Below are 115,343 nucleotides of genomic sequence, written 5' to 3'. Positions count from 1 at the left end.
ATCTCTTGGATACAGAAGAGTAAAAAAATTGGTTGCGAAGGAACCAATTTTTTTATAGTTCAAGGATCGCCATGGCTTGAGAAAATTCATGAGCGAGCTTTTTTTTCTTGTATGCTTTAAATTCGGGGAGGTCTTTGATTCTGCGATAGCGTTTGTAGGGATCGTATCGTTTTGAAAAATCATATTCAGGAAAAGCTTCGAAAAATTGTTTGCAGAGCTCCCATTCTCGGACATAGCCTAAAGGTCTAGCATGATAGGTGATGTTGTCAATCGTTGTTGCTGGCATTCGGTGGTGGCTATGACCAAAAATCACTTCTCTGACAGGATATTGCCTAAACAGATCATGAAAGGCTTGGCTACCTAGAAAAGCATTAAAGCGTTCAAAATAAGGGTGGCGCAGGAGAAACTGACTATGAGGAACAAAGTGCATGGCGATAATCAAGGGTTGATCCACTTGCATGAGCTCTTGTTCCAGCTCTTGCAAAAGATTTTTGGTAATGGCTGGATCAGATCCCCTTCGTTGGAGGCGTCTGTCAAACCAAAACAGATTCTTGGTTTGAAGATGTTTTTGGGGAGAGACGGTAGGAACAAAGCTGTAGTCATACCAGCCCGAAAAAGCAAGAAGCGTATGATTGGAGAAGGGAATCTTTTGAAATTCAAAAGGTCTTATGGCTTCTTCTGATAGGCCCAGCATATCATGATTTCCCAAGCTAAAGGTCACAGGAAGGTGACATTGAAGTTGGTCTAAAAATTCCTGTGAGGTCTTTTCAAAGCCGTTGGCAATATCTCCTGCAATATGGAGATGTTGAATTTTTTTGTCCTTGAAAAGAGTGATCAGGGTCTCTAATTCTTCTTTGCCGAAGTTGTTCGAATCAATATGTAAATCGGACATAAAAGCTACTGTTGTCATGCTACCAGTCTAGCATAAGAGGATCTTTTTTTCTAACATTTAGGTTACAAATGAATAGAAAAAATGCTGAAAATCAGCTGGCTTGGCAGTGGTCAACTAGCAGATCCAATATTGGAAGGTGGGCAAATAGTGAAGGTTATGATATAATAGACTAGATACATAGAAAGAGGTACTTATGGACATTTCAGAAATTCGTCAAAAAATTGACGCAAATCGTGAAAAATTAGCTTCTTTCAGGGGGTCTCTTTGACTTAGAGGCATTGGAAGAAGAAATTGCCATTTTCGAAAATAAAATGACAGAACCTGATTTTTGGGATGATAATATTGCTGCGCAAAAGACATCTCAAGAATTAAATGAACTCAAGCAGACCTATGAAAATTTCCATCAAATGGTGGATCTCTTTGATGAGTCAGAAATCTTACTGGACTTTTTGGCAGAAGACGATTCGGTCAAGGAAGAATTGATCGAGAAGTTGGAGGAGCTGGATAAACGTATGACCAGCTATGAGATGACCTTACTATTGTCTGAACCTTATGACAATAATAATGCCATCTTAGAAATCCACCCAGGTTCAGGAGGAACAGAAGCTCAGGACTGGGGCGACATGCTTCTTCGGATGTATACTCGTTTTGGAAATGCTCACGGCTTTAAAGTTGAAGTCTTGGACTATCAGGCTGGAGATGAGGCTGGAATCAAGTCTGTGACCTTATCTTTTGAAGGGCCACATGCATACGGTCTTCTGAAATCTGAAATGGGGGTACACCGTTTGGTTCGAATCTCTCCATTTGACTCTGCTAAACGGCGTCATACGTCTTTTACATCTGTTGAGGTTATGCCCGAATTAGACGATACCATCGAGGTTGAAGTTCGTGATGATGATATCAAGATGGATACCTTCCGCTCTGGTGGAGCTGGTGGACAAAACGTCAACAAGGTCTCTACAGGGGTGCGCTTGACCCACATTCCGACAGGGATTGTAGTGGCATCCACCGTGGATCGAACCCAATACGGGAACCGTGATCGTGCGATGAAGATGTTGCAGGCTAAACTCTACCAATTAGAGCAAGAGAAAAAAGCAGCAGAAGTGGATTCTCTAAAAGGGGATAAAAAAGAAATCACCTGGGGAAGTCAAATCCGCTCCTATGTTTTTACCCCTTACACCATGGTTAAGGATCACCGGACCAACTACGAAGTAGCGCAGGTAGACAAGGTGATGGATGGAGATATCGATGGCTTTATCGATGCCTACCTTAAATGGCGTCTCCAATAACCTCGAGGGAATCAACCAGAAAAGAATGAAAGGAATTTCATTACATGTCAATGATTGAAATGAAAGATGTTGTCAAAAAGTATGACAACGGGACGACGGCCCTTCGCGGGGTCTCTGTCCAAATTGAACCAGGAGAATTTGCCTACATCGTAGGACCTTCTGGTGCAGGGAAGTCGACCTTTATTCGACTTTTATACCGTGAAGTCAAACACGATAAAGGAAGTTTGAAAGTAGCTGATTTTGATTTGGATAAAATCAAAAAACGCGATATTCCTATGTTGCGACGCAATGTGGGAGTGGTCTTCCAAGATTATAAATTGCTTCCAAAGAAAACCGTTTATGAAAATATTGCCTACGCTATGCAAGTTATCGGTGAGCGCCGTCGCAATATTAAAAAGCGTGTGATGGAAGTTTTGGATCTTGTCGGATTGAAACACAAGGTCCGCTCATTCCCGAATGAATTGTCCGGTGGGGAGCAACAACGGATTGCGATTGCTCGTGCGATCGTCAACAATCCGAAAGTCTTGATTGCGGATGAGCCAACGGGGAACTTGGACCCAGATAATTCATGGGAAATCATGAATCTTTTGGAGCGGATTAATCTGCAAGGGACCACAGTATTGATGGCGACCCACAATAGCCAGATTGTAAATACTTTACGTCACCGTGTCATCGCGATTGAAAATGGTCGTGTAGTGCGTGATGAAGCGGAAGGAGAGTACGGATACGATGATTAGAAGATTTTTCCGACACTTAATCGAATCGCTTAAAAGCTTGAAACGAAATGGTTGGATGACGATTGCAGCGGTCAGCTCGGTTATGATTACCCTTAGCTTGGTTGCTATTTTCGCCTCAGTTATTGCCAATACCATCAAGCTTTCAGATGATATTCAAAACAGTGTGCGGGTTGTAGTATACATGCGCAAGGATATTCAAGATCAGAGCGAGCAGATTGAAAAAGACGGTCAAACCGTGACCAATGAAAACTACCATAAGGTCTACGATGCTCTGACAGCCATGAAGCATGTTGACAAGGTTGATTTTTCTAGCAAGGAAGAGCAGTATGATAAACTGATCAAAACGGCTGGGAACAACTGGAAGATTTTTGATGGAGATGCCAATCCTCTCTATGATGCTTATTATGTAGAGACAACAGCTCCTAAATATGTAAAGCAAGTTTCGGCTGATGCCAAAAAAATTGAAGGGGTCTCTGAAGTTAAAGATGGTGGGGTCGATACCCAACGCTTGTTTGCTCTTGGAACCTTCATCCGAAACTGGGGCTTGATTGGTGTAGCTTTATTGATCTTCATCGCAGTCTTCTTGATTTCAAATACCATTCGGATTACCATCATTTCACGTAGTCGTGAGATTAAGATTATGCGACTGGTAGGAGCAAAAAATGGCTATATTCGTGCACCATTCCTTTTAGAAGGTGCTTGGATCGGTCTTTTGGGAGCCTTGGTTCCTTCAGCTTTAGTCTTCTACGTTTATAATGTTGTCTATACATCTATGAACAATAATTTGGCAGATCAAAACTTGTATCTCTATAGTCCTCATCTCTTGGTACCGATCATGGTCGGTGGCCTCTTTGGATTAGGAATTTTGATTGGAGCGATTGGTTCTTCAATCTCCATGAGACGTTTTCTTAAGATATAATAAAAAAGCAAGTTCGCACTTGCTTTTTTTGTCTACTTTTATGAGGACAGGAAGGATGATAAGGACTCTTTAGGATTGTCTAAAGAAGGGATTGAACATCTTCTCGTGACCAATAGAAGTTTCAGGGCCATGACCGGGATAGACAGTGTAGGAAGATGGAAGGGTAAAGAGCTCTTCTCTGATACTGCTAAGTAACTGTGTCGCGTTCCCTGTCGGAAGATCGGTCCGTCCGATAGTTTCGCGAAAAAGGGCATCACCGGATAGAACCAGGTGATCCTCAGGAAAGACGATAGAGACTCCTCCTGCAGAGTGGCCTGGTGTCTCCAGAACATAAAAGTGGAAATCAGCTATTTGGTAATCGGAGCGAATGTCATAAAGGAAGTCGGCCTCCTTGCATACCACATCTTCTAAATCCGCATGACGATCCAAACCAGATAAATTATCGACAGGAGAAGACAACCAACTGGCTTCTGCTGAATGGACATAAACAGGTGGGAAATGATAGGTCTGACGAACCTTTTCAAGACTCATAATGTGATCGTAATGCGTATGGGTTAAAAGAATCGCTACGATTGGTTTTCCGATGCGATCTATTTGTTTTTGAATAGTCGCCCAGTCGCTACCTGGATCGACAAGAATGAGGGAGTGTTCATTTTCAAGGTAGTAGGTGTTTTCATAAGCTACAGGATTAACAGTACGATAGATTTTCATAAGGACTCCTTTCTAGAATAGTGTATCAAATTGCAAGGAAAATAACAGGATTGAAGTCAACATGAAAGGAGAAAAAAATCTGCAGAGCTTGCTCAAACGTGATATAATTTTAAGTATTATGACAAGACAGAAACGGAAATATGCCATTGTGGATCTGGAAGCGACCAGTGCTGGAAGCAATGCTAAGATCATTCAGGTTGGGATTGTCATCATCGAAGATGGGAGGATTACGCAATCCTATGAGACGGATGTGAATCCCCATGAACGATTGGATGAGCATATCAAACAATTGACTGGCCTGACAGATGCTCGCTTGAAAAAAGCACCAGAGTTTGCACAAGTGGCAAAAGAAATTTTTGAATTAATAGAAGATGCCGTCTTTGTGGCCCATAATGTCAAATTTGATGCGAATTTATTAGCAGAAGCCCTCTTTTGGGAAGGATTTGAGCTAACGACTCCTCGGATTGATACGGTTGAATTGTCTCAAATTTTCTATCCGACTTTAGAACGCTACAATTTAGGAGCGCTTGCAGCTGAACTGGAAATTGAGTTGCACCATGCTCACTCCGCTTTAGCGGATGCTATGGCAACAGCCCAGCTACTGTTGAAATTGAGAGAGAAAATTGCGAGCTTACCGAGAGGATTGATCGAAAAACTTCTTTCGATGGCAGATTGTTTGATTTATGAATCACGACTCTTAATAGAAGATGCGCTTGAAGACAGTAGCCTTTTTTTACCAGCTCATTTAGTAGAAGTTCATGGTCTCTATCTGCGCAAGCCACAGCAGTTTTTAGAAAGTCGTCATTTGTCTGAACAGTTTGAACTCAATATGCAGCTGTTGGGAATGGAGGCTTATCCGGAGCAGAGAGAATTTGTTGCCTATATCGAGGATAGTTTGCAACAGCCACTTCCGAGTTTTATTGAAGCGCCAACGGGTATCGGGAAGACATACGCTTATCTATTAACGCTTTTGGCGAAAACCTCTAAGCGCATTCTTGTCAGTGTTCCCACTAAAATTCTTCAGGATCAAATTATGAAGAAGGAAGGAAAGACCATCCAAGATCTTTTCCAAATTCCCTTTCATAGCCTGAAAAGTCCCAAGGATTACATCCAACTCGATAAATTTTATGAGGCCTTACAGAGTGAGTCAGATAATGGGATGATCCGACGCTTTAAAATGCAACTGTTGGTTTGGCTGACGATGACAGAAACGGGAGAGCTCAGTGAAATTGGTCAACTCTATCGTCATCTTCATTTTGTAGCTGACATTTGCCACGATGGCCAATTGTCGAAACGTTCGCTTTTTTATCAGGAAGATTTTTGGCGTCTCGGCCAGGAAAAAGTGAAAACCAGCCGAGTAATTCTGACCAATCATGCCTATCTGTTAACCCGTCTAGAAGATGATAAGAGTCTACTTCAAGAATCTGTTCTGGTAGTGGATGAAGCGCAAAAACTCTTCTTTGCTTTGGAGCAGTTTTCACAGAGAGAAGAAACCTTGCAATCTCTTCTTCTAAGCTTGCAACACGCTATTGAAGAGGAAAAAGATCTGCTGCAACGGCGTTTGCTGGAAAGTATTCAATTTGAGTTAAATGCCTGCTCTAAGGAAGTTGTACAAGGAAAAACAGCGATCTTATCAGATCAAACAGTGGCAAAAATTCGACAGGATGTATCGGAATTAAAAAACGAATCTCTAGAGAATCTAAGAGAATTGTTTGATGAGCGCTACCAGATTTTTTGGATGGACAAGGAAGTGGTCGAAAGCCACCAGATTCTTCGTCTCCATGGAGGAGTGGAGGACTTGCTATCCTTTAAGGAGTTTGTGCCTGAAGAAGTTCCCGTGCTCTTTGTATCAGCGACGATCGCGATCAGTAAAAAGGTGCATTTACCTGCCCTTTTGGGATACCAAGAGCAGCAAATCTACCGGGTGCCAATAACAGTCAAACAACACCAGGAATTGTTGGTGCCGATAGATTTTCCAGATGTCGTTTCTTTATCTTCCGTGGAGTATGCAGGAGAGATTTGTCAGCTCATCGATGAACTCCTTCCTCTAAGAAAACCAATTTTTCTTTTGTTTACCTCAAAAGAATTGTTACTGGAGACGTCAAACGCATTGAAGTTTCCTCATTTGGCCCAGTATCGAAATGGCGATGCAGCTAATATTAAGCGACGATTTGACCGAGGAGAAAGCTCTATTTTATTGGGAACAGGAAGCTTCTGGGAGGGTGTCGATTTTTCCCAACAAAAAGAAGTGATTCAAATCATCACGCGCCTTCCTTTTGACAACCCCAAAGATTATATGGTTCAAAAGCTGAATACCCAACTCAGAGAACAGGGGAAAAATCCCTTTTATGACTATAGCCTTCCGGTCGCGATTTTAAGGCTCAAACAGGCTATTGGGAGAACCAGCCGTTTTCAAGACCAGGAATCGTTGGTCCTCTTATTGGATCAGCGAGTGGTGACCAAACGATATGGAAAACAAATTTTAGATGGTTTGCAGCAAGTGTTGCCCCTTCACACGACAGTGAGAGAGCGGCTTGTTGAGCAAGCAGCTGACTTTTTTGAAAGGAATTGAGAGAATGAAAAATAAAGGACTTGGACTTGCAATTGCATTTGTACTGGCTCTTTGCGCCATGTTTTTGGGAACTTTCTTTCCCATCATTGGCTCCAGTGTCTTTGCTTTGATTTTAGGAATTGTCCTCAATGAATTAGTAGATTTGCCAGAGAATTCACGACCAGGACTGAACTGGTCCGGTAAGAAATTATTGCAGTATTCGATTATCTTCATGGGATTTAGCTTGCCGATTGCGACGGTTGCCTCTACAGGCTTGTCTTCTTTGAAGATTAGTCTGCCAACGATAACAGTTGCCTTTCTTGCAGCGATGATCTTTGGGAAAGTCTTCCATCTGAAATCTCACCTACGGACCTTAATTGGGTTTGGTACAGCTATTTGTGGTGGATCTGCTATCGCAGCAGCTGCGCCGATCATTGAAGCAGACGAAGAGGAAATTGCCTTATCTATGTCAACCATCTTCTTCTTCAACATTTTGGCTGTCTTTATCTTTCCAGTATTAGGGCATGTATGGCATATGTCTAATTTTCAATTTGGCCTCTGGTCAGGAACAGCTATTAACGATACGTCATCAGTTGTAGCAGCAGCGTTTTCTTATAGTAAGGCGGCGGGTGAAATGGCGACCATTGTTAAGTTAACACGCGCCCTGATGATTGTACCAGTTTGTTTGGGCTTGATCGGTTTAAAATGGTATCGGAGCAAGCAACAAGGAAGAAACAAAGGAATGTTAAAGAAAATTATTCCTTGGTTCATCATTTGGTTTATTGTGGCTTCTATTCTTTCATCTATTGATTTGGTACCTAAAGTGGTTCTTCCTTACCTAAAGGACCTTTCTCACCTCTTTATGGCCATGGCCTTGGTCGGAATCGGAAGCAAGGTTTCTTGGAAACAGTTCCGTGCAGCAGGAGCAGCCCCTCTTTTAGTAGGGTTGATTGCTTGGTTTTGTGTAGCAGGATCTAGCTTGGTTCTACAAATGTTGTTCTATTAATTGATTTGATGATTCTCACAGAAAGGAACGTGAATGAAGAAACATCATTTTTGGACGATTCACCTGGATTATTCCATCATTGGGATTGTCTTCACCCTTCTTATGATTGGGATCTTATCTGTTTATGTAGCAGTTTCTCACGACTATCCCCAAATGGTGTGGCCTTTTTTAGGGCAGCAATTGGCCTGGATTGGTGTGGGATGCGTCATTTGCCTGATTGTGACGATTTTTAGCACGAAATTTCTTTGGAAAATCACTCCCTTTCTTTACCTGCTTGGCCTAGCCTTGATGGTTCTTCCTCTTGTGTTTTATAATCCCAACTTGGTAGCTTCAACAGGAGCTAAAAACTGGGTGGCTTATGGGAACATCACCTTATTTCAGCCCTCAGAATTTATGAAGATCCCCTTCATCCTGATGCTGTCACGCTCTATTGTCCGATTTTTGCAAAGAAATAAGGGGCGTGAGCGATTATTACGACAAGATTGGTTTTTGATTCTAGAGTTGACCATCTATACGATTCCGGTCTTTGCCTTATTGGCTCTCCAACAGGACTTGGGAACGGCCTTAGTATTCTTGGCCATTTTTGCGGGCTTAGTGCTCGTTTCAGGAGTTTCCTGGAAAATTATCTTGCCGGTCATCTTGCTTCTGGCAGGTGGATTAGCAGGCTTTCTCTTCCTCTTTCTTTCAGAAGGGGGGCGAGCTTTTCTGCACCAGCAAGTAGGGATGCCAACCTATCAGATGAACCGTATTTTAGCCTGGTTAAATCCTTTTGACTATGCACAAACCACCACCTACCAGCAGGCACAAGGACAGCTAGCTATTGCTAGTGGTGGTCTCTTTGGGCAAGGCTTTAATGTCTCCAATTTATTGGTTCCCGTACGGGAAAGCGATATGATTTTTACGGTCGTCGCAGAAGACTTTGGCTTTGTTGGAGCTCTGGTGCTGTTGATTTTATATGTGACCCTGATTTACCGCATTTTAAAAATTACCCTCCAGTCCAATAACCAATTTTATACCTATATTTCCATCGGATTTATCATGATGCTGGTCTTTCATATTTTTGAAAATGTCGGAGCAGTAACGGGTCTTCTCCCTTTGACGGGGATTCCCCTCCCCTTTATCTCACAAGGTGGATCGTCTATTATTAGTAATCTGATTGGTATTGGTCTGGTCCTCTCAATATATAATCATAGTAGCAAAAAGAAAGAGCCAGAAGAAGGGCCTCCAATCCGTAAAAAAGTAGTCCTTAAAAAGGCGCAATAGATAGAAAGAAGGAATGAAAATGAAAAAAGTAGCAACGATTTTAGCAAACGGTTTTGAAGAAATTGAAGCCTTGACCATTGTCGATGTTTTGAGACGGGCTGGGATCGACTGTGACCTTATTGGCATGGAAGAAACGGTCACAGGTTCTCACCAGATCACAGTGGAAGTCGATCGCCTCTGGAATGGGGACCTGTCAGATTATGATGGAATCTTCTTACCAGGTGGGATGCCGGGAGCTGCGAATTTGCGGGATAATTCGGAATTGATTGCAGCTCTTCAAGAAGAAAGTAGAAAAGGAAAAATCATTTCTGCGATTTGTGCAGCACCAATTGTCTTGGCGCGTGCCGGCCTCTTAAAAGATAAACACTATACGTGTTACGATGGTTTTGAAGAAGAGATTCAAGATGGACACTATCAGAAAGAAACAGTGGTGAAAGACGGTAATCTCTTGACCAGTCGTGGTCCTTCAACTGCGCTTGCCTTAGCCTATGCCTTGGTAGAACAGTTTGGAGGAGATGCCCAAAGCCTTCGTCAAGGAATGCTCTATCAAGATGTCTTTGGAGATGCTTAAAATTGCTCTTTTGGACACCATATTTTCTGGTGAAAGTTTACATTCTATGACGGAAAATGACTTCTCTATGATTTAAAATGAAATGACCGTAAAAAATGGCTAAAATCCCCCCTAAATGAGGGTTTTAGCTTATTTTTTTTGTCCATTTGTGGTATAATATTGACTATGAATTATCATGATTTTATATGGGATCTTGGTGGGACGCTATTGGATAATTACGAAACGTCCACAAATGCCTTTGTAGCGACATTGAAGGACTTTCACATCCAAGCCGATCATGATTCTGTTTATGCAGCGTTAAAAATCTCAACACAGGATGCTATCCATACCTTTGCGCCTCATATTCCTAATTTTCGTACGGAATACAAGAAAAAAGAAGCCTTAGGTTTGCAAGATCCGGTTTTATTTGATGGAGCAAAAGAGTTACTAGAAGAGATTCAAGCACATGGAGGACGTCATTTTTTGGTATCTCATCGAGATCGCCAAGTTTTGACCCTTATTGATCAGACGGGCATTGCTCCCTTCTTTACTGAGATTGTAACAGCAGACGAGGGCTTTCCTCGCAAGCCAGATCCAACCTCGATGCTCTATTTGAAAGAAAAATATGGCATTCAAGATGGTCTGGTCATTGGAGATCGTCCGATCGATATAGAAGCTGGGAAGGCGGCAGGGCTGACAACTTATTTATTTGATACCATGCCCCACTTACACCAGTTTATATTTGAATAGAAAAGGGAAATTATGACAGAGGATAAACAGCAAGAAATTCAAGCGCAAGAATATGATGCCAGTCAGATTCAGGTCTTGGAAGGACTAGAAGCCGTTCGCATGCGTCCGGGGATGTATATTGGATCTACCTCAAAAGAAGGTCTTCATCATCTGGTCTGGGAAATTGTAGATAACTCGATTGACGAAGCCTTAGCCGGTTTTGCTAGCCATATTGAAGTTTTCATTGAAAAAGACAATTCGATCACGGTTGTCGATGATGGTAGGGGAATTCCAGTGGATATCCAAGAAAAGACGGGTCGACCTGCCGTTGAAACTGTCTTTACCGTGCTCCACGCGGGAGGAAAATTCGGCGGAGGTGGCTACAAGGTTTCTGGTGGTCTTCACGGGGTAGGGTCATCTGTTGTCAATGCCCTTTCCACATCCCTCGATGTTCGCGTCTATAAAAACGGCAGTATCCATTACCAAGAGTATCGTCGTGGACAAGTTGTGGATGATTTGAAAGTCATCGGAGAGACAGACCGCACAGGAACAACCGTCCACTTTATTCCAGACCCAGAAATCTTCACGGAAACCACCGAGTATGATTTTGACAAATTAAATAAACGGATTCAAGAATTAGCTTTTTTGAATCGTGGCTTGCGTATTTCTTTGACGGATAAGCGAGAAGGCTTAGAGCAAGAAAAGCATTACCACTACGAAGGTGGGATCTCTAGTTACGTCGAATACATCAATGAAAACAAAGATGTCATCTTTGAAAAACCAATCTACACAGATGGTGAAATGGATGATATTACCGTTGAAGTAGCTATGCAATATACCACAGGCTACCATGAGACGGTCATGAGTTTTGCGAATAACATTCATACCCATGAAGGTGGGACGCATGAACAGGGCTTCCGTACAGCTCTCACTCGTGTGATCAATGATTACGCTAAGAAAAATAAACTCTTAAAAGAAAACGAAGACAATCTAACTGGGGAAGATGTTCGAGAAGGCTTAACAGCAGTGATCTCTGTTAAACATCCAAATCCACAGTTTGAAGGACAAACCAAGACAAAACTTGGAAATTCAGAAGTTGTTAAGATTACCAATCGACTCTTTAGTGATGCCTTTTCTGATTTCCTTTTGGAAAATCCACAAATCGCTAAGAAAATCGTTGAAAAAGGGATTTTAGCGGCGAAAGCTCGGGTAGCTGCTAAGCGGGCACGGGAAGTGACCCGTAAGAAATCGGGACTTGAGATTTCTAACCTGCCTGGTAAATTGGCAGACTGTTCTTCAAACAACCCACAAGAAACAGAACTCTTCATCGTCGAAGGGGATTCAGCCGGTGGATCTGCAAAATCTGGTCGAAATCGGGAATTCCAAGCGATTTTACCAATCCGTGGTAAGATCTTGAACGTTGAAAAAGCAAGTATGGATAAAATTCTAGCCAATGAAGAGATCCGTAGTTTATTTACTGCTATGGGAACTGGATTTGGTGCAGAATTTGATGTTACAAAAGCGCGTTATCAAAAATTAGTCATCATGACCGATGCCGATGTCGATGGCGCTCATATCCGAACCCTTCTATTGACCTTGATCTATCGCTATATGAAACCAGTCTTGGAAGCGGGATATGTTTATATTGCGCAACCACCAATCTATGGGGTCAAAGTCGGTAGTGAAATCAAAGAATATATCCAACCTGGTGCCAACCAAGAAGCCGAATTAGCTGCAGCTTTGGAACGCTATTCAGAAGGTCGCTCAAAACCAACCATCCAACGTTATAAAGGTCTTGGAGAAATGGATGATCACCAATTGTGGGAAACAACCATGAATCCAGAACACCGCTTGATGGCACGGGTATCAGTAGACGATGCTGCGGAAGCAGATAAGATATTTGATATGTTGATGGGGGATCGGGTGGAACCGCGTCGTGAATTCATCGAAGAAAATGCTGAATATAGTACACTCGATGTATAAAATTTACTGAACGCTTCCCATTAATGGATATTTTATGGTATAATGACAAGGATTACGTGCAAGTAATACGATGAAGGAGTTTTTATATGTCTAGTGGACTAATTGCTCTCATCTTTGTTGTAGCCCTTATCTTGATTGTCGGATATGTGGTTGCAGTAATTTTGAGAAAACGAAATGAAGCCTTACTGGCAGCACTGGAAGAACGAAAAGAAAGATTATACAACCTTCCAGTCAACGATGAAGTAGAGGCTGTAAAAAACATGCATTTGATTGGTCAAAGTCAAATTGCATTTCGTGAATGGAATCAAAAATGGGTAGATTTATCCTTGAATTCATTTGCTGATATCGAAAACAATCTCTTTGAAGCGGAAGGCTATAATAATTCTTTCCGTTTCATGAAGGCCAAACAAGCCATTGACAATATCGAAAGTCAGATCCAATTGATCGACGAAGATATCAAGGCGATTCGCAAAGCCCTTTCTGATCTTGAAGAGCAGGAACAAAAGAATAGCGGTCGTGTAGTTCATGCCTTAGATATGTTCGAGGAACTTCAAAAAGAAGTTACTTCGGACCCAGATCGTTATGGCAGTGCACTTCCTGAAATTGAAAAGCAAATTGGAAATATTCAATCTGAGTTTTCACAATTTGTCACCTTGAATTCTTCAGGTGACCCTGTTGAAGCAGCTGAAATCCTTGATACAGCTGAGAATCATATTGTGGCCTTAAAACAAATTGTTGAGCGAGTGCCAGAAATTGTCACCGCTCTTCAGTCAAAACTTCCAGACCAATTAGAGGATTTGGAAAGTGGCTACCGCAAGCTTTTGGAATCTGGCTACCACTTCACTGAAACAGATATTGAATCTCGTTTCCAACAGTTGCATGCTTCCTTGAAGAACAATATGGCAAATGTATCCGCGCTTGAATTGGACAATGCTATTTACGAAAATGAGCAAATTCAAGAGGAAATCGATGCATTGTATCACATCTTTACTCGTGAAATCGAATCACAAAAAGTCGTGAAGAAGTTAGTGAAACAACTGCCTGGCTATTTGAAACACGCAAAAGATAACAATAGCAACCTTGCAGCAGAAGTGGAACGCCTTGGTAAAACATTCGTCTTGAATGAAGCTTTCAGCCAACAGTTAAAAGAGTTGGAAGCTGAGCTATCTTCACAAGAAAATGTGGTAGAAGATGCCTTGAAAGATTCATCTGAAACACAAAAAGCTTATTCTATCGTAGAAGAAGAGTTAGAAGCTATTGAGGCTCGCTTGAAAGAAATCGAAGATGAGCAAATCAGCTTAAGCGATTCCCTTTCAAAAATTGAAAAAGACGATGCCAATGCTCGCCAAAAAGTCAACATCTATGCCAACCGTTTGCATGCCATTAAACGCTATATGGACAAGCGAAACTTGCCAGGAATCCCTCAAGAATTCTTGGAATTATTCTTCACAGCAAGCAACAATACAGAGGCTTTGATGGATGAGTTGGAAGGGGATAAAATCAACATCGAATCAACCAATCGTTTGTTAGATATTTTGACCAATGATATGAATGAATTGGAAGAAGCGACTTATCGAATTGTACAAAATGCTACTTTAACCGAGCAGTTGTTGCAATACTCAAACCGTTACCGTTCATTTGATGATCATGTGCAAGCAGCTTTTGATGAATCCCTTTATATTTTCGAAAGAGAATATGACTATGCAGCTTCCTTTAAGGTCATCTCAGATGCTTTGGAGATGGTAGAAGCTGGAGTGACAGATCGCTTTGTTACTTCGTATGAAAAAACTCGCGAGCAAATTCGCTTCTAATAACAAAAAAACGACTTTTTAGGAGGTCGTTTTTTTTATCTTCAAATGATCATTGAAACTTGAAATTTAAACCCTATTTTTGTATAGTAAGGGAGAAATAAGAAGGGAAAGCGATGAAAGAAGTAACAGGTCTCCTCGTTATGGATGTAGATGGAACCTTGATCCAACAAGAAGGAATTGATTTACTAGCTCAAGAAGCTGGCGTGGGACAAAAAGTAGCAGAGATCACGGCACAAGCAATGAATGGCGAGCTGGATTTTTCAGCATCTTTAGAGGCGCGTGTCGCTTTATTGAAGGGATTAGAGGCCTCTATTTTTCCGAAAATTATAGAGCAGATGGACGTCACACCGGGAGCTAAGATCTTAATCACGGAACTTCATCAAAGAGGTTACAAGGTTGGCCTTGTTTCAGGGGGATTTCATGAAGTCATCGATCCTATCGCGAGGTCTTTAGGAATTGATCTGGTTCGTGCTAATCGTTTGCAGACTTTTGATGGCCGTCTGACAGGGAAAGTGCTCGGAGAGATTGTGACCCCTGAAAGAAAAAAAGACTCTCTCCTGACATGGGCGAGAGAAAATCATATTCCACGAAGTCAGACGATTGCTATGGGAGATGGTGCCAATGATCTTCCCATGATTGAAACAGCCGGAATCGGGATTGCCTTTATGGCAAAGCCAATCGTAGCCGAACGAGCTCCATACCGTATTGAAACGAGCGATCTAAGCCTTGTTCTTGAAATTCTAGACCAGCATAGAAAGGAAACAGCATGCATATCCTACTAGCACCGGATTCTTTTAAAGAATCCTTATCCGCCAAACAAGTAGCAGAAGCCTTAAAAAAAGGATTTCAAGAGGCTCTACCAGATGCAACTTTTGACCTCCTTCCCATAGGGGATGGTGGCGAAGGAACCATGGAAACCCTAGCTAGTGTTCTAGATGTAACTGAGTACCAAACGCAAGTAACCGGACCATTTGGACAGCCTGTTTCAATGTCTTACTACCAAAAAGATGAGATGGCATTTTTTGAGATGGCCTCTCTTGTTGGCTTAGGCTCTATCCCAGCTGAAAAACGCAATCCACTAGAACTAGAGACACGAGGAATTGGTGAACTGATTTTGCAATTGGTTGACCAAGGGGTTAAAACGATCTGTGTGGGAATTGGTGGTTCAGCGACCAATGATGGTGGGATTGGGATGGCAGCCGGACTAGGGGTAGCCTTCTATGATGACCAAGGTCATCTGCTTCGTCCTGTAGGTGCTTCGATCGGTCGTGTGGATAGAATAGATACCAGTGCGGTTCCAAATGCTTTACAAGACATCGAGCTCCTGGTCTTAACGGATGTCACCAATCCTCTCTGTGGCAGTCAAGGAGCAACCTATATCTTTGGCGGGCAAAAGGGTTTGAATCCCCTTCTGTTTCCAGCTGTCGACCAGGCTATGCAGGATTTTTACCAGCTAGCAGATGCCCGAATTTTATCCATGGCTGGCGCCGGAGCTGGAGGTGGCATGGCAGCTGGCTTGGTCGCATTTGCGGGTGGTCAGGTTTCCTCAGGAATTGAGAAAAGTTTGGATCTAATCGACTTCGATCGTAAGGTTCAAAAAGCGGATCTGGTCGTCGTGGGAGAAGGTAGGATGGACCTCCAATCTCTGTCTGGAAAAGCTCCTGTCGGGGTAGCCAAACGAACACCAGATAAGATCCCAGTGCTTGCTATTTGTGGTAGCTTAGCGGACGATTTGCCAGCATTCCCAAGTCATCATATTGAGGCTGCCTTCTCTATTGTGCCAGGTCCTTGTAAGGTGGCAGATGCACTCACTCATGCTGAAAAAAATCTGATTTCCTGTGCCCGAAATATTGGGAACCTCTTAAAAATGAAAGCAAACAAAAGAACCAATTGAAAAGGAAATTCCTTTTCAATTGGTTCTTTCTTTAGTTAAAGAGGCGTTTCCAAAATGATTTTTTTTCAGGTGCTGTGCTCTCTTCTTTCTTTTCAAACAAATTTGGATACTGGAGGCTGATATCGGTTGGAGAAATTCCAGATGGATGATCAGTATGGATGATGAGACCAAAGGGAGAGTGGCGACAGTCATCTGAAACAATGCTTGCCACAAGACCAAGATCCTTTGTTTTTTTCAAATATTGAAGTTGGCTGCTTTCATCCAAGGCAGGCGAAATCTTGACCAATACAGGTTCAAAGCGTTCTGAAATGTTCGTAAGAATTGAAGAATAGTGCTCCAAATAGAGATTGTCCCTTGCCTCCTCCAAGGTACATGATGCAATCACACGCTCCTCATATGTCTCCAAAAATCGACGCTGTTCATCAGGATTGAACCGAGTAGGACCAGCAGCTTTTTCTAAAATCGTTTTATTAATATCTGTCATAAGTTTAGTATAGCATAAAGCGTAGCAGAAGAGTAGAAGAATGCTAAAAAATTAAATAAGAAGGGGAAATGGCAGAAAATAAGACAGTGGAACCGTTTTCTTGTTAAAAACTTCTCAATTTTCGTAGATTTCCTTGTTTTTTCTTGAAAAAATAGCCTAATTACGATATGATAGAGGAGTAAAAAATATAACTCAATAAGGAGAGTAAGAAATGTCAATTATTACTGATGTTTACGCTCGCGAAGTCCTAGACTCACGCGGTAACCCAACACTTGAAGTAGAAGTTTATACTGAATCAGGTGCTCATGGACGTGGTATGGTTCCATCAGGAGCTTCTACTGGTGAACACGAAGCAGTTGAACTTCGTGACGGTGACAAATCTCGTTACGGTGGTCTTGGTACTCAAAAAGCTGTTGACAACGTAAACAACATCATTGCTGAAGCTATCATCGGCTATGATGTACGTGATCAACAAGCTATCGACCGTGCTATGATCGCTCTTGACGGTACTCCTAACAAAGGTAAATTGGGAGCAAACGCAATCCTTGGTGTGTCTATCGCCGTTGCTCGTGCAGCTGCTGACTACCTTGAAATCCCACTTTACAGCTACCTTGGTGGATTCAACACTAAAGTTCTTCCAACTCCAATGATGAACATCATCAACGGTGGTTCTCACTCAGATGCTCCAATCGCTTTCCAAGAATTCATGATCGTACCTGCTGGTGCACCTACATTCAAAGAAGCTCTTCGTTGGGGTGCTGAAATCTTCCACGCTCTTAAGAAAATCCTTAAAGGTCGTGGTCTTGAAACAGCCGTTGGTGACGAAGGTGGATTCGCTCCTCGTTTCGACGGAACTGAAGATGGTGTAGAAACTATCATCGCTGCTATCGAAGCTGCTGGTTATGTTCCAGGTAAAGACGTATTTATCGGATTTGACTGTGCATCATCAGAATTCTACGATAAAGAACGCAAAGTTTACGATTACACTAAATTCGAAGGTGAAGGCGCTGCTGTCCGCACTGCTGCTGAACAAATCGACTACCTTGAAGAATTGGTAAACAAATACCCAATCATCACTATCGAAGATGGTATGGATGAAAACGACTGGGACGGTTGGAAAGCTCTTACTGAACGTCTTGGTGGTAAAGTTCAATTGGTTGGTGACGACTTCTTCGTAACAAACACTGACTACCTTTCACGTGGTATCGAAGAAAAATGTGCTAACTCTATCCTTATCAAAGTTAACCAAATCGGTACTCTTACTGAAACATTCGATGCTATCGAAATGGCTAAAGAAGCTGGTTACACTGCCGTTGTATCACACCGTTCAGGTGAAACTGAAGATTCAACAATCGCTGATATCGCAGTTGCAACAAACGCAGGACAAATCAAGACTGGTTCACTTTCACGTACAGACCGTATCGCTAAATACAACCAATTGCTTCGCATCGAAGATCAACTTGGTGAAGTAGCTGAATACCGTGGATTGAAATCATTCTACAACTTGAAAAAATAAGCTAGTTTACTAGACTAAAAAGATCCTTGAGTTTTCTCAAGGATCTTTTTTGCGATCAGCTCAAACAAAAACTCCTCAACTAAAGCGTTGAGGAGTCGTGTTATTAGAACAAGCCTTTGATTTTGTCCAAGGCACCGCTGACCATTTCATTTCCAGAAACAAGCCCTTTTGCTTGTTCAAGGTAGTCACCGAGGTTGTCTTTGTTGTCTTCAACAAATTTCTTTGCAGCGTCGAAATCTTTCTTTTCGATCATTTCTTTTACTTGATTAAATAAGTCCATTGGATTCATGCTTGGATCTCCTAAAATATAAGTTATGAAATCAGGCTTGCGCCTTTTTCTCATTTATTTAATCATTTTTTTAGAGCTTTGACAACTAAAACGACTTAATGAAAAACCGTACAAACTGCCTCTGGAACATAGAAGTCGTCGGATAGAAGGGTCAATTTTCCACTAGCTAGATCCCGCTTGAAGACGCTTGCGTTTGGTGAATCTTGATGGGCTGCGATCAAATAGTTTTGATCAGGACTAAGTGTGAAATCACGTGGATTGAGCCCTTGACTTGGAACAATTTCAATCAGTTCTATGCTGCCATCAGCCACAACTTTGAAGACAGCGATGGAATTGTGAGCACGGTTAGATGCATAAAGGAATTTTCCATCGGCTGAGAGCTTGATGGCTGATGCCCATTTTTGTCCCTCGTAGTCGGATGGAAGAGTAGAGACGGTTTGGAAGTGTTCGAATTCACCCATGCCGTCATAAAAGAGGACGTCGATTGTGGCATTTAATTCATTGATGAGATAAGCAGTCTTGTAGTGGGAATGAAAGACAAGGTGACGAGGTCCTGCACCTGGAGCTGTTTGGTACTGATTGATCAGGGTAAGTTTTCCTTCCTCACTGACATCATAGACATGCAAACTGTCTGTTCCTAGGTCACACGTGATCAGGTACTGATCTGGCGTAAGGTCTGCATAGTGAGCATGCGGACTTGCTTGATTGGCGTGGGGACCACTTCCTTGGTGAGTGTCCTGATCGACAAAGGACAAACGCCCATCTGCCTCTAGCTTATATACGAGAACTTGCCCTTTGTGATAGTTAGCTCCATAGACTAGTTGACGGTTTTCATCGACAGAGACATAGCAGAGTGGAGCCCCTTCTTCGACAACGTGATTGAGCGGCTGAAAATCGGCTGTAAAACTAGCGATTCCCCCTTTTCCATCTTCAGCTCCGACACTATAAAGATTGCCTTTTTTAGAAAAAGCGATATAGGTTGGATTGGGCTCAGCTACCACTAGTTCAAGATGGCTCAATGCCCCTGTTTCAGGGTCGAATTGTGCCTTGTAAATTCCTTTGGATTCTTTTTTGGTATAGGTACCGAAATAAATTGATTGAGACATAGATCACCTCGTAAGATTTGTTAGGTTTATTATATCAAAGGTCCTATTGGAAGGCAATTGCTAGTTGAAGAAGGGAGTAGTCTTTCTGATTTTACTAGTTTTTTCGTAACTTCACGCTCAAAAAATGCTAAAATAGATACATGTTGAAATGAAAAGGAGTTTTCCGTGGATAATAAAGAAAAACAGTTTAGTATGTCCTGGTTTTTTAGATGGTTTATAGACAACAAGGCTATTACCGTATTTTTAGTTACCTTGCTCTTGGGTCTGAATCTCTTGGTCTTGAGTAAGATCACCTTTATTTTTATTCCGATTTTTGAGTTTGCAGGAGCTGTCATGCTGCCAGTCATTATTTCTGGTTTGCTCTATTACTTGCTCAATCCTATTGTCGACTTTCTTGAAAGAAAAGGTCTTAAGCGGATTTATGCGATTTCCTTCGTCTTTTTCTTGATTGCAGTCCTCTTAATCTGGGGTCTGGCTGTCGTGATTCCAGCTGTCCAACGACAAGTGGTGAGTTTCTTTCATAACCTGCCAACTTATTTGGAGAAGGCCAATGCAACCATCGACGATTTTCTAGACAATCGCGTCTCTTCTGATATCAAACCCCAGTTGGATGAGATCACCAAAGAATTGTCTGCAAATATTACTACTTGGGCCAGTTCGATCTCTGGGCGGGCTGTCAATTGGGTCAGCAACTTGATCGGAGTTGCTTCGCAAGTCATCGTTGCCTTGATCATCATGCCTTTTATTGTTTTCTATCTTCTTCGGGATGGGAAAAATTTAAAAGGCCACATTGTTCGCTTCTTACCGACAAAGATTCGTAAATCGGCTGAACAAGTTCTCTCAGATGTCAATACCCAGCTCTCCAATTATGTTCGAGGGCAAATTACGGTAGCCATTGTCGTCGCCATTATGTTTATCCTCTTCTTTAAGATCATTGGCTTACGTTATGCGGTGACACTTGGGATCTCTGCAGGGATCTTGAATTTGATCCCTTACTTGGGTAGTTTCTTAGCCATGTTACCTGCTTTAGTCTTAGGCTTGGTAGCAGGACCAGAGATGTTTATCAAGGTCTTAATTGTATTTGCAGTGGAGCAAACCATTGAAGGACGTTTCGTATCTCCTTTGGTTTTGGGAAGCCAGTTAAATATCCATCCGATTACCATTTTATTTGTGCTCTTAACGTCAGGATCTATGTTTGGAATCTGGGGAGTTTTCCTTGGTATTCCGGTCTATGCATCTGCTAAGGTCGTTATTGGAGCTATCTTTGAATGGTATAAGGTCGTCAGTGGCTTGTATGAAGAACACAATGAAATAGAAGAGGAAACACAGAGTGAGTCATAGTCAACAAATGGTAGAGGCTCTTGATCAGCAAGAGCTAGAAGAAGCAGAAGTTCAATTTCAAAAGGCCTTGTTAGAAGATAGTGAAGCGCAACTATTGGATTTGGGTCAATATCTTGAAAGTATTGGTTTTTACCCTCAGGCAAAAGAGGTTTATGAACAGATTGCAGAAACCTATCCAGAAGTATATCTGAGTTTGGCAACCATCCTTGCAGAGGAAGGGCAAACGGAAGAGGCCTTTGCTTATTTAGAAGAAATTGGCCCTGAGTCTAACTGGTATGTAGCTAGTCTCTTGGTCAAGGCAGATCTCTATCAGCTGGAAGGTCTCGCAGATGTGGCGCGTGAAAAATTAGTTGAAGCAGCCAGTCTGTCTGATGATCCGATCATTCAATTAGGGCTTGCAGAAATTGATCTGGAATTGGAACGCTACCAAGAGGCTATCCAAGAGTATGCCCAGTTGGACAATCGGGAGATTTTGGAAGCGACAGGGATTTCTACCTATCAACGGATTGGTTTTGCCTATGCCAATCTTGGTAAGTTTGAAGCAGCTGTGCCCTTCTTAGAGAAAGCTCTGGAGATTGAGTTTGATGACCAGATTGCTTATGAATTGGCGACCTTATTGTCAGACCAAGAAGAATACCAAAAAGCCCTGATCTACTACAAACAAATTGACACTTTGTCGCCTGATTTTGAAGGGTATGAGTACGGGTATGCCTTGGCCTTACAGGCAGAAAATGACCGTGAAAAAGCGCTTGAAATCGCCAAACAAGGGATTGAGAAGAATCCATTTGACGCACAGTTGAAGCTTCTTGCTTCTCAGCTTTCTTATGAGCTCCACCAGCCTGAACAGGCAGAAACATATCTGTTGGAAGCTAAAGAAGTGGCAGATGATCTCGAAGAGATTGCTCTTCGCCTCACTACCCTTTATTTAGAACAGGAGCGTTTTGACGAAGTCTTAGATTGGCAAAATGAAGAAGTCGAAACGGTTGTCACACGTTGGAACATTGCCCGTACTTTGTCTGCCTTAGAGAAAACAGAAGAAGCCGTATCAGCCTACCAAGGGCTCTATGAGGACTTGAAGGACAATCCAGAATTCCTCGAAGCCTATGTGTATCTGTTGCGTGAAGCTGGCGATGTGACAAGGGCGCGTGAAGTGGCCAATCAGTATTTGGCGATCGTACCAGACGATGTGCAGATGCAAACTATCTATGATAGCCTCTAATAAAACCATATCGTGAAGTTTCGGAACAGTTTGTGGTATACTGGTAGAAGATAGAATGAGGAGAGAAAAACATGGAACCAGTGAAACTTTTTCAATACAATACCTTGGGTGCCCTAATGGCGGGTCTGTACGGGGGTTCATTTACGATTGGAGAACTCTTGGAACATGGGGATCTAGGAGTTGGAACGCTTGATTCAATTGATGGAGAGTTGATCGTATTAGATGGAAAGGCTTATCAGGCTAAGGGATCAGGCGACCATCCTGAAATTGTCGAAGTTTCTCCTGATGCCAAGGTTCCTTATGCAGCAGTTGTTCCTCACCAAGCAGAAGTGATTTTCCGTCAACGCTTTGAAATGACGGATGAGGAATTGGAAGCTCGTATTGAGTCTTATTACGATGGCGAAAATCTTTTTCGCTCCATTAAGATTCGTGGTGACTTTGTCAAGATGCATGTCCGTATGATTCCAAAATCAACACCAGAGATGAAGTTTGCAGAGGTTGCAACCCATCAGCCAGAGTATACACGGGAAAATGTCACAGGGACCATCGTCGGCTTTTGGACACCAGAAATTTTCCATGGCGTGAGTGTGGCAGGATACCATTTGCACTTTATTTCAGATGACCACACCTTTGGTGGCCATGTGATGGATTTTGTCATCTCAGAAGGGATTGTAGAGGTGGGGGCTATCGATCAGCTGGATCAACGTTTCCCAGTCCAAGACCGTCAGTACCTCTTTGCCAAATTCAATGTCGATGAGGTCAAAGAAGACATTAATAAAGCAGAATAAAAAGGTTGAGCGTCGCTCAACCTTTTAGAATGTAGACAAACTGTTCTAAGAATGCTGAAAAATAAAATGAGGTATACTTTTAGGCTCATTCAACATAGATTGAAACTTTCCGCCGTGAGAAAAGTGCTTGAAATATAATCATTTCAAGCACTCGGGAGTTTTGAGACTTTAGGCTCAAAACTAAGTCATGGAACTTCTTCGAAGTTCGCTGACGTCCGTTCTCACCTAAGGAAAGTTTCTTAAATAACATTATCTTCAACACGAAAGGTTGAGCGTTGCTCAACCTTTTATTTTTGAAATCAGTCTGTTAGTTTCATGGCTTTGATTTTTTCTTCTTCTGGGGTGACCCGCAGAGTCTTCTGGCCGGTGTAGGTGACAAAGCCGGGCTTTCCACCTGTTGGTTTATTGAGTTTCTTGGCTTCGATCATATCTACTTGGACCAAGTTTGAGAGACGGGCCTTGGAATAGTAGGCGGCCAACTCTGCGGCCTCGGTCTTCACTTCATCCGTTGGATCGAGATTTCCTGTAATGACGACATGGCTGCCTGGGATATCTTTGGCATGGAACCAGAGCTCGTCTTTTTTAGCGATCTTAAAGGTCAGTTCATCGTTTTGCAGATTATTGCGACCCACTAAAATGATGGTTTTGCCATCACTAGCCAAGTATTTTTCTGGTTTTTTCCGTTTATGGATTTTTTCTCGGTTGCGCCGTTTGATAAAGCCGGTCTGGATTAACTCTTCACGAATCTCTGCCACCTCAGCCAGGCTCGCTTGAGAAAGGGCCGTTTCAACCGTTTCAAGATAAGAAATGGTTTCCTTGGTTTCTTGAATGAGGATGGTCAAATGTTTGACGGCTTCTTTTAACTTCTGGTAGCGTTTAAAGTAGCGTTGGGCATTTTGATTGGGGGTCAGGGCCTTGTTGAGTTGGATGGTAATGGGCTCGTTGGTATAGTAATTGTCCAGGACAACCTGGTCTTGGTCGTTTGGTACCTGATGGAGGAAGGTTGTCAGTAATTCTCCTTTTTGGCGGAATTCTTCCGCATTGTCGGTCGCCGCTAACTCCGCCTCTTGCTTGGCTAATTTTTTTCGGTTCTTTTCAAGATCGTTTTCGACCTTGCGGATCAATTCACTGGCCTGTTGTTGCACCCGATCGCGCTCAGCCTTGTCTCGGTAATAGTCATCCAGTAGATCTGAAAGTGTCTCAAATGTTTGACTCGACGCATCCGCAAAGGGGATAGCCGAGAAGGATTTGGTCGTTAGGCGTGGCTCAGAAGGTGCCTCGAAAAAGGCACGGAAGGTTTTTAATTTTTCATCCGTCTCAAGTCGCTTGGCTAATTCTTGAGCCGTATCTCGCCCCAAACCTTGGAAACATTTTTGAAGGTTTTTTGGGCTTAACTCTTCCTTGTGAAGAAGGGCAAAAAGGGCTTCATCTCCAATTGTAAAAGGATTGACCGCGTCGGTTTTCGGAGGAGCTACATAGGTTGATCCAGGGAGAATGGTCCGGTAGCTATTTTGTGAGAAACCGACATGTTTAATGGCTTCGATGATTTTATTGCTGGTGCGGTCCAGGAGAATAATATTACTGTGCTTGCCCATGATTTCGATCATGAGGCTGACAGAAATGGCATCTCCAATTTCGTTTTTATTGGAGACACGGATTTCAAGAATCCGGTCGTTCTCCATTTGCTCAATCCCTTCAATGACAGCGCCTTGAAGATATTTGCGCATAACCATAATAAAGGTATTGGGAAAGGCAGGATTTTCAAAGTTGGTCTGGGTCCGTTGGATCCGTCCGAAGACAGAATGGGCAGAGAGCAAGAGTTTTTGGTTTTTTCGATTGCCTCGGATTTGGAGCACCAATTCTTGCTCGAAGGGTTGGTTAATTTTTTGAATGCGGCCACTCAAGAGTTCGGCCTTCAATTCTTGCACCATATGGTGTAAAAAAAATCCATCAAAAGACATGGGATTCCTCATCATTCTAGCGTTTATTCTAGTAAATTATATCAAAATTAGAGCGGAAATCCCAGAGAGAAGCTAGAAGCTGTTCAATAGAAAATGAAGAGAAAATGCGAACGTTTTCAAAAAAATGCAGAAAAAGTATTGACATTTTTGAAAGAAAATTTTAAAATGTAAGAAATTAGAAAAGTAGTAAATGAAAGTTTCAAGAGAGCCCACGGTTGCTGAGAGTGGGTAGCGGCAGTTTATGAAATTGGACTAATGATGAGATGAATTTGAAACAATAAAAATTCGGTTGGCACACCTTATCGTGCAACTTGTTGCTAGACAAGACAGAGATATGGGGGAGACTATCTTTTTCCCATAAGTGAGGTGGCACCGCGATGACACGTCCTCACATAGCTTTTGCTATGTGTGGGTGTGTTTTTTGTTTTAGATGAGAAGGGAGAAAAGATATGAAGAAACGATGGCGTCGCAGTCTTTAGATGATGGAAAAAAAGAAGAAAATGAAAAATAGAAGAGGTATTAAAAATGAAAAATAAACGTTTAATGGGAATTATTGGTTTGATTGCAGCTGCAGTCATTGGGACAGCGATCTATTCAGCTACAGCAGGTAAAGACAACAAGGCAGCAAGCAGCAATGAAAAGGCTAAAGTTGGGGTCTTGCAGTTGGTCAGCCACCCTTCGCTTGATTTGATCTACAAGGGGATTCAAGATGGTTTAGCTGAAGAAGGTTATGACAAGGACAAAGTGGACATTGATTTCCTTAATGCTGAAGGCGACCAAAACAAAGTTGCAACCATGAGTAAACAATTGGTAGACAAGGATAACCAAGTCTTGATTGGAATTGCAACTCCATCTGCTCAAGGTTTGGCTAGTGCAACCAAAGACAAACCAATCGTTATGGGAGCTGTCACTGATCCGGTCGGCGCAAACTTGGTCAAAGATTTGAAAAAACCAGGTGGCAATATCACTGGGGTATCTGACCATAATCCAACTGAGCAACAGTTGAAATTGATCAAAGAGTTGACTCCGAACGTGAAAACAATAGGGATCCTGTACTCAACCAGTGAGGATAATTCCAAATCTCAAGTAGAAGAATTTACAAAATTGGCTGAAAAAGCAGGTTACAAGGTGGTTCCTTATTCTGTACCTTCTACAAATGAAATTGCTTCTACCGTGTCTGTAATGTCAGGCAAAGTCGATGCTATCTGGGTTCCAATCGACAATACCATCGCTTCAGCCTTCTCAACAGTTGTCGAAGCCAACAAAACAGCTAAAAAACCAATCTTCCCAAGTGCGACAGCCATGGTCGAAGCTGGTGGTTTAGGTTCAGTCGTTGTCGACCAACACGATCTTGGAGTAGCAACTGGTAAAATGGCTGCGAAGATCTTGAAAGGTCAAAAACCTGCGGATACACCAGTTGAAATCTTTAGCCAAGGAAAATCTGTCATCAATAAAAAAGTCGCAGATGAATTAGGCATTACTATTCCAGAATCTGTCTTGAAAGATGCTGGACAAGTCATTAAATAAAAAGGAAACGAATCACAAGAATGGCAGGGGAAGTTGGCTTTGGCAGGTCTTTAAATCGTGACCTTTAAAAATGTCTACCAGTGCTCATGACCAACTATGTTACTCATGGTAGAGGAGAAAGATATGGAAGTCAAGATAACAGATCTTCATCCGACCCAACTATATTTATCAGAAAAGAAGTTACAAGCTATCCAGATGCTGGATCAGTCGGCAGACATCATCAATGTGGATCCAATTAGTGTACTTGCATTTGGAAATCGCTTCTTGATTACAGACGGGCATCACAGGGCTTATCAGGCTTTATTGGCAGGTCGGGATACGATTTCTGCTGAGTTTGATAGAGATGGTGGCGATGACTTGTATGCTCTCTATGCGCAAGCTTGCGAGGAAAGAAAGATAGACTCTGTCTTGGATTTAAAAAATCGTATCTTACCTCAAGATGAGTATGAAGCAAAATGGTATAACTGGTGTGATGGTTTTAACCAAGCAGCAACTCTTCTATTGAAAAGGAATGCAGATGAAACCGACCAGGCAAATAGATAATGCATTACGTCCTGTTCCTTCTTCTATTGAAATTAGTCTCATCTAACTTGTTTTTTAACTAAAAATCTGATAAACTAGATAGTAATTGAATAGAAATCTGCAAGACTAGTACCTCAAGGGAAGTGCGACAGGGAGAAGAGCCGTGACTGAAAGCTCTTTGCATGAAAGCTGGGTGAATTCACTTGCGCAAGGATTTAGAAATTAAGGTCTGGTTTACAGATAAAAAACGGATGGTACCGCGTGTCAACGCTCCGATTAGGAGAAGGCACGCGGTTTTTTTCTATGTCTGTAGGTGGACCATGATGGAGGAAATATGTCAACGATTGAAGAACAACTAAAAGCGCTTCGAGAAGAAACGCTGGCAGCCTTGAAGCAGATCTCTGCTGAAAATAAAAAAGAGATGCAAGAACTACGGGTCTCTGTTCTTGGGAAGAAAGGATCTCTGACGGAAATTCTTAAAGGGATGAAGGATGTCTCTGCTGAGATGCGTCCGGTTATTGGAAAACACGTCAATGAAGCCCGTGATGTCTTGACGGCTGCCTTTGAAGAATCAGCCAAACTCTTGGAAGAAAAGAAAGTCCAAGCTAAACTAGCTAGCGAAAGCATCGATGTGACCCTTCCAGGTCGTCCAGTTGCTAGTGGTTACCGTCATATTTTGACCCAAACCAGTGAAGAAATCGAAGATATCTTTATCGGGATGGGGTATCAAGTCGTTGACGGCTTTGAAGTGGAGCAAGACTATTATAACTTTGAACGGATGAATCTGCCTAAAGATCACCCAGCGCGGGATATGCAGGATACCTTCTATATCACAGAAGAAATCTTGCTTCGGACCCATACTTCACCTGTACAGGCGCGGGCTATGGATGCGCATGACTTTAGCAAGGGACCATTGAAGATGATCTCTCCAGGGCGGGTTTTCCGTCGGGATACGGATGATGCGACCCACAGCCACCAATTCCATCAAATCGAAGGCTTGGTTGTTGGGAAAAGCATTTCTATGGCCGACCTTCAAGGAACGCTTCAATTGATCGTGCAAAAGATGTTTGGTGCAGAACGTCAAATCCGTTTGCGTCCTTCTTACTTCCCATTCACTGAGCCATCTGTTGAGGTCGATGTCTCTTGCTTCAAATGTGGTGGAGCGGGATGTAACGTATGTAAGAAAACTGGTTGGATTGAAATCATGGGAGCCGGTATGGTTCACCCACGGGTCCTTGAGATGAGTGGGATTGATCCAACAATCTATTCAGGATTTGCCTTTGGACTTGGTCAAGAGCGTGTGGCCATGCTTCGTTACGGAATCAATGATATCCGTGGCTTCTATCAAGGAGATGTTCGCTTCTCAGAACAGTTTAAATAATCATGTTAGTTAGAGTAAAAATCGATCAATTAGAGACCTTACGTGACCTAGAAGTGGAAACCTATGGGGATACCTTTGGTCCCTATATTGTTGAGGAAGATTTGGAAGATTACTTCTCTACTGTGCTCTCTTTGGAGCAAATCGAGAAGGATCTGCTAGATCCAGAATCTGAAACCTATTTTGTCCTCAATGAAGATCAAGAAATCTGTGGTTTTCTCAAGATCAACTGGGGTCAGGCGCAGACCGAGCCAGTAGAGATGGATAAGTCCTTTGAGATCCAACGGATCTATGTCAAGAAGGAATGTCAAGGGGCTGGTTTCGGCAAGGAAATGTTTAGCTTTGCGCTGGATCAAGCCAAGAGTCGTGGCTTTGAGTGGGCTTGGCTAGGTGTATGGGAACGCAACTTTAAGGCGCAAGATTTTTACTACCGCTTTGGATTTGAACGATTTAGTGAACACCAGTATATCACCGGAGATACCGTGGATACAGACTGGTTGTTGCGCAAGCATTTGAAGGATAATCCGTAAGCTTAATTGTGGGTTCAAATTGAGAGAAAGGAATTGAGAAGATCTCACCTAGTGGGATCTTATGATCGGAATTATGTTAGTATCATATAAATGGTTAAAACAATTGGTGGACGTGGATGTGCCATCAGAAGAGTTGGCTGAAAAAATGTCAACCACAGGGATCGAGGTAGAAGGTGTGGAATCACCTGCTGCTGGTCTCTCAAAAATTGTCGTCGGTGAAGTCTTGTCTTGTGAAGATGTACCCGAAACACACTTGCATGTCTGCCAAGTTAATGTGGGTGAAGAAGAAGCGCGTCAAATCGTCTGTGGAGCACCAAATGTGCGAGCAGGCATCAAGGTGATGGTGGCTCTTCCAGGTGCTCGCATCGCAGATAATTACAAGATTAAAAAAGGGAAAATCCGTGGGTTGGAGTCGCTCGGAATGATCTGTTCACTTGGTGAATTAGGGATTTCTGACTCCGTTGTACCGAAAGAATTTGCAGATGGCATCCAAATCTTGCCTGAAACTGCTGTTCCAGGTGAGGAAGTCTTCTCCTATCTAGACTTGGATGATGAAATCATCGAGCTTTCTATCACTCCAAACCGTGCAGATGCTCTTTCGATGCGTGGGGTAGCACATGAAGTAGCAGCCATCTATGACAAGGCAGTCAACTTCAAAGAATTTACTTTAACAGAAACAGACCAAGTTGCAGCGGATGCTCTTTCTGTCAGCATCGACACAGATAAGGCTCCTTATTATGCAGCTCGTATCTTGGACAATGTAACTATCGCACCAAGTCCACAATGGTTGCAAAACCTCCTCATGAATGAAGGCATCCGTCCCATCAATAATGTGGTTGACGTGACCAACTATATCTTGCTTTACTTTGGTCAGCCTATGCATGCCTTTGACTTGGATACCTTTGAAGGAAATGACATCCGTGTACGTGAAGCGCGTGCAGGTGAGAAATTAGTGACCTTGGATGGGGAAGAGCGTGAGTTGGAAACAAGTGACCTCGTGATTACGGTTGCTGACAAACCTGTTGCCCTTGCAGGTGTCATGGGGGGAGAGGCTACAGAAATCTCTGAAAAGTCTACTCATGTAGTTCTTGAAGCTGCTGTCTTCAATGGCAAATCTATCCGTAAGACAAGTGGTCGTCTCAACCTACGCTCTGAATCATCTTCTCGCTTTGAAAAAGGGATCAACGTGGCAACCGTTAATGAAGCCCTTGATGCGGCAGCAACCATGATTGCAGAGCTTGCTGGTGCGACCGTGCGTAAGGGCATTGTTTCAGCAGGCCAGTTGGATACTTCAGATGTGGAAGTTTCTTCTACTCTTGCAGACGTGAACCGTGTCCTTGGAACAGAGCTTTCCTACGCGGATGTCGAAGATGTCTTCCGTCGTCTTGGTTTTGGCCTTTCTGGAAATGCAGAAAGCTTCACAGTCAGCGTTCCTCGTCGCCGTTGGGACATCACTATCGAAGCGGACCTCTTTGAAGAAATTGCTCGGATTTATGGTTATGACAAATTACCAGCAACCCTTCCAAAAGATGACGGGACAGCAGGTGAATTGACAGCGACTCAAAAATTGCGTCGCCAAGTTCGGACCATTGCTGAAGGTGCTGGTTTGACAGAAATCATCACCTATGCTCTGACAACTCCTGAAAAAGCAGTGGAGTTCACGACTGCGCCAAGTAACTTAACAGAGCTCATGTGGCCAATGACTGTGGATCGTTCAGTCCTCCGTCAAAATATGATCTCAGGGATCTTAGATACCGTAGCTTACAACGTCGCTCGCAAGAACAAAGATTTGGCCCTCTACGAGATCGGAAAAGTATTTGAACAGACAGGTAATCCAAAAGAAGAATTGCCAAACGAAATCAACAGCTTTGCCTTTGCTTTAACTGGCCTAGTCGCTGAAAAAGACTTCCAAACTGCAGCTGTTCCAGTTGACTTCTTCTATGCTAAGGGAATCTTGGAAGCCCTCTTTGCTCGCTTGGGTCTTGATGTGACTTATACAGCAACACAAGAAATCAAGAGTCTCCACCCAGGGCGGACAGCCTTGATCTCACTTGGTGATCAGGTGATTGGGGTCTTGGGACAAGTCCACCCTGTAACAGCTAAGGCTTATGATATCCCAGAAACCTATGTGGCAGAATTGAACTTATCTGCTATTGAAGCAGCTCTTCAACCAGCCGCAGCCTTTGTGGAAATCACTAAATTCCCAGCCGTGAGCCGTGATATCGCCCTTCTCCTCAAAGCAGAAGTGACCCACCAAGAAGTGGTTGATGCGATTCAAGCTGCTGGCGTGAAACGCTTGACAGACATCAAACTCTTTGACGTCTTCTCAGGTGAAAAACTAGGACTTGGCATGAAGTCTATGGCCTACAGTTTGACCTTCCAAAATCCAGAAGATAGCTTGACGGATGAAGAAGTCGCACGCTATATGGAAAAAATCCAAGCTTCACTTGAAGAAAAAGTCAATGCAGAAGTGCGTTAAGATATAGATCAAAACAGTTGAGACATGCTCTTAGCTGTTTTTGTTTTGTATTTAAAAAATTACAATCTTTTTACAAGCTTGTGAAAGGATTTACAAAGATCATAGAATCGTTTATAATAGAAGAATAAACATTAGTAGATTTACTGAAAAAAGGAAGGAAAATGGGGATGTTTAATATAAGAAAACCTATCTTGTCACTTGTTGGTTTATTGGCAGTAGTTAGTCTAGTTGGATGTCAACAGGCTGAGGGCAAGAAGGGAAATTCAAAGGAACTAAGCCAAGAACAAATCATCGAAAAGGGGTTAGAAGCCTTTGAACACTTGAAAAATGGCGAAATCAAACTGGAGAGTAAGATTGAGAGAAAGTTTAGTGAACCAACAAGTGATGGGAATACACACGCAGTATATACTCCGACTTTTGAAGGATCCTTTGAATTAAAACCAGTGAGGGTACGTGGACTATATACGAACAACGGTACGAGTCAAGAAGAGTATTACGATGCCTTTCATGAGTATTCTAGACCAAAAGACTCATCAGAGTGGGAAATGTTTTCTTATTCTCAAGAGAATAAACAACCTGTGGGGGTAAATCAAGAAGCCATACGCTTCTTTCAGACACAGAAAGACAAGTTTGAAGTGACCAAGAAAAAGGACCAGTATGTCTTAACCTATAAGAGTAAGGATGTAAATCATTTACTAGAACCAAATAACGCCGTGTTACAAGGCCCTGTTCCCATAGGAGTTAGTTATTTTGAAAATTCAGAAGGGAGCTACCAGATAGACCTCATCGTTTCTAAGGAGAACTTGACACCTTTAGGTGTTACTTATACTTGTACTTCTAATTCATCTTTTGCGAAAGAAAAATTAACGTGTAAAATTACCTATTCAAAACAAAATACTGGTGTCCAAGTAGAAGTACCAGAGGCTGTTGAAAAATTAGGTGGTATTTAGTTCAAAAGGAGTGAAGATATGAAACATAAAAGAAAATTATTAGTGTTTTTCTTATCTCTTCTTGCTTGTCTATTCCTTTCAGCTTGTAAATCGGCTAAAACCCCTTCAAAGGATACGACACAAGATAGTGGGAGTAAAGATGTGAAAACGTATATCCAAGCCATGAGAGATGCAAAAAACATGGAATATGTCAGTAAAATTTATCGAAAGAATCTACTTGAGGTAAAAGGTTCACAATCACTAATGTATGAAACAACCTTACGACATGGGAAAATTCAGTTTGACCCTCAAGTATATAATGAATTTTATACGAAAGATGGAGGAAATGGATCTACGACAGACAGTGATTCAGACCATTTTCGAAGTCTTGCCAATAAAATAGGTTCTACAGGATATGGGGATACCATTTTGAGACTATATTCTCCTGAAAAAGGGGTTCTGTATAAAAAAATAAAGAAGGGAGACGATAGTTGGACTTGGGATAGAGTGGAAGAAGTTACAGAACCAGCCCTGAAATATCAAAATATAAAAGATCCAGAAGTGGGACGTCATGAACTCATTTTGAAACTTTATGAAAAATATGCGGATCGATTTAAAAAAACTATCGATGGTCAGTATATCTATCTTGAATTTAAGGGAGATGTTAAGAAAGATATTGATCAAATTGGAGAATTTCAAAGTACTTTGTTAGATAGTGAGCTCTACACCAAAGCGAAAAATGAGATTCAGTCCGTCAAGTTGCACATTTATTTGTCTATGAAGAAAGACTCCTCAAATAAAGAAGAAAAATTAGTTCCTAGCGAGGCTAGGATTCAACTAGATACCAAATTGAAAAATGATAAAGGGCGAACGGTGAACAATGAAGACCATTTTGAATTTACTTATCGAGATATTAACCAGATAAAAGAAGTCAAAGCTCCCCAAGATTTTAATATCGTAGAGAATTAAATAGGAGGATAGAAAAACCATTGGTTCAATTGACCAATGGTTTTTTACGTTTCTGATTTCTGGTACACACCTATTCTTTGCTGATGGCGATGCGATTGGTGCATTTCGTCTTTGATAGGGCAGGAACACTCGCAGTCTCCGCAGGATCCTTTTCCCTTGAGGTAGGAGCGAAGACCTTGTCCAGCTAAAAAAATAAGGACGGTAATAAGAATAGTTGACATGGTAACCTCCTAGATATGAGTGGTAGATAAGTTTTTTAAGTTGATGAGTTGATCATTACTTTGCTGTGGCTTGTGGAAGATGCAGGGAACAAGGATGATGAAAATGATCAGAGCTAGCCTAGTCCTACTAGTTTAGACTTCATCGAGATTAAACACGTGTAAGATTATCTTGTAGCGACCAAAGTCATATTTCTTACTATGGAAGTCTTTTCAGATTCATAGCAGGGAGAAAAGAATCTTTAAAAGGTGCGCAAATGCGGGCCTTTTATTTCTTACCTCAAAATATCCATGTCAACCATCCTTCTATTTTTGACAAATATTTTTATTTTTTTGACAAGTATACTTGTCAAAAAGAAAAAGAAGTGTTACAATAATTTTAGTTGAAAGAAGGGGAGGTATTCTTATGGGAGCTATATGGATTCTATTTATCCCTTTTCTGGTTATCATTTATGCAAGCTCAGAAAAGAAGATAAAAAAGTTGAACAAACGTATTAAAAGATTAGAAAAACAAGTGAAAGGAAATCAAGAAATGTCTAGACTTTTAGAAGAATTAAAAGGCCAAACGGTCAAGGTGACAGTAAATGGATTTGGAACCGAATATGAGATTATAGATATCGATGAAGATTGGGTCAAATTGAGTCGTGAGACCAATAAACAACAAAGAGAAACCAAATTAGTCCGTATCGAAGATATTCAAGATATTCAACTATAAGGGGGCGAAAGCCATGATTTTAAAAAATCGACTGAAAGAGCTGAGGGCGCGCGATGGTCTCAACCAATCCGAGCTAGCCAAGCTAGCAGGTGTCTCGCGCCAGTCTATCAGTCTCTTGGAGCGGGGTGAATACACCCCTTCGGTTATCATTGCCATCACCATCGCCCAGATTTTCAGGGAACCGGTGGAAAATGTCTTTAGTCTAGTAGAGGAAGAGGAATGATTATGAAAAAGAAATATAAAGAAAGGTCAGCGCGTTACCGTTTTTGGAGAAATATAGCTATGATCCTATTAGGAGGAATCATTGGATTTTTGACAGGATTGGTTGGTTCAGATCATCCCATAGAATTTCAAAAACTTTTTGATCGAGAAATGCTCTATATAGGGTCTGCCATTTTATATCTAATCATCTTCGGAATTGCATCTACCTTCCTATTCTTGTCACGCCAGTCTCATCGGAAGATGGAGGAGACAGAGGATGATGAGGAGGCCTACCATTATGAAAGTCAAACGAGAAGAATCTATGACTTGGCTACGATTTTCAAAGGCGTTATGATTGTCCCATATCTATTAGTGATTTTCTTTTCTTGTCAAATACTAGTGTATGAAGAAAAACTATCAGGTGTTTTGGGAAAATACACCATCCCAATTGTTTTCCTTGGCTTGATCGTTCTCACTTTTGGACTGGAACATCAGTTTCGAAAAACGTTTAAACAGATTTATGGAAAGGCGATTCCACGTAATGCTAGTGGTGCAGAAGCCCGTGAATTAATGATGAGTATGATGGATGAGGAAGAAAAACAAATTTGCTATGAAGAGAACTTCGAGATTGTTTTTAAGTTAAGCAATTATGTCTTTCCAATATCCTTGATGGTGATATTCTTAGTTGGAATTATTTTCCAGACAGATATATTATTAGCCTTAGTTGTTGTATCACTGATTTATATCTATATCTTGGTCTCACAATACAAGATTACCAAACGTTATTATAAAGATTAGAGGAGTCATCCATGTTAGAAATTAGAAATTTAGAAAAAAGCTTCGGGAATAAGCAGGTTCTCTTCGGAGTAGATCTGACAGCACAACAAGGTCATATCCTTGGCTTAGTTGGGAAAAATGGTGCCGGGAAAACAACTATTTTCCACAGCATCTTGCACTTTTTGGACTACAGCGGTGAGATTCGTCTAGGTGGCAAAGCGATTACCCAAGAAACCTACAAGGAAATTGGCTATTTGCCAGAAGAACGTAGTCTCATGCCTAAACTCACGATTTTTGAGCAGGTCCGCTATTTGGCTGCATTAAAAGGAATGAGCACTGCTGAGGTCAAGGAAAAATTACCGACCTGGATGGAAAAACTCCAAGTAAAAGGGAAATTGACCGATAAAATCAAGAGTCTCTCAAAAGGGAACCAACAGAAGGTTCAACTGATCATCACCTTGATCCATGAGCCTAAATTGATCATTTTAGATGAACCCTTTAGCGGCTTGGATCCGGTCAATACAGAAGTGCTCAAGCAGGTCATCTTTGAAGAAAAAGAGCGTGGGGCAACCATTATCTTTTCTGACCACGTCATGACCAATGTCGAAGAGTTGTGTGATGATATCCTAATGATCCGTGATGGTTCGGTTGTCCTTTCAGGGCCTGTCCAAGAGGTCCGGAATAGCTATGGCAAGACTCGCCTCTTTGTCTCAAACGACTTTAGCAAAGAAGAGTTAGAAGCTCTGCCACACGTGACCAAGGTCAGCATGACCAAGCAAGGGACTTGGAAGCTGATCTTGGATGATGCATCAGCTGGTCCAGAATTATTTGACCGCTTGACCAAGGGCCACTACCTAGCAACCTTTGACCACCAAGCCCCAACTATTGATGAGATCTTTAAACTTGAATCAGGAGTAGAAGTATGAAACAGATGTTTGTCGTAATGAAAGAAACCTATATCAGACAAGTGAAATCATGGAGTTTCCTCTTCATGGTCTTCGGTCCCTTCCTCTTTTTAGGATTGAGCATTGGAATCGGTTATCTGACAGGTTCTTCTACAGATGCCAAAAACCAAGTGGCCTTGGTGACAGAAGTGCCAGCTGTCAAAGAAAGCCTCAAAGGAACCGATGGCTTGACCTTGGACTACAAAGATGAAGCAGCAGCTAAAAAAGCTATCAAGGATGAGAAAGCAGCAGCTTACCTAACGGTAGATGAAAAAGATGGGCAGCTAGAAGCCACTTATGTGGGCGACCAAGCCATGAAAACAGATTTGAAATCGCTTGTCGCTGCGAAATTAAGCCAAGTCCAACAAGGAATCAATCTAGCGCGTGCCAATCTAAGCAAAGAGCAACTGACAGCCTTGTCTCAACAGGTTTCTCTCAAAGAAAAAATTGATGAGAAAAAAGAAGGCTTGAAAATGGTGCAAACCATGGTTGCAGGTGGTTTGGGAATGTTGCTTTATATGATTTTGATCTTCTACTCTAGTATCACAGCCCAAGAAGTAGCCAGTGAAAAGGGAACTAAGATCATGGAAGTGGTCTTCTCTAGTATCAAAGCAACCGACTATTTCTTCGCACGCATGCTCGGACTCTTCGGAGTGATTTTTACCCATATTTTTGTCTATGTCGTTGGGCTAGTAGCTGTTTGGATCTTTAGAGCAGATATCCCAGTTGTCAAGGATATTCTTGCTCCAAACTCTCCAATTACCCAACACCTAGCAGAAGCGATCTCGCTTAATACCGTCTTCTTCATTATCCTTGGGATCTTTATGTATGTGGTGCTCTCTGCCTTCTTAGGCTCCACAGTTGCACGACCTGAAGATTCAGGAAAAGCGATTTCACCACTGATGATGTTAGTTATCTTTAGCTTCCTTGGGGTAACCACCTTGGGAAGTGCCGGTGACGTCTTCTTATTAAAGATTGGTTCCTACATTCCTTTCTTCTCAACCTTCTTCATGCCTTTCCGTACCATTAATGGCTATGCGACTGGTCTTGAATCTTGGGGTTCTTTAGGAATTGCGGTTCTCTTTACCATCGTGGGAACAGTGCTCATTGCCCGTATCTATGCGAGCCTGATCCTTCAGACCGATGACCTCGGACCATGGAAGACCATCAAACGTGCTCTTAGCTATCGCTAATCAAACAAGCCCTCAGATATCGCTGGGGGCTTTTTGATTGCAAATTGACTTTTGCAAGCCTTTTCACTACAATAGAACTACAGAAAAGGAGGCGGACATGAACTATATTGAGTTTGCTGAAAATGAGCGTCTGTCCACGATTGTCCTTGGGATGATGCGGATCAGCCAGATGAGTGAAGATGAGGTGGAGGCCTTAGTGGAAGCAGCCTTGTCGATTGGAATTAACACCTTTGACCTAGCGGATATCTATGGCGATGGCCAGTGTGAGGTCCTGCTGGGGAAGGTTCTCAAGCGTCGTCCGGATCTACGGAACCAGATGTGGATCCAGTCCAAGTGTGGGATTCGCAAAGATGGCTTTACCTATTTTGATTTTTCTAAGGACTATATTTTGGATTCCGTCGATGGCATCCTCGAGCGTCTGCAGATCGAGCGCTTGGATAGTCTCCTCCTTCACCGACCGGATGCCCTCATGGAACCTGAAGAGGTGGCGGAAGCTTTTGATCACTTGGAGCAAGCGGGCAAGGTTCGTCATTTTGGGGTGTCCAATCAAAATCCCATGATGATGGAATTGCTTAAGACGGCTGTCAAACAACCTCTCAAGGTCAACCAGTTGCAGTTGAGTGCCGCCTTTACACCGAGCTTTGAAGCTGGTTTTCATGTCAACATGGAAGGGCCAAAAGCAGCCGTGCGAGATGGCAGTGTCTTTGAGTATTGTCGCTTAACTGATACGGTGATTCAGGCCTGGTCTGTCCTCCAGCATGGTTATTTCAAGGGGAATTTTGTCGGCAAGGAAGAGTTTGCGGCCCTCAATCACGTCCTCAATGACTTGGCGAAAAAATACCAGGTCACTCCGACAGCTATCGCCCTTGCCTGGGTCCTCCGCTATCCTGGTAAGATGCAGGCCGTCATCGGAACGACCAAGCCCCAGCATGTCCTTGAAGCAGGAAAAGCAGCAACAGTTACTTTGACTCGCAAGGAATGGTACCAAATCTACTTGGCTGCAGGGAATGATTTGCCTTAGAATCTTGTTAGTAAACCAGATTCCACTCTTATCGGTGGTCTGGTTTTTTGTTTGGTAGTTTTCAGATTTTTCTTGACAAGTCTTTCTTTTTTATGATATTCTTTATGCAACAAGTGTTGCGCAACGGAAGTTGCGCGAAAGGAGTCTTATGCCACCCAAGGTTAAATTTAGTAAAGAGGCTATCATTGGGACCGCTTTACAATTGGTGAGAGAAGAGGGGATGGCTAGCTTGACAGCTCGAGCATTAGCGGAGAAGCTGGGAGCCACACCGAGAGTCATTTTTGGGCAATTTGCCAATATGGCTGAGTTGCAAGCAGAGGTTATTGCTGCGGCGGAGATGGTCGTGGTGGAGTATATTCGCAAGGCCTTAGAAGATGAAAAGCCTTTCCGATCTGTCGGGGTTGCTTATATCCTTTTCGCCTCAAAAGAGCCCCAACTCTTTCAATTGCTTTTCCAAAATCCTAGCAAAGATCCGATTCGTCGCTTTCAAGATTTTCTTCCCATGAAGGATCATAGTTACCAATTGGTTCTGGATTCGATCGTCGCAGACTATCCTTTGACTGTAGAGGAGGCTGGTCGCTTGTACCAGCATCTATTTATCTACTCACACGGGATGGCCTCTATGGTTGCTTCTGGTATTTATCAGTTCAGCATGGAAGAAGTGATTGGATTACTGACAGAGGTTTGTCAATCTCTCATCAAAGAAATGGTAGGAAAGAAATGATTCAACTAGAAAATGTACACAAAAGTTACGGCCAAACCAAGGTTTTAAAGGGGATTGGTTTGCAGATTCAGGACCAGGATGATGTGGTTATCCTCGGTCCTTCTGGATCGGGGAAATCAACTCTCTTAAATGTGTTATCAGGCTTAGAAAAGGTGGACGAGGGGCATATCCTCATTCAAGGACAAGATTTATCACAACTCACGGATGCTCAATTGACGGACTTTAGACGTGAGAAGATTGCTTTTATTTTCCAGCAGTATTATCTATTGCCGAATCTAACGGTTAGACAAAATGTAAAGATGGGAGCTGACCTGGCAAACAATCATGATTTTTTGCAGATCATAGAAGATTTGGGACTTGGCGATAAGCTAGACAAGTATCCAAGTGAATTGTCGGGTGGGGAACAGCAGAGAGTCTCTATTGCCCGGGCCTTGGCCAAAAAGCCCGAGATTCTTTTCTTAGATGAGCCGACGGGAGCTCTCGATGAAGAAACAGGGCGCAAGATTCTGGACTATATCTGGAAACTGAAGGAAAAGCTGGGCTTTACCCTCATCATGGTGACGCACAACCAAAATATTGCGGATATGGCCAGAACCATCATTCGCGTCAATAGTGGCAAGATTACCGAAGTTGTGACCAATGATCAGCCTCAGACTGCTTATGAGATTGGATGGTAAGCCATGTTTTCAGTAAAAGATATTCGAAAATTAGTTGTCGTCAGTATCATTGGGGCTTGTGCGGTCTTTGTGGCCAATCTCTTCTTAAATTTTTACTTGGACATCGAGCAGTTGGAGATTTCGAAAACCAATCCCATGATTCAGACCTACTATGATGCCCAGGTTTCGCTTTCTTGGATGGTGGCCATGGTCAGTGGGGTCGTCTTGTCCTTGACGTCGGTCCTTCTCATGTGTTTTTATATCAAACAATTTGTCGATGACCACAAGGAACAATTAGGGATTTTAAAGGCTTTGGGCTATAGCAATGGCCAATTGGCTAAACGATTTTGGGCCTTTGAACTTAGTTTTGGAGCTGGAGCGCTTCTTGGCTATTTTGCTTCTTTTCTTATGATGGGACATTTTTACGACTTTCGTAATGAGAAGGGGATCCTGCCAGAAATCACCATTCATTTTCATTGGCAGCTCCTGCTTGCCTTGGTGATCCTGCCAACGAGCTTCTTTATGCTTCTCGCGATTGGCTATGCTAGAAGACAATTACAAACGCCGGCACTTCGCTTATTGAAAAAGTCCCCAACCCCAATCAAGGTCCAAAGGAGAAAGCGGGCTCCTAAGAAAGAGAAAGACTTCTTAAAAGAGCTGTCCTCATCTCTGATTTGGGGGAGAAAATCGATCTTGTTTTTTGTTGTCTTTGGCTCTATGTGTTTTGCGGCCATGGTTCAATTGTCCTTTGGCTTAAGAGATTATACAGATGACATCATCCAAACCATGATGATTATGATTGGCTTGATCCTTTCTTTCTCGATTCTCTTTTTGTCATTGGGGATTGTGGTCTCAGAAAGCCGCGAAACCTTGGCTCTTATGAAGGCTTTTGGCTACACCAATCGTGAATGCCAAAGTCATATTCTCGCTCCCTATCGTTTTTGGGCTTATTTAGGATTTGTTCTTGGGACGGCTTATCAATATGGCATTATGGAAATCTTGATCGGTGTGATCAAAGATACGGTTCCTGAAAAGATTGAGCATTACTTTGATGGGAATGTGTGCTTCTGGACCTTGCTTGCTTTTGCTGTGGTTTACGAAAGCCTCTTTTATCTATCCAACAGAAAACTACAAAAACAAACCATCAAAGAAGTGCTCTTAGCTGAATAAATAAAAAAGAGAGTGGGACAGAAATTGGTAATTCGTTAGAATTCGATTTCGTCGTCCCACCTCCGCACAGTTGAGTAGGGCTGTAAAAGCTGATGAAATCAGCGTAGTAGGGCCCACTCAACCACTGCGTCTTGCTCGACAATCCAAAGACAATTGAGAGGCTAGGACTTTTGTCCCAGCCTCTTTTGCACTGAATAAACAGAAAAAATGACACTGTCTAAAAATCTTGCATTTTTTTGTAATTTAGGTTACAATGAAGACTATAAAAAATGCGTAATCCCTAGGGTCTTTCCCTCAGGGAATTTTGTGTGTTTTGACCTATTTTCGATGGAAAGAAGCTTTGCTTCTACCGCAGGAAAAAGTATGAATAACATTGGAGGTAATAATGATTCGATCCTTAATTTCCGAGATCAAAGAATTCAAGAAGCCCTCGATTTTGGCTTCCTTGTTCATGGTTTTTGAAGTCATGTTTGAGATTTCGATTCCCTTTGTCATGGCGAGTCTTTTGGACCAGGGTGTTCAACAAAGAAACATGAACAATATTTTGTTTTACGGTGGGCTCATGCTGGTCTGTGCCTTTCTCTCCCTCTTTTGTGGGATGCAGTCTGCCCGTTATGGCGCCTATGCATCGGCTGGTTTTGCCAAAAACCTTCGTCGGGCCATTTTCAAAAAGGTTCAAACCTTCTCATTTGAGAATATTGATCAGTTCTCATCAGGTGGGTTAGTCACTCGGATGATGACGGATGTGACCAATGTGCAAAATGCCTATCAAATGGTCATTCGGATCTGTGTTCGGGCACCGCTTAATTTGATCTTTGCCATTGTGGCTTGTTTCATGATCAATGCGGAAATGGCCATGATCTTTGTCTATGTGACCATCTTTTTAGCAGCTGTCTTAAGCATCATCATGAAGATTGTGTATCCGCTCTTCACAGAAGTATTTGAAGCTTATGACAATCTCAACAACAGCATTCAAGAAAACATCACCAATATGCGGGTGGTGAAGTCCTACGTTAAGGAAGCAGATGAAACGGTTAAATTCAAGAAGGCTTCGCGTTTGATTTATAACATGTTTATGAAGGCTATCCGTGTCGTTGTCTTGAGTAGCCCAGCTATGATGCTTTCCATGTATGCTTCTTTCCTTTTGATTTCTTGGATTGGAGCACATCTGATCGTTGGTGGTCAACTCTCTACTGGGAATTTGACCTCTATGTTTAGTTACACCATGACCATTCTCATGTCGCTCATGATGTTTATGATGATCTTTGTCATGTTGTCGATTTCCATGGCTTCTGTCGAGCGGATCAATGAAGTCTTAACGACCAAAACGACGATTGACTCTCCAGAAAATGGGATCAAAGAAGTCGCTGATGGATCCATCAACTTTGAGGATGTGACCTTTGCTTATACCGATGAAAATGGCGACAAGACCCATGTCTTACAAGGGATTAATCTTTCCATTCGTTCAGGGGAAGTTATTGGTATCTTGGGAGGAACAGGATCAGGGAAATCAAGCTTGGTTCAGTTGATTCCTCGTCTCTATGATGTTGAGTCTGGTCGGGTGACAGTAGCAGGCCACGATGTCAAAGAATACGATCTTGATTCCCTTCGTAAGCAAGTGGCCATGGTTCTTCAGACCAATGTCCTGTTCTCTGGTACGATTAAAGAAAATATGCGCTGGGGAAATAAGGATGCGACGGATGAAGAGATCATCGCAGCTTGTAAGATCGCCCAAGCAGATGAATTTATTCAAGATTTCAAAGAGGGTTATGACACCATGATTGAGCGTGGGGGATCCAATGTCTCAGGTGGTCAGCGCCAGCGTCTTTGTATCGCGCGTGCCCTTCTCATGAATCCCAAGATCTTGATCTTGGATGATTCGACTTCAGCGGTCGATACCAAGACGGATAGTTTGATCCGTCAAGGATTGGCAACCAGCTTGAAAGAGACCACCAAAATCATCATTGGTCAACGGATTTCCTCTATTCAAGATGCAGATCGTATTATCGTGATGAATGATGGTCAAATCGATGCGATCGGTCGTCACGAGGAATTGCTTGCGACCAATGCCATCTACCAAGAAGTATATGAAATGCAAACACAAGGGAAAGGAGAAGCAGATGAAAACTAAGAAAAAAGCAAATCTAGGCTCTATCCTTCGCCTGCTCGACTTCCTTTGGAAAAACCACAAGGTATCCTTGATTGTTTCCTTTATCTTAATCATTCTATCGTCTCTTGCGACGGTTAATGTGACAGCTTCGATTCAGTCCTTGGTCGATGTCTATGTGGAGCCCATGCTGACAAGTAATAGCCATGATTTTGGACCGCTCTTGTCCTTCTTAACACGAGTTGGTTTGATCTGTTTGATCGGGGTCCTTGCTAACTATGGCTTTACCTTGATCATGGCGACCGTTTCACAAGACTCACTTAGAAGTCTTCGAAATCAGTTGTTTGCTCGCATGCAAAAACTGCCAGTTCGTTACTTTGATACCCACCAACACGGGGACATCATGTCTATCTATACCAATGATATTGATGCTCTTCGCCAAGCGATTGAACAATCCATTCCTCAACTCTTATCCTCAGCGATTACCATCCTTGGGGTAACGATTACCATGCTGACGGTTAGTCCGCTCTTGTTCTTGATTGTTCTTGTCATGGTCATCGTCATGGTCTTTATCATCAAGGATGTCTCTGGCAAGTCAGGTCGTTACTTTGGCGCCCAACAAAAGAACTTGGGGATTGAGAACGGCTTTATTGAAGAAATGATGTCTGGTCAAAAAGTGGTCAAGGCCTTTGTGCATGAAAGCGAAAGCATTGAGGATTTTGACCGCATCAATGATCAACTCTTTGAATCCTCTTACCAAGCCAACCGCTATGCCAATGTCCTCATGCCAATTCTTGGGAACTTGGGAAATGTTTCCTTTGTTCTGACAGCCTTGATCGGGGGACTCTTTGCGCTAAACGGCGTCGGTGGTTTAACCATTGGTGGTCTTATGGCCTTTCTGCAATTGAACCGTTCCTTCACAGGTCCCATTGCCCAGGTCTCTCAACAATTGAACTTTGTCCTCATGGCCTTGGCTGGTGGAGATCGTGTCTTTGATCTCTTGGATGAAGAAGAAGAAGTCGACCAAGGAAAAGTGACGCTGGTCAATTATGAACTGGTCGATGGAGAAATGGTCGAAACTGATCAGAAAACCAACAAATGGGCTTGGAAACACCCACGTCCAAATGGAGATTACCAGCTTGTCAAGATGGTCGGAAATGTGGTCTTTGATGATGTTGATTTCTCTTATGATGGGAAGAAACAAATCCTTCATGGCATCAACTTGTACGCGGATAAGGGGCAAAAAGTGGCCTTTGTCGGAGCGACTGGTGCAGGAAAGACAACCATTACCAACTTGATCAACCGCTTCTATGACATCCAATCAGGAATGATTACTTATGATGGAATCGATATTAAATTGATTGAGAAAGATTCTCTGCGTCGTTCCCTCGGAATCGTTCTTCAAGATACCCACTTATTCACTGGTACGATTGCAGAAAACATCGCTTATGGCCGTGCTGATGCAACACGGGAAGAAATCCTTGAAGCAGCTCGGATTGCCAATGTGGATTCCTTTGTCAAGCACTTGGATCAGGGCTATGAGACAGTCTTGACAGATGATGGGGCTGGCCTATCAAATGGTCAACGACAATTGATCGCCATTGCCCGTGCAGCCCTTGCCAATGCGCCTGTCTTGATTTTGGATGAAGCGACGTCTTCGATTGACTCACGGACAGAGAAGATGGTGCAAGAAGGGATGGACCGCTTGATGGAAGGCCGGACTGTCTTCGTTATCGCCCACCGTCTATCGACGATTGTCAATTCCGATGTGATTATGGTAATGGACCACGGACGTATCATCGAGCGAGGCAACCATGCTTCCTTGATGGCAGAACGTGGCACCTATTACCGCCTCTACACCGGTGGACTTGAAATTGATTAATAATAAAAAAAGCTTGAGCGTTAGCTCAGGCTTTTTTGGCTTATTTCTCAAGTAATTCTTGGATCAAGTCTTCCATGGCAGCTGGCTCTGTTTTGGAGGAGAAGCGTTGGGCGACTTGGCCTTGTCGGTCGATGACAAATTTTGCAAAGTTCCATTCGATGCGTTTGCCCAGTGGCCCAGCTGCTTGACTTTTGAGCCAGTCATAGAGAGGAAGGGCTTCTTTACCATTGACCTTGGCTTTAGCGAATCGTGGGAAGGTGGTCTGGTAGTTGAGGCTGCAGAAACTATTGATTTCTTCTGCAGTTCCTGGTGCCTGCCCCATGAATTGGTTACAGGGAATGTCTAGGATTTCCAGCCCCTTTTCCTGGTAGCGCAGGTAGAGATCTTGCAGTCCTTGGTATTGCGGGGTCAAGCCACAGCCTGTTGCTGTATTGACCACAATGAGAACCTTACCTTGGTAGTGAGAAAGGGGAATCTCCTCCCCATTCTGGTTTTCTAAAGAAAAATCATAAATGCTGCTCATAGGTGGTATCCTTTCTGTCTCTTCAACTTTTATTGTAGCACAAATCTCCTAAAATTGGGCCAAGAGGAGCATGACTTCTTGCTTTAGTCCCTCCTGTGAAAATGATATAATAAGAAGATAACAAGCTCTCAAGAAAATGCCAAAAGGAGAACGGATCGGATGAAATTACTCTATACGGATGTTCGGACCCCCTTGACCCAGGTCCTGACACAAGAAGCCGTAGGGATAGTAGAACAGGGCAAGCGTGTGTTTTACATTGCGCCCAACTCTCTTTCCTTTGAAAAAGAAGCCAAGGTCTTGTCCTATTTAGAAGGTCAGGCTTCTTTTGCCATTACCGTCACGCGCTTTGCCCAAATGGCTCGTTATTTCATCCTGAATCAGGTTTTTGAGGAGCAACCCTTGGATGATATCGGTCTCGGCATGTTATTTTTTAAAGCTCTTTCCCACATGAAAGAGCAGGATCTCAAAGTTTACGGGGCCCTGCGTAAGGATCCTCAGTTTATCCAGCAACTGGTCCAGCTCTATCATGAATTGCAGACGGCCCAGATGGATTTTACAGATTTGGAATTGCTCGAGGAAGCTGAAAAAAGAGAGGACCTCTTGGCGATTTTTGAAGCGGTCTCTGAGATGCTGGTCAAGCACCAGTATGAATCCCAGTCCAAGATGGCCTTTTTCCTCAATCAGGTCGAAGAAGGGCAGCTGGAAGAGCAATTAAAGGATGTGGCGATCGTTGTCGATGGCTTCACGCGTTTTTCTGCGGAAGAAGAGGCCTTGATTAGTCTCCTTCATCGAAAAGGAGTGGAGATTGTCATCGGGGTCTATGCCAGTGAAAAAGCTTATCGAGCAAGCTTTAGAGAGGGAAATCTTTACCAGGCCAGTGTTGACTTTCTCCTTCAGTTGGCAAAGACATTTGAGGTACAGCCTCAGTATTGTGGGCAAGCGATCGAAGATTCCTTTAGTCGCATTAGCCGCATGCTAGAAGCGCGCTACGATTTTTCACAAGTGGAAAATGAGCTGGAGGACCAAGACCGAACAGCGGTTCAACTCTGGCAGACCAATACACAAAAAGAAGAGTTGGAATTTGTCGCCAAATCCATCCGTCAGCATCTTCACGATGGGGCTCGCTATCGGGATATTCGGGTCTTGTTAGGCGATGTGGAAGCTTATCAACTGCAACTCAAGACCATTTTTGACCAGTATCAAATTCCCTTTTACTTAGGACGAAGTGAAGCCATGGTCCACCATCCCTTGATTCAGGTCATTGAATCGCTAGGGCGGATCAAGCAGTTCAATTACCAGACGGAAGACGTCATCAACTTGTTAAAAACGGGTCTGTATAGTGATCTGACGCAAGAAGAAGTCGATGCTTTTGAGCAATACCTTCGCTTTGCGGAAGTAAAGGGTGCTACAAAATTTTACAAGCCTTTTACCAGCAATCGTCAGGGCAAGTTTAATTTGGAAGAGCTCAATACTCTCCGAGAACGCGTCGTAGAACCTCTAGCCCTCTTCTTTTCACAGCGCAAACAAAAGGTGACCCATCTCTTAACCGCCTTTACAGAGTTTCTGCAAGAGGCTCAACTTTCTCAGAATCTACAAGCTTTGATCAAGGATCTAGCCTTGGAGGAGCAGGAGCGCTATGACCAGGTCTGGAAGGCCTTTCTCCATGTCTTAGAGGAGTTGAACCTGGTCTTTGAGGACCAAGAGCTGACCGTGGATGACTTTTTGGCCCTCCTTTTATCGGGGATGCAATTGTCTCAATACCGGACAGTTCCTGCTACGGTCGATGTGGTGACGGTTCAGTCCTATGACTTGATTGAACCCTTGACAGCGCCTTATGTCTACGCGATCGGGCTGACCCAGGAGCGTTTTCCAAAGATTGCTCAGAACACCTCTCTACTCAGTGAAGAAGAGCGCCAGCAGCTCAATGAGGCCACCCAAGAAGGAGCAGAGCTCCAGGTGGTGACCAGCGAAAATCTTAAGAAAAATCGCTTTGTGGCAGTTTCACTCCTCAATGCGGCGACCAGCCAACTGGTCTTATCGGCTCCTAGCTTAGTCAATGAAATGGAAGATAGTGTCTCTCCTTACCTTGTAGAATTGGCCAAGGAACCTATTGCCATCGAGTGGACAACCAAACAAGCACAAGCTTCGAGTGATGACATTGGGACCTACCGATCCCTTTTAGCGCGCGTGATCGAACTCCATCAAGAGGAGATCACGAGTGAGTTGTCTCCTGAAGAAGCCAGCTTTTGGGGTGTGGCCGTACGGGTCTTGCGCAAGAAATTAGCCGCTGAAGGCATTCAGATTCCTCAGATTTCAACGGAATTAAAGAGCCGTCAGCTTCAGTCGGATACGCTTCAAGCGCTCTACCCTGAGGGCAAAGCCTTGACCTTATCTGCTTCTGCCTTGAATGAATACTACAAGCACCAGTATGCTTTTTATCTGCGCTATGTCTTGGGCTTACAAGAGGATGAGACCATCCGACCAGACGCTCGCAGTCATGGGAATTTCTTGCACCGAATCTTTGAAAAAGTCTTAAAAGATAGTTCCGATCAAGCTTTTGATCGGCGATTAAATGAGGCGATTCGAGAAACCAGCCAAGAAGCAGAGTTCCAGCAATTGTATGGAGAAAATGGAGAGACCGAGTTTATTCGCAACTTGCTTCTTGATACCGCGAAAACAACGGGGCGTGTCCTCGCCCAGCAAAATGGGATCGAGACCATCGGTGAGGAGACCCTCTTTGGTGGAAGTACCCACACCTCTTATCCATTGTCCGATGGCCGTCTCCTGCAGCTACGAGGCAAGGTGGACCGCATTGATCAATTGAGGGATCGGGGAGCCCTCGGAGTCGTGGACTACAAGTCCAGTCTGACGCAGTTCCACTATGACAAGTTCTTTAATGGACTAAATTCTCAATTGCCGACCTATCTTTCTGCGATTCAGGATTTGAAGGAATACCAAGAAGAACAAGGGATATTCGGAGCCATGTATTTGGAAATGGGAGATCCTGTAGTGGATCTGAAAAAGACCAAGACAATAGAGGATGCCATCAACCAAACCATGAAAAGTCAACAGTACAAGGGGCTCTTTATGGCAGATCAGGCGCCTTATCTGGGCGAGGCCTATGACAAAAACAAGGCCATGATGCTGAGTAAGGAAGAGCTGGACTTGCTCCTCTTGTACAACGCTTATCTCTATAAAACAGCAGCAGAAGGGATCCTCAAGGGGCAATTTGCCATCAATCCCTATAGTGAAAATGGGCGCAATATCGCACCATTCGTGGAGCAGTTTAAATCCATCACAGGATTTGAAGCGGATCGTCACCTAGGTCAGGCACGGTTCTTGACCAAACTAGACCAAAAAGGAATACGCGGTGAAAAGGTGAAAGCCGCTTGGATCGAGAAGATGAAGGAGGTCTTGAACAAATGATCAAACAAGCATTTTTGACAAGAGAAGAAATCAAGGCCCTCCAGGTCCAAGAGGCAGCTTCTACCAAAGAGCAAAAGCGGACGCCAGAACAGATCGATGCCATCTATAGTTCGGGGACCAATATCCTGGTGTCGGCCTCTGCTGGATCAGGAAAGACCTTTGTCATGGTGCAGCGGATACTGGATCAGATGCAGCGTGGCATTTCGATTAAGGAGCTCTTTATCTCAACCTTTACGGTCAAGGCAGCAGGGGAGCTTAAGGAGCGTTTGGAAAGTGAACTTGGAAAAGCCCTGCAAGCGAGCGATGACCCAGAGCTCAAGCAACACCTGGCCCGTCAAATCGCAGATGTCGCCACCAGCGATATCGGAACCATGGACTCTTTTACCCAAAAGGTCCTAACGCGCTATGGCTATTTGCTTGGGTTGGCACCCCAGTTTCGCATTTTACAAAACGCTAGTGAGCAACGCCTCTTACAAAATGAAGTCTTTCAGGCTGTTTTTGACCGCTATTACCAGGGGGAAAACCAAGAAGCCTTTGTGCAGATGGTCAAGAATTTCACGGGACAGCGCAAAAATTTAACCTTGTTTAAAGAACAGATCTACCAGATCTATGACTTTCTTCAGTCGACCAGTGATCCGGAGAAATGGCTGGAAGAGCATTTCCTAAAAGGTTATGAGGAGACTGATTTTGAACAGGTTGAAGGTGCTCTGATGGAGAGCATCCAGCAGGCCCTTTATGAGGCAGAAAGCTTTTTTGCCTTTCATTTGTCCAATGAGGGCCAAGCATTTGGCAAGGCCAAATATTTGGAAGCTGTCGAAGAGGTGCTCGATCAAATTGGAAGCCTGACAGGTCCCACCAATAAAGAGCAACTGACCTCTGTCCTAAAAGCAGTCGTGGCGATTAGTCGGGCTTCAAATGGGGGAGCCTTGACCAATAGAGCTCGTAAGGAAGAGTTGAAAGAGTTAGTCACGGCTTATAACCAGGATAAAACCATACATATCAACCGCCTCAGAGACTTGGAAAATCAGCTCTATCAGCTGGAATTTCAACAAACCTTCCACCAAGAAGAAGGCCCCATGCTCTCCTTGCTACGGGACTTTATCAGAGACTTTTCTCACGCTTATCTGGAACGAAAAATCCAAGAAAAGGCTTATGAATTTGGAGACATCAGTCATTTTGCGATTCAAATTTTAGAGCAATTCCCAGAGGTGAGACAAGCCTTTCAAGAGCGATACCATGAGGTCATGGTCGATGAGTACCAAGATACCAACCACACCCAAGAGCGGATGTTGGACTTGCTATCAAATGGTCACAATCGCTTCATGGTGGGGGATATCAAGCAATCCATTTACCGCTTCCGTCAGGCAGATCCACAGATTTTCAATGATAAATTTAAGGCCTACCAAGAAGAAGGGGCAAAAGGGCGGTTGATCCTCCTCAAGGAAAATTTCCGGAGTCATGTGGAAGTGTTGGATGCGACTAATGATGTCTTTCGCCATTTGATGGACGAAGAGGTAGGAGAGATTGACTACAATCAAACCCACTATCTAGTTGCAGGAAGTGACAAGCAGTTGATAGCCTTGCCACAACATCGGGCAGAATTTTTGCTCTATGATGGCAGCCAAGACCAGGAAGAAAAGGCCGAAGACGAGGAAGCTGCTTCTGGACTCGAGACGGTTTCCAAGGGAGAGATTCTCCTTGTCATCAAAGAAATTTTACGCCTCCATCGGGTGGAAAAAGTGCCTTTTAAAGACTTCACGCTCTTGACCGCGACTCGAACGCGAAATGACGCGATTCTGGAAGCCTTTGACCAGTATCGTATCCCGATTGTGGCAGATAGCGGCCAGGCGCATTATCTTGAGTCACTGGAAGTGATGGTCATGCTGGATACCTTGCGGACCATCAACAACCCTTTGCATGATTATGCCTTAGTAGCCCTCATGAAATCCCCCATGTTTGACTTTGATGAAGATGAATTGGCACGGATTTCCTTGCAGTCGCTTCCAGAGCAAAAGCAGGTGGCCTTCTACCACAAGGTCCAGTTAGCCCTTGAACAGACTGCAGAGCATGCAAATCTGATTGATACCAAGCTCCTCGCTAAAATCGAGAACTTCCTCCAGGTTTTATCTGATTGGCGGGCTGCTGCCAAGACCTCTTCGCTTTATGATTTGCTGTGGAAAATCTATGAGGATCGCTATTACTACGACTATGTTGGCGCCCTTCCAAATGGCGCCCAGCGCCAGGCCAACCTCTATGCCTTGACGCTTCGGGCCAATGATTACGAGAAAGCCAGCTTTAAGGGCTTGTCACGCTTCATTGCTATGATCGATAAGATCATTGAAAATGAACACGATTTGGCCAGCGTCCCTCTGGCGGCACCAAAAGATGCCGTCCAGCTCATGACCGTCCATAAGAGTAAAGGGCTGGAATTCAAGTATGTCTTTATTCTCAATATGGACAAGGCCTTTAACCGTAAGGATCAATCGGGGCCAATCATTCTCAGTCGTCAAAAAGGGATTGGATTTAAATATGTTGCGACCCTGCCGGTTGAGACAGAAAATCCAGCTGCTCCAGAATCCATTCGCCTGCAGATCGAAACGCCTTGCTACCAACGCAATGTGGAAGAAACAAAATTGGCCACGATTTCTGAGCAGATGCGTCTTCTTTATGTCGCCATGACACGGGCTGAGCTCAAGCTCTATCTGGTCGGAAAAGGTCGCGAGGACAAACTGCGCGATACCGATTGGGGGACTAGTCGCAATGGCAAATTGGATCCTGAAAAAAGAAAAGAATGGACCTCTTATCAGGACTGGCTCTTTGCTATTCAAGATGTGTTTACCAAGAATACTCTGGCCTATGACACGCGTTTTGTGACAGATGAAGACCTGACACCAGACCAGCTGGAACCACTAGAGAAGGAGAAGGATTCCCGCTTCGATCAGCTCAAGGATGTCCGCCAGTCAGAGGATATTCGTCGGGCCTTGGATATCTTGGAAAATGTTGATCGGCTCAATCAGCTCTATGCTCCGGCCATTCATTTACCAAGTGTCCGTACCCCTAGTCAGATCAAGAAATTCTACGAGCCGGTCATGGATGCCAATGGCGTCCAGATCATGGATGCAAAGAGTGTGACGCCTGACTTTGAGCTACCAACTTTTGGTCAAGAAAAATCCGTGACAGGAGCCCAAGTCGGTAGTGCCGTCCATGAACTCATGCAGCGCGTGCCTCTTGAAGAAGAAATCACGCTAGATACACTGCGTCAAGCCTTGGAGCAAGTCCAAGCAGAGCCAGCAGTCAAAGCCCGTATTAAGCTAGAGGCCATCCTTGCTTTCTATGAGACACCTTTGGGGACCTTGCTTCAAAAAGAAGCCTCTCGAGTCCGTCGCGAAGCTCCCTTTGCCATGCTGAAGAAAGACCCAGCCAGTGGTGAGGACTTTGTCGTGCGGGGGATCTTGGATGGTTATTTGGTGCTAGAAGACCGGATCCTACTTTTTGATTACAAGACGGATCACTACAAGGTCCCTAGTCAATTGGTCAAACGCTACCGGGATCAGCTCGATCTCTATGCAGAAGCTCTTCGTCGTTCTTATGGCAAAGAGCAAGTAGAAAAATACCTCGTGCTTCTAGGTGGCCCTCATCTAGAAGTGGTGAAAGTGGAGTAAACCATGGCAATTGCACAGGAAAATATCGAACGCATCCAAAGAATGGAAAGCTATTTGAATGACTATGCTAAGACTTTGGAAGATACAAAAAAAGCAGTGGATCGACTAAGAGAGCATCAAGAAAGCTATATCCAACTGCGCGATTATTATAGTAGTCAGACCTATTTTGATGATTTGGACTTGTCTAATCAAGCTGACTTTCCAGCAGATCTTCCTTGTGGTGTCTTATCCGAAGATGCTGTCTATGATTTGTTAGACGAGCATTTTCAGATGGGAGTGGAACTCTTGGAGATCGCAACGAAGATGATCAAAGAACGGTGAAATTTCAATCTAAAATCTCCGGTTTCCCGGGGCTTTTAGATTGAAGACAAACGTCATCATAGAAACTTTCCTTAGGTGAGTACGGACGTCAGCGAACTTCGAAGAAGTTCCATGACTTAGTTTTGAACCTAAAGTTTCAAAACTACCGAGTGCTAGAAACAATCGTGTTTCTAGCACTTTTCTCACGGCGGAAAGTTTCAGTATATGTTTGAATAAGCATAATATATATCATTCTAATTCTTTTAGCATTACTTGTGTTAGCATATCGTGACAAACCCTACCAGTAAAAGAAAATTTTCCAAAATGGACTTTTTCTTCAGCAAAAAAAGCTCCGGTTTCCCGGAGCTTTTTGAATGATTAGTGTGAGACACGGCGACGTGCTGCTTTTTTGCGGTTTTCTTCGATGAAAGCTGCTTTTTGTTCTTCTGGTTCGATTACTTTTTTCTTGAACGTGTAAACTGCACCTGCGACAGCAGCAACTGTACCAGCAACACCAGTAACAAAACCTTTACCAAATCCTTTAGCCATGAGAATTTCTCCTTTTCTGAACTTTAAATATTTATGTTATAATATATGGTAACGAAAAAACGTGAATTTTGCAAGGAAAAACGATGAAAACCAAGATAATTGTGATTGTGGGACCGACTGCTGTTGGGAAAACTTCTCTTGCGATCGATTTGGCGCAAGCCCTCAATGGTGAAATTATCAGTGGCGATAGTCAACAAGTCTATCGCAAGCTAGATATTGGAACAGCCAAGGCGACACCAGAAGAGCAAGCTGCAGCTCCCCATCATTTGATCGATGTACGGGAGGTGACCGAGTCTTACTCGGCTTTTGATTTTGTAAGAGAAGCTAAGGCTGCGATTGAGGATATCACAGCTCGAGGCAAGCTTCCTATCATTGCAGGTGGGACGGGTCTTTACATCCAAAGTCTGCTCGAAGGTTATCATCTAGGTGGTGAAGTTCCTCATGAAGAGATTCTGGCCTATCGCGCTCAATTGGACTTGCTGTCGGATGAAGACTTGTACCAAAGAGTGGCGGAGCAAGGACTTGTGATTCCTCAGCTCAATCGCCGTCGGGCCATGCGGGCTCTTGAAATTGCGCATTTTGGGAAAGACCTAGCAAACGAAGAGACGGACTATGAACCCTATCTGATCTGTCTAGATGATGAACGCTCCTTGATCTATGATCGCATCAATCGTCGAGTAGATCGCATGCTAGAGGAGGGCTTACTGGATGAAGCTCGCTGGCTCTATGACCATTACCCAGATGTGCAAGCCAGTAAAGGCATTGGCTACAAGGAACTCTTTCCCTACTTTAAGGGGGAGCAAAGCCTTGATGAAGCCAGTGAGACCCTCAAGCGCAACACCCGGCGTTTTGCCAAACGGCAGCTGACCTGGTTTCGAAATCGAATGGAAGTGACCTTTTACGCCATTTCTGCCCCCCACTTCAAGGAGCAGGTTCTTGCAGATGTAAAGGAGTTTTTACAATATGATTGAAACAGAAAAGAAACAAGAACGCATCCTATTGGTCGGTGTGGAACTTCAAGGCATGGACAATTTTGATATGTCGATGGAGGAGTTGGCCAGCCTAGCTAAAACAGCCGGTGGAGATGTCCGGGGCTCTTATACACAAAAACGGGAGAAATACGACACCAAGACCTTTGTCGGCTCAGGAAAACTAGAAGAAATTGCTCAGATGGTCGAAGCAGATGAGATTACGACAGTGGTGGTCAATAACTGCCTGACACCTCGTCAAAATGTCAACTTAGAAGAAATCCTTGGGGTTAAGGTCATTGACCGGATGCAGCTGATTCTAGATATCTTTGCCATGCGGGCTAGGAGTCATGAAGGGAAGTTGCAGGTGCACTTGGCCCAGCTCAAATACCTCTTGCCACGCCTTGTCGGTCAAGGGATCATGCTCAGCCGTCAGGCTGGGGGAATTGGTTCTCGTGGTCCAGGGGAAAGTCAGTTGGAGTTGAATCGCCGGAGCGTTCGCAATCAAATCACCGATATCGAACGCCAGCTCAAGGCTGTTGAAAAGAACCGGGAAACCCTTCGTGAAAAACGCATGGAATCACCAGTCTTTAAGATCGGTTTGATCGGCTATACCAATGCAGGGAAGTCGACCATTATGAATAAATTGACTAGTAAGAGCCAGTATGAAGCTGATGAACTCTTTGCAACCTTGGATGCCACAACCAAGAGCATCCACCTAACAGGCAATCTGCAAGTGACTCTGACCGATACGGTTGGCTTTATTCAGGACTTGCCGACAGAGTTGGTATCGAGCTTTAAGTCGACTTTGGAGGAAAGTAAGAATGTGGATCTTTTGGTCCATGTCATCGATGCTTCTGATCCTAATCATGAAGAGCATGAAAAGACCGTGCTCTCTATCATGAAAGATTTAGATATGCTGGAGATTCCTCGCTTGACCCTCTACAACAAAGCGGATAAAGTAGCGGACTTTACCCCAACCCAGACACCTTTTAGCCTGATTTCAGCTCGCTCTGAGACAGCTCGAGAGGATCTGCAGGCTTTGTTCCTAGAAAAACTGAGAGAACTCTTTGTTCCCTTTACTATTCGCGTTCCCTTTTCAAAATCCTATCGGACACATGACTTAGAGACGGTCGCGATCATTGACCAGCGCGAATTGGAAGAGGATGTCGAGGTCATTCAAGGCTATATCGCAGAGAAAAATAAGTGGAAGTTGGAAGAATTTTATGACGGATTACGTTGATTTAGCAATAAAATATGGGGGCTATACTAGCCTCGATCGAGTCTATCTGACCAATCTTTTAAGCACCATCCCTGAGGAATTGCGGCTCCGTGTGATTACACCTCCCCCAAGTGTGATCAACGCTTATTTCGCTGAGCTCTACCAAAAGAAGAGCCCCAAGGAGGCCATGGATTATTTCTTGGACTTGAGCCGAGCATTTGACTTATTCACAGTTCAGCAAAGCTTTGATGAACAAAAACCTTTTATCCGCCTCAACTTATCAGGTCAGTCTTATGGCTTGGCCTATGTAAATGAAGAGATAGCCTGTGTCTTTGCTGAACATCCAGCGGCGGAAATCACCCCTTCGATTTTATTCGAAATCGCAGAGATTTTTCCGCATTGTTTAGTCTTTGAAAAAGATGGCAAGATCTGTCTGCAAGAGGCCGGCCCAGAAGTGGTGACCAAAACCGAAGCCCTCACAGCCCTGACGGACTTGATGACTTTGGAAGATGGACGCTTGAAACTGTCAGGTTATAACCAGGAGGAGCTGCTTGAGCAGGCTCAAGCCTATCCTTTCAACCTTTCGTTCCGTTCAGAGAACCGGACGGCCATGATTTATATAGATAGAAAGTAGACAATGGACATTCAATTTTTAGGAACGGGAGCTGGGCAACCCTCAAAAGCCCGGAATGTATCGAGCCTAGCGCTCAAATTACTAGATGAGATCAATGAAGTCTGGCTCTTTGATTGTGGCGAGGCGACACAGAATCAAATTTTAGAAACGACCATTCGTCCGCGAAAGGTTAGCAAAATCTTTATTACTCACTTACATGGCGACCATATTTTTGGTTTGCCAGGATTCCTATCTAGTCGGGCCTTTCAGGCCAATGAAGAGCAGACGGATCTGGATATTTATGGTCCAGCTGGCATCAAATCATTTGTCATGACCAGTCTTCGCGTATCGGGTTCTCGCCTGCCTTACCGCATCCATTTTCATGAATTCGATGAAAACTCTCTAGGAAAAATTTTAGAAACCGATAAATTTACGGTTTATACGGAAGCTTTGGACCACACCATTTTCTGTGTAGGTTACCGGATTATGCAGAAGGACCTCGAAGGAACACTGGATGCAGAGAAGTTGAAGGCGGCAGGAGTTCCTTTTGGACCGCTCTTTGGGAAAGTCAAAAATGGGCAAGACGTCACCCTGGAAGATGGCACTAAGATCATTGCAGCCGACTATATTTCAGCCCCTCGACCTGGTAAGATTATCACGATTCTAGGAGATACCAGAAAGACAAATGCCAGTGTCCGCCTTGGAGTCAATGCGGATGTCTTGGTCCATGAGTCCACCTATGGCAAAGGAGATGAGAAGATTGCTAAGAAACACGGCCACTCGACCAATATGCAGGCGGCAGAAGTAGCGCGTGAAGCTGGCGCCAAACGCCTTCTTTTGAACCATATCAGTGCCCGCTTTTTATCAAAAGACATCAGTCAATTGCGCAAGGATGCGTCCAGCATTTTTGAAAATGTCTATGTCGTCAAAGATTTGGAAGAAGTGGAGATCTAAGATGCGAACCATCATCATCACAGGAGCAAGTGGAGGCTTGGCACAGGAAATGGTCAAGCTCCTCCCTGAAGACCGGCTGATTCTCTTAGGCAGAAATCAAGAAAAACTGGAAAAACTCTATGCCAATCATCCTCAAACCGAGTGCATCGGGCTTGATATCACAGACTCCTCAGCTGTTCAACAGCTAGTCGAAGAGCTCTATCAGCGCTACGGACAGATCGATATCTTGGTCAACAATGCTGGCTATGGGATTTTTGAAGAGTTTGACCAGATTACCAATGAGCAGATTCATGCCATGTTTGAGGTCAATACCTTTGCCCTCATGCAGTTTTCACGTTTGATGGGTGCGCACATGAAGGAAGCAGGCAAGGGGCACATCGTCAACATCGTCAGCATGGCGGGGCTCGTTGCAACAGCCAAATCAAGCCTTTATTCAGCTACTAAGTTTGCGGCCATTGGCTTCTCCAATGCCCTGCGGTTAGAACTGATGCACTTTGGTGTCCATGTGACGACGGTCAATCCAGGCCCCATTCGGACCACTTTCTTTGATCAGGCAGACCCAGACGGAAGCTATGTCAAAGCTGTGGACCGCTACATTTTGGAACCAGACTTTGTGGCTAAGAAGATTGTGAAGAACTTTGGAAAAGCAAAACGCGAGCTCAATTTGCCTTGGCTTTTGAACCTGACCCACAAGCTCTATACCCTTTTCCCACGCATCTCGGACAAGCTAGCTAGCAAGATGTTCAATTTCAAATAGGAGGAGATCGATGGCCGCAAATATTCAAGCCTATTTAGAAAACCTCCGCCAACCTTGGGGATAGATCTATTATGATATCCTTTTTGAACAATTAAAAGACATCAAGGGAAAACGGGTGCTTGATTTTGGCAGTGGCTTTGGACTGGTGGCCAACCACCTAGCGAAAGACAATGAGGTCCTTGCTGTGGAGCCAAACGAGGAAATGGTGGCCTTGCGGGCCCAGGACCATCCCTACCAGCAACTCGTTGGGAGTCTGGACCAAATAGAGAGCTTTGAAGATGCCAGCTTTGATGTCATCCTCTGTCACAATGTCTTGGAGTATGTAGAGGATCGCAAGGTGGTTCTCAAGGCATTCACCCGTCTCTTGAAACCAGGAGGCCTGCTCTCTATCGTCAAGCACAATGAGGTTGGCCGCGTCCTGCAGACCGTCGTCTTTGAAAATGATACTCAGAAGGCGCTTGATCTCTTAGCCGGTCAAGACCTGGAAACCCACTCCATGGGCTTGGCACAGGCCTATGATCTAGATAGAGCAGTAGACGATCTAGCCCTCGAAGTTCAGGACTACCAAGGGATCCGTGTCTTTTATGCCTTGCAGGACAATCGCTTCAAGGGCCAAGAAGGCTGGCGAGAGTCTATGCTCAAGATGGAGCTATCTGTTTGCCAAGAGTCCCCTTACCGGGATATGGCCTTCTTCCAGCACTATAGGTTAAAAAGGAGTTAAGATGTTAGATTATAAAAAAGAAATTCCAGCGATGACAGACCTACTCGCACTCTACGGCTCGGTTGGTTGGACCAATTATACCAACAACCCAGCTATGTTGGAAGAAGCTGTCAAAGCCAGTCTCTGGCAGTTAGCCGTCTATGATGAGGACGAGCTCGTCGCCTACATTCGCTTAGTAGGAGATGGCCACTCTGTCCTTTTGGTCCAGGACCTCTTGGTGCGACCAGATTACCAGCGTCAAGGTATCGGAAGGAAACTCTTAACAGAGGCTTTAGCGACCTTCCCTACTGTCTATCAACGGCTCCTCGTCACTGAACGTAGCGAGAAAAATCTAGCCTTTTACCAATCCCTGGGCTTTGTTGAATTGTCAGAGCAAGCCTGTACAGGGATGATTTATATGAAATAGAGAGTGGGACAGAAATCGGTCATTCGTTAGAATTCGATTTCGTCGTCCCGCCTCCGCAAAGTTGAGTAGGGCAGTAAAAGCTGATGAAATCAGCCTAGTAGAGCCCACTCAACCACTGCGTCTTGCTCGACAATCCAAAGACAATTGAGAGGCTAGGGCTTTTGTCCCAGCCTCTTATCTATTTGACTGACAAAAGAGGGAGTTGATGATAAAATGAGAATGAGATCGGGAGGAGATAAGATGAAGAAAAATATAAAACGATGCCTGTTAGTTGGGGGGATACTATTCCCCTTATTATTTAGTGCATGTCATCAAGGAAGTACAGAAAAAAAGGATTCATCGAATAAGAATCTATCGAAGAAAACGGTTCGAGAAGACATCCATTTTGATAAAACTGGACCAGCTGCATCATTCGATTGGAATGCCAAGAGTGGTAATAAATACAGAACATTTGATCATGATCCTTCATATATGAGATCAGCTCCGAGTGACGGGATTTCTAAATATAGTGTGCAACAAAATGAAGCTCCTCTCGATGAAGAGGGAAAAGTTCAAAAAGCTTTGCAAGTAGTTGAAGCAATTTACATTGATCAAGATGAAATGGACACAGTAGTCAAGGCTAGTGGAGTAATGAGTCAGGAAGAAATGTATAACCGGATCTGGAAGGACTATATTGTTCCTAAAATAGAAGAAAGTAATAGGACCTTTGATTCAAATACTTATTTTGAGTATCTAGGAGAAAAATATCCACTCAAAATCTATGGTCCCATGTATTTAAAATTAATGACCAATGCTCTCCCCACTGAAAGGAGTTACGAATTAAAGGGATATGCAGTTAAGGGGAATAAGGTAGTCCTAAAAATTCAAACACCAGTCTATAGTCCAAATCAATTACCAAGAGGAAAAGGGTACAGATCGAGTGTTGATCCCAATAATCCAAATGAGACCATGTATGCTTGGTTAGATGAACTACACCAGAACTATGCTGAAAAAGACAACCGAGGAGACCATCTTTCTTATATAATGCTTTCTAGCATCTTACAACATTTAGTTAAGGAAAATTTTAATGCGCGTTTTTCAACCGGTAGTATGAGTGGTAGTACGGAAATGACGATCGAAATGGAGGTGACCAACCAAGGTCAAGTCCAAATTGATACTAAAAATTTGGCACTCTTGTTACAAATTCCTCAACAAATGCAGAAAGCTAATCAATCTGGAGGTGGAAATGATAATAGTATCTTTTGGCCCATCATTACTGATAGCGTCACTGATGAAGGAAAGGTAAGTGAAAAGCTAAAAGATTTTAACCCACAAAATCCAGTCAAAAAATATGCAATTGGAGAGCCAGTCGTTTTCGGAAATGGAATAGTCGTAACGTTGGATAGTGTACTTGAAGAACCGAACCTAGATATCCAAGACGATCAAGAATTTGTTGATAAAAATAAAAATCAACACAAAATCATTGTTCAGTTTACCATTTCAAATCCAACTCATCTAACCGTTGCAAATGCCCCTGATTATAGCAATGTCGAACTCTATGACGGCCATGGAACAGAATCTCATATGTTAACGAGTACGTTAAATTATGATCAACCACATGTTTTTGAAGCAGGAGAATCTGGTATATATAAAATTAACTATTTAACAGATGGAGATGGACCATTTACAGTTGTTTATGGTGATGCAAAATGGGTCATTCCAAAATAAAGAAGAATCCTAATCTTTAGTCAGCTTATTGTAAATGTTAGTTAGTTTAAAAAATTATAAGAAGCTTCAGTTATCAATGATTTATTAAAAAATTTATTCATATGTGGTTGGAAAAGTCGGAAGACTTTTAAAGAAAAATGACGAACAAATAAGGTAAAAGAAGCGTACAGAAAGTAGAAAAGAGAGAATGAAGAAGGTTTTTAAATCAATTAAGTTTTGGATATTTATATTACTCGTTACCTTGGCAGGCGGCTGGTTCATCCAATATGAAATTCATAAGCGTGATATATCACAATTTGTAACTTGGAAACCTCGTCCAAATATTGTTGATTCCCAATTTATTGCAGGTGGGAAAGCAGTAGCCATTCAATGGGATAATAAAGAGGAAGTGGATGAAGCGCTGGAAGCATATTCGTATAATTCAAAAGTTAAAGTAGAATGGTTTATAAATGGTGGAAATAGTGAACGGTACATTGCACAAGAAAGTTACAAATTAAAATCTGACCCACGTCTCTATTTTCAATATTATATTCGTGGTAATCAAGTTCCTTACCTAACTACAAATAAAGCACAAAAGGGAGAGTACTGGCTCATTGATGTCTATGATACCAAGGACAAGCGCTTAGTGAAGAAAACATATGATGTTTTTAAGATAGTACGAGATATGAATAAGAATTATATCCCCTTATCTGTTAAAGTTTCTTCTATGTTGTTGGATACAGATGATGGAGAAACATACATTCCGATTGATATTCTTGTCGATAAGAAAGACAAATATATTGTAGAACCTGGAAATATCTATGTACAAACAGAGTATCAATCTCGTATAGGGTTAATGAATGTTAAGGATGGAAAGTTCGCTTGGAAAACCTCATCAGGCAAAGGTTATGAACAAGTTCAAAAAGAAAATCGAGAAAGCGACAAAGACTTGCATCCATTTGAATACAATTTTGAAAGAGGACAATTGCAGCTCCAACATTCACGTTTGTTATTTACAGATCGTAGTGATGAGACTAAGGACATCCCATTGAAAACACTCTATCCGAAAGTATATTCGATTTTAAGCAAAGGGAATAATCCAACTACTGTAAAATGGGGTGAAGAATATACAAAAGGGGAGAATGCCTACCTATACTTTCTCGGACCAGAAGATCTCAACTTTGATATTTCATTTTTGGAACTGCTTTATAAAGTTCCAGAGCAGCGTTCAGGTGGATGGTACGATGTCCTACAGTATCATAAGATACCAGCAGAATTTTCAAAAGATGGCCAAGAACATCTCGCGAATAATAAAAAGGAGTTTTTCCAATATTTTAAAAAGGAATTAAATCAAAGTAAGGATACTACAGAGTTCTCATTATTGCGACGCTTGTATGAAGTACAGAACTACGTGGTCTCTAGAGATTTTGGCCAGTCCTTCGGTAACCTTACCATACCAGCTGAGTATACTAAAGATGGGAAGGTTCATGTCGTTCAAAATGATAAAGAATTCTTCAAATATATGGATTTAGAGAAAATTCCTAATAAAAAGATGAAAGAAGATATTAAAAAAATGTTCTCATATGCTGTAAAAAATTAATCGATTAGGTCGAATTTAGCAAGGAGGTCAGGCTATGAAGCCCAACTATTTCAAACTATTCGCAGGAATTCCACTTATTCTTTGTTGCCTCCTTCTTTCCAGTTGTAAGATCATGAAACCGAGTGATTATAAAAAAGCGAAGGAAGTTGTCAGCAGTGAGCTTGCTAAGGTTGGTCTGCATGGGAATGTCAAAATTAATCGTCTTTCCTGGCAAGCTTTAGAAATTCCAGGTTATAATGTCGATTTTACTTATTCGGAGAAAACCTATGACGGTCAAACCGTACCTCTTGAGGTGCATGCTTTCTTACAAAATGACTGGTCTGATCCCTATGGACAAACCACTCCAAGTTATAAAGAAGTTTTTACAGAGCAGAAGGCAGTACAGAAAAAAGAGGCCCAACTACTGGATAAGCTTAAAAAGCAGGATCTAGGCCTGACGCTCTCTTATTTTCATTTTCTTTCCAATGTTGATTCTTCTTATCAAAAGGAGGCTGCAGAAGAATTGGAAGAACTGGCGGCTCAAAATAGGCAAGAAGGAAAGAACGATTTTGCGGGTTATTACCAGATTCCGTACGCCACCCTTATTCAAAAGGGGATGGTTCGTATGATGATCTCAGTAGAAGACGATCAAGCCATCCAAGAAAAGGATTTAAAAGCTGCCGCTAAAAAGTTGGATGCTAGTGTTCTTCCAGATGGTGACTATGATTTCTATTATCTGGATTTCAAGAATAAAGATCATGAATCCATTTCCTATCATTTCAAAGTCAAAGATGGACAGGTTGTGAAATTGGATCAGTAAAAATGGTAAAACAGGAAAAACGACAGCTCAGGATGAAGGTCCCTGAGCTGTTTTTGTTATCTATTAAAGAAAAATAGGATAAAAAAGAGAACCTTTCGGTTCTCTCTATTTGTTTCAACTTCTATGAATGAGAGTAGAAGTTTCTTCGTTAGGGGGTTGATAGAAGTAAGGACTGTTCCTAATGATACGATTAGTTATCAGTCAATTTCCGTTTGATTCCAACAGCACCTGCTAAGACAAGAATTCCTGAGAAGACAAGTCCAGATGCAACAACTTCACCTGTATTTGGAAGAAGCGGTTTGCGACGTCCACCATTGTTTCCACCATTTGAACCTGGCGCATTTGGTGTCGTTGTGGTACCAGAATGACTAGGTTTATTTGGATTTTCTGTTGTAGTTGAAGAAGTCTTAGGTTCTACAGTTGTAGTCGTAGTTGTTGTTTCTTCCTCACTACTATTGTGGTTTTCTGGCTCTTCTGGTGTTGTAGTCGTAGTTGAAGTAGTCGTAGGTTCATCGGTAGTCGTTACTGTAGTCTTAGGCTCTTCAGAAGTAGTTGAAGTAGTCTTAGGCTCATCAGTAGTTGTTACCGTAGTTGTGGGCTCTTGAGTCGTAGTAGTTGTAGTTGTAGGCTCTTGAGTCGTAGTGGTTGTGGTTGTAGACTCTTGGGTCGTAGTGGTTGTGGTTGTAGACTCTTGGGTCGTAGTGGTTGTAGTTGTAGGCTCTTGAGTCGTAGTAGTTGTAGTTGTAGGCTCTTGAGTCGTAGTAGTTGTGGTTGTAGGCTCTTGAGTCGTAGTAGTTGTAGTTGTAGGCTCTTGAGTCGTAGTAGTTGTGGTTGTAGGCTCTTGAGTCGTAGTAGTTGTGGTTGTAGGCTCTTGAGTCGTAGTAGTTGTGGTTGTAGTAGTCGTAGTTGTTGTCGTAGTTGTAGTTGGTTTATTTGATGTGTTGACCACTTTAATCACGTTGTCATCATCAATTTTCTCAACTTTAGAAGTGTAACCTTCTGGAGTGTTAGTTTCCACTACTGAGTACTCAATCTTCTTACCGTCTTTGATACCTGGCAATTTCGTAAATTCTGCTTTCCAGCCAGAAGCTTTTGTAAGGGTTTGTGTTAACCCATCCAAGGCTTTCCCGTCCGCATACAATTGAACCGTGATATCTTTACGGTCAGCTTCCTCATCACCAACCCATTCTTTTTGAACAGTGACAGTTTTATCACCGCTCACCCAGAAGTTCAATTCAGTGTTGTTCCAGAAGGCTGGGTCAGTTTGAGGTGTTGTGATTTCATCAGCTGTCAATGTAGCATTGTTGTCAACGCGAATGGTTGTCTTAGGAATTAATGTTTGGTATTCAACGATCAATTCATCGCTAGATGCTGTTTTAAAGACATCACTGACATCTGATAAATTCACGGTAAATCCATTGCCGTCCGCATCGAATTTAACATGTTTCCAGAAGTCCCAACCAGAAGCCACCACTTGTCCACCTTTTCTTAAAGTGAAGGATGGTTTCAAGTAAGTTCCCACAAAGAATTCATTTGCAGCGTGGTTTGCGGCAGGAGCAAAAGTGATTTTTGAGTAATCGACTGCTGGAGCTTGGATTTTATCTGATACAACAGGGTTTGTGATGGCTTGTTTCTTACCATCCCCGTTGATACGGATGAACCATTTTGTCAGATAGTAGTCATCTCCAACATTCAACCATGCATAGTTTTCAGAAGCGTCTAGTTTGAATTGCTTAGCTACATAGTCACCAGTAAGGTTGTACTTGTTCAAAACAGATTCAAATACGCCAGGTCCATCAGGACGAGTGATGACAACTGATTCTGAACCTACTTTAGAAGTGGCAGTCTTGTTTCCAGGATTTCCTGGAGTGCTATCCCATTCTGCTTTGTATGAGAAACCACCCTTCACATTTTGGTTCATGGATTCGATTGCTTTTTTAAAGGTAAAAGTAATCTTTTTGTTTGTCATCGAAATGGTTGCGACTTCAGCTCCATTTGCTTGGAGTGATTGAGTTGCAACTTCAGTGATATTGACACCTTCTGGAGCATCAATAGTAAACGTATCACCGTCTTTAACTGATTTACCAGTTAAATCCCAGTCAAATGAAAAGATAACTTTTTGTCCACTTGCTTGGGCCTTTAAGTTGGTGACGGTTGGTGAAACAGTGGCTGCACTTACGGGTTTGATCACAGACAAGCCCAAGGCTACCACGCCGATGATAGCTACAAATGCAACTATCTTTTTATAAAGAGATTTCAATTGGCCTCATTTCCTTTCTTCTGCCTGCCCTTTCCGAGGCTTTTCTATATAGTGATATATCCCAAAATAGAAAGGCTTCTAATTTCTACTCCATGAAACCAGCTGCCTCAGTTTAGGATAGATCGATGAATTATATGCTCCTCTTTATGCATTAAAAGAAAACAAACCCACCGACAAAATCAGCTCAAACCCTCTAACTACGTTTGTTTAGATAGAAAAACAAGGGAAATGACAAGCGTCATAATGTTAAAGTGATAATAAACGTTGCAAATTTTAACAGAATAATCATCCCATTGCATATTTAAAAGATTATTATCAACATTATTATATTCTTTTAGTGTGATAAGTCAAGTTAAATGCAACAAAAATAAGGCAAAATGTTGATTTTGGTTTTTGTATAAGTCGACCTTTTATTTCCCGCCATTTTAGCCTTTCATGATATAATATTCAGATAAGAAAAAGAGGAGACCAAAAGCTAGATGATCACTTCAAAATACGATTGGCAGTTAGCTTCGCCAAGTGCAGATGAGGCCTTTTTAGCCCTTGCTAAAAAAGCAGGCCTAGAAGCGTCCGTAGCAACCTTACTGTATGAGCGTGGCATTCAGACCAAAGAGGATTTAGAAGACTTTTTAGAACCCAAGTTAGAAAACCTTCACGACCCTTATTTGCTCCATGATATGGACAAGGCTGTGGAGCGCATTCGACGGGCCATCGAAGATTACGAGCAGATCCTCATCTATGGAGACTATGACGCGGACGGGATGACTTCGGCCTCTATTATGAAGGAAACCTTGGAGCAGATGGGAGCAGAGGTGCAAGTCTACCTACCCAACCGCTTCACAGACGGCTATGGACCCAACGAGAGTGTCTACAAGTACTTTATCGAGCAACAAGGCATTTCTTTGATTGTCACGGTGGACAATGGTGTCGCGGGCAATCAAGCCATCGCTATGGCTAAGGAAATGGGAGTGGATGTCATCGTGACGGACCACCACTCTATGCCTGAGGACTTGCCGGATGCTTATGCGATCATCCATCCAGAGCATCCAGATGCGGCCTATCCTTTCCATTATCTAGCAGGCTGTGGTGTGGCCTTTAAGTTGGCCTGTGCCCTCCTAGAGGAAGTACCGGTTGATCTTTTAGATTTGGTCGCGATCGGGACCATCGCTGACATGGTGAGCCTGACAGATGAAAATCGAATTCTGGTCAAATACGGCCTGGGGGTTCTCCAACATACCCAGCGCATGGGCTTGCAAGAGCTCTTGGAGATCGCTGGGATTCGTCCAGAGGATATTAATGAAGAAACAATTGGCTTTCAGATCGCCCCTCGTCTCAATGCCCTTGGTCGCCTCGATGACCCAAATCCAGCCATCGAACTACTGACTGGTTTTGACGATGAAGAAGCGCACGAGATTGCTCTCATGATTCATCAAAAGAATGAAGAACGAAAAGAGATCGTCCAAAGCATCTACGACGAAGCTAAAACCATGGTAGATCCGAGCTTGTCCGCCCAGGTCTTGGCTAAAGAAGGCTGGAATCCGGGAGTGCTTGGCATTGTCGCTGGTCGTCTCCTAGAAGAACTTCACCAGCCGGTCGTTGTTTTAAGTATCGAGGATGGACGAGCTAAAGGAAGCGCTCGGAGTCCTGAGTCGGTCAATATCTTTGAGGCTCTCGATCCTTACCGGTCACTTTTTGTCGCCTTTGGAGGACATGCCGGTGCAGCAGGGATGACACTCGAGGTGGACCAACTTCCTGCCCTATCTCAGGCCCTTACGGATTACATTAGAGAGAAAGAGATTGATCTCAGTAGCAAGTCTAGCTTAGCCATCGATGAGGAACTGCATCTAACAGAACTAACGCTTGAAACCTTGAAAAGCTTTGAACGCTTGAGTCCTTTTGGCATGGACAATAAAAAGCCCGTCTTTCTGGTCCGTAATTTCAAGGTAGAAGGAGCGCGCTCGATGGGAGCTGGCAATGCCCACTTGAAACTCAAAATTTCTCAAGAAGATGCGACCTTTGAGGTGGTTGCCTTTGGCTTGGGTAGCTTAGAGGCGGAGTTTGCCCAGGCGCAAGACCTTGAGCTAGCTGTGCAATTATCAGTCAACCAATGGAATGGCCAAACAACTCTGCAGCTCATGCTGGTTGATGCGCGTGTGGATGGTGTGCAGCTCTTTAATATCCGCTCCAAAAATGCCAGTCTCCCCGCAGGTGTTCCGGTTCTTGATTTTACCAAAGACCTGCCAGATCTGACAGGCGCTTCCGCTGTAGTGGTTGGAAATATCCCTGAGGATTTAGAGTCCTTACGGCAAATTTTCCAAGAGCATGATTTTCAGGCTGTCTATTTCAAAAATGAGATCCCCAAAGCCTATTATCTGACAGGGTACGGGAGCAGGGACCAGTATGCCAAGCTCTATAAGACCATCTACCAATACCCTGAGTTCGATGTCCGCTACAAACTGAAAGACCTAGCAGCCTATCTCAAGATCCAGCAGATCCTCTTGGTCAAAATGATCCAGATCTTCCAAGAGCTGGGCTTTGTGACCATTGAAAATGGCATCATGAAGGTCAATAAAGAAGCAGAAAAACGGGAAATCGCTGAAAGCACCATCTACCAAAACCTCAAACAAACCGTGAAAGAGCAGGAGTTGATGGCCCTTGGGACGGTTCGTGAAATCTATGACTATCTGACAGGACAGGCCTTATGAAAAAACACCTAAAACAGTTTCTCTGGCTCACTCCCATCCTGCTATTTGCTCTTTATTGGTTGGGAATCTACCTGAGTCTCAAAAACCCCATGGAGGAGATCGTTTACTCTGAAAATGGTGGATTGATGCGCTATATCACAGTGAATCGATTTACTCAGTCGATTGGCAACTTAAGTCCTTGGAAGGAAGATGAAGGATTTCAAATCTACCCCTATTCTAAAGGAATTGTCGGTGGAAACGAAGAACTGTCCGTGCTGATGTTTAGGGAAACTCCCAACTGGACCTATATGTATGATCTTGAACTACAAAAAGGTGTGACTCTTGGTTTTATATATAAATACAACTCGTCTAAAAAGCTGTTTTTCCAGGAAGAGATTTACCTTTCTAAAGAAGATACTACCTACAAAGGCCAGCAACTCCTTGATCAACTTGCCACCTATGGCAAAGACCGTACTTGGTTGAAAAAGAAAAGTAAGAAAGTTGTCGAGCAGTATATTCTTGGTACTTGGTTTAGGAATGGTAGTTCCCGTTATTCCTTGAAAAACTTGGGGGATCTGAAAATCGAGTACAATAAATTGATAGAAGAGTAGTAAGTTTTTTTGGAATCCAATCCCACATCATTTTTCGGATGTGGGATTTTTGCTTTTGACGCGGGGAGCTTGGGAAAATGATTTGGCAAAAATGATGCAAGTTAGTAGAATTCATGGTATAATGGAATGTAAAAATTTTTTATGAAAGAAAGTTAACCATGAATTTAAAAGATTACATTGCAAGCATTGAAAACTATCCACAAGAAGGGATTACCTTCCGTGATATCAGCCCTTTAATGGCGGATGGCAATGCTTATAGTTATGCGGTTCGTGAAATCGTTCAATACGCAACCGATAAGAAGATCGATATGATCGTCGGTCCTGAAGCGCGTGGGTTCATCGTTGGATGTCCGGTCGCTTTTGAATTGGGAATTGGATTTGCACCTGTTCGTAAGCCTGGTAAGTTGCCACGTGAAGTCATCTCTGCTGACTACGAAAAAGAATACGGTGTCGATACCCTCTGCATGCACGCAGATGCTATCAAACCAGGTCAACGTGTTCTCATCGTTGATGACCTTTTGGCGACTGGTGGTACGGTGAAAGCAACCATCGAAATGATCGAAAAACTCGGTGGGGTCGTTGCAGGGTGTGCCTTCTTGATCGAGTTGGATGAATTGAAAGGTCGCGAAGCGATCGGAGATTACGACTACAAAGTTTTGATGCATTACTAATATAGTCTAATACTATAACTGGCTACAGAAAAACCATAATTGAAAACTATAAGCTCCTATCATATAATGTTAGTTAAGAACTTGTAAGATGGGAGCTTTTTATGCCAATTACTCTAGATAAAAAATTACCAGCAGTCGATATCCTTCGTTCAGAAAATATTTTTGTCATGGATGATGTTCGGGCGACTCACCAGGATATTCGGCCCATGAATGTTCTCATTCTTAATCTGATGCCGACCAAGGTTGCGACAGAAACCCAGCTCTTACGGCTCCTTGCTAACACGCCCTTGCAGATCAATGTAGATTTCCTCTACATGGCGAGCCATGAGTCTAAAAATACAGCGGCAGAGCATTTGGAGAGCTTCTATAAGACTTTTGAGGATATCAAGGATAATTACTATGACGGCTTGATTGTGACAGGGGCGCCTGTCGAAAAGATGGACTTTGAGGAAGTGGACTACTGGGAAGAATTGACCCAGGTTTTTGAATGGTCCAAGCGTCATGTCTTTTCGACCTTGCACCTTTGTTGGGGAGCCCAGGCTGGACTGTACCACCGTTACGGGATTCAAAAAGTAGAACTCTGTGACAAGCTATCCGGTATCTATGACCAAGCAGTGGTGCGTCCCGATAGTCTTCTTATGAGAGGCTTTGACGATCGCTTCCTTGCCCCTCATTCTCGCTATACGGATATTCCTTTGAAGGAAGTCCTTGAAAAGAGCAATCTTCAAGTGATCGCTCAAGGAAATGAAGTTGGCCTTTCCATCATTGCCAGTCCAGATATGCGTGAGGTCTATAGCTTTGGCCATCTGGAATATGATCGCGATACGCTGGCTAAGGAATACAACCGAGATGTCAAGGCAGGCTTGGATCCGGATATCCCTAAGAATTACTTTGATGGGGATGATGCCAGTACAGAGCCTCGCATTCGCTGGAATCTAGCTGCGACAACCTTCTTTAGTAATTGGATCAACTATGCGGTTTATCAAGAAACACCTTACCGCTTGGAAGAATTGGAAAAAGATATTTCATTTTATGGTTACCTATAAAGGGGAATTATGACATATTCACAAGCATTTAAGTATGGCAACTTGGTTCTTCCAAGTGCCTTGCTTTTTCATTATCATGAATTGTTTGACCAAGCAGATGACTACTTGGTTTGGCAGTTTTTCTTCCTTCAAAATACGACAGGTCAAGAGACCTTGACTCCCAATCAGATTGCTAGTCATCTGGGAAAAACGGTGACAGAGGTCAATCGGATTATGTCCAATTTGACCACCAAGGGACTTCTTCAATATCGGACCATTGAACTCAATGGCGAGATTGAAGCCATCTTTGATGCGACCATTGCCCTGGAACGCTTGGATGAAATTTTAGAGGCTCAGACACAAGGGAAGACACAGAGTGCTCCTGCTAAGGGAAATGTCATCAAGGACTTGGTGGAAACCTTCCAACAGGAGCTTGGACGACTCTTGACACCTTTTGAGATTGAAGACCTGACCAAGACCGTGCGCGAGGATCAGACAGATCCAGATGTGATCAAGGCAGCGCTACGAGAAGCTGTCTTTAATGGCAAGCCTCACTGGAAATATATCCAGGCCATTTTGCGAAACTGGCGCAGTGAAGGTATCAACAGCCTGGTCCAAGTAGAGGCGAAACTACAAGAACGCGAGCAAGCCAACCCACGCAATGTGACGGTTTCAGACGATTTCTTGAAGGCCATGGATTTGTGGAAGGATTAAAAAAAACTGAGAGTGGGACAGAAATCGGTAATTCGTTAGAATTCGATTTCGTCGTCCCACCTCCGCACAGTTGAGTAGGGCTGTAAGAGCTGATGAAATCAGCGTAGTAGAGGCCACTCAACCACTGCGTCTTGCTCGACAATCCAAAAATAATTGAGAGGCTAGGACTTTTGTCCCAGCCTCATTTTTTCGTTTATAAATAGTCCGCGTAGGCTTTTGCTAGTTTGGTAAGGAGTTCTTGTTTTTCCTCCTCACTAGCAAAGGAAGCCTGGATGGCATCGATATTGTGTTGGTAAAAGTCAGTTTCCTTGGTTTGAAAATGCTGATGATAGAGGGCGTATTCCTTGGTGAGGTCGGTATCAGATACAGTCCGGTTATCGGTATTGATACTGATCCGAGCTCCGGCCGCCTTCATTTTCAAATAAGGGAAATCTTCTATAGTCGGTGCTGCTTTTGTTTGTAGGTTGCTGGTCAAGCAGAGTTCACCAGTGACCCCATTTTCAATAAAGGATTGGAGTAAGGCTGGTTCATGAGATAGAGCCGTCACGTGGCCATTGCGTTTGATGCCAAATGCAATCGATTGGGCAACAAAGTGTGGGCAATGACACTCACCTGCATGAAGCGTCATAGGACGATGGTAACTCTTGACTTGCTCAATTAGAGGTCGAATATCTTCTGGAGAGTAGTTGTGCTCATCCCCGGCAAAGTCAAAACCAACAAAATCCTGATAACTAACTTGGTTGGCTTCTGCAAGAATGCGAGAGGTGACTTCTTGATCGGACTGGCGCATTCCACAGACCAAGGCTTTTGCAACAATGCCAAATTCCTCCTGGGCTTGGCGTAGACCATCGCAGACTGCATCGATAGTTTCTGGGACGGTGAGCCCTTGGTCCATGGACAATTCTGGTGCAAAACGAACTTCGATGTAGACGACATTTTCGAGAGCAGCTTGCTTGGCCACATCGTAAGCAGCAAGCGTCAAGGCTTCCTTAGTTTGAAGGAGGGGCCGAATGTAGTCAAATGCCTCCAAATAGTCCAAAAGATTCTCACAGTGGGCAGGCGCAGTGACATGGTGCTTGAGCTCCTCATCGCTAGCAGGTAGGTCAATATTGGCCATAGCTGCCAGCTGGCGAATGATTGGAAGCGATAAGGAACCGTCTAAGTGACAGTGAAGTTCTGTCTTTGCCAAACTATGAAAATCGATCGTGGACATGGTTTTCTCCTTAAAATTGTATTTTTTCTATACTATCATTTTGGCAAAAAAAGTCAAGTAGCCTTCGCGTAGCAGATCTTTGAAAGGGAGGCCGATATTTGATATGCTAAGAGTAGCGAAATAAAGGAGAAGAAAGATGTCAGACTATCAATTACCAGAAGTATGGAAAGCACCGAGCCAAATGGGAGGAGCCTGGGGTGGCTTGAACCAACCAACAGCAGGTGCCCGCTTTGAACAAACCCTTCCAAAAGGCGACCAGCATTTCCAACTCTATACCCTTCCAACACCCAATGGGATCAAGGCCACCATTATGCTGGAGGAATTGAAAGATCTGGGAGTGGATGCAGGCTATGACGCTTATCGGATCAAGATTGGTGAGGGAGATCAGTTTGGTAGTGACTTTGTAGCCATCAATCCCAATTCGAAAATTCCAGCCATGTTGGATCAATCAGGCGATCAAGCTATTCGTGTCTTTGAATCAGCTAATATTCTCTTGTATCTAGCTGAGAAATTTGGCAAATTAATCCCGACTGATCCGTCTAAACGGACAGAGGTGCTCAACTGGCTCTTCTGGCAGACAGGTGCAGCACCATTCTTAGGGGGAGGCTTTGGTCATTTCTTCCACTATGCACCAGAGAAAATCGAGTATGCCATCAACCGCTTTGCCATGGAAGCCAAACGGCAATTGGACCTATTGGACAAGGAACTTGCCACTAAACCTTATATCGCAGGGGATGACTATACCATTGCAGATATTGCCATCTGGTCTTGGTATGGCCGTCTAGCCCAAGACAAGGTCTGGGACCGTGCAGGGATTTTCCTAAATGTGAAGGAATACAAGCATCTGCAAGCTTGGACAGAGAAAATTGCCAATCGCCCAGCTGTGAAACGTGGCTTGGAAGTAGAATATAAGGAAATTGATGCATAATGAAAAGGCGCCGTTGCGCCTTTTTTTAATGGTGCAAACATGGTATACTAAAGGGTGGAATAAAAGTTTAGAAAGTAGCACATGGAATTTACAAAATTATCAAATCGCTTGGACTTGGTGGCTAGCTTCGTCCCTGCTGGAGCGCGTCTGTTGGACGTGGGGAGTGACCATGCTTATCTCCCAATCGCCCTCTTACAAGAAGGCAAGATTGAGGCTGCCATTGCAGGGGAAGTGGTAGAGGGGCCTTATCAGTCTGCCCTCCAAAATGTTGCGGATAATGGCTTAGAAGACAAGATTGAAGTCCGTCTAGCCAATGGCTTGGCTGCCTTTGAACCAACAGACGGTATTTCCTGTATCACCATTGCTGGCATGGGAGGACGCTTGATTGCAGACATCCTAGCCGCAGGTCTAGAAAAATTAGCCAGTGTCTCTCGCTTGGTCCTCCAACCCAATAATCGGGAAGATGAACTGCGGGCTTGGTTAGTCGACAATGATTTCCGCATTGTTGATGAAGCCATCTTGGAAGAAAATGAGAAGTTCTATGAGATCCTCGTGGTGGAACAGGGTTATCAAGAGTTGTCAGCCAAGGAACTACGCTTTGGTCCCCATTTGATGCAGGAACAAGCTCCAGCGTTTGTCCAAAAGTGGTCCAAGGAAGTGGAGAAATTAGCCTTTGCCTTGGAGCAGGTACCAGTTGAGAATCAATCTGCCAGAGCATCGTTAGAAGAGCGCATCGCTCACATCAAGGAGGTCCTAAATGCTAGCAAGTGAAGTCATTAAACGCTATGAAGCCTACTGTCCTCAGGAGCTTTCCATGGAGGGAGATGTCCGTGGGCTACAGGTCGGTACGCTGCAAAAAGACATCCATAAGGTCATGGTGGCCCTAGATATCCGCGAGCAGACGGTGGCTGAAGCTATCGCCCATGGGGTGGACTTGATCATCGTCAAGCACGCGCCTATTTTCCGTCCGATTAAGGATCTGGTAGCCGATCGGGCCCAAAATCAGATTTATATCGATTTGATCAAGCATGATATAGCAGTCTACGTCAGCCATACTAATATTGACATTGTCCCAGATGGTCTCAACGATTGGTTCTGCCAGCTCTTGGACATTGAAGATACAGAACCCCTCAGTATGACGGGAGAAGGGCTCGGAATTGGTCGCATCGGTCGGGTAGCTACTCAAACCTTTGGACAGTTGGCTAGCAAGGTTAAAGAAACCTTTGGCTTAGATGCTTTGCGCATAGTCAGTTATGACCAGGCAGATTTGGAACGGGTTATCAAGCATGTCGCTATCTGTGGAGGAAGTGGCCAGTCCTTTTACAAGGATGCTCTCGCTAAGGGAGCAGAGGTCTATATCACAGGAGATATTTACTACCACACGGCTCAGGACATGCTGAGCGATGGCCTCTTGGCCTTGGACCCAGGTCACCATATCGAAGTTCTCTTTGTGTCAAAATTAGTAGAAAAGCTCAATCAGTGGAAGGCTGAGGAAGCCTGGGAGATTGAAGTGATTGGCAGTCAAGCCAGCACCAATCCTTTTTACCATATCTAAGGGGTCATGATGAAAGTTGCCATTATCGGTGCAGGGATCGTGGGATCCACTGCCGCCTATTATTTATCCAAAGAAGCACAAGTGGATGTGACCGTCTATGACCATGGAGTCGGCCAAGCAACCAAGGCGGCTGCTGGCATTATCAGTCCCTGGTTTTCCAAGCGGAGAAATAAAGCCTGGTATCGCCTGGCTCGTCTGGGAGCAGATTTTTACCAAGAATTTGTAGAAGACCTGGACAAGGACGGTATTCATACAGATTTTTACCAGCAGACGGGTGTCTATCTTCTCAAGAAAAAGGAGGAGAAATTAGACGAACTCTATCAGTTGGCGCTGAGCCGTCGGGAGGAATCTCCCTTAATCGGGGACTTGGCGATTTTGACTAAGGAAGAAGTAGCCCAGCAATTCCCAGGTCTACAAGGCTTTGAGAATCTCCTTTATGCATCAGGTGGTGCTCATGTAGAAGGAGCTCTTCTGACGGAAACGCTTCTTCAGGCAAGTGGGGCAAGAGTAATCAAGGAAGAGGTTGCTCTCTCAGTCTCAAGTGATGGCTATCAGATTGCAGGTGAAAGCTATGACCAAGTTATCCTGGCAACAGGAGCCTGGTTGGGGCAGGTACTTGAGCCACTCGGCTACCAGGTTGATGTCCGTCCGCAAAAGGGGCAACTACGGGATTATCAGCTAGACCGAGATACTGATGACTTTCCTGTGGTCATGCCAGAAGGAGAGCTGGATATCATTCCCTTCCAGCAAGGCAAGATCAGTATGGGAGCCACTCATGAAAATGAGATGGGCTTTGACCTGACAGTGGATCAGGCTTTGCTCAATCAGATGGAAACAGAAGCTTTGGCCTACTATCCAGAACTAGCTCAAGCAGAAGTTATCGGGGAGCGCGTGGGAACACGGGCCTACACCAGTGACTTTTCACCATTCTGGGGAGCTGTTCCTGATCAAGCAGGCCTCTATGTCGCCAGTGGACTTGGTTCGTCTGGCCTCACCACAGGTCCCCTCATTGGTTGGCATCTAGCTCAACTAGTGGTAGGAGGAAACCTGCGCTTAGATCCAGCGGATTATCCAGTTGAACAATATGTGAAGAAGTAGGCTGGGACAAAAGTCCTAGCCTCTCAATTATTTTTGGATTGTCGATCAAGACGCAGTGGTTGAGTGGGCTCTACTACGCTGATTTCATCAGCTTTTACAGCCCTACTCAACTGTGCGGAGGTGGGACGACGAAATCGAATTCTAACGAATTACCGATTTCTGTCCCACTCTCTTTTTTTCGAAAGACCTTTCTTAATTGGGCTAAAAATAGTAGAATAGAACAAGTGAGTCAACAAGAAAATGGGAGTTGTTATGAATTGGTTTCAATCGCAATCCGTGGTCTTGCATGCCTTTCTCGCAGGATTGTTTACATGGGGCTGTACCATTGTCGGGTCAGCCATCGTCTTTTTCTTCAAGCATATTAGTCGCAAATTACTGGACATCATGATGGGATTTGCGGCAGGGGTCATGATTGCGGCGTCATTTTGGTCGCTCTTGCAACCGTCTATTGAGTATGCGGAAAAATCATATGGGAGCCTGGCTTGGTTGCCAGCTGCGATCGGTTTTCTAGCTGGAGGATTTTTCCTCCGCTTGATCGACGCTATCGTCCCTCACCTTCATATGACGAAGGAGATTGAAGAGGCTGAGAGTATCCATACGCCGCGGGAGAAGAAGTTGTCTAAAACAACCCTTCTCTTTCTCGCCATTACCATCCACAATTTCCCAGAAGGCTTGGCAGTCGGAGTGGCCTTTGGAGCTCTGGCTAGCAATCCAAGTCCAGAAGCCTTTATCGGGGCGGTTGGTTTGGCTATCGGGATTGGCTTGCAAAATATCCCAGAAGGGGCTGCCCTTTCTATTCCGATTCGGACTGATGGCAAATCCCGACTCAATGCCTTTTATTGGGGATCTATGTCAGCCATCGTCGAGCCCATCGGAGCCCTCCTAGGAGCTGTGGCAGTCCTATCCATGACAGCCATCTTGCCTTATGCCCTTTCTTTTGCGGCAGGGGCGATGATCTTCGTAGTGATTGAAGAGTTGATCCCAGATTCCCAGACAAATGGCAACACAGACGTTGCGACCCTTGGTCTCATGGTTGGCTTTGTCATTATGATGATCCTAGACGTCGCTTTGGGATAACCTGTCATCACCTTGTAACACAAATGCAAGGTGACTTTTTTATATAAACATGATAAAATAAGGGTAATGACTACGTAGAAAGGCCTACCATTATGAAAGGTATTATTTTAGCAGGGGGCTCAGGAACTCGCTTGTATCCATTGACACGTGCGGCTTCTAAACAGTTGATGCCCATTTATGACAAACCAATGATCTACTATCCGCTGTCAACCCTTATGTTGGCAGGGATCAAAGATATCCTGATCATCTCGACTCCTCAAGACCTTCCTCGTTTTGAAGAGCTTCTTGGAGATGGCTCTGAGCTAGGAATTTCTCTCTCTTATGCAGAGCAACCAAGTCCAGATGGTTTGGCGCAAGCCTTCATCATCGGGGAAGACTTTATCGGTGACGATCATGTTGCCCTCATCCTTGGGGACAATATCTTCCACGGAAACGGCTTAACCAAGATGTTGCAACGGGCAGAAGCGAAGGAAAAAGGAGCGACTGTCTTTGGTTACCAAGTTAAAGATCCAGAACGCTTTGGTGTGGTAGAGTTTGATGCGGATATGAATGCCATCTCTATCGAAGAAAAACCAGAACATCCGAAATCAAACTTTGCGGTGACTGGTCTTTACTTCTATGACAATGATGTAGTAGAGATTGCCAAAAACATCAAACCAAGTCCTCGTGGAGAGCTCGAAATCACCGATGTCAACAAGGCATATTTGGAGCGTGGAGATCTCTCTGTCGAGCTCATGGGCCGTGGCTTTGCTTGGTTGGATACAGGAACTCATGAAAGTCTCTTGCAGGCTTCTCAATATATCGAGACTGTTCAACGTCTTCAGAATGTCCAAGTAGCTAACCTTGAGGAAATCGCCTATCGTATGGGCTATATTACTAAAGAGCAAGTCTATGAATTGGCTCAACCTCTGAAGAAAAACGAATACGGACAATATTTGCTCCGTTTGATTGGAGAAGCTTAATGACAGAACAATTTTTCGAGAAAGAATTAGCAGCCCGCAAGATTGAAGCGATTCCTGGTTTGTTGGAGTTTGATATTCCAGTTCGTGGGGACAACCGTGGTTGGTTCAAGGAAAACTTCCAAAAAGAGAAGATGCTTCCTCTTGGTTTTCCAGAAAGCTTCTTTGCGGAAGGCAAGTTGCAAAACAATGTGTCTTTCTCTCGCAAGCATGTCTTGCGTGGTTTGCATGCAGAACCTTGGGATAAGTACATCTCTGTAGCAGATGAAGGAAAGGTTCTCGGTACTTGGGTAGACCTTCGTGAAGGTGAGACCTTTGGGAACACCTACCAAACTGTGATCGATGCTTCTAAAGGAATTTTTGTCCCTCGTGGCGTTGCCAATGGATTCCAAGTTTTGACGGATAAAGTGGCTTATACTTACTTAGTCAATGACTACTGGGCATTGGAGCTCAAGCCAAAATATGCATTTGTTAATTACGCAGACCCAAGCCTAGACATCCAATGGGAAAACTTGGAAGAAGCAGAAGTTTCAGAAGCTGACAAGAATCACCCATTACTCAAAGACGTTAAACCCCTCAAACCAGAGGATTTGTAAAAATGAACCTTGCATAGCAGTATCGCGACTGCAAGGAACAATCAAAACTAAAAACTATTTGGAGAAAAAATGTCAGAATACAAAAATATCATCGTAACCGGTGGCGCTGGTTTCATCGGTTCAAACTTCGTACACTATGTCTACAACAATCATCCAGATGTACATGTGACTGTCCTTGACAAACTCACTTACGCTGGTAACCGTGCTAACATTGAAGAAATCCTTGGGGATCGTGTTGAATTGGTTGTGGGTGACATTGCTGACGCAGCCTTGGTGGACCAATTAGCTGCTAAGGCAGATGCGATTGTTCACTATGCGGCTGAAAGCCACAATGACAACTCCTTGAACGACCCATCACCATTTATCCACACCAACTTCATTGGTACCTACACACTTTTGGAAGCGGCTCGCAAGTACGATATTCGTTTCCACCACGTGTCAACAGACGAAGTCTATGGGGACCTTCCATTGCGTGAAGATCTTCCTGGACATGGGGAAGGTCCTGGTGAAAAATTCACTGCTGAAACCAAATACAACCCATCATCCCCTTATTCATCAACCAAGGCTGCTTCAGACTTGATTGTGAAGGCTTGGGTTCGTTCCTTCGGTGTTAAGGCAACCATTTCAAACTGTTCAAACAACTATGGTCCATACCAACACATCGAGAAGTTCATCCCACGTCAAATCACCAATATCTTGTCTGGTATCAAACCAAAACTATATGGTGAAGGGAAGAACGTTCGTGACTGGATCCACACCAACGACCACTCAACTGGTGTTTGGGCCATCCTTACCAAGGGCCGTATCGGTGAAACTTACTTGATCGGTGCTGACGGTGAAAAGAACAACAAGGAAGTGCTTGAACTCATCCTTGAAAAAATGGGTCAACCAAAAGATGCTTACGACCGTGTAACAGACCGTGCTGGTCACGATTTGCGTTACGCCATTGATTCAACAAAATTGCGTGAAGAATTGGGTTGGAAACCACAATTCACAAACTTCGAAGCAGGTTTGGAAGACACTATCAAGTGGTATACAGACCACCAAGATTGGTGGAAGGCTGAAAAAGAAGCTGTAGAAGCCAACTACGCGAAAACACAAAAAGTTTTGAAATAAGGAAGAAGGTCCAAGTGGGAAATCGCTTGGACTTTTTCAGATATTTTTCTGAAAATCAAAAAATTAACCATTGATTTGTGGTATAATATGGTTAGTTTTTAGGATAAATCAATAAGGGGGATATGATGAATCAAAAAGATTGGGTTGAATACTTTGAAGCGGTCAATGGTCGTAAGCCAAGTATGCAAGAATTTCAAGAAGCGCGTGAAAAAGGGGAGTTTGTCGTAGAGCGAAAAGAAGCGCCGACTCCAGCAACTGAGGCACCAGCTCCAGCAACTGAAGCGCAGGCTCCTATTCAGGAAGCACCTGTTGCACCTAGCGCATCTCTTTCACAAGAGCAGACAGCTTTTGTCCAACCGCAGCCATCGGCGAAAACTTTGCAACCTGTTCCAAGACCAAAAAAATTGACATATACTTTCAATAAACAACCCCAAATTGGGGCCGCAGTTGCGGGACTTGTCGCAGTGATTTCCTTTGCTTGGTTCTTTTTCTTTTCAGGTGGACCAAGTCTAGATGGTGTTTGGTTGAGAAATACGGATTCAAGTCCGGTCACTTATGAACTAAGTGGAAAGAAACAAAGAGTCAATGGTGGCGAGACCATCAAAAAGGTTCTCAAGGGCAATGAAGCGAAAAAAGAATTTAATACCGCACTTTCTTTGTTAAATGCGACTGACTTGCATTCACTTGCGGATGTCGATAAGAAATTTAACCTGAAAACGACAGAAATAGTTGTTATTAAATCTGGTGGGAACACACGCTATAATTTGCTCCAAAAAGACGGAAGCAATATTATTTTAAGAAATGATTTATTCGACTTGAAAACTTATAAATCATACGAAGGAAACTTTGAAGAAAATTTGGTCTATCACAAGGTTGAAACACCAAAGGCCATGGTTGGAAAATGGAAGAATGTGACAGAAGGGGATAATACAACTGTTCAGATTTCAGATCATGGAATTATTAGTGATAAGTATTACGATAGCAAGGCTTACGCATTCTATTCTCTAGCTGATTCAGAAAAGTATGATGGAGACACGACTTCTAAAGAAGAGATCGAACACACATTTGAAGTAATTCAAGAAGCGGTGAAATCAGAAGGCTATCAAGTGAAGAGCGCTAAGGAAGTCTATATACAAGCTAATTCAAATTATTGTTTCGTACCTGTCAACGGTGGAAAAAATATACTCGTCCTACGTGGTGGTAATGAATTTGCCGCAAAATTAGAAAAAGTAAAATAATCAAAGGACCGCAAGGTCCTTTTTGTTTCCAAACTTCTTACTGAAAAACTATTCATGTCTAGGCAAAAATATGGTAAAATGGATAAGATGTGTCTGAGATGTCTATTTCTTCTCAGACGACTACAGGTAATGGAGTAGAAAATGCAAAATAGACCTATTATTATTGGTGTTACTGGTGGTTCTGGTGGTGGAAAGACCAGTGTGTCTCGTGCCATTTTGGCTAATTTCCCGAATGAAAAGATTGCCATGATTGAGCATGATTCTTATTACAAGGACCAGAGTCATTTGACCTTTGAGGAGCGGATCAAGACCAACTATGACCATCCTTTTGCCTTTGATACGGACTTGATGATTGCGCAGATCAATGAACTCTTGGAGGGTCGTCCGGTAGATATCCCAACCTATGACTATGCAGAGCATACACGCAGTAGCAAAACCTATCGTCAGGAGCCCCAAGATGTTTTCATCGTGGAAGGAATCTTAGTCCTTGAAGACAAGCGCCTTCGAGACTTGATGGACATCAAGATCTTTGTGGATACGGATGATGATGTTCGGATCATTCGCCGGATCAAACGCGATATGGAGGAGCGTGGACGGAGTCTCGATAGTGTTATTGAGCAGTACCTTGGAGTGGTAAAACCCATGTACCACCAGTTCATCGAGCCAACCAAGCGCTATGCCGATGTGATTATTCCTGAGGGCGTAACCAATACGGTTGCGATTGACTTGATCACAACCAAGATTGAAAAAATCCTCAACGAAGCGCGTGAAGGAAAATAAAAATAGGGAGAAAGAGGGAAATCGATCTCCAATCCAATAACAATAGTTGGAATTACGGAATGTCGCAGTAGTTGGTGAGACTCGTCATTCGCCTAAATGCTCGAAAGAGTTCTCAATCAATGTTGCGGGGGTGGTACCAGAAATGTTTTTAACGTTCTGTACTACTCCCTCTTTTTCCTAGGGAGAATGGAAATGAAAAGGGAGTTTCATTCGCGAACCAAGGCGTTCGCTTGTTTATTGACCATGTGTGCTGGTTTTTCAGATGCTTATACCTTTATCTGTCGGGGTGGGACCTTGGCGGCAGGCCAGACAGGGAATGTGGTCTTTCTATCGGTTGGTTTGATTGGCCAGCAGATCTCAGATGTAGAAGTAAAGTTAGCGACCATGTTGGCCTTTATGCTGGGGATCTTTTTAATGACGGTTTTGCGTCGCTTGATTGACAATTCAGTTTGGCGCCTCAGTACCTTAGTACCCTTTATCCTCACAACCTTGGTAACGGGATTTTTGCCAGCATCGGTAAAAAATGTCTTCATCGTGCCTTTTTTTGGCCTGAGTTTGGGAATCGTAGCGACCTCTTTTGGAGAAGTGGATGGCTACGCCTACAACCACTCTTTTATGACGGGAAATCTCAAGAAAACCATGGTAGCTTATGGGAATTTTGTCAGAGAAAAGGATAAGAAATTCCTTTGGGAAGCTATCTTTATGACCTGCTTGATCGGGAGTTTCGTCTTTGGGGCCATTTTTTCGACCTACTTGATTCAGTTTTATGGATTAGAGACCATTTGGCTAGTGTCCATCATCTTGACTATCTTTTTAATCTACCGGGCCATTCAATATTTTGAAGTCTTTCACTTCAATCGGCTGCATGAATAGATAAAGGTATCATAAAAAACTTTCCTTAGGTGAGTGCGGACGTCAGCGAACTTCTTTTAAGAAGTTCCATGACTAATTATTGAGCCTAAGGTCTCAATAATTCCGTGTGCCTGAAGCAGTTAAGCTTCAGGCACTTTTCTCACAGCGGAAAGTTTAGTAATTCTTGATCAATTTAAATTAATGAGACCTCGATTTTATCTCTTTTCAGAATCGCTTAACTTATTTTACTAAAAATTAGTTTATCTATATTCCAGAGGCTGGGACAAAAGTCCTAGCCTCTCAATTGTTTTTGGATTGTCAAGCAAGACGCAGTGGTTGAGTGGGCTCTACTACGCTGATTTCATCAGCTTTTACAGCCCTACTCAACTGTGCAGAGGTGGGACGACGAAATCGAATTCTAACGAATTACCGATTTCTGTCCCACTCTCTTTTCTTTCGCTGTTTGAAGCTTAATTTTTGGGCAAAGATTTGGTATAATGGAAGGTATGAAACATTCGGAAAAAGAATCACAATACCAGCTCTTGCTGGCTCAGTTAGACGCTCTCTTAACAGGAGAAAGCAATGCCTTGGCTAATTTGTCCAATGCCAGTGCTCTCTTAAATCAAGCCCTGCCTCGTTCGGTCTTTGCAGGTTTTTATTTGTATGACCAAACGGAATTGATCTTGGGACCTTTTCAGGGAGGTGTTTCTTGTGTCCATATCGCTCTTGGAAAGGGTGTCTGTGGAGAAGCAGCTCAAAAGCAGGAAACCATCATTGTCGATGATGTGCGCCAGCATGCCAACTATATTTCCTGTGATAGTCGGGCTATGAGTGAGATTGTGGTGCCTATGGTCAAGGACGGTCAGCTCCTTGGGGTTTTAGACCTGGATTCGGAGTGTGTCTCTGACTACGATCAGCTGGATCAGGAGTATTTAGAAAAGTTTGTCGCTCTCTTGATCGATAAGACAAACTGGGACTTTAAGATGTTTGGGGTTAAGAACTAATGTATCAAGCTTTATATCGGAAATACCGTAGCCAGACCTTTGGCCAATTGGTCGGCCAGCAAGTAGTGGCACGGACATTGAGACAGGCCGTTGAGCAGGAGAAGATCAGCCATGCCTATCTCTTTTCGGGTCCTCGTGGTACTGGGAAAACCAGTGTGGCCAAGATCTTTGCTAAGGCTATGAACTGTCCTAATCAAGTCAATGGGGAACCTTGTAACGACTGCTATATCTGTGAATCCATTACCAATGGGAGCCTGGAAGATGTCATCGAGATCGATGCGGCCTCCAACAATGGGGTGGATGAGATTCGAGATATTCGCGACAAATCCACCTATGCTCCAAGTCTAGCCAAGCACAAGGTCTACATTATTGATGAGGTCCATATGCTCTCAACAGGGGCCTTTAATGCCTTGTTGAAGACGTTGGAAGAGCCAACGGAAAACGTTGTCTTTATCCTTGCAACAACGGAGTTACACAAAATTCCAGCCACCATTCTGTCACGGGTGCAACGCTTTGAATTCAAATCCATCAAACTGCCGAATATCGTTCACCATTTGGAAAGCATCTTAGCTACAGAAGGTATTGCCTATGAAGCAGATGCTGTTCAGATCATAGCCCGGCGCGCTGAAGGTGGGATGCGGGATGCCTTGTCCATTTTGGACCAAGCCCTGAGTCTGACTGCGGGTAGTGAGTTGACGACAGCGATCGCAGAAGAGATCACCGGTTCCATCAGTCTAGCTGCGCTCGATCAGTACGTGGCTGCCATACTGGCTCATGATGCGACAGCGGCGCTGGACCAGCTGGCGATTATCTTTGATAACGGTAAGAATATGGCCCGCTTTGTCACGGACTTACTTCAATACCTGAGAGATCTCTTGATTGTTCAGACAGGCGGAGAAAACACTCACGCTAGTGACTTGTTTGCGGCGAATCTTGAAGCCGATCAAGCCCGTCTTTTTGCCCTGATTGACCAGGCGACGACTAGTCTAGCGGATATCAAAAATAGTCTGCAACCGCGAATTTACACTGAAATGATGACCATTAAATTGGCTGAAAATACGGGCCAAGCTACTAACTCAGTAGCAGTGGAGGTTCCTTCTAATGTGCTAGCTCAGCTGGAAGACTTGAAGAAGGAAGTCGCTCAACTCAAGCAACAGTTAGCGCAATCAGGTAGTAGTCTTCCTGCTTCAAAACCGGCAGTAACTCGTCCAACCAAGTCGAGCAAGGGCTACCGTGCAGATCGAAACAAGGTCAATGCCATTTTACAAGAGGCGGTTGAAAACCCAGAGTTGGCACGGACCAACTTGATCCGTCTTCAGAACGCTTGGGGGGAAATCATCGAGAGCTTGGCAGGTGCGGATAAGGCCCTCTTAATCGGATCTCAGCCGGTCGCTGCCAATGAAAATCACGCTATTTTAGCCTTTGAGTCTGCCTTTAATGCTGAACAGACTATGAAGCGGGACAACCTCAATACCATGTTTGGAAATATCCTCAGCAATGCTGCTGGCTTCTCGCCAGAGATTTTAGCGGTTTCGATGGAAGAATGGACCCAAATCCGGGCAGAGTTTTCGGCTAAGGCGCGTGGGCAAAAAGCGGAAGTGGTAGAAGAAGAGGAAAGTGTCATTCCTGAGGAATTTCACTTTTTATCCGATAAAATCACTCTGCAAGACGATTAATACATGAATTTTTTACTGAATCATGGTAAAATAATTTTATGAATAGAAAACAATTTGCAGTGATAGCAGTCTTTACTGCTATGGAGACTTATTTTTTCAATGAAGCGACCATGGCGGGTCAAATGCTCTTTGCATGTTTTTGGGCCCTCTTGATCTTACGCAATCTCCAGACGGCCTATATGGTGGAGAAAATTGCTAGTGCCATTGAAAAAGAAATCAGAAAGAAAAGAAAATAAAACCTTTGAAAAGAAATCCTTTTTCAAAGGTTTTTTTCTTGTTTAAAAGGCTTCTTGGCATTGCTTGCGGTAATCTCCTGGGGAGAGGCCGACCTTCTGTTTAAAAGCCTTTGTAAAGTAGGAGTAGTTGTCATAGCCCACCTGGAGGGCAACTTGGTAAATAGGGGTATCGCTTTGCGATAGCATCTCTTTTGCGGCGGCCATCCGTTTATCAGTGATGTATTTCACCAGGGTTTCGCCGGTATCGCGCTTAAACACCCGTGCTAGATGATCTGGACTAAGAAATACCATCTCTGCCAGCTTGGTGCGACTGATATCCTCCTTGTAATGGTGGTCGATGTAGTCGGTGATCCGCTGGATGAGATTAGATTGGTGTTCTAGATCAATCACATAATGGCGAGCAGAGCTCCAGTAATCCCCAATATAGGCTTCAAAAGCTTCGATAGCATGAAACCGCCGTTCGAAGAGAAATTGATGGTGTTTGTTTTGAAATAACTTGTGGGCGAGAATGCCGTTCTTGTCCAGATAAATCCCAATTTGCTGGGTCCAGTCTAGCTGGAGTTCACTCAGAGCTGAGAGCGGGATGCGATCTTGATTCTCTAAGCTATGGATGATTTGGAGGAGCTGTTCTGTCTCTAGCTGATTTGTAAAAGTGAGCGATGTCCGATGAGCAGGCTTTTGAGGTTGTGGAGCCAAAGAAGCATAGGATTGGATACTGTCCCAATGGAAGACTTGTTCCTCACTGTATTGGCAGAGTTGCAGAGCCTTCATCAAGAGCGTCTCAAGGGAAATAGCGTCTGAATAGAGAAGGATAGAGGATCGGTCTAAGTCTTGCTGGATCTTCTGCTGGATAGCTTTTAAGAAGTCTGCACACTCTGTAGTCTGATTCTTTTTGAAGAGGCAGAGGTAGCGATCGGTCTGGCTTTCGATTTTACTGAGGGCGCAGTAGTGGATAGGGAAATCCAGGGAGAGCTCCTTGATACAATGGCGGAGCTGCAAGCGCCAAGAAGGGACGCTGGGGTGAAAGTCTTCTTCAACTAAGTGGAGAGTGATGAGGACTAAGAGGTAGTCTTCATGTGGTTTGGGGCTATAGCCTAGTTTTGTTACTTCTTGAAGGAGCTGTTCTGCTTGAGATGGACGCGGTTTTCGCAAGTAGTCATGCCAAAACTCAGCTTCTTTTTGCCCTTGCTGGGCTAATTGGGTCGCACTCTTGTGGCGCTTGATCTTATTGAGGGCTTTTTGAATGATAAATTCTAAGCGGTCGGGGTCAATCGGTTTGAGGTAGTATTCAAAACTTTGGAGTTCAATGGCTTTTTGGGCATAATTGAAATCAGCATAATTGGTGAGGAAGATCGTTTGAATGTCATATTTTTCTGACCGGACCCAGGCTAGGAGATCTAACCCACTGCCTTGTGGCATCTCGATATCACTGATCATGAGGGCAATCGGGTGACTTTGAATGATGGCTTGGGCTTGGCTCAGACTGGAGGCAGTATATACCTGCTCAATGCCCAAGGCTTCCCAATGGATGGTTTCCTGTAGGGCTTTAATGATAAAACGATCATCGTCAACGAGTAGGATATTCATGTGTGTCTCCTTTGTAGGGTTCATAAGGAAGGCTCAGTTGGATGCGTGCCCCTCCCTGGGTTCCATTTGAAAATTGAAGCATGTAGTGATCTGGATAGAGGAGATCTAGTCGTTCCCGTGCATTGGTCAAACCAATGTGGTGGCCATCTTCTGTGACTAAGGATTTTTTCTCTGCTAGATCTTGTAAGATAGCGGAGCTAAAACCAGGACCATTATCCTGAAGGCAAATGGCAAGGTGTTGGTTTGCTTCTTCATGAATAGAAAGCTGGATGTGGAAGGAATCTTGGAAAGAAAAGCCGTGTTTGATGGCATTTTCCACAAAGGTTTGTAACAGCAGAGGGGGAATAGCCGCATCTTTCAGACCAGGATCCCAGTCCAGATCAAAGTGGATGCTGTCCCCATAGCGGATTTTCTGGATTTCTAGGTAATTTCGGATATGTTGGATTTCATCTGCTAAGCGATTGAAATCTTGATTGGCTTGAAAGAGGTGACGCAAGTAGTTGGAAGTCACCTTGGTCAATTCCTCGATTTCCTTATAGTCCTTGGTCTGGAGCATGCTGTGAATCATGGAAAGCATGTTGAGATAAAAATGGGGTCGGATTTGATTTTTGAGGTAATTGAGTTCAACTTTTTTGAGATTGAGTTGCGCGTGGTAGGCTCGAATTTGAAGGTCTTTCATATGGATCAGGACCTGATTGAGCTTGTGATTGGCCTGATCGATCTCTAAGATCCCTTGGTCTTCGATCACATCTAGCTTGGTGGAAGCAGCGTCTAGCTGAGAAAGGCGTTGGGTGAGTCGTTTCATCGGTTGGATCATCCGTTGACGAATATAAAGGATCAGAATGGTAGAGAGAACGGCGATGATCAAAGGGACCAAGGAGAGAAGGGTTTCAAGTACGATATTTGTACGGAAAACGTCCCCGTAATCGACCGTCACATACAGATCAAAAGGCAGGTGGGTTTGATTGCTACCGGCTTGAATAACGGAATCTGTAGCATGGATCTGATTGGGGCGTTCGATGGATAAGCGCCCTTTTTTTCCAATATTGAGCTTTTGCAAGGGTCTTAAAATATCCTGGGTAGAAATGATGGCATAGATAGCCTTGCCCTTGTAATGAAGGGATTTCAAGAGATAATCATGCTGGTTCAGGCTGATTCGTTGCCATTTTTGACGGGTCTTGTCTGTTTCTTTGTCATAGGTTTTAAGATGATCTTTCAATTGTACATAGTCCAGGTAGGGCAGTTGAAGACTGGAAGCGTTGAAAAAATGTGGGATATCTTTTGTCTCTATGAAAAAGGTAATGGGGCTATCCATCTGGTACTGAAACTCCGTGAAATCAATCCGCAGTTTTTTTAGATTTTCATGAAAATTTGTGAAATCAAGCGGAGTATTGAGCTCTGTCAAATAGTCGTTGTGACTAATGGTACTGTACATAAAACGCTCAACGGAGTGAAGCTCTGTATTTAAGGAATCCGCATAGATATGAATCGAGTCCTCTAAATGGAGCATATTTTGGTGTTTAATAAAATTTCGGCTAATCCCACCAATCAAAAGGTTGATCAAGGTATTGACAACTAAGAGGAGAAAGAGTAGGCGCGAAAAAAATTGAATCGAGTGATCTCGTGTACTTCTGTGAATAGCTTTCATAATGAGCACCTCACATATATTATAGCACTATTTGAAAACGGATTCATGAACAAAACCGATATTAAAGTAAAAAAAATCGGGAAAGTGCATGTTTTTGTGTGGAGAAAACGGAAAAGTGAATGAAGATGCACGAAAAAGTTCTATAAAGATGGAAAGGATTCCTATAAAATAGAGGAGAAAGAAAAGGAGGGCCTTATGAAAAGCGAAGTAAATGCGAAGCAGAGCAAATTTAAGAAAAATATTCCTTTATATGTGCTTCTCCTGCCATCGATTATTTTATTGATTTTATTTGCCTATATCCCTATGGCGGGTCTAGTCATCGCTTTTAAAGATTACTCTCCCGCTACTGGGATATTTGGAAGTCCTTGGGCTGGTCTCAAGTATTTTAACCAGTTCTTCTCATCCTTCCAATTTGCAACAACCATGAAGAATACCTTGAAAATTTCTATTTACAGTATTCTGGTTGGTTTTCCATTGCCGATTGTTCTAGCTATTATTTGCAACCAGATTCGTGTGGGCAAGTTCAAAAAAATCTTTCAAGTAACAACTTATTTGCCTCATTTTATCTCGACCATGGTCATGTGTGGGATGATTATTCTCTTTCTCTCTCCAAGTAGTGGACTGTTAGCCAATGTCCTCAAATTGGTCGGCTTAAAGATGCCTGCCCTCTTATCCAAACCGGGTAGCTTTGCAGGTGTCTATGTCTGGAGCGATGTTTGGCAACATATCGGTTGGGATAGTATCATCTATCTAGCCGCTCTATCGGCCATTGATCCGACCTTTTATGAGGCGGCGACTATGGACGGGGCGAGTCGATTGCAAAAGATCCGTCATATTGACTTACCCTTACTGTTACCAACGGCGATGATTCTCTTGATTCTCAGAGCAGGAAGCCTACTCAGTGTTGGTTTTGAAAAGGTCTTGCTCTTGCAAAATCCACTTAATCTGGCAGGAAGTGAAATCATTTCGACCTATGTCTACAAAGTGGGGATGATTAATTTCCAATATAGTTATTCGACAGCGATCGGTCTCTTTAATACCTTGGTCAACTTGATCATCTTACTGTCGGTCAACTGGTTTGCGAAACGCTATACCAAGACAGGATTGTTCTAGAAAGGAGGAGAAATTGTGAAATTGTTTCAACATGCGAGAAAGACCAAGTCAGAAATTCTCTTTGATGTTTTTATCTATGGTCTAGCGATTTGCTTGATTCTCTTGATTGTCTACCCTTTGTGGTTTGTTATCATTGCCTCCTTTAGTAATCCGTCTGATGTGGCAACTGGTAAGGTTTGGTTTATCCCGAGGGAATGGCGACTAGATGGCTATCAACGCTTGATTGAACAGCCTTTGTTTCTAAAGAGCTATCTCAACACTATCCTCTACACGGTTGTTGGGACCATCGTTGCCCTGGTCATTAATATCCCAGCTGGTTACGCCTTGTCGCGAAAGGACCTCTTTGCTAAGAAATGGGTCAGTGTCTTCTTTATCGTTCCCATGTTTGTCTCTGGGGGCTTGATTCCCATTTATTTGACAGTGAAACAATTGGGATTGGTCGACACCTTCTGGGTAATGGTTGTACCGTTTGCAGTATCTCCTTACAATATTGTTGTAGCTCGGACTTTCTTTAACAATAGTATTCCAGAAGGGATGTGGGAAGCTGCCCAGATCGATGGGTGCGGAACCATTCATTACTTCAGAAAGATCGTGCTCCCCTTGTCCAAGGCTATTATTGCCGTTATTGGACTTTGGACAGCAGTAGGGATCTGGAATTCTTGGTTCAATGCTCTGATTTATTTGACCAATGAAAATCTTCAACCCCTGCAACTGATCCTGCGCCGTCTCTTAATTAGTAATCAAATGTTGCAATCGCAAGCAACAGGGGAGGTAGCTTCTGACCTCCGTATTAAGGCTGATATGATGAAATATGCAGCCATCGTTATCTCAACAGCACCGATTATGATGCTGTATCCATTCGTCCAAAAATACTTTAATCAAGGTGTCATGATAGGGGCCTTGAAAGAATAGGAGAAGATCATGAAAAACAGGAAATTTGCCTATCTGCTCCTGGGAGCAGCTGCTTTAGCTGGATTGACGGCTTGTGGAGCTTCCACAAATAAATCAAGCAATGACAAGAATGATGGAAACACCTTCAAAATCACGACCGTTCGTTGGTCGGATTGGGGGGAAGACTATCACAAAGGTTTTCTAGATGATTCAGCCAAGGAATCAGGTATCAAGATCAAATGGGATACCATGGTAGCTGCAGACTGGTCTGATAAGAAATCTGTTCTTGTTGCCAGTGGAGATTTACCAGACGCTTTCTTGGGATCCAATGCCTTCACGGATTCTGAAATCGCTCAGAACCAAAATATGTTCATTCCATTGGAAGATTTGATCAAGGATAATATGCCAAACTTGAACAAGGCCTTTGAAAAAGAACCGAAATTAAAAGCCATGGTGACCAACCCAGATGGTCATATTTACAGCCTACCTAAGAAATTGCCAATGCGGCCAATCGTCGGCAACCAGCTCTTTATTAATAAGAAATGGTTGGACAACCTTGGCTTGAAGATGCCGGAAACCTATGATGAATTGGTGACTGTTTTACAAGCCTTCAAGGACAAGGATGCTAATGGCAATGGCGATGTCAATGATGAAATTCCATTTGGCTCTGGTAACTTTGATCCGACCTTCTCTTATATCTTGCCATTCAACAACCGTCTGGGTGGAGATAATACCTATGAAATGTCCGTCAAAGATGGCAAACCGGTCTACCTCCGGACGGAAGAAAGTTATAAACAAGGAATAGCGGCGATGCATGAAGCCTACAAGAAAGGCTTGATCGACCCTGAACTCTTTACAGAAGATACCTCCATGTCTGTTGCCAAACGGATGGACAAGGGAGTGGCACGTGTCGGTGTATCAAGTGGTTGGACAGCAGATGCAACCTTCGGCCAACATGCCAGCGAATATGCTCCTCTTCCAGCATTGAAAGGCCCTGATGGCAAACAATATGTCATTTCTGACCCAGATCATTTGAACTATGGACGCAATGAAATCTTGATCACGAATAAGTGCAAGGACCCTGCAAAATTGCTCAAATGGTTGGATAAATTCTACACGGATGATGCCAGCATTCAAAACTTCTATGGATCCTTTGGCATTGCGACTGAAAAAGATGGTGACAAGTACAAGGTTTTGGCTCCAAAAGATGGTAAATCTGCCGATGAATGGGCTTGGATCAATTCCCTTCGTGACTTTGGACCAAAATATGTGTCAGATGATATCAATAGTCATGTCGACATCGACCAAACGCAAGGTGATGGCCTCAAATTGAAGATGGACAAAGAATTGAAACAGTACGCTTTGCCAGCATATCCAAATGTCATCTACTCTCAAGAAGAATTGAACAAATTGTCCTCTATTTATGTCGATATCAACTCCTATGTTACCCAACAAGCTTCTAAATGGGTAGTCGAAGGGGGCGTCGAAAAGGATTGGGACGATTACAAAGCAACCTTGAAGAAGATGGGCATTGATGACTTTATGAAGATTCAACAGGATGCCTATGATCGTTACCAAAAAGAAGTGAAGTAACAGGAGTCTAAATGGATTCAAGTAAGTAACTCAGGGGCCTAAAGCCCCTGAGTGCTTCCTTGGAGGAAGTAGCAGAAATTGAGATGAAGAACAAGGAGAAGAAGATGCAAAAATTATTTTCATTGGATGGACGCTTGGTCAAGACCTTGACCCGGTTGACAGACATCATTATCTTGAACACCTTGTTTATCGTTTGCTGCCTTCCAATTTTCACGATCGGTGCATCGCTTACCGCTTTAGCAACCATGTGGCACCGCTTGTTGAAAGGGGAAGATACGGATCTCGTCTTTCATTTTTTCCGTCTCTTTCGCGCTAATTTCAAGCAAGCGACGGTGATTTGGCTGACTTGCCTAGGCTTATCATCCCTTCTTTATTTGGATTACTGTCTTTTTTCAAATACGGCCTTCTTAAGTGAGTATGGGATTTGGATCTTGCTTCCCTTTATCGTCCTTCTATGTGGAGGGATGACCTTGATCTTCCCTTATATTGGCCTCTTTGAAGACCCTACAAGAAAGGTCTGTTTGAATAGTTTCCTCATTGCTCTCTTAAATCCTATTCAAACCATCTTTCTTATCTTCTTCAATCTGGCAGTAGTTTATATCAGTCTTAGTAGTCCTGAACGGTTGCTGACTGCTATTTATCTCTTTACCTTTGGTGGTTTCGCTCTTTGGAGCTTCTTGAATGTCCGACTGACCGATCAGATCTTTGCAAGGATCCAAGAAGGAGGAATCTTTGAAAAATAAAGTCAAGCAAGTGGGACGTATGTTTTACTGATATTATTTAAATCGAATAAAGTTTCCTAGAAAATCTAGGAAACTTTTTCTATTTCATAAACATTTCACATTTCTTTTCTATAATAACTATAACAAATGATGAAAGCGTCCACATGGCATTGCCGTGGACCTTGAAATGGAGGGTGAGTTCATGCTCTTACAACAGGCGATCGCCTATATTTCTCGAAAAAGAACGAGGAATCTGGTCCTCTTTCTAATTCTCCTCTTGATCCTCTCTTGCTTGTATTTCTGTTTTTCACTGATGCAAGTAGGAGGAAGGCTGGAGGACCATATCAAACAGTCGGCTGGGACCAGCTTTGCCCTGACCAGTAAGCAGGGGGCTACTCCCTTTGCTCTGAAAGAAGCTGAAAAGGTGCAGCAGCTAGCTGGAGTTGGATCTATGGTTCCTCAATATGAAAGTCCCGTTCGCATTCTTGATAAAGAAGCGGTGACGGGACAGCAGTCGGTGGAGCGAGACGATTTGGGGCAGGAAGCCAAGCAAGCGCTAGGCGCTGTCTTTACCCAGAAGACAGACCAGCACTTGGATTTCCGCAGTGGTAGTTTCCAACTGGTGCAAGGCAAGCACTTATCCGACAAGGCTCGCGGCCAGATCTTGATCCACCAAGAGTTGGCTAAGAAGAACAAGCTAAAGGTCGGAGATTCCTTGACCTTATCCAGCTTTCAGATGGGAGAGACTCCTGCCAAAGAGCAAACCTTTAAAATCGTTGGGATCTTTTCGGGTAAGAAACAGGAAAAATTCACAGGGATGACCTCTGATCTGAGTGAGAATCAAGTCTACCTCCCTTATGAGGATGCGACTAAGCTTCTTGGTCTCAGTCAGCAAGAAGTGACCCAGGTCACCTTTGGGGTCAAAGATCCTGAGAAAATCGATGCCCTCTTGAAGCAAGTCAAAAACTTGGATCTGGATTGGCAGTCTCTCCGCGTGGTCGAAGATCGCAAGGCTTTTGACCAGATGAAAGAATCCTCTCAGACCCTAGAAGGCCTGGTACGGATCATGATGATCGTCCTTCTGGTGACGGGAGCCGGTGCCCTATCTCTCTTACTGAGTCTCTGGACACGAGAGCGGATCCATGAAATCGGCGTCCTCTTATCCATTGGGAAGAGCAAGGGCCGGATTTTTGGACAGTTCCTCTTAGAAGTGGTGCTGGTATCCTTATTAGCACTGATCCCGGCCTTTCTCATCGGGCGGATGATCAGCCATCGTTTCTTAGAGCAATTTGTCGGACAGACTGGTCAACAGCAGACTCTAGACTTGCTTCATCAAATCCCTCAAGGCCTTTCCTTAGGAATCGCCTATGCTAGCCTCTTGTGCTTGATCCTTCTGTCGCTCGGTGTAACGACCAGCATGATCTGGCGCAAGACCCCAAAAGAAATATTAACAAAAATGAGTTAAGGAGAAATGACATCTATGTTAGAACTCAAACATGTATCCTATAGTTACCAAAGCTACCAAGAAGAGATCTTCTCAGACGTGAACTATCAGTTCAAAAATGGGACTTTTTACAGCATTATCGGTCAGTCTGGAGCAGGAAAATCAACCCTCCTCTCCCTCTTGGCTGGTCTAGACAATCCCAAGAAGGGGCAGGTTCTCTTTGATGGGGAGGACATCCAGACCAAAGGGGCTAGCTACCACCGCAAGCATCATGTTTCCTTGGTCTTTCAGAATTACAATTTGATTGATTATTTGACGCCACTGGAAAATGTCCGTTTGGTCAACAAACAAGCTGGGAAAGAGATTCTCTTGGAATTGGGATTGGACGAAACGCAAATCAAACGCAATGTCCTGCAACTATCCGGAGGGCAGCAACAGCGGGTGGCCATAGCGCGTGCGCTTGTTTCAGAAGCACCTGTCATCTTGGCAGATGAGCCGACAGGAAACCTTGACGAACAGACAGCCGGTGACATCATTGCCATTTTGAAGAAGTTGGCCAAGGAACGTCAAAAATGTGTCATCGTCGTCACCCACAGCAAGGAAGTGGCGGAGGCCTCCGATGTGGTCTTGGAATTGAGTCGCCGTAGCCTCGTTGAGAAGAGCAAGTAAGGAGGGAATGCTATGTTGCGCAATGCTTTTGCTTATATCACACGGAAATGGCCCAAGTCTCTCTTGCTCTTTGCCATCATTCTCCTCATGGGGACCTTGAGCTTGATCGGACTCTCTATGAAGGGGGCGACCCAAAAAGCTTCATCGGAAAGCCTGGGATCCATCACCAATAGCTTCTCCATGCAGATCAATCGCAGGACCAATCCGGGAACCCCTCGGGGAGCTGGGAATCTCAGAGGAGAAGATATCGAAAAAATCAGCCAGGTAGAGGGGATCACCTCCTCCATCAAGCGGATCAATGCCATCGCAGATATCCTAGACCACGAGATCATTGAGACTGAAGAAACCCTGCAAAATCAATCTCCAGAGCGGGCCAAGCACTTCAAGAATACCCTGATGGTGACAGGGGTCAATGACTCTTCAAAAGAAGATAAATTTGTCTCTGGAGCCTACAAGCTGGTCCAAGGAGAGCACCTGACAGACAAGGACAAAAACCAAATCCTCATGCACGAAGATTTGGCGAAAAAGAATGGTCTCAAGGTGGGCGATAAGGTGCGTCTCAAGTCCAATCTCTACGACGCTGACAATGAAAAAGGGGCCAATGAAACTGTCGAAGTAACCATTAAGGGTCTGTTCTCAGGGAAGAACCAAGCTCCTCTAACTTACGCCCAAGAATTGTATGAAGATACCCTCATTTCTGACCTAGATACAGCTGCCAAGCTCTATGGCAATACTGTTCAAACAGCTACCTATGAGGATGCGACCTTCTTTGCCAAGGGGGATCAGGACCTCGATAAATTGATCGAAAAAATCAAAGCCTTGGATATCCCATGGAATTACTATGACCTAGTCAAGAGCTCTTCCAACTACCCAGCCTTGCAAAAATCCATCAGCAGCATGTTCCAAGTGGCGGACTACTTGTTTATCGGCAGCCTCATCTTTGCTAGCTTGCTTCTCACCCTTCTCCTCGTCTTGTGGCTCAATGCCCGTCGCAGAGAAGTGGGTATCTTGCTGGCTTTAGGACTCTCCAAGGTGCAGATTGCGGGGCAATTCGTGGCAGAATTGGTCATGATTTCCATCCCAGCCTTCCTCCTCTCCTATGGAGTCGCAGGCCTTCTTGCCAAAGGAGTCGGAGATACGGTGCTTAAGAACGTAACCAGTGGCATTGCCAAACAAATGGCTCAAGAATCCTCTGCAGCCAACCTTGGTGGAGGAGCTGAGGCAGAAAGCTTCAGTAAGACCCTGACTGATATCCATATGGATATCCAACCGAGCCAATTGTTGGTGATTGTCTTGGTCGGTGGGTTGCTCTTGATCCTGGTATCTATCCTTTCTTCTCAATGGCTCTTGCATAAGAAACCAAAGGAACTCTTGGTGGATGTTGAATAAGAGATTGTTTCCTAAAATAGAAATAGGGTATAATAGGAGGTAGAAGAAGTTCTTAGATAAAGGAAAGTGTATGAAGATACTAATCGTAGAAGATGAAGTCCTGATTCGCGAAGGGATGAGCGACTATCTCATGGAATGTGGCTATGAGGTTTTTGAAGCAGGTGATGGGCAGGAGGCTCTGGACCTCTTTCACAGAGAAGCGCCAGATCTGGTCTTGCTGGATATCCAGCTCCCTATCCTCAATGGCTTGGAAGTTCTCAAGACCATCCGGAAGACCAGCTCAGTCCCTGTCCTCATGCTGACGGCCTTCCATGACGAGGACTATAAGTTGACAGCTTTTGGAGAGTTGGCAGATGGCTATCTGGAAAAACCCTTCTCCTTGTCCCTCTTGAAGGTCCGAATCGAAGCTATTTTTAAAAAGCTTCAACCTTCCCGGGTCTTCACCTATGGAGAGGCACGGGTGGATTTTGAGAGCTACACAGCCAGCCTAGCAGGCCAAGCCATTTCCATGAATGCCAAGGAGTTGGAAATCTTGGAATACTTGCTCCAGCATGAGGGCAAGGCCCGAACCCGCTCTCAGATCCTCGATGCCGTCTGGAAGGAGACAGAGGAGATTCCTTTTGATCGGGTGATCGATGTCTATATCAAGGAACTACGAAAAAAACTGGAGCTGGACTGTATCGTTACGGTACGCAATGTCGGCTATAAATTGGAGAGACCATGACCAAACGGAGTATCTTTGCAAAAATCTTTCTGATCACCTTTGCCCTTTTTAGTAGCTTAGTCATTCTTCTACATGCTTCGGTTTACTTTATTTTTCCATCGACCTATATCGAGTCCCAGCGCCAGACGATTTTGAAGAAATCGCAAGCTCTGGCTAAGAGTTTCCAGGGCCAGGAAGAAGGGACCATTGAGTCGGTCATCGACCTTTATTCCAAGACCAATGATATCAAGGTGTCTATCAAAGGAAAGCAAAAACAAAATGCCCTAGAGGTCAAGGATGACCTGCTCGTGAACCCTGATAGCCAGAACAATTCCCTGGTCATTGAAGAGCGAAAGATTCAGACGAAAGAGGGGAAGGACTTGACCTTGCAATTCTTAGCGACTATCGATTCGCAAAAGGAAGCGCGGGACATCAGTCTGGGCTTTCTTCCCTATAGTCTCCTTGCTTCCTTTGTTCTGTCGTTGATTGCCTCCTATCTCTATGCCCGCATGATTTCCGCTCCGATCCTTGAGATCAAGCAGATGACCAAGCGGATGAAGCGCTTGGATCGGACAGCTAGTCTTCCCATTCATTCGCAGGATGAGATTGGCGTTCTCAAGCAACAGATCAACGACCTCTATCACCATCTTTTAGAGGTGATCGACAATCTAGAGCAGCAGAAACAGGAAAATCTGAAGTTGGAGCAGATGAAGGTGGAATTCCTACGGGGAGCTTCGCATGAGCTCAAGACGCCTCTGGCCAGCTTGAAGATTATCCTAGAAAATATGCGGGATAAGATCGGTCGCTACAAGGACCGGGACCGCTATCTGTCGGTCTCCCTCAATATCGTCGATGAGATGAACCAGATCGTCCTAGAAATCCTGTCCCTGTCCTCTGTCCAAGAATTGGCCGGAGACAAGGAGTGGATCCAGCTGGATCAGGTCTTAGAGCAGATCCTCGACCAGTACAAGGTCTTGGCTCAATCCCGCGCGCTCACGATTGACAACCAAATTCCTGACAAAGCAGTTTATATGGACCCAGCCATTCTGAAATTGGTCCTCTCAAATGTCATTAGTAATGCCGTCAAACATTCGGATGCCGGTGGAGAGATCCAGCTCCGGCTCGAAGAAGAAGGGACGCACTTGGCTGTTGAAAATACCAGTCAGGAAATGATAGAGACCGCTGAGATGCCAATGACCGCTAGCCGCCAGAAGAAGGAAGGTGGCTTGGGACTCTTCGTGGTCCAACATTTGCTAGACCATGAAGAACTGACCTATCAATTTGATAAAACGGCTATGGGCTTACGCTTCCGTATGGAACTGCCCAAGGAGCCACAAGAATAAAAAGAGGCTGGGACAAAAGTCCTAGCCTCTCAATTATTTTTGGATTGTTGAGCAAGACGCAGTGGTTGAGTGGGCTCTACTACGCTGATTTCATCAGCTTTTACAGCCCTACTCAACTGTGCGGAGGTGGGACGACGAAATCGAATTCTAACGAATTACCGATTTCTGTCCCACTCTCTTGTATTTAATCAACCTTTTCTACCTTTAGTAACTGGCCGTGTTTTAATTCATAAATGGTATCCACATAGGTCAGGATAGAGCGGTCATGGGTCACCATGATGGCGCTCTTGTTTTTGGATTTGACTTCTTTTTGGATCAATTGAGCGATTTCTTGCCCTCGATCTGGGTCTAGGCTAGCCGTTGGTTCATCGGCCAAAATGACCTGTGGATTTCCGATGAAGGCGCGAGCGATGGCTGCCCGTTGTTTTTGCCCACCGGACATCTGATTAGGATATTGGTGGTAACAAGCTTCGATGCCAAGATCTGCCAACAAGGCTTTGACTTCCTCTTGGCGTTTTTTCTTGTCCTTTTCCCCTTTTAATTTGGCCACCAGTTCTAACTGATCACCGATTTTCATATAGGAGAGGAGCTGGTGGTCTTGGAAGATAAAGCCGAGTAATTCCAGCCGTTTTTGCGTCCATTGGCCTTGGTTGAGACCAGTCAAGTCTTGGCCTGCGATGCGAATCCGCCCCTCATCCGCTGATAAAAGCAAGCCAGCGATGGCCAAAAGCGTGGATTTACCAGATCCTGAAGGGCCCAAGATGGCGACGAATTCGTTGGGTTCGACGCTTAAATTCAGCTGGTTGAGGACATGGTGCATCTGGCTACCATCGGCGTAGGATTTTCTGATATTTTCTAATTCGATAATGGCCATCTTATTCTCCATTTCCACCAATGACTTCGATTGGATCTACTTTTTTGATTTTGACAAGGGACAAGGCACCACACAAAATAGAGGTCAGGATAAAGCTAACCGAGATGGTGAGATTGTCCTTCAGGGTCATAAAGGAAGGGACGCTATTGGGTAAAAATGGCGCCATTATGGTTGCCAAGCCAAGTCCCAGCAGCACTCCGATGAGGGAGATAATGGTGAGCTGGGATAGTTGGACATAGGTAATCTGGCTCATGGACATGCCAATGGCCTTCAAGACGCCGAACTGTTTCAACTTCTGCAGGGTGAGGATATAGAAGAAAACCCCAAGGATAGCAGAAGAAGCGAGTAAGAGCACCCACGTGATCATCCGTAGCGTCAGGTTTTGAGCCTTGTAGCCAGGGATTTTATCGATCACCTGCTTCTTATCCGCCACCATTAAGTTGCTGGCTAGATCACTAGAAGGGATGTTTTTCTTGGTCACAAGGGTTTGGGCTTGCCATTGATAGCTTGGATCTGTTTTTTGCCGCATGCCTGTGTAGGTTTCCGAGCTGATAAAGCCAATCTCGCTGTAGCCGTATTTGGCATTTTTCGCGAAGGCCACGACCTTGAGTTTTTGCTTAGAGGTTTTATCGATCACGCGATCGCCGACTTGGATTCCCTCATCCTCTTTGAAAGAACTGTCCAAAATGACCTCGTTTTTCTTTAAGTCGGAGATCTTGAGGTCTGTATCTTCCATGATTGGATTGAGGATTTCTTCTTCATTGTGATCGGTCGCGAAGTAGGTGATATCCAGAGTGTTGGAATCCTCTGATTTTGAGACGGTTGCCCGCTGGATGGACAAACCCGAATAGTCCATCCCCTCTATCTTTTGGACCTCATCTAAATCTTTCTCCGTAATGGTTGAAAAGGGGATAATCCCTTCTGAATCCGTAGAAAGGATGTAGTGCAGCGACCCATAGTTATCGATTTGAGCCGATACCGAACGGCCCAGTCCATTTGTCAGCCCGGACAAGAACACCACCATAAACATGAGAATGGTAATGAGGAGCTCAATCAGGATAAACTTCTTGGGTTGGTATTTAATTTCATTCCATGCGATTTTCATATTCGTTCTCCTTTTAGCACGGAGGTGCTCAAGTAGCTTGGCACCTAAACATACTCTACCATCATACCATAAGTGGAGGGATAATAGGGGGATGGTGTTTGGTAGAGTATGAAAGGATCGGATTTGTTTACTGTGTTCAATTTGATTCTCAATTATTAATTGTTAATGAATACAAAAATAAATCTGCTATAGACAAAAAAAGCCTTGATTTCAAGGCTTTTCCTGTTGATTTAGAGCCCCCTGCATGGATTTGGAAAGGACTTTCATATTGAGAATAATTAATAATGTTGAAATTTAATTGAATTTCGGAAGGCGCTTTTAGGTATTTTCAATGTCATGATTTAAAAGTAGGGCAAAAAACATACTGAATTGAACTGTTTAGTAGCTTAAATATATCATGGCGCTATCAAAAAAGTTAATTTTATAGAGTTTGTTGGAATAGTTACTGAGTTTTTTGTTTAATATCCAAACTTTATTATTATATCATGAAAATAATTAGAAAAACAGACTTGTATTATTTTGAAATTTGTATATGATGAAGGTGTAAGAACGAGAAAATAGCCTGTTAGAAAGGGTAATGAAAGAATTAATCAGGCTATATAAAATTGGTGATTGGTATTCAATGTTGTAAAACAAGAAAGGAAAAGGTAAAAAATGCAAATACATAAAAAAATTTTTATAGTAGCGCTGGTTTTATCCATTTGTATCTCACTTTATTTTCTTATCAATCCGTCTAATATTCTCACCTTTCCGATTTTTGTGAGTGAATTTGATGACACCACATTTAAATATTACATGTTTGTGAAGATTGGAATTGTATTATTATTTATCAAATTCTTACTGGATATATGCTTAGAGTATATCAAGAATTGGTTTAAAAAGTTTTGATAATTCTTTACACAAAAGAGTCTGAGACAGCGTTTTGTCCCAGACTCTTTTTTGAGTTGTGAGCTCTGTTTTATAGATTCCACTGCTTGAGGGAGATTTCTCCGCTATTGAGCCAGATTTCTTCTTGCTTGTCTAATTGGACCAAGAGTTGGCCGGTATCAGAGATGTCTTTGGCGAGGCCTTGATAGGTCTGTTGGTTCTGCTCAAAAGTGACAGTTCGTCCTAGGACCAGGGAGCGCTCTTTGTAGAGGTAGACCAGTTCATCGACATCTGTTTGGAAGAATTCCTTCCAGATCTCACTGATGAGGTCATTGCGGGTGATGGGACAAGGCCCTTCAAATAAGGAACCTGCCTTACTTTCTAGCTCTTCTGGGAAAGTAGGAATGGCTAAATTGAGACCGACTCCGATAATGACATCCGTGACGAGACCAGTCTCAATAGACGTGATTGCTTCGGTTAAGATTCCCCCAATTTTTTTATGGCGATAGTAAATATCATTGACCCACTTGATATCGATATCGATCAGGGTCAGGTTTTTAATGGCCTTGTAGATGGCTCCAGCTACCATGAGGGTATATGGGGGGAGCTCCGCAGGGGGTAATTGTGGCTTGAGATGAAGGGACATGTAGATGCCCCCTTGATCAGGGCAGTAGTAGTCACGACCAAAGCGGCCCTTTCCTGCGGATTGCGAATTGGCCAGGTAGAGCGCCTTGCCTTCTTGATGGCTTTCTATGCCTAATTTTGCGTCCAATTGGGTAGAATGACATTCTTCATTCAAAGTAACGGTCAACTGGGTATTGCTTGCGATGACTTCAGGAAGAAGAATATCGCCTGAGACCAGTCTATAGCCCTTCTTTTTTAGGGATTCGATGACGACCCCATCTTTTTCCAGGCGCTGAATGGCCTTCCAGATGGAGGTGCGGGAAACACCTAGTTCTTGCGCCAGCTGCTCCCCGTTGACATAATCATCTGCCTGAGAAAGGGTTTGAAAGAGGATTTCGTGTGTTTTCATAAGACTAAGACCTCCTAGCGACTGCTGTCTCGAATCGTCAGTTTGGTGGCTAATTTGACCATGCAGGGAACACTTGGTTGACTCCCTTGAAAGGTTTGCCGCAACATCTGAATGGCTTGCTTGCCCATTTCTTCTGTGTAGACGGTCACTGTAGAGAGGGCCGGAAAGACATACTTGGCGATGGAGGTATCATTGAAGGAAATGAGACTGACGCGATCAGGCACAGCGATTTGGTGCTCCTGAAGGGACCGAAGGGCCCCAACAGCTATGGCATCACTGGCCATGAAAAAGGCAGTTGGCAAGTCGTCGCCCAGTGCTTGAATCAGCTGCTCCATCATCTGATAGCCTGACTCAGTTGAGAACTGACCGACAGCGACAAAGCGCTCCTCATAAAGCCCTTTTTCCGTGAGAAACTGTTGAAAGACTCGTTGACGAGGATCCATCTGAAGCGGTGTCGCATCTGCTGTCTCTTCTTGACCAACCAAGAGTCCGATCTCCTTGTGATGATGCTCAAGGAAATGCTCGAGAGCGGTGATAACAGAATCTTCTAAATCTGTCGTCACGCAAGAATGCCCCAGATAGAGGGTATTGCTATCGACAAAGATCAGGGGTTTGTCGTAGCTTTCTAGATCTTGAATGGTCTTGGGACTGAATTTCCCAAGAGCAATAATGCCGTCTGCCTCCTGAATCAAAGACCAATCGTCCTTGTTGAAGATACGAAAGATCTCATAGCCTAATTCCTGGGCTTGTTTCTCCAAGCCCATCCGAATGGCATAGTAGTAGAGGTCCTCTAATTCTTCTTCGCGCGTGTACCATTCAAAGATGACGATTTTAAGAGAGTCTTCGACTGGTTGAGGCGCTGTTTTGCGGCTCTTCTTTTGGTAATGCAGGTCCTCAGCGATGCGAAGAATCCGACTGCGCGTGTCTTCGCCAACCGATAAGGTCGCATCCTGGTTGAGAACGCGAGAGACCGTTGCCTGAGAAACGCCTGCTTTTTCCGCAATGTCTTTAATCGTTGCCATAGTTCATCCTTTATTGATTTCTACTTCCAGTATACTCTAAAAACTAGTAAAAAGAAATAAAATTTTACTAAATTTTATGTTTGCTGCGATATTGGCTAGGAGTCAGTTGGCTATAGGCCTTAAAAGCCTTTGAAAAATAGAGGGGATCCGAAAAGCCCACCGAGTAAGCTACAATCTTAATGCTTTCGTCTGTGTTGGTCAGTAACTGCTGGGCACGCTGCATGCGGACCGAGTGCAAGAATTCCTTGGGAGAGATCTGGTGAAACTCCTTAAAGATAGTTGTCAGATAGGAGCGATGGACATTGAGGTCATCAGCGATCTCTTGAATACTTAGATGCTCTTTATTGTAATGCGTCTCAATCACATGCTTGCAGGTCAGATAGAGCTGATAGGTGGGAGATGGATGGCTCCGATGGATATCGGGAGCCACTTCACTGATGAGAAAGAGCAGTTCATATATCTGCGAGAGAAGGTGGAGTTGGTAGTGCGAGGTCATCTTAGATGCCTCTGCCTTGTGGACGAGTCGCTCCATAAACTGGCCGATCTTTTCTGTTTCCACCTCTGTTTTCTTCAGAAAACCTTTTTCATGCAGGGTTGAAAAACGCATGAAATCACTCACCTTGGTACCACTGATGCCAATCCAGTAGTAGGACCAAGGTTCTTCTTCATCTGCCTTGTAGTATGTCACTTTATTTTTGGGGAGAAGGAAGAGATCCCCTGCTTCTAGGTGGATTTCTTTATTATTGAAGCGGAAGACACCTTTTCCCTTGGTGATATAATGCAGAACAAAATTATCCCGAACGCTAGGGCCAAATTCATAGTTCTTCGGGCAATCTTCGTAGCCATAAAAATCAAGGGCTAGGTCAATGGTATCGGTTTGGTATTCAGAAAAGACTAACATCGGTAAACCTCCTACCTAACATTTTACCATATATGTCCAACAAAATTCTATTTTAGTAAGCGTTTACATCAAGTAAAATAAAGACATGCTAAAAAAGAAAGTTATTGGAACTGAAATTAAAAATACATAGTGATATTTTTTCGGGTCCAATGGAGGAAGATATGGCAATTCGTATCGAACAAAATTTGTTCTATGTAGAAAGTAAGGGACTGAGCCTGATCCTTGAAAATCGAGATGGCTACCTAATGCTCAAGCATCTGGGACGTCCGATCCCGTCTTATCATTTTTCCAATACGGTGCATGAGAAGGATCATGCTTTCTCTGGAAATCCAACACCTGACAATCGGACCTTCAGCTTGGATACCCAGCGTCAGATTTTAGGACAGCACGGGCTTGGAGATTTTCGAAAGCCGTCTATTCAAATCCAGCACGGTGCCACAGAGGTGACGGATTTCCTCTATGTCGGAGCCAATATCTACTCTGGTAGTGTCGAGGCGAATGGTCTTCCCAATCCCCATACAGTAGATAGCGCTGAAACCTTGGCCTTGGTTTTTGAAGATGATCAAGCGGCCCTTCGGTTAACCCTCTATTACACGGCTTACGAGGATCGGGCAACCATCACCAGCTTTTTAAAGATTGAAAACTGGAGTGATGAAACCGTCGTGATCCACAAGGCCCTCAGTGTGTTGGCCGATGTCCCAGCAGGTGACTATGATGTCATCACCCTTCAAGGGGCTTATGCGAGAGAAAAAACAGTCCGCCGTCAGCAAGTAGAGCAAGGAATCTTCTCCATCAGCTCCAACCGTGGTGCTTCTGGACACGCGCAGACCCCAGCCCTCATTCTAGCAGATCATGAAGTGACCGAAGATGCCGGTTCTGCCCTTACCTTCCAACTGCTCTACAGTGGAAATTTTGAAGGATTTGTTCAAAAGAATCAACTCAATGAAGTTCGCGTTGGATTGGGAATCAATCCAGAAAACTTTGCCTGGGAGTTGGCACCGAATCAGAGCTTTGATACGCCGGTAGCCATGATCAGCTACTCACATAAGGGATTGACCGGCCTCAGTCAAGAAAGTCAAGCATTTGTCCAAGACCATATCATTCCTAGCCCCTTTGCTCATAAAGAACGTCCAATTCTGATCAACAACTGGGAAGCAACCTACTTTGATTTCAAGAAAGAAAAATTATTGGAGCTGGCAGATGAGGCTCAAAAAGTGGGAATCGAACTCTTTGTTCTTGATGATGGCTGGTTTGGCAATCGCTATGATGATAATCGGGCCCTTGGTGACTGGACTGTCAATGAAGAAAAATTGGGAGGAAGCCTTGCAGAACTGATACAAGGCATCCATGACAAGGGACTTCAATTTGGCCTTTGGGTGGAGCCAGAAATGATTTCTGTTGATAGCGACCTCTATCGGGCTCATCCGGACTGGGCTATTCAAGTCCCAGGCTACGAACACACCTATTCACGGAATCAACTAGTGCTCGATTTCGCAAATAAAGAAGTGGTTTCTTATATCAAGCAGGTCTTGGATGACTTACTTGGAAAGCATGAGATCGACTATATCAAATGGGATATGAACCGGAATATCACCAAACTTGGAAATGGTAAAACCTACCTTGAAACCAAGATGCAATCCCATGCGTATATCTTGGGTCTCTATGAAGTGGTTTCATACTTAACAGAGAAGTACGAGAACATCCTCTTTGAGTCCTGCTCCGGAGGTGGTGGTCGCAATGACCTCGGTATGATGCGTTACTTCCCTCAGGTCTGGGCAAGTGACAATACGGATGCCATTGCCAGACTTCCGATCCAGTATGGTTCTAGCTACCTCTATCCTACCATTTCTATGGGGGCTCACGTATCAGCGGTTCCAAATCACCAGATGGGAAGGATGACACCGCTTGAAACGCGTGGTGATGTGGCCATGATGGGAAATCTGGGCTATGAATTGGATTTAACCAGTCTTCCGCAAGAAGAGTTGGATAGTATCGCAGCACAAGTCGCTCATTACAAAACGATTCGACCACTTGTTCAATTCGGAAAACACTACCGCTTGATCAATCCAAGCCAAGGTAGCAATCAAGCAGCCGTCCAGTTCACTTATCAAGACCGCACAGTTGTAACCTATGTACGGGTCTTATCAACGGTGGAGGAGATCGAGCCGACCCTATACCTCAAAGGATTGGAAGAAGATGCGCTCTATCGCTTAGAAGGGACGGACCAAGTCTATTCAGGAGCTGAGCTCATGTATGCCGGCTTAACCGTCGTTCTTCCTCAGGGAGATTTCCTCAGCAAACAATATGTTTTTGTCAAAAAATAAAAGGAGACAGCCAAATGAAATGGTATAAAAAAATCGGACTTCTTGCGACAACAGGCCTAGCCTTGTTTGGGCTCGGTGCTTGCTCCAACGATGGAAAATCTGCGGATGGCACAGTGACCATCGAGTATTTCAACCAGAAAAAAGAAATGACCAAAACCTTGGAAGAAATCGCGCGTGATTTTGAAAAGGAAAATCCAAAGGTTAAGGTCAAAGTTGTCAATGTACCAAATGGTGGTGAAGTATTGAAAACACGTGTCCTCGCAGGAGATGTGCCAGATGTGGTCAATATTTACCCACAGTCTATCGAACTGCAAGAATGGGCAAAAGCGGGTGTCTTCGAAGATTTGAGCAATAAAGACTATCTCAAACGCGTGAAAAATGGCTATGCAGAAAAATATGCCGTAAACGGAAAAGTCTACAACGTTCCTTTCACAGCCAATGCTTACGGAATCTACTACAACAAAGATAAATTCGAAGAATTGGGCTTGAAGGTTCCTGAAACTTGGGACGAATTTGAACAGTTGGTAAAAGACATCGTTGCCAAAGGACAAACTCCATTTGGGATTGCAGGAGCAGATGCTTGGACCCTCAATGGTTACAATCAATTGGCCTTTGCGACAGCAGCAGGTGGAGGAAAAGAAGCCAACCAATACCTTCGTTATTCTAAGCCAAATTCCATTAAATTGTCTGATCCGATTATGAAGGATGACATCAAGGTCATGGATATCCTTCGTATTAAAGGATCTAAGCAAAAGAACTGGGAAGGCGCTGGCTACACAGATGTTATTGGTGCCTTCGCGCGTGGAGATGTCCTCATGACACCAAATGGGTCTTGGGCCATCACCGCGATCAATGAACAAAAACCGAAATTTAAGATTGGGACCTTCATGATTCCAGGGAAAGAAAAAGGACAAAGCTTAACCGTTGGTGCGGGAGACTTAGCATGGTCTATCTCAGCTACTACCAAACATCCAAAAGAAGCCAATGCCTTTGTGGAATACATGACCCGTCCAGAAGTCATGCAAAAGTACTATGATGTGGACGGATCTCCAACAGCGATCGAAGGGGTCAAACAAGCAGGAGAGGATTCACCGCTTGCTGGGATGACCAAATATGCCTTTACGGATCGTCACTTGGTGTGGTTGCAACAATACTGGACCAGTGAAGCAGACTTCCATACCTTGACGATGAACTATGTCTTGACAGGTGATAAACAAGGAATGGTCAATGATTTGAATGCCTTCTTTAACCCGATGAAAGCGGATGTGGATTAGGAGTAGAGAGACAATGAAAAAAGTATTACAAAAATATTGGGCATGGGCTTTTGTGGTCATTCCCCTCTTATTACAAGCAATTTTCTTCTATGTGCCAATGTTCCAAGGAGCCTTTTACAGTTTTACTAACTGGACAGGTTTGACCTATAACTACAAGTTTGTTGGCTTGAACAACTTTAAGCTCCTCTTTATGGATCCAAAATTCATGAATGCGATTGGATTTACCGCGATCATCACCATTGCCATGGTGGTTGGTGAGATTGCACTTGGGATCTTCATTGCGCGTGTCTTGAACTCTAAAATCAAAGGCCAAACCTTCTTCCGTGCTTGGTTCTTCTTCCCAGCTGTTTTGTCTGGCTTGACAGTGGCGTTGATCTTCAAACAAGTCTTCAACTACGGTCTACCAGCGATTGGGAATGCCCTTCATATTGAGTTTCTCCAAACTAGTCTTTTAGGGACTAAGTGGGGAGCAATCTTTGCGGCTGTCTTTGTCCTTCTTTGGCAAGGGGTGGCTATGCCTATCATTATCTTCCTAGCTGGTCTGCAATCCATTCCAACTGAGATTAAAGAAGCAGCCAGAATCGATGGTGCAACGAGCAAGCAAGTCTTCTGGAATGTTGAATTGCCTTACTTACTACCAAGTATCTCTATGGTCTTTATCCTAGCCCTAAAAGGTGGGCTGACTGCCTTTGACCAAGTCTTTGCCATGACCGGTGGTGGTCCAAACAATGCCACAACCTCACTTGGGCTCTTGGTTTATAACTATGCCTTTAAAAACAACCAATTCGGTTATGCCAATGCCATTGCCGTAATCTTGTTCTTCTTGATTGTAGTGATTTCGATCATCCAATTGAGAGTATCTAAGAAATTTGAAATTTAAGAGGAGAAGCACGATGAAACAAGATGAAAGAAAAGCCATGATTGGCAAATACATTCTATTGATTCTAGGATCGGTTCTAATTTTAGTGCCACTCCTTGCCACCCTCTTTAGTTCCTTCAAACCCACCAAGGATATCGTAGACAATTTCTTTGGCTTTCCAACCAACTTCACATGGGACAACTTTAGCCGTCTCTTAGCGGATGGGATCGGAGGCTATTATTGGAACTCTGTCGTCATCACTGTCTTGTCTTTACTTGCAGTAATGATCGTTATCCCCATGGCAGCCTACTCCATCGCTCGTAATATGAGTAAGAGAAAAGCTTTTACCATCATGTACACCCTCTTGATCCTTGGGATTTTCGTACCTTTCCAAGTCATCATGATTCCGATTACGGTTATGATGAGTAAACTCGGTTTGGCTAACACCTTTGGTTTGATCTTGCTCTACTTGACCTATGCGATTCCACAGACCCTCTTTCTCTATGTCGGCTATATCAAAATCTCAATCCCAGAAAGTCTGGATGAAGCAGCTGAGATCGATGGGGCTAATAAATTTACAACCTATTTCCGCATCATCTTCCCAATGATGAAACCCATGCATGCGACAACCATGATCATCAATGCCCTTTGGTTCTGGAATGACTTTATGTTGCCACTCCTCGTCTTGAACCGAGATTCCAAAATGTGGACTTTGCCTTTGTTCCAATACAACTACGCAGGCCAATATTTCAACGACTACGGACCAAGCTTTGCCTCTTACGTGGTCGGCATTATCAGTATCACCATTGTCTATCTCTTCTTCCAACGCCATATCATCGCAGGAATGAGCAACGGCGCAGTGAAATAATAAGATACAAAGGGACGATTCAGCTTGCTGATTTCAATCGTATCCTAGAAAGCAATTCTAAAATAGAAAAACTCAAGAAAGCCAGGTCTCTTCAGACTTGGCTTTCAAATAAAGAAAAGGAGACCATTATGTCGATTCAAAATAAAACCATGTTAATTACTTACTCAGACAGCTTGGGAAATAACCTCAAGGACCTCTATGAAAATCTGGAGAAATATTTTGGAGATGCAGTCGGTGGAGTTCACCTCTTGCCATTTTTCCCATCAACCGGTGACCGTGGCTTTGCGCCTGTGGACTATGACCAAGTGGATCCAGCCTTTGGAGATTGGGAAGATGTCAAACGCTTGGGCGACAAGTACTATCTTATGTTTGACTTTATGATCAATCATATTTCTCGTCAATCTAAGTATTATAAAGACTACCAAGAAAAGCACGACCAAAGTGCCTACAAGGATCTTTTCCTCAACTGGGACAAGTTCTGGCCGGAGAATCGTCCTACTCAAGCGGATGTGGACTTGATTTATAAGCGCAAGGATCGAGCTCCCAAGCAAGAAATTACCTTTGCGGATGGGACAACTGAGCATCTCTGGAATACCTTCGGGGAAGAGCAGATTGACCTGGACGTGACCAAGGAAGTGACCATGGACTTTATACGCAAGACCATCGAACATTTGTCGAGCAATGGTTGTGACCTCATTCGCCTAGATGCCTTTGCCTATGCAGTCAAGAAGTTGGATACCAATGATTTCTTCGTGGAGCCAGACATTTGGGACTTGTTGGATAAGGTGCGCGATATGGCAGCCAGCTACGGTGCTGAGCTCTTGCCAGAGATTCATGAACACTATTCTATCCAATTTAAGATTGCTGATCACGACTATTATGTCTATGACTTTGCCCTTCCAATGGTGACCCTCTATACCCTCTATAGCTCAAAAGTGGAGCGCCTTGCTAAGTGGTTGAAGATGAGTCCGATGAAGCAATTCACGACACTCGACACCCATGACGGGATTGGCGTGGTCGATGTCAAGGATATCTTGACAGATGAAGAGATCGACTATGCTTCAAATGAGCTCTACAAGGTAGGAGCAAATGTGAAACGCAAATATTCAACAGCAGAGTACAACAACTTGGACATCTACCAAATCAATTCGACCTACTATTCAGCGCTTGGAGATGACGATGGCAAGTATTTCCTAGCCCGCTTGATTCAAGCCTTTGCGCCAGGCATTCCACAAGTCTATTATGTTGGATTCCTAGCAGGGAAGAATGATTTGGAACTCTTAGAAAACACTAAGGAAGGCCGCAATATCAATCGTCATTACTACAGCAATGAAGAAATTGCTCAAGAAGTAGAGCGTGCAGTTGTGAAATCCCTTCTCAAGCTCTTTAGTTTCCGGAACAACTCGCAAGCTTTTGACCTAGAAGGAAGCATTGAAGTGGAAACACCAGATGAACATACCATTGTCATCACGCGCCAAAACAAGGACCAGACCGCCACAGCAGTAGCCCGAATCAATCTTGCTGACGGGACTTACCAAGTGACAGAAAACGGTCAAGACATTGTGTTTTAAAAAAATAGGAATGAACTAAAGGATAAGTGAAAAATCGCTTATCCTATTTTTCATTTCAAAAATTGCAACCGTTTACAAAACTATAAAACAATGGTACAATATCTATTGAAAGAAAGGAGGTCGCTTTATGAAAAAAATCATGTATCCATCTGCGGCCCTATTAGCGGCTTTTGCTCTATTGTCCGTCCAAACAGCAAAAGCAGACACAGCTCAAGCACCGGATCAAGCCAATGAACCGGCGGCAACAGTCGAAGAGGTGTTGGCTTCTCCAGCACCAGAAACCTCCACAGAAAATCAGGAAGGGGTAGCAGAACCGTCAACTGTGACTGATCGTGAAGCAGTCCCGGCAGCTTCCCCAACGGAAACAACAACGGAGAAGGCATCTCCTGAAGTGGAAAAACTGCTTGAAGACATGCCTCTCAAGCAAAAGGTTACGCAAATGATCATGCCGGACTTCCGTAAGTGGCAGGAGGCAGGTCAGGAGTCACCACAAGATCTTACTAAGGTCAATGCTGAAGTGGCAGAAGCTATTGATAAATATGATTTTGGAGGTGTCATTCTTTTCGCTGAAAACGTCAAAGAAACCAAGCAGACCCTAGCTCTGACCCAAGATATGCAAAAGGCAGCGATTGAAAACAAGGCCAATAACGGGAAGATTCCGCTATTGTTAGCGATTGACCAAGAAGGGGGGATCGTCTATCGCTTGGGTACGGGTACAGCTCTCCCCGGAAATATGGCGATCGGAGCGACCAATGATCCTAAACTAGCTAAAGAGGCCGGTCAAATCATCGGACGTGAACTTTCTGCACTAGGTTTGAATGTGGATTTCGCACCTGTATTGGATACCAATAACAATCCTCAAAACCCTGTCATTGGGCTTCGTTCCTTCTCCTCTGATCCAAACCGGGTTGCTTACTTAGGAATTCCAATGATGAAAGGGATTCAAGACTACAATGTCGCTGTAGCTGCTAAGCATTTCCCAGGTCATGGAGATACAGCGGTCGATTCCCATACAGGTCTCCCATTGGTGGATAAATCTCTTACCGAACTTGAAAAATTGGAACTCCTTCCATTCAAAAAAGCCATGGATGCTGGCGTAGACCTCTTGATGACGGCCCATATCCAATACCCACAAATTGAAAAAGATCAGGTTGTGTCAAAAGAAACTGGTGAGAAAATCTATGTCCCAGCGACACTCTCTGATGATATTTTAACGGGTTTGGTACGGAAGAAATACGGCTATAAGGGCGTGATTGTTTCTGATGCCATGGGAATGGATGCTATCGCTAAGAACTTCGGTGAAGTCGAAGCTGTAAAAATGGCCATCAAGGCTGGAGTTGATTTGGTCTTGATGCCAACGACCCTTCGCAGTAAAACCGATTTAAGCAAGATTGATACCATTGTCAATGCAGTGGTAGACGCAGTGCAAACGGGTGACATCTCAGAAGAACGTTTAAATGAGTCGGTTCGTCGGATCCTCACCCTCAAAGAAAAACGTGGGGTCCTGAATTTTGATCCGAGTGCTCGGACGCCTGAAAAAGCAGAAGAAGCAGTCGGCTCTACCCTTAATCGTGATTTGGAACGCAAGATTGCGGCAGCAGCGGTGACGGTTGTAAAAAATGAAGACCATACCTTACCATTTAAGGTGCAAAAAGGAGATCATGTCCTCCTCCTAGGAGCGTTTGAAAATGAAGTCCCTGGACTAAATTTGGGCATGCGTCGCTTAATCGCGGATGGGGTGCTTCCAAAAGATACCTCCTTTGTGGCCAAGAACTTCACCAAAGAATCCACCCTTGATAGTCTAAAAGAAGACCTCGAAAAAGCCACTCATATCGTAGTGATTTCAGAGATCGGTTATGAAGGGCAACTGGATAAAGATTTCTGGCGAACCAAGATCCCAACTGAAATCGTCCATTATGCTAACACCAACCATAAGAAGGCAGCTGTCCTTTCCATCTCGAAACCTTATGATGTAGCCAACTATCCAGCAGCCAAAGCTATTCTAGCAGTCTATGGAAATAAGGGAATGGATCCGACAGAATCCCTCAAACCAGACAATGCCTTCGGTCCTAATATTCCTGCAGGAGTGGAAGTCATCTTCAATGGCAAGGAACACCTAGGTACCTTACCGGTGGATATTCCAAAAATTGTAGATGGAAAAATGTCGGGAACAGAGTATGCTTACCGTATTGGTCATGGTCTCTTCTATCCAGCACCTGCTCCATTACCAACACCATTACCAACACCAGAAGCCCAAGACCCAACTTCACCAGTTCTAGATCCAACCCATCAGACAAAACCAGTAGTAGTTGGAAACACAGAGACACAGGCCCTTCTTAGCAAGCAAGAAAACGCAAGCTCTCTTGATGGTTCACAGGTTCGTCCGGTCTCTGTGTCACATGACACTGCTCAGGCTCCTGCAAGTGTATCCGCTAGTCCTGCTTCATCGGTATTGCCAAAAACCGGGCAAACCGAGAACCTCCTAGCCCTTATGGGTGTCAGCCTCTTAACCTTCCTTGGATCTTTTGTCTATCCAAGAAAGAAACACTAAGGAATGAAGAATCTCAATTGGGTCACTCCCAATTGAGATTTTTTGGTAAAATTTTACTAAAATTAACTCAAAATAGAAAAGTATAAGAGATTGAAGTAGGGCGGAAAAGCTCTATTGTAAGCTTTTTAAAGACAATATAAAAAATAAATAAAATTTTACTAAAAATACTTGAAGTTATCCTTTTAATCGTTTATAATACAAGTATAAAAACGTTTACAAAACTAAAAGGAGTTTCTCATGACTACATCAATCACGTCTCAAGATCTACAAGAAAAGTTTCAGGCTGTCTTTGGCGAGAAGGCTGACCGTACCTTCTTTTCACCAGGACGGATTAATTTGATCGGTGAACACACAGACTACAACGGAGGGCATGTCTTCCCAGCAGCCATTACGCTTGGTACCTACGGGGCAGCAAGAAAGCGTGAGGATAAGGTCTTGCGTTTCTTCTCAGGAAATTTTGAAGACAAGGGGATCATTGAAGTTCCGCTTGAAAACCTCCACTTTGAAAAAGAGCACAACTGGACCAATTATCCAAAAGGCGTGCTCCACTTCTTGCAAGAAGCTGGTCACATCATTGATAGTGGTATGGACGTCTATGTCTACGGCAATATTCCAAATGGATCTGGTCTTTCATCTTCAGCTTCGCTTGAGCTCTTGATTGGTGTCATCGCTGAGAAACTATATGATCTTCAGTTGGACCGTCTAGATCTGGTCAAGATCGGCAAACAAACCGAAAATCACTTCATCGGAGTCAACTCTGGGATCATGGATCAATTTGCCATCGGTATGGGAGCTGACCAACGGGCAATCTATCTTGATACTAATACACTAGAATATGATCTGGTACCGCTGGATCTCAAAGACAATGTTGTGGTGATCATGAATACCAACAAACGCCGGGAATTAGCGGATTCCAAATACAATGAACGGCGTGCGGAATGTGAAACAGCCGTCTCTGAACTCCAAGAAAAACTAGACATCCAAACCTTAGGGGAATTGGATCTCTGGTCCTTTGATGCATACAGCTACTTGATCAAGGATGAAAATCGCATCAAACGAGCTCGTCATGCAGTTCTTGAAAACCAACGGACCCTCCAAGCACGCAAGGCACTTGAAGCAGGTGACTTGGAAGGCTTTGGCCGTCTCATGAATGCTTCCCACGTTTCTTTGGAGCATGACTACGAAGTGACTGGTCTAGAATTGGATACCTTGGTGCATACAGCTTGGGAACAAGACGGCGTTTTGGGCGCTCGTATGACCGGAGCAGGTTTTGGTGGTTGTGCCATTGCCCTCGTAAACAAAGATAAGGTTGAAGCATTTAAAGATGCTGTCGGCAAACGCTATGAAGAAGTCGTTGGCTATGCGCCAAGCTTCTATATTGCAGAAGTTGCGGCAGGAACACGGGTGCTTGATTAAAAAGGAGATAGGATGACAGAACAGGTATTAGATGCATTTGTCACAGCGGTCATTAACGTCAGTGACTACGAAGAGATGGATCGGATCTATCTAAAAAATCGCGTTATGAGTCGCGT

102 protein-coding genes, 1 pseudogene and 1 other annotated feature (2 of these 104 cut by a window edge) are annotated in these 115,343 nt (G+C 43.8%); of the genes and pseudogenes, 85 read left to right on the top strand and 18 right to left on the bottom strand.

Annotated features, from left to right (window positions below; genetic code table 11):
- Positions 1-23, top strand: the 3' end of a protein-coding gene (locus QM351_RS04325) for an MIP/aquaporin family protein (protein WP_045759670.1). Its footprint begins 646 nt before the window's first position; 23 of the gene's 669 nt are visible here — the last part of the coding sequence; the start codon falls outside the window, past its left edge; its stop codon occupies positions 21-23.
- Between the two features lie 29 nt (positions 24-52).
- Here the strand turns inward: QM351_RS04325 and QM351_RS04320 are convergent, their stop codons facing one another.
- The gene (locus tag QM351_RS04320) at positions 53-910 is read right to left on the bottom strand and encodes a metallophosphoesterase (RefSeq protein ID WP_155124736.1); all 858 of its coding nucleotides are present in this window, start codon (positions 908-910) and stop codon (positions 53-55) included.
- A gap of 175 nt (positions 911-1,085) precedes the next feature.
- Here QM351_RS04320 and prfB point away from each other — a divergent pair.
- From prfB to ftsX, 3 genes are all read left to right on the top strand, one after another.
- Positions 1,086-2,181 (top strand): peptide chain release factor 2 gene (prfB, locus tag QM351_RS04315; protein WP_141754487.1). Its coding sequence is split into 2 segments (ribosomal slippage): positions 1,086-1,157 and positions 1,159-2,181, totalling 1,095 coding nucleotides; the frame shifts between segments, so codons are not numbered across the junction.
- 44 nt (positions 2,182-2,225) lie between these two features.
- A complete protein-coding gene (gene ftsE / locus QM351_RS04310; protein WP_003008021.1) occupies positions 2,226-2,918 on the top strand; it encodes a cell division ATP-binding protein FtsE in 693 nt (230 codons plus the stop codon).
- The gene (ftsX, locus tag QM351_RS04305; protein ID WP_042759907.1) at positions 2,911-3,837 is read left to right on the top strand and encodes a permease-like cell division protein FtsX; all 927 of its coding nucleotides are present in this window, start codon (positions 2,911-2,913) and stop codon (positions 3,835-3,837) included. The genes ftsE and ftsX overlap by 8 nt, the downstream gene beginning before the upstream one ends.
- Before the next feature lie 69 nt (positions 3,838-3,906).
- Here the strand turns inward: ftsX and QM351_RS04300 are convergent, their stop codons facing one another.
- Positions 3,907-4,548: an MBL fold metallo-hydrolase gene (locus QM351_RS04300; protein ID WP_414326696.1), complete on the bottom strand. Its 642-nt coding sequence runs from the start codon at positions 4,546-4,548 to the stop codon at positions 3,907-3,909.
- A 118-nt stretch (positions 4,549-4,666) separates the two neighbouring features.
- Here QM351_RS04300 and QM351_RS04295 point away from each other — a divergent pair, with 118 nt between their 5' ends.
- The 9 genes from QM351_RS04295 to QM351_RS04255 all read left to right on the top strand — a co-directional run bounded on the left by QM351_RS04295 (position 4,667) and on the right by QM351_RS04255 (position 16,335).
- Entirely contained in the window at positions 4,667-7,120 is a 2,454-nt protein-coding gene (locus tag QM351_RS04295) for a bifunctional DnaQ family exonuclease/ATP-dependent helicase (RefSeq protein ID WP_414326722.1), read from the top strand.
- A 4-nt stretch (positions 7,121-7,124) separates the two neighbouring features.
- Complete coding sequence (locus tag QM351_RS04290; RefSeq protein ID WP_414326695.1) at positions 7,125-8,105, top strand: YeiH family protein; 981 nt, start codon at positions 7,125-7,127, stop codon at positions 8,103-8,105.
- 33 nt (positions 8,106-8,138) lie between these two features.
- Positions 8,139-9,368 carry an FtsW/RodA/SpoVE family cell cycle protein gene (locus QM351_RS04285; RefSeq protein WP_414326694.1) on the top strand — a complete coding sequence of 410 codons (1,230 nt, stop codon included), beginning with the start codon at positions 8,139-8,141 and terminating at the stop codon, positions 9,366-9,368.
- A 19-nt stretch (positions 9,369-9,387) separates the two neighbouring features.
- A complete protein-coding gene (locus QM351_RS04280; protein WP_023918632.1) occupies positions 9,388-9,939 on the top strand; it encodes a DJ-1 family glyoxalase III in 552 nt (183 codons plus the stop codon).
- A 165-nt stretch (positions 9,940-10,104) separates the two neighbouring features.
- Positions 10,105-10,668, top strand: a complete 564-nt coding sequence (locus QM351_RS04275; RefSeq protein ID WP_195487656.1) for an HAD-IA family hydrolase — start codon at positions 10,105-10,107, stop codon at positions 10,666-10,668.
- Positions 10,669-10,680: 12 nt separating this feature from the next.
- Positions 10,681-12,630: a DNA topoisomerase (ATP-hydrolyzing) subunit B gene (gene gyrB / locus QM351_RS04270; protein WP_414326693.1), complete on the top strand. Its 1,950-nt coding sequence runs from the start codon at positions 10,681-10,683 to the stop codon at positions 12,628-12,630.
- A gap of 86 nt (positions 12,631-12,716) precedes the next feature.
- Positions 12,717-14,441: a septation ring formation regulator EzrA gene (gene ezrA / locus QM351_RS04265; RefSeq protein ID WP_414326692.1), complete on the top strand. Its 1,725-nt coding sequence runs from the start codon at positions 12,717-12,719 to the stop codon at positions 14,439-14,441.
- Positions 14,442-14,554: 113 nt separating this feature from the next.
- Positions 14,555-15,223: a phosphoserine phosphatase SerB gene (serB, locus tag QM351_RS04260; RefSeq protein ID WP_414326691.1), complete on the top strand. Its 669-nt coding sequence runs from the start codon at positions 14,555-14,557 to the stop codon at positions 15,221-15,223.
- Complete coding sequence (locus QM351_RS04255; RefSeq protein WP_414326690.1) at positions 15,208-16,335, top strand: glycerate kinase; 1,128 nt, start codon at positions 15,208-15,210, stop codon at positions 16,333-16,335. The genes serB and QM351_RS04255 overlap by 16 nt, the downstream gene beginning before the upstream one ends.
- Positions 16,336-16,366: 31 nt before the next feature.
- On the opposite strand, the gene QM351_RS04250 is transcribed toward QM351_RS04255, so the two are convergent.
- The gene (locus tag QM351_RS04250; RefSeq protein ID WP_414326689.1) at positions 16,367-16,819 is read right to left on the bottom strand and encodes a DUF1694 domain-containing protein; all 453 of its coding nucleotides are present in this window, start codon (positions 16,817-16,819) and stop codon (positions 16,367-16,369) included.
- Between the two features lie 211 nt (positions 16,820-17,030).
- On the opposite strand from QM351_RS04250, the gene eno reads away from it, so the two are divergent.
- Entirely contained in the window at positions 17,031-18,335 is a 1,305-nt protein-coding gene (gene eno / locus QM351_RS04245; RefSeq protein WP_021153554.1) for a surface-displayed alpha-enolase, read from the top strand.
- A 103-nt stretch (positions 18,336-18,438) separates the two neighbouring features.
- Here eno and QM351_RS04240 read toward each other — a convergent pair whose 3' ends face one another.
- Both QM351_RS04240 and QM351_RS04235 read right to left on the bottom strand, forming a co-directional pair.
- Positions 18,439-18,624 (bottom strand): hypothetical protein, encoded by a 186-nt coding sequence (locus QM351_RS04240; protein WP_049497454.1) that lies wholly within the window; start codon positions 18,622-18,624, stop codon positions 18,439-18,441.
- A gap of 95 nt (positions 18,625-18,719) precedes the next feature.
- Positions 18,720-19,730, bottom strand: a complete 1,011-nt coding sequence (locus QM351_RS04235) for a lactonase family protein (RefSeq protein WP_195487649.1) — start codon at positions 19,728-19,730, stop codon at positions 18,720-18,722.
- A 165-nt stretch (positions 19,731-19,895) separates the two neighbouring features.
- Between QM351_RS04235 and QM351_RS04230 the strand changes: the two genes are divergently transcribed.
- The 3 genes from QM351_RS04230 (at position 19,896) to budA (ending at position 23,078) form a co-directional block, all read left to right on the top strand.
- Positions 19,896-21,071: an AI-2E family transporter gene (locus QM351_RS04230; protein WP_414326688.1), complete on the top strand. Its 1,176-nt coding sequence runs from the start codon at positions 19,896-19,898 to the stop codon at positions 21,069-21,071.
- A complete protein-coding gene (locus QM351_RS04225; protein WP_414326687.1) occupies positions 21,061-22,290 on the top strand; it encodes a tetratricopeptide repeat protein in 1,230 nt (409 codons plus the stop codon). The genes QM351_RS04230 and QM351_RS04225 overlap by 11 nt, the downstream gene beginning before the upstream one ends.
- Before the next feature lie 71 nt (positions 22,291-22,361).
- Positions 22,362-23,078, top strand: coding sequence for an acetolactate decarboxylase (budA, locus tag QM351_RS04220; RefSeq protein WP_049486420.1), 717 nt, complete (start codon positions 22,362-22,364; stop codon positions 23,076-23,078).
- Positions 23,079-23,377: 299 nt separating this feature from the next.
- On the opposite strand, the gene QM351_RS04215 is transcribed toward budA, so the two are convergent.
- Positions 23,378-25,039, bottom strand: coding sequence for an NFACT family protein (locus tag QM351_RS04215; RefSeq protein ID WP_414326686.1), 1,662 nt, complete (start codon positions 25,037-25,039; stop codon positions 23,378-23,380).
- 161 nt (positions 25,040-25,200) lie between these two features.
- Positions 25,201-25,432 (top strand) — a binding site (T-box leader).
- A gap of 132 nt (positions 25,433-25,564) precedes the next feature.
- Here QM351_RS04215 and trpX point away from each other — a divergent pair.
- The 7 genes from trpX (at position 25,565) to QM351_RS04180 (ending at position 33,373) form a co-directional block, all read left to right on the top strand.
- Positions 25,565-26,566: a tryptophan ABC transporter substrate-binding protein gene (trpX, locus tag QM351_RS04210; protein ID WP_024055230.1), complete on the top strand. Its 1,002-nt coding sequence runs from the start codon at positions 25,565-25,567 to the stop codon at positions 26,564-26,566.
- A 123-nt stretch (positions 26,567-26,689) separates the two neighbouring features.
- On the top strand, positions 26,690-27,109 hold the full coding sequence (locus QM351_RS04205) for a chromosome partitioning protein ParB (RefSeq protein ID WP_414326685.1): 420 nt from the start codon (positions 26,690-26,692) through the stop codon (positions 27,107-27,109).
- 313 nt (positions 27,110-27,422) lie between these two features.
- Positions 27,423-28,469, top strand: a complete 1,047-nt coding sequence (pheS, locus tag QM351_RS04200; protein ID WP_031574521.1) for a phenylalanine--tRNA ligase subunit alpha — start codon at positions 27,423-27,425, stop codon at positions 28,467-28,469.
- 2 nt (positions 28,470-28,471) lie between these two features.
- Positions 28,472-28,996 (top strand): GNAT family N-acetyltransferase, encoded by a 525-nt coding sequence (locus tag QM351_RS04195; RefSeq protein ID WP_272107243.1) that lies wholly within the window; start codon positions 28,472-28,474, stop codon positions 28,994-28,996.
- A 73-nt stretch (positions 28,997-29,069) separates the two neighbouring features.
- The gene (gene pheT / locus QM351_RS04190; protein WP_414326721.1) at positions 29,070-31,475 is read left to right on the top strand and encodes a phenylalanine--tRNA ligase subunit beta; all 2,406 of its coding nucleotides are present in this window, start codon (positions 29,070-29,072) and stop codon (positions 31,473-31,475) included.
- Positions 31,476-31,642: 167 nt separating this feature from the next.
- On the top strand, positions 31,643-32,425 hold the full coding sequence (locus tag QM351_RS04185) for a DUF6612 family protein (protein ID WP_141751592.1): 783 nt from the start codon (positions 31,643-31,645) through the stop codon (positions 32,423-32,425).
- An 18-nt stretch (positions 32,426-32,443) separates the two neighbouring features.
- A complete protein-coding gene (locus QM351_RS04180) occupies positions 32,444-33,373 on the top strand; it encodes a hypothetical protein (RefSeq protein WP_070595039.1) in 930 nt (309 codons plus the stop codon).
- 86 nt (positions 33,374-33,459) lie between these two features.
- Here the strand turns inward: QM351_RS04180 and QM351_RS04175 are convergent.
- A pseudogene (locus QM351_RS04175) lies at positions 33,460-33,594 on the bottom strand (FeoB-associated Cys-rich membrane protein); the annotation flags it as partial.
- Between the two features lie 403 nt (positions 33,595-33,997).
- Between QM351_RS04175 and QM351_RS04170 the strand changes: the two are divergent.
- The 11 genes from QM351_RS04170 to QM351_RS04120 all read left to right on the top strand — a co-directional run bounded on the left by QM351_RS04170 (position 33,998) and on the right by QM351_RS04120 (position 44,981).
- On the top strand, positions 33,998-34,306 hold the full coding sequence (locus QM351_RS04170) for a hypothetical protein (protein WP_003011369.1): 309 nt from the start codon (positions 33,998-34,000) through the stop codon (positions 34,304-34,306).
- Between the two features lie 13 nt (positions 34,307-34,319).
- Complete coding sequence (locus tag QM351_RS04165) at positions 34,320-34,529, top strand: helix-turn-helix transcriptional regulator (protein WP_003011455.1); 210 nt, start codon at positions 34,320-34,322, stop codon at positions 34,527-34,529.
- Positions 34,526-35,305: a DUF3169 family protein gene (locus tag QM351_RS04160; protein WP_414326684.1), complete on the top strand. Its 780-nt coding sequence runs from the start codon at positions 34,526-34,528 to the stop codon at positions 35,303-35,305. Before QM351_RS04165 ends, QM351_RS04160 begins: the two co-directional genes overlap by 4 nt.
- A gap of 11 nt (positions 35,306-35,316) precedes the next feature.
- The gene (locus tag QM351_RS04155) at positions 35,317-36,210 is read left to right on the top strand and encodes an ABC transporter ATP-binding protein (protein WP_003011119.1); all 894 of its coding nucleotides are present in this window, start codon (positions 35,317-35,319) and stop codon (positions 36,208-36,210) included.
- Positions 36,207-37,421 carry an ABC transporter permease gene (locus QM351_RS04150; RefSeq protein ID WP_003011195.1) on the top strand — a complete coding sequence of 405 codons (1,215 nt, stop codon included), beginning with the start codon at positions 36,207-36,209 and terminating at the stop codon, positions 37,419-37,421. The genes QM351_RS04155 and QM351_RS04150 overlap by 4 nt, the downstream gene beginning before the upstream one ends.
- A 97-nt stretch (positions 37,422-37,518) precedes the next feature.
- Positions 37,519-38,442, top strand: coding sequence for an aldo/keto reductase (locus QM351_RS04145; RefSeq protein ID WP_003010982.1), 924 nt, complete (start codon positions 37,519-37,521; stop codon positions 38,440-38,442).
- Between the two features lie 148 nt (positions 38,443-38,590).
- On the top strand, positions 38,591-39,166 hold the full coding sequence (locus QM351_RS04140; RefSeq protein WP_003010958.1) for a TetR/AcrR family transcriptional regulator: 576 nt from the start codon (positions 38,591-38,593) through the stop codon (positions 39,164-39,166).
- Positions 39,163-39,843 carry an ABC transporter ATP-binding protein gene (locus QM351_RS04135; RefSeq protein WP_003011428.1) on the top strand — a complete coding sequence of 227 codons (681 nt, stop codon included), beginning with the start codon at positions 39,163-39,165 and terminating at the stop codon, positions 39,841-39,843. Before QM351_RS04140 ends, QM351_RS04135 begins: the two co-directional genes overlap by 4 nt.
- Positions 39,844-39,846: 3 nt before the next feature.
- Positions 39,847-40,992 (top strand): FtsX-like permease family protein, encoded by a 1,146-nt coding sequence (locus QM351_RS04130; protein ID WP_414326681.1) that lies wholly within the window; start codon positions 39,847-39,849, stop codon positions 40,990-40,992.
- Between the two features lie 385 nt (positions 40,993-41,377).
- Positions 41,378-43,123, top strand: coding sequence for an ABC transporter ATP-binding protein (locus tag QM351_RS04125; protein ID WP_003010911.1), 1,746 nt, complete (start codon positions 41,378-41,380; stop codon positions 43,121-43,123).
- Positions 43,113-44,981 (top strand): ABC transporter ATP-binding protein, encoded by a 1,869-nt coding sequence (locus tag QM351_RS04120; protein ID WP_003011452.1) that lies wholly within the window; start codon positions 43,113-43,115, stop codon positions 44,979-44,981. The genes QM351_RS04125 and QM351_RS04120 overlap by 11 nt, the downstream gene beginning before the upstream one ends.
- Positions 44,982-45,021: 40 nt before the next feature.
- Here QM351_RS04120 and QM351_RS04115 read toward each other — a convergent pair whose 3' ends face one another.
- On the bottom strand, positions 45,022-45,504 hold the full coding sequence (locus QM351_RS04115) for a glutathione peroxidase (RefSeq protein WP_151378608.1): 483 nt from the start codon (positions 45,502-45,504) through the stop codon (positions 45,022-45,024).
- 159 nt (positions 45,505-45,663) lie between these two features.
- On the opposite strand from QM351_RS04115, the gene rexB reads away from it, so the two are divergent.
- From rexB to QM351_RS04100, 3 genes are read left to right on the top strand one after another with little or no spacing between them, the layout of a single operon-like run.
- Positions 45,664-48,930, top strand: a complete 3,267-nt coding sequence (gene rexB, locus QM351_RS04110) for an ATP-dependent nuclease subunit B (protein ID WP_414326678.1) — start codon at positions 45,664-45,666, stop codon at positions 48,928-48,930.
- The gene (addA, locus tag QM351_RS04105; protein WP_414326720.1) at positions 48,927-52,592 is read left to right on the top strand and encodes a helicase-exonuclease AddAB subunit AddA; all 3,666 of its coding nucleotides are present in this window, start codon (positions 48,927-48,929) and stop codon (positions 52,590-52,592) included. The genes rexB and addA overlap by 4 nt, the downstream gene beginning before the upstream one ends.
- Before the next feature lie 3 nt (positions 52,593-52,595).
- Entirely contained in the window at positions 52,596-52,913 is a 318-nt protein-coding gene (locus tag QM351_RS04100) for a DUF4298 domain-containing protein (RefSeq protein ID WP_414326676.1), read from the top strand.
- A gap of 357 nt (positions 52,914-53,270) precedes the next feature.
- Here the strand turns inward: QM351_RS04100 and QM351_RS04095 are convergent, their stop codons facing one another.
- The gene (locus QM351_RS04095; RefSeq protein WP_003002781.1) at positions 53,271-53,441 is read right to left on the bottom strand and encodes a DUF3042 family protein; all 171 of its coding nucleotides are present in this window, start codon (positions 53,439-53,441) and stop codon (positions 53,271-53,273) included.
- Between the two features lie 83 nt (positions 53,442-53,524).
- On the opposite strand from QM351_RS04095, the gene miaA reads away from it, so the two are divergent.
- The 10 genes from miaA (at position 53,525) to QM351_RS04045 (ending at position 63,167) form a co-directional block, all read left to right on the top strand.
- Positions 53,525-54,412 carry a tRNA (adenosine(37)-N6)-dimethylallyltransferase MiaA gene (gene miaA / locus QM351_RS04090; RefSeq protein WP_414326674.1) on the top strand — a complete coding sequence of 296 codons (888 nt, stop codon included), beginning with the start codon at positions 53,525-53,527 and terminating at the stop codon, positions 54,410-54,412.
- On the top strand, positions 54,405-55,652 hold the full coding sequence (gene hflX / locus QM351_RS04085) for a GTPase HflX (protein ID WP_414326672.1): 1,248 nt from the start codon (positions 54,405-54,407) through the stop codon (positions 55,650-55,652). Before miaA ends, hflX begins: the two co-directional genes overlap by 8 nt.
- Positions 55,636-56,265, top strand: coding sequence for a cystathionine beta-lyase (locus QM351_RS04080; RefSeq protein WP_414326670.1), 630 nt, complete (start codon positions 55,636-55,638; stop codon positions 56,263-56,265). Before hflX ends, QM351_RS04080 begins: the two co-directional genes overlap by 17 nt.
- Before the next feature lie 3 nt (positions 56,266-56,268).
- Positions 56,269-57,198, top strand: coding sequence for a ribonuclease Z (rnz, locus tag QM351_RS04075; RefSeq protein WP_414326668.1), 930 nt, complete (start codon positions 56,269-56,271; stop codon positions 57,196-57,198).
- Between the two features lies 1 nt (position 57,199).
- Complete coding sequence (locus QM351_RS04070) at positions 57,200-57,955, top strand: SDR family NAD(P)-dependent oxidoreductase (protein ID WP_414326666.1); 756 nt, start codon at positions 57,200-57,202, stop codon at positions 57,953-57,955.
- Positions 57,956-58,019: 64 nt separating this feature from the next.
- Entirely contained in the window at positions 58,020-58,676 is a 657-nt protein-coding gene (locus QM351_RS04065) for a class I SAM-dependent methyltransferase (protein ID WP_414326719.1), read from the top strand.
- A 1-nt stretch (position 58,677) separates the two neighbouring features.
- Positions 58,678-59,082, top strand: a complete 405-nt coding sequence (locus QM351_RS04060) for a GNAT family N-acetyltransferase (RefSeq protein ID WP_414326664.1) — start codon at positions 58,678-58,680, stop codon at positions 59,080-59,082.
- A 240-nt stretch (positions 59,083-59,322) separates the two neighbouring features.
- Positions 59,323-60,789, top strand: a complete 1,467-nt coding sequence (locus QM351_RS04055) for a hypothetical protein (protein ID WP_414326662.1) — start codon at positions 59,323-59,325, stop codon at positions 60,787-60,789.
- Between the two features lie 187 nt (positions 60,790-60,976).
- The gene (locus QM351_RS04050; protein WP_414326661.1) at positions 60,977-62,368 is read left to right on the top strand and encodes a hypothetical protein; all 1,392 of its coding nucleotides are present in this window, start codon (positions 60,977-60,979) and stop codon (positions 62,366-62,368) included.
- A gap of 34 nt (positions 62,369-62,402) precedes the next feature.
- The gene (locus tag QM351_RS04045; protein WP_254726931.1) at positions 62,403-63,167 is read left to right on the top strand and encodes a hypothetical protein; all 765 of its coding nucleotides are present in this window, start codon (positions 62,403-62,405) and stop codon (positions 63,165-63,167) included.
- Between the two features lie 190 nt (positions 63,168-63,357).
- On the opposite strand, the gene QM351_RS04040 is transcribed toward QM351_RS04045, so the two are convergent.
- Positions 63,358-65,427: an Ig-like domain-containing protein gene (locus tag QM351_RS04040; protein ID WP_414326658.1), complete on the bottom strand. Its 2,070-nt coding sequence runs from the start codon at positions 65,425-65,427 to the stop codon at positions 63,358-63,360.
- Positions 65,428-65,906: 479 nt separating this feature from the next.
- Between QM351_RS04040 and recJ the strand changes: the two genes are divergently transcribed.
- The 5 genes from recJ (at position 65,907) to QM351_RS04015 (ending at position 71,132) form a co-directional block, all read left to right on the top strand.
- Positions 65,907-68,132 carry a single-stranded-DNA-specific exonuclease RecJ gene (recJ, locus tag QM351_RS04035; RefSeq protein ID WP_414326656.1) on the top strand — a complete coding sequence of 742 codons (2,226 nt, stop codon included), beginning with the start codon at positions 65,907-65,909 and terminating at the stop codon, positions 68,130-68,132.
- On the top strand, positions 68,129-68,722 hold the full coding sequence (locus QM351_RS04030) for a TipC family immunity protein (RefSeq protein ID WP_414326655.1): 594 nt from the start codon (positions 68,129-68,131) through the stop codon (positions 68,720-68,722). The genes recJ and QM351_RS04030 overlap by 4 nt, the downstream gene beginning before the upstream one ends.
- Positions 68,723-68,880: 158 nt before the next feature.
- Positions 68,881-69,393 (top strand): adenine phosphoribosyltransferase, encoded by a 513-nt coding sequence (locus QM351_RS04025; protein WP_347112151.1) that lies wholly within the window; start codon positions 68,881-68,883, stop codon positions 69,391-69,393.
- A gap of 101 nt (positions 69,394-69,494) precedes the next feature.
- On the top strand, positions 69,495-70,439 hold the full coding sequence (gene metA / locus QM351_RS04020; RefSeq protein WP_414326652.1) for a homoserine O-acetyltransferase MetA: 945 nt from the start codon (positions 69,495-69,497) through the stop codon (positions 70,437-70,439).
- A 9-nt stretch (positions 70,440-70,448) separates the two neighbouring features.
- On the top strand, positions 70,449-71,132 hold the full coding sequence (locus QM351_RS04015; RefSeq protein WP_414326650.1) for a DnaD domain-containing protein: 684 nt from the start codon (positions 70,449-70,451) through the stop codon (positions 71,130-71,132).
- A 193-nt stretch (positions 71,133-71,325) separates the two neighbouring features.
- Here the strand turns inward: QM351_RS04015 and add are convergent, their stop codons facing one another.
- A complete protein-coding gene (gene add, locus QM351_RS04010; protein ID WP_247923409.1) occupies positions 71,326-72,345 on the bottom strand; it encodes an adenosine deaminase in 1,020 nt (339 codons plus the stop codon).
- Between the two features lie 136 nt (positions 72,346-72,481).
- On the opposite strand from add, the gene yghU reads away from it, so the two are divergent.
- The 14 genes from yghU to QM351_RS03940 all read left to right on the top strand — a co-directional run bounded on the left by yghU (position 72,482) and on the right by QM351_RS03940 (position 85,460).
- Complete coding sequence (yghU, locus tag QM351_RS04005) at positions 72,482-73,273, top strand: glutathione-dependent disulfide-bond oxidoreductase (RefSeq protein ID WP_254733447.1); 792 nt, start codon at positions 72,482-72,484, stop codon at positions 73,271-73,273.
- Between the two features lie 81 nt (positions 73,274-73,354).
- Complete coding sequence (locus tag QM351_RS04000; protein WP_254733449.1) at positions 73,355-74,044, top strand: tRNA (adenine(22)-N(1))-methyltransferase; 690 nt, start codon at positions 73,355-73,357, stop codon at positions 74,042-74,044.
- Positions 74,031-74,828, top strand: a complete 798-nt coding sequence (locus QM351_RS03995) for a Nif3-like dinuclear metal center hexameric protein (RefSeq protein ID WP_254733451.1) — start codon at positions 74,031-74,033, stop codon at positions 74,826-74,828. Before QM351_RS04000 ends, QM351_RS03995 begins: the two co-directional genes overlap by 14 nt.
- A gap of 6 nt (positions 74,829-74,834) precedes the next feature.
- Positions 74,835-75,926, top strand: a complete 1,092-nt coding sequence (locus QM351_RS03990; RefSeq protein ID WP_414326647.1) for an NAD(P)/FAD-dependent oxidoreductase — start codon at positions 74,835-74,837, stop codon at positions 75,924-75,926.
- Between the two features lie 252 nt (positions 75,927-76,178).
- Positions 76,179-77,003 (top strand): ZIP family metal transporter, encoded by an 825-nt coding sequence (locus QM351_RS03985; RefSeq protein WP_414326645.1) that lies wholly within the window; start codon positions 76,179-76,181, stop codon positions 77,001-77,003.
- Positions 77,004-77,095: 92 nt separating this feature from the next.
- Positions 77,096-77,965 (top strand): glucose-1-phosphate thymidylyltransferase RfbA, encoded by an 870-nt coding sequence (rfbA, locus tag QM351_RS03980; RefSeq protein ID WP_003011246.1) that lies wholly within the window; start codon positions 77,096-77,098, stop codon positions 77,963-77,965.
- Positions 77,965-78,558 carry a dTDP-4-dehydrorhamnose 3,5-epimerase family protein gene (locus QM351_RS03975; protein WP_371496564.1) on the top strand — a complete coding sequence of 198 codons (594 nt, stop codon included), beginning with the start codon at positions 77,965-77,967 and terminating at the stop codon, positions 78,556-78,558. The genes rfbA and QM351_RS03975 overlap by 1 nt, the downstream gene beginning before the upstream one ends.
- Positions 78,559-78,627: 69 nt before the next feature.
- Positions 78,628-79,674: a dTDP-glucose 4,6-dehydratase gene (rfbB, locus tag QM351_RS03970; protein ID WP_371496562.1), complete on the top strand. Its 1,047-nt coding sequence runs from the start codon at positions 78,628-78,630 to the stop codon at positions 79,672-79,674.
- 125 nt (positions 79,675-79,799) lie between these two features.
- Positions 79,800-80,912, top strand: a complete 1,113-nt coding sequence (locus QM351_RS03965; protein ID WP_414326642.1) for a hypothetical protein — start codon at positions 79,800-79,802, stop codon at positions 80,910-80,912.
- A 141-nt stretch (positions 80,913-81,053) separates the two neighbouring features.
- Complete coding sequence (gene udk / locus QM351_RS03960) at positions 81,054-81,692, top strand: uridine kinase (RefSeq protein ID WP_003002524.1); 639 nt, start codon at positions 81,054-81,056, stop codon at positions 81,690-81,692.
- 192 nt (positions 81,693-81,884) lie between these two features.
- Complete coding sequence (locus QM351_RS03955) at positions 81,885-82,565, top strand: YoaK family protein (protein WP_414326640.1); 681 nt, start codon at positions 81,885-81,887, stop codon at positions 82,563-82,565.
- A 485-nt stretch (positions 82,566-83,050) separates the two neighbouring features.
- Positions 83,051-83,548: a GAF domain-containing protein gene (locus QM351_RS03950; protein ID WP_324252723.1), complete on the top strand. Its 498-nt coding sequence runs from the start codon at positions 83,051-83,053 to the stop codon at positions 83,546-83,548.
- Entirely contained in the window at positions 83,548-85,224 is a 1,677-nt protein-coding gene (gene dnaX, locus QM351_RS03945) for a DNA polymerase III subunit gamma/tau (RefSeq protein ID WP_414326637.1), read from the top strand. The genes QM351_RS03950 and dnaX overlap by 1 nt, the downstream gene beginning before the upstream one ends.
- A 38-nt stretch (positions 85,225-85,262) precedes the next feature.
- Positions 85,263-85,460: a DUF3272 family protein gene (locus QM351_RS03940; RefSeq protein ID WP_003002577.1), complete on the top strand. Its 198-nt coding sequence runs from the start codon at positions 85,263-85,265 to the stop codon at positions 85,458-85,460.
- A gap of 42 nt (positions 85,461-85,502) precedes the next feature.
- Here QM351_RS03940 and QM351_RS03935 read toward each other — a convergent pair whose 3' ends face one another.
- Both QM351_RS03935 and QM351_RS03930 read right to left on the bottom strand, forming a co-directional pair.
- Entirely contained in the window at positions 85,503-87,047 is a 1,545-nt protein-coding gene (locus tag QM351_RS03935) for a helix-turn-helix domain-containing protein (RefSeq protein WP_371610403.1), read from the bottom strand.
- Positions 87,028-88,695, bottom strand: coding sequence for a sensor histidine kinase (locus tag QM351_RS03930; RefSeq protein WP_414326634.1), 1,668 nt, complete (start codon positions 88,693-88,695; stop codon positions 87,028-87,030). The genes QM351_RS03935 and QM351_RS03930 overlap by 20 nt, the downstream gene beginning before the upstream one ends.
- A 195-nt stretch (positions 88,696-88,890) precedes the next feature.
- Here QM351_RS03930 and QM351_RS03925 point away from each other — a divergent pair, with 195 nt between their 5' ends.
- From QM351_RS03925 to QM351_RS03885, 9 genes are all read left to right on the top strand, one after another.
- Positions 88,891-89,808, top strand: a complete 918-nt coding sequence (locus QM351_RS03925; RefSeq protein WP_021153492.1) for an ABC transporter permease — start codon at positions 88,891-88,893, stop codon at positions 89,806-89,808.
- A 15-nt stretch (positions 89,809-89,823) separates the two neighbouring features.
- Positions 89,824-90,720 carry a carbohydrate ABC transporter permease gene (locus QM351_RS03920; protein WP_049475288.1) on the top strand — a complete coding sequence of 299 codons (897 nt, stop codon included), beginning with the start codon at positions 89,824-89,826 and terminating at the stop codon, positions 90,718-90,720.
- A 9-nt stretch (positions 90,721-90,729) separates the two neighbouring features.
- Complete coding sequence (locus tag QM351_RS03915; RefSeq protein ID WP_031575601.1) at positions 90,730-92,292, top strand: extracellular solute-binding protein; 1,563 nt, start codon at positions 90,730-90,732, stop codon at positions 92,290-92,292.
- A gap of 104 nt (positions 92,293-92,396) precedes the next feature.
- Entirely contained in the window at positions 92,397-93,035 is a 639-nt protein-coding gene (locus QM351_RS03910) for a YesL family protein (RefSeq protein WP_371610405.1), read from the top strand.
- Positions 93,036-93,216: 181 nt separating this feature from the next.
- Positions 93,217-94,479, top strand: coding sequence for an ABC transporter permease (locus QM351_RS03905; protein ID WP_003011342.1), 1,263 nt, complete (start codon positions 93,217-93,219; stop codon positions 94,477-94,479).
- A 6-nt stretch (positions 94,480-94,485) separates the two neighbouring features.
- Positions 94,486-95,127, top strand: coding sequence for an ABC transporter ATP-binding protein (locus QM351_RS03900; protein ID WP_003011497.1), 642 nt, complete (start codon positions 94,486-94,488; stop codon positions 95,125-95,127).
- Positions 95,128-95,139: 12 nt separating this feature from the next.
- Complete coding sequence (locus tag QM351_RS03895) at positions 95,140-96,516, top strand: ABC transporter permease (RefSeq protein ID WP_154859044.1); 1,377 nt, start codon at positions 95,140-95,142, stop codon at positions 96,514-96,516.
- 70 nt (positions 96,517-96,586) lie between these two features.
- On the top strand, positions 96,587-97,240 hold the full coding sequence (locus tag QM351_RS03890) for a response regulator transcription factor (protein ID WP_009731294.1): 654 nt from the start codon (positions 96,587-96,589) through the stop codon (positions 97,238-97,240).
- Positions 97,237-98,562 carry an ATP-binding protein gene (locus tag QM351_RS03885; protein ID WP_414326630.1) on the top strand — a complete coding sequence of 442 codons (1,326 nt, stop codon included), beginning with the start codon at positions 97,237-97,239 and terminating at the stop codon, positions 98,560-98,562. The genes QM351_RS03890 and QM351_RS03885 overlap by 4 nt, the downstream gene beginning before the upstream one ends.
- A gap of 184 nt (positions 98,563-98,746) precedes the next feature.
- Here QM351_RS03885 and QM351_RS03880 read toward each other — a convergent pair whose 3' ends face one another.
- A complete protein-coding gene (locus QM351_RS03880; RefSeq protein ID WP_049472617.1) occupies positions 98,747-99,436 on the bottom strand; it encodes an ABC transporter ATP-binding protein in 690 nt (229 codons plus the stop codon).
- Position 99,437: 1 nt separating this feature from the next.
- The gene (locus tag QM351_RS03875) at positions 99,438-100,541 is read right to left on the bottom strand and encodes an ABC transporter permease (RefSeq protein ID WP_414326627.1); all 1,104 of its coding nucleotides are present in this window, start codon (positions 100,539-100,541) and stop codon (positions 99,438-99,440) included.
- 98 nt (positions 100,542-100,639) lie between these two features.
- Between QM351_RS03875 and QM351_RS03870 the strand changes: the two genes are divergently transcribed.
- Positions 100,640-100,813 (top strand): hypothetical protein, encoded by a 174-nt coding sequence (locus QM351_RS03870; protein WP_155124796.1) that lies wholly within the window; start codon positions 100,640-100,642, stop codon positions 100,811-100,813.
- Between the two features lie 686 nt (positions 100,814-101,499).
- On the opposite strand, the gene birA is transcribed toward QM351_RS03870, so the two are convergent.
- The 3 genes from birA to QM351_RS03855 form a co-directional block, all read right to left on the bottom strand.
- Positions 101,500-102,441: a bifunctional biotin--[acetyl-CoA-carboxylase] ligase/biotin operon repressor BirA gene (birA, locus tag QM351_RS03865; protein WP_155124797.1), complete on the bottom strand. Its 942-nt coding sequence runs from the start codon at positions 102,439-102,441 to the stop codon at positions 101,500-101,502.
- A 14-nt stretch (positions 102,442-102,455) separates the two neighbouring features.
- Entirely contained in the window at positions 102,456-103,463 is a 1,008-nt protein-coding gene (locus QM351_RS03860) for a LacI family DNA-binding transcriptional regulator (protein WP_070594984.1), read from the bottom strand.
- A gap of 67 nt (positions 103,464-103,530) precedes the next feature.
- Positions 103,531-104,364 carry an AraC family transcriptional regulator gene (locus tag QM351_RS03855; RefSeq protein WP_070594982.1) on the bottom strand — a complete coding sequence of 278 codons (834 nt, stop codon included), beginning with the start codon at positions 104,362-104,364 and terminating at the stop codon, positions 103,531-103,533.
- A 161-nt stretch (positions 104,365-104,525) separates the two neighbouring features.
- Between QM351_RS03855 and QM351_RS03850 the strand changes: the two genes are divergently transcribed.
- From QM351_RS03850 to galT, 8 genes are all read left to right on the top strand, one after another.
- Entirely contained in the window at positions 104,526-106,688 is a 2,163-nt protein-coding gene (locus tag QM351_RS03850; RefSeq protein WP_414326624.1) for an alpha-galactosidase, read from the top strand.
- A 14-nt stretch (positions 106,689-106,702) separates the two neighbouring features.
- Entirely contained in the window at positions 106,703-107,962 is a 1,260-nt protein-coding gene (locus tag QM351_RS03845) for an extracellular solute-binding protein (protein ID WP_342983385.1), read from the top strand.
- Between the two features lie 13 nt (positions 107,963-107,975).
- Entirely contained in the window at positions 107,976-108,842 is an 867-nt protein-coding gene (locus QM351_RS03840; RefSeq protein WP_414326621.1) for a carbohydrate ABC transporter permease, read from the top strand.
- Between the two features lie 13 nt (positions 108,843-108,855).
- Positions 108,856-109,689, top strand: a complete 834-nt coding sequence (locus QM351_RS03835; RefSeq protein WP_195562847.1) for a carbohydrate ABC transporter permease — start codon at positions 108,856-108,858, stop codon at positions 109,687-109,689.
- A 128-nt stretch (positions 109,690-109,817) separates the two neighbouring features.
- Complete coding sequence (gene gtfA, locus QM351_RS03830; protein WP_414326619.1) at positions 109,818-111,260, top strand: sucrose phosphorylase; 1,443 nt, start codon at positions 109,818-109,820, stop codon at positions 111,258-111,260.
- A 127-nt stretch (positions 111,261-111,387) separates the two neighbouring features.
- A complete protein-coding gene (locus QM351_RS03825; protein ID WP_414326617.1) occupies positions 111,388-113,811 on the top strand; it encodes a glycoside hydrolase family 3 N-terminal domain-containing protein in 2,424 nt (807 codons plus the stop codon).
- A gap of 237 nt (positions 113,812-114,048) precedes the next feature.
- Positions 114,049-115,227, top strand: coding sequence for a galactokinase (locus tag QM351_RS03820; protein WP_414326615.1), 1,179 nt, complete (start codon positions 114,049-114,051; stop codon positions 115,225-115,227).
- Positions 115,228-115,239: 12 nt separating this feature from the next.
- Positions 115,240-115,343: the start of a UDP-glucose--hexose-1-phosphate uridylyltransferase gene (gene galT, locus QM351_RS03815; protein WP_414326613.1), read on the top strand. It continues 1,369 nt past the right edge of the window; only the first 104 of its 1,473 coding nucleotides appear in the window; the start codon lies at positions 115,240-115,242; its stop codon lies beyond the right edge, outside the window.

It is taken from the genome of Streptococcus parasanguinis, from assembly GCF_047465465.1.
Lineage (GTDB): Bacteria > Bacillota > Bacilli > Lactobacillales > Streptococcaceae > Streptococcus > Streptococcus parasanguinis_AI.
The sequence above is the reverse complement of the archived record's forward strand: the minus strand, read 5'-3'. Positions and strand labels throughout refer to the sequence as shown.

What these genes read in the sequence shown, in the direction of transcription:
- QM351_RS04320 (WP_155124736.1), bottom strand. Translation starts at nt 910, where the DNA reads ATGACAACAGTAGCTTTTATGTCCGATTTACATATTGATTCGAACAAC.
- ftsE (WP_003008021.1), top strand. Translation starts at nt 2,226, where the DNA reads ATGTCAATGATTGAAATGAAAGATGTTGTCAAAAAGTATGACAACGGG.
- ftsX (WP_042759907.1), top strand. Translation starts at nt 2,911, where the DNA reads ATGATTAGAAGATTTTTCCGACACTTAATCGAATCGCTTAAAAGCTTG.
- QM351_RS04300 (WP_414326696.1), bottom strand. Translation starts at nt 4,548, where the DNA reads ATGAAAATCTATCGTACTGTTAATCCTGTAGCTTATGAAAACACCTAC.
- QM351_RS04295 (WP_414326722.1), top strand. Translation starts at nt 4,667, where the DNA reads ATGACAAGACAGAAACGGAAATATGCCATTGTGGATCTGGAAGCGACC.
- QM351_RS04290 (WP_414326695.1), top strand. Translation starts at nt 7,125, where the DNA reads ATGAAAAATAAAGGACTTGGACTTGCAATTGCATTTGTACTGGCTCTT.
- QM351_RS04285 (WP_414326694.1), top strand. Translation starts at nt 8,139, where the DNA reads ATGAAGAAACATCATTTTTGGACGATTCACCTGGATTATTCCATCATT.
- QM351_RS04280 (WP_023918632.1), top strand. Translation starts at nt 9,388, where the DNA reads ATGAAAAAAGTAGCAACGATTTTAGCAAACGGTTTTGAAGAAATTGAA.
- QM351_RS04275 (WP_195487656.1), top strand. Translation starts at nt 10,105, where the DNA reads ATGAATTATCATGATTTTATATGGGATCTTGGTGGGACGCTATTGGAT.
- gyrB (WP_414326693.1), top strand. Translation starts at nt 10,681, where the DNA reads ATGACAGAGGATAAACAGCAAGAAATTCAAGCGCAAGAATATGATGCC.
- ezrA (WP_414326692.1), top strand. Translation starts at nt 12,717, where the DNA reads ATGTCTAGTGGACTAATTGCTCTCATCTTTGTTGTAGCCCTTATCTTG.
- serB (WP_414326691.1), top strand. Translation starts at nt 14,555, where the DNA reads ATGAAAGAAGTAACAGGTCTCCTCGTTATGGATGTAGATGGAACCTTG.
- QM351_RS04255 (WP_414326690.1), top strand. Translation starts at nt 15,208, where the DNA reads ATGCATATCCTACTAGCACCGGATTCTTTTAAAGAATCCTTATCCGCC.
- QM351_RS04250 (WP_414326689.1), bottom strand. Translation starts at nt 16,819, where the DNA reads ATGACAGATATTAATAAAACGATTTTAGAAAAAGCTGCTGGTCCTACT.
- eno (WP_021153554.1), top strand. Translation starts at nt 17,031, where the DNA reads ATGTCAATTATTACTGATGTTTACGCTCGCGAAGTCCTAGACTCACGC.
- QM351_RS04240 (WP_049497454.1), bottom strand. Translation starts at nt 18,624, where the DNA reads ATGAATCCAATGGACTTATTTAATCAAGTAAAAGAAATGATCGAAAAG.
- QM351_RS04235 (WP_195487649.1), bottom strand. Translation starts at nt 19,730, where the DNA reads ATGTCTCAATCAATTTATTTCGGTACCTATACCAAAAAAGAATCCAAA.
- budA (WP_049486420.1), top strand. Translation starts at nt 22,362, where the DNA reads ATGGAACCAGTGAAACTTTTTCAATACAATACCTTGGGTGCCCTAATG.
- QM351_RS04215 (WP_414326686.1), bottom strand. Translation starts at nt 25,039, where the DNA reads ATGTCTTTTGATGGATTTTTTTTACACCATATGGTGCAAGAATTGAAG.
- trpX (WP_024055230.1), top strand. Translation starts at nt 25,565, where the DNA reads ATGAAAAATAAACGTTTAATGGGAATTATTGGTTTGATTGCAGCTGCA.
- QM351_RS04205 (WP_414326685.1), top strand. Translation starts at nt 26,690, where the DNA reads ATGGAAGTCAAGATAACAGATCTTCATCCGACCCAACTATATTTATCA.
- pheS (WP_031574521.1), top strand. Translation starts at nt 27,423, where the DNA reads ATGTCAACGATTGAAGAACAACTAAAAGCGCTTCGAGAAGAAACGCTG.
- QM351_RS04195 (WP_272107243.1), top strand. Translation starts at nt 28,472, where the DNA reads ATGTTAGTTAGAGTAAAAATCGATCAATTAGAGACCTTACGTGACCTA.
- pheT (WP_414326721.1), top strand. Translation starts at nt 29,070, where the DNA reads ATGTTAGTATCATATAAATGGTTAAAACAATTGGTGGACGTGGATGTG.
- QM351_RS04185 (WP_141751592.1), top strand. Translation starts at nt 31,643, where the DNA reads ATGTTTAATATAAGAAAACCTATCTTGTCACTTGTTGGTTTATTGGCA.
- QM351_RS04180 (WP_070595039.1), top strand. Translation starts at nt 32,444, where the DNA reads ATGAAACATAAAAGAAAATTATTAGTGTTTTTCTTATCTCTTCTTGCT.
- QM351_RS04170 (WP_003011369.1), top strand. Translation starts at nt 33,998, where the DNA reads ATGGGAGCTATATGGATTCTATTTATCCCTTTTCTGGTTATCATTTAT.
- QM351_RS04165 (WP_003011455.1), top strand. Translation starts at nt 34,320, where the DNA reads ATGATTTTAAAAAATCGACTGAAAGAGCTGAGGGCGCGCGATGGTCTC.
- QM351_RS04160 (WP_414326684.1), top strand. Translation starts at nt 34,526, where the DNA reads ATGATTATGAAAAAGAAATATAAAGAAAGGTCAGCGCGTTACCGTTTT.
- QM351_RS04155 (WP_003011119.1), top strand. Translation starts at nt 35,317, where the DNA reads ATGTTAGAAATTAGAAATTTAGAAAAAAGCTTCGGGAATAAGCAGGTT.
- QM351_RS04150 (WP_003011195.1), top strand. Translation starts at nt 36,207, where the DNA reads ATGAAACAGATGTTTGTCGTAATGAAAGAAACCTATATCAGACAAGTG.
- QM351_RS04145 (WP_003010982.1), top strand. Translation starts at nt 37,519, where the DNA reads ATGAACTATATTGAGTTTGCTGAAAATGAGCGTCTGTCCACGATTGTC.
- QM351_RS04140 (WP_003010958.1), top strand. Translation starts at nt 38,591, where the DNA reads ATGCCACCCAAGGTTAAATTTAGTAAAGAGGCTATCATTGGGACCGCT.
- QM351_RS04135 (WP_003011428.1), top strand. Translation starts at nt 39,163, where the DNA reads ATGATTCAACTAGAAAATGTACACAAAAGTTACGGCCAAACCAAGGTT.
- QM351_RS04130 (WP_414326681.1), top strand. Translation starts at nt 39,847, where the DNA reads ATGTTTTCAGTAAAAGATATTCGAAAATTAGTTGTCGTCAGTATCATT.
- QM351_RS04125 (WP_003010911.1), top strand. Translation starts at nt 41,378, where the DNA reads ATGATTCGATCCTTAATTTCCGAGATCAAAGAATTCAAGAAGCCCTCG.
- QM351_RS04120 (WP_003011452.1), top strand. Translation starts at nt 43,113, where the DNA reads ATGAAAACTAAGAAAAAAGCAAATCTAGGCTCTATCCTTCGCCTGCTC.
- QM351_RS04115 (WP_151378608.1), bottom strand. Translation starts at nt 45,504, where the DNA reads ATGAGCAGCATTTATGATTTTTCTTTAGAAAACCAGAATGGGGAGGAG.
- rexB (WP_414326678.1), top strand. Translation starts at nt 45,664, where the DNA reads ATGAAATTACTCTATACGGATGTTCGGACCCCCTTGACCCAGGTCCTG.
- addA (WP_414326720.1), top strand. Translation starts at nt 48,927, where the DNA reads ATGATCAAACAAGCATTTTTGACAAGAGAAGAAATCAAGGCCCTCCAG.
- QM351_RS04100 (WP_414326676.1), top strand. Translation starts at nt 52,596, where the DNA reads ATGGCAATTGCACAGGAAAATATCGAACGCATCCAAAGAATGGAAAGC.
- QM351_RS04095 (WP_003002781.1), bottom strand. Translation starts at nt 53,441, where the DNA reads ATGGCTAAAGGATTTGGTAAAGGTTTTGTTACTGGTGTTGCTGGTACA.
- miaA (WP_414326674.1), top strand. Translation starts at nt 53,525, where the DNA reads ATGAAAACCAAGATAATTGTGATTGTGGGACCGACTGCTGTTGGGAAA.
- hflX (WP_414326672.1), top strand. Translation starts at nt 54,405, where the DNA reads ATGATTGAAACAGAAAAGAAACAAGAACGCATCCTATTGGTCGGTGTG.
- QM351_RS04080 (WP_414326670.1), top strand. Translation starts at nt 55,636, where the DNA reads ATGACGGATTACGTTGATTTAGCAATAAAATATGGGGGCTATACTAGC.
- rnz (WP_414326668.1), top strand. Translation starts at nt 56,269, where the DNA reads ATGGACATTCAATTTTTAGGAACGGGAGCTGGGCAACCCTCAAAAGCC.
- QM351_RS04070 (WP_414326666.1), top strand. Translation starts at nt 57,200, where the DNA reads ATGCGAACCATCATCATCACAGGAGCAAGTGGAGGCTTGGCACAGGAA.
- QM351_RS04060 (WP_414326664.1), top strand. Translation starts at nt 58,678, where the DNA reads ATGTTAGATTATAAAAAAGAAATTCCAGCGATGACAGACCTACTCGCA.
- QM351_RS04055 (WP_414326662.1), top strand. Translation starts at nt 59,323, where the DNA reads ATGAAGAAAAATATAAAACGATGCCTGTTAGTTGGGGGGATACTATTC.
- QM351_RS04050 (WP_414326661.1), top strand. Translation starts at nt 60,977, where the DNA reads ATGAAGAAGGTTTTTAAATCAATTAAGTTTTGGATATTTATATTACTC.
- QM351_RS04045 (WP_254726931.1), top strand. Translation starts at nt 62,403, where the DNA reads ATGAAGCCCAACTATTTCAAACTATTCGCAGGAATTCCACTTATTCTT.
- recJ (WP_414326656.1), top strand. Translation starts at nt 65,907, where the DNA reads ATGATCACTTCAAAATACGATTGGCAGTTAGCTTCGCCAAGTGCAGAT.
- QM351_RS04030 (WP_414326655.1), top strand. Translation starts at nt 68,129, where the DNA reads ATGAAAAAACACCTAAAACAGTTTCTCTGGCTCACTCCCATCCTGCTA.
- QM351_RS04025 (WP_347112151.1), top strand. Translation starts at nt 68,881, where the DNA reads ATGAATTTAAAAGATTACATTGCAAGCATTGAAAACTATCCACAAGAA.
- metA (WP_414326652.1), top strand. Translation starts at nt 69,495, where the DNA reads ATGCCAATTACTCTAGATAAAAAATTACCAGCAGTCGATATCCTTCGT.
- QM351_RS04015 (WP_414326650.1), top strand. Translation starts at nt 70,449, where the DNA reads ATGACATATTCACAAGCATTTAAGTATGGCAACTTGGTTCTTCCAAGT.
- add (WP_247923409.1), bottom strand. Translation starts at nt 72,345, where the DNA reads ATGTCCACGATCGATTTTCATAGTTTGGCAAAGACAGAACTTCACTGT.
- yghU (WP_254733447.1), top strand. Translation starts at nt 72,482, where the DNA reads ATGTCAGACTATCAATTACCAGAAGTATGGAAAGCACCGAGCCAAATG.
- QM351_RS04000 (WP_254733449.1), top strand. Translation starts at nt 73,355, where the DNA reads ATGGAATTTACAAAATTATCAAATCGCTTGGACTTGGTGGCTAGCTTC.
- QM351_RS03995 (WP_254733451.1), top strand. Translation starts at nt 74,031, where the DNA reads ATGCTAGCAAGTGAAGTCATTAAACGCTATGAAGCCTACTGTCCTCAG.
- QM351_RS03990 (WP_414326647.1), top strand. Translation starts at nt 74,835, where the DNA reads ATGATGAAAGTTGCCATTATCGGTGCAGGGATCGTGGGATCCACTGCC.
- QM351_RS03985 (WP_414326645.1), top strand. Translation starts at nt 76,179, where the DNA reads ATGAATTGGTTTCAATCGCAATCCGTGGTCTTGCATGCCTTTCTCGCA.
- rfbA (WP_003011246.1), top strand. Translation starts at nt 77,096, where the DNA reads ATGAAAGGTATTATTTTAGCAGGGGGCTCAGGAACTCGCTTGTATCCA.
- QM351_RS03975 (WP_371496564.1), top strand. Translation starts at nt 77,965, where the DNA reads ATGACAGAACAATTTTTCGAGAAAGAATTAGCAGCCCGCAAGATTGAA.
- rfbB (WP_371496562.1), top strand. Translation starts at nt 78,628, where the DNA reads ATGTCAGAATACAAAAATATCATCGTAACCGGTGGCGCTGGTTTCATC.
- QM351_RS03965 (WP_414326642.1), top strand. Translation starts at nt 79,800, where the DNA reads ATGAATCAAAAAGATTGGGTTGAATACTTTGAAGCGGTCAATGGTCGT.
- udk (WP_003002524.1), top strand. Translation starts at nt 81,054, where the DNA reads ATGCAAAATAGACCTATTATTATTGGTGTTACTGGTGGTTCTGGTGGT.
- QM351_RS03955 (WP_414326640.1), top strand. Translation starts at nt 81,885, where the DNA reads ATGAAAAGGGAGTTTCATTCGCGAACCAAGGCGTTCGCTTGTTTATTG.
- QM351_RS03950 (WP_324252723.1), top strand. Translation starts at nt 83,051, where the DNA reads ATGAAACATTCGGAAAAAGAATCACAATACCAGCTCTTGCTGGCTCAG.
- dnaX (WP_414326637.1), top strand. Translation starts at nt 83,548, where the DNA reads ATGTATCAAGCTTTATATCGGAAATACCGTAGCCAGACCTTTGGCCAA.
- QM351_RS03940 (WP_003002577.1), top strand. Translation starts at nt 85,263, where the DNA reads ATGAATAGAAAACAATTTGCAGTGATAGCAGTCTTTACTGCTATGGAG.
- QM351_RS03935 (WP_371610403.1), bottom strand. Translation starts at nt 87,047, where the DNA reads ATGAATATCCTACTCGTTGACGATGATCGTTTTATCATTAAAGCCCTA.
- QM351_RS03930 (WP_414326634.1), bottom strand. Translation starts at nt 88,695, where the DNA reads ATGAAAGCTATTCACAGAAGTACACGAGATCACTCGATTCAATTTTTT.
- QM351_RS03925 (WP_021153492.1), top strand. Translation starts at nt 88,891, where the DNA reads ATGAAAAGCGAAGTAAATGCGAAGCAGAGCAAATTTAAGAAAAATATT.
- QM351_RS03915 (WP_031575601.1), top strand. Translation starts at nt 90,730, where the DNA reads ATGAAAAACAGGAAATTTGCCTATCTGCTCCTGGGAGCAGCTGCTTTA.
- QM351_RS03910 (WP_371610405.1), top strand. Translation starts at nt 92,397, where the DNA reads ATGCAAAAATTATTTTCATTGGATGGACGCTTGGTCAAGACCTTGACC.
- QM351_RS03905 (WP_003011342.1), top strand. Translation starts at nt 93,217, where the DNA reads ATGCTCTTACAACAGGCGATCGCCTATATTTCTCGAAAAAGAACGAGG.
- QM351_RS03900 (WP_003011497.1), top strand. Translation starts at nt 94,486, where the DNA reads ATGACATCTATGTTAGAACTCAAACATGTATCCTATAGTTACCAAAGC.
- QM351_RS03895 (WP_154859044.1), top strand. Translation starts at nt 95,140, where the DNA reads ATGTTGCGCAATGCTTTTGCTTATATCACACGGAAATGGCCCAAGTCT.
- QM351_RS03890 (WP_009731294.1), top strand. Translation starts at nt 96,587, where the DNA reads ATGAAGATACTAATCGTAGAAGATGAAGTCCTGATTCGCGAAGGGATG.
- QM351_RS03885 (WP_414326630.1), top strand. Translation starts at nt 97,237, where the DNA reads ATGACCAAACGGAGTATCTTTGCAAAAATCTTTCTGATCACCTTTGCC.
- QM351_RS03880 (WP_049472617.1), bottom strand. Translation starts at nt 99,436, where the DNA reads ATGGCCATTATCGAATTAGAAAATATCAGAAAATCCTACGCCGATGGT.
- QM351_RS03875 (WP_414326627.1), bottom strand. Translation starts at nt 100,541, where the DNA reads ATGAAAATCGCATGGAATGAAATTAAATACCAACCCAAGAAGTTTATC.
- birA (WP_155124797.1), bottom strand. Translation starts at nt 102,441, where the DNA reads ATGAAAACACACGAAATCCTCTTTCAAACCCTTTCTCAGGCAGATGAT.
- QM351_RS03860 (WP_070594984.1), bottom strand. Translation starts at nt 103,463, where the DNA reads ATGGCAACGATTAAAGACATTGCGGAAAAAGCAGGCGTTTCTCAGGCA.
- QM351_RS03855 (WP_070594982.1), bottom strand. Translation starts at nt 104,364, where the DNA reads ATGTTAGTCTTTTCTGAATACCAAACCGATACCATTGACCTAGCCCTT.
- QM351_RS03850 (WP_414326624.1), top strand. Translation starts at nt 104,526, where the DNA reads ATGGCAATTCGTATCGAACAAAATTTGTTCTATGTAGAAAGTAAGGGA.
- QM351_RS03845 (WP_342983385.1), top strand. Translation starts at nt 106,703, where the DNA reads ATGAAATGGTATAAAAAAATCGGACTTCTTGCGACAACAGGCCTAGCC.
- QM351_RS03840 (WP_414326621.1), top strand. Translation starts at nt 107,976, where the DNA reads ATGAAAAAAGTATTACAAAAATATTGGGCATGGGCTTTTGTGGTCATT.
- QM351_RS03835 (WP_195562847.1), top strand. Translation starts at nt 108,856, where the DNA reads ATGAAACAAGATGAAAGAAAAGCCATGATTGGCAAATACATTCTATTG.
- gtfA (WP_414326619.1), top strand. Translation starts at nt 109,818, where the DNA reads ATGTCGATTCAAAATAAAACCATGTTAATTACTTACTCAGACAGCTTG.
- QM351_RS03825 (WP_414326617.1), top strand. Translation starts at nt 111,388, where the DNA reads ATGAAAAAAATCATGTATCCATCTGCGGCCCTATTAGCGGCTTTTGCT.
- QM351_RS03820 (WP_414326615.1), top strand. Translation starts at nt 114,049, where the DNA reads ATGACTACATCAATCACGTCTCAAGATCTACAAGAAAAGTTTCAGGCT.